Below are 97,644 nucleotides of genomic sequence, written 5' to 3'. Positions count from 1 at the left end.
CTCCCCAACCCCGGCTTTTAACGGCCCTCCGGGCGCCCAATGGTGTATGATACCCAGCGCGCCCCGCGCTGGTCGCGCCCCTTTACGACGGTGACCACCGCCCGCCTCCCGCTTTCGCGGGAGGCGGCCGGAGTGCTTTTTTGGTGCTTGCACTAGCTAGCAGACGTGACGGCGAGTTACTGTATCTATCAGTAACACAAAGGAGTGTGTCTGATGCGGGCAAAGCTGCCTACACCGGCGAACCTCACCCAGCGGGTTCGCGACCTGATGCGACAGCATCGAGCCGACCTGCGGACCCGGACCTACGGCAATGCGGACCTGAATCCGCCCGCCGGTCCCTACGAGGTCATCCCGGTCACCGCGAACGACGGTGCCCACCTCCGAGTGCATGCCTACGGGCCCGCCGAGGGCGACGTCATCGTGCTGGTGCACGGGTGGACCTGCTGCCTCGAATACTGGAACCCGCAGATCAATGCCTTCGCCGGTGAATACCGCGTCATCGCCTACGACGTGCGCGGGCACGGCGAGAGCGAAGCGGGCACCGCGAAGCTCACCACCGATCAGCTCGCCGACGACCTCTCCGACGTCCTGGCTGCCACGCTGAAGCCCGGTCAGAGGGCCGTGCTGGTGGGACACAGCCTGGGCGGCATGACCATTCAGGCCTGGGCCGGACGGTATCCGGAACAGGTCAGGCAGCGGACCCTCGCGGTGCTGATGACCAATACCGCGTCCGGGAATCTGATCGCCGAGACCACCGTGGTGCCGCTGTTCAATCGCGGACCGCTGCGGCTGCCGTTCTTCGTCGGGCTGCTCGGGTTGAGCGCGCCGATTCTCTTCCCGCCGGTGAACCCGGTGAAGTGGATCTTCCGGCGGCAGATCATGAGCCTGGACTCGGTCGGGGATATCGCCGACTTCGGGCAGGACATCGTGCGCTCGTGCCCGGCCCGGGTGCGGGGACGGTTCGGCACGCTGCTGTCGTACCTGGATGTGGGTCGCGGGGCGGCGAATCTGACCGTGCCGACCACGATTCTCGCCGGATCGGCGGATGACATGACACCGCTGGTGCATTCGGAGCGGATCGTCGAAATGCTCACCGAGGCGGGAAGTTTGGATGCCTACCGGGTGCTGCCGACCGGCCATCTCGGGAATGTGGAGGCATACCGGGAGTTCAATGCCGAACTCGCGCGGGTTGCCAAGTCCGCGTTCGGGATTCCGGCGAAGGTGGTCGGGGCCTGACGGGTGGGTGATTCCCACCCTGGGGTCGCTTATCCGGGGCACATAACTGCCCCAAAATGTGTTGTAGACAACAGCAATGCTCAATCCCGATGAGTGACTCGAGTATGTGTCGCGGTAGGCGGGACGGGGTATTCCAGAAGAAGGCGGGGCAGATGCGGCGAGATTGGACTTTCTCGCCGCTTGCTCTAGCAAGCACTGTCGCTAGCGCGGTAGTGTGGCCGGGAACACAAAGGAGTGCTCATGCTGGTGAAGCTGCCTGAGGCCGGTGCGGACATGATGACCGCGCCCTTCCGGACCGGACTCCGGTCCCGCGCCTACAAGACCGAATCGCTGAACACGCGACGGCCGGACGAGATCATCCCCGTCACCACCCGAGATGGTGCCAAGCTCCGCGTCCACGCCTTCGGCGACGCCGACCGTGAAGTCATCATTCTCGCCCACGGCTGGTCCTGCGCCATCGAATACTGGAACCCGCAGATCAATGCCTTCGCCGACAACTACCGCGTGATCGCCTTCGATCAGCGCGGACACGGCGAAAGCGCTCCGGGCACACGGCCTTTCAGCGCCGACCAGCTCGCCGACGACTTCTCCGACCTGCTCGACGCGGTCCTGCGTCCCGGCCAGCGCGCCACGCTGGTCGGACACAGCATGGGCGGCATGACCATTCAGGCCTGGGCGCAGAAGTATCCGGAGCAGGTCGCCCAGCGCGTCTCCTCGGTACTGCTCGCCACCACGGCCGCACGGCAGATTCCGCACCGCGCCACCGTGATTCCGGTCTTCAATGATCTGGTTCCCGCACCGGAGTGGCTGGCCCGCACCCTCTTCGGCACCCCGCTGCCGCTGCCCGGTGGGCGCGCGGTGGGCGTCATCGCCAAGAGCCGCCTGCTGAATCCGTCCGCGACCGCCGATCAGGTGAATTTCGGGCTGTCCATTGTGCGGTCCTGCCGTCCGTCGGCCCGCGCGGCCGTCGCCCGCGGTCTGCTGAGGCTCGACTTGCACGGTGCTGCAGCCAATCTGACGGTCCCCACCACCGTCATCGCGGGTTCGCATGACCGGCTGCTGCCGGAATTGCATTCCCGCGAGATCGCCGACACGCTGGCCGACGCGGGCTATCTCGACCGCTACGTCATCCTGCCGACCGGTCACCTGGTGAACATCGAAGCCGAGGACGCGTTCAACCTCGAGCTCCGTCGCGTCATCGCCATGGGCCGTCGCGGGCTGGTTGCTGTCGCCGGATAAGAGGCGTTTCGCCTGCCGTTATGCTGCCGGGTATGAGTTCTGTGCCCGACGATCGTCGCTACGTCCTGACCCTGGGCTGTCCGGACCGTCCCGGCATCATCGCGGGCATTACCTCCTTCATCGCCGACTTCGGCGGGTCGATCGTGGAGGCCGGATACCACTCGGACCTCGACACCGGGTGGTTCTTCACGCGGCAGGCGATCAAGGCCGCGACCGTGCCGTTCTCCCTGGAGGAGCTGCGCGACCGGTTCACCGCCGTCGCCGCCGAGCTCGGGCCCGAAACCGAATGGCAGGTCATCGATTCCGGTGAGCGCCGTCGCGCGGTTCTGCTCGTCAGCAAGGACGCGCACTGCCTGCACGATCTGCTGGGCCGTGCCACCGCCGGTGAGTTGCCCGCCACCATCGAGGCCGTCATCGGCAATCACCCGGACCTGGCCGGGATCACCGAGGCGCACGGCATCAAATTCCATTACGTGCCGTTCCCCAAGAACCCGGCCGACCGTGGCCCGGCCTTCGAGCAGGTTCGCGAATTGGTCGACGTGCACGACCCGCACGCCGTGGTGCTGGCCCGCTTCATGCAGGTCCTGCCGCCGGAGCTGTGCGAGCACTGGGCGGGCCGCGCCATCAATATCCATCACAGCTTCCTGCCGTCCTTCGTCGGCGCGCGCCCGTATCACCAGGCCTTCGCCCGCGGCGTGAAGCTGATCGGCGCGACCTGCCATTACGTCACCCCCGAACTCGACGCGGGCCCGATCATCGAGCAGGACGTGAGCCGCATCGATCACGCGGACACCGTGCACGACATGGTCCGTCAGGGCCGGGACATCGAACGTGTCGTTCTCGCTCGCGGCCTCCGCTGGCACCTCGAGGGCCGCGTCCTGGTCCACGGCCGCCGCACCGTCGTCTTCTCCTGATCCGCCCGCCGGAGGGTGCCGGTCAGAGGGTGTAGAAGGGGTCCGCGTAGCGGAATTCGCCCTTGATCTCCGGGTCGTAGGCGGCCAGGGGGCGGACCTGGAAGTGGGAGGTCCAGTCCGGCTGGTCCGGGACTATGCCGAGGCGGGTGCCGGGGATGAAGCCGAAGCGGGGGTAGTACTCGAGGTGGCCGAGCAGGCCCACGAGAGGTTCGTCGAGGGCGTCGGCGGCGCCGAGGGCGGCGTGCATGAGGGCCGCGCCGATGCCGTCGCGCTGGCGGTCGGCGCGGACGCCGATCGGGCCCAGGGCGAGCACCGGGAAGGGGCCGATACCGGCTCGGGTGAGGCAGACGTGGCCGACTATGTCGTCGTATTGCTCGGCCACCATGGACAGCGTGGGCATCCACCCGGAGCTGTCACGAAGTAGACGGACCAGGCCCACCTCGGGTGGGTCTACGGGTGATCGGGGCACGTCAGCGGGGCCATTGCCATTGGCGCTCGCGTACTGGGCGGCGAAGGCGCTGCGGTGCACCGTGTCGATCGCGGCGGCATCGCCGGTACGTTCACGACGGATCAGCACCCTACGAGTGTGCGTGACGGCCACGGCGGCCCGCAACGGAATTCGCCACGGATATGCCAAACTCCTTGGTCATGGCACAGATTTCCCGCCGGGACGTGGCGGCGATGATCGATCACACCCTGCTTGCACCGGAAGCGACCGCCGCGGATGTGGAGGCGCTCATCGAGGAGGCCCGCGACCTGGGCGTATTGGCGATTTGCGTCTCGCCGTCCATGCTGCCGGTGCGCGCACCCGGTCTGGTGGTGGCGACGGTCGCGGGTTTTCCGTCCGGCAAACATCATTCGCTGGTGAAGGGCGCGGAGGCCCGGCTGGCCGTCGATCAGGGGGCGGCCGAGGTCGATATGGTCATCGATGTGGGGGCCGCGCGGGCCGGTGATTACAACGCCGTACTGGGGGACATCATCACCGTGCGGGAGGCGGTCGGCGATCGCGCGGTGCTCAAGGTGATCATCGAATCGGCCGCCCTGAGCGATGAGGCGATCGTCGAGGTGTGCCGGGTGGCCGAGCAGGCGGGTGCGGATTTCGTGAAGACCTCCACCGGATTCCATCCCGCCGGTGGCGCGAGCGTGCACGCGGTGCGCTTGATGGCGGAGACGGTGGGCGGGCGGCTCGGCGTGAAGGCCAGCGGTGGTATCCGAACCAGCGCGGCGGCGGCGGAATTGATCGCCGCCGGCGCCACGCGGTTGGGACTGTCGCGTTCTCGTGAAGTGCTGGAAGGCTTTCCGGCCTAGCAGCCGGTGTCGGTGGTCTTGCCGTCGGCGGGCTGGAGTTCGGTCTTGCCGCCGGTCAGGCTGATGTGCAGGCCATCCTTGGTGACCTCGACCTTGGTGGGCTTCAAGCCCATCGGGTAGCTCTGCAGGCTCTCGGTCATCAATTGCACGATGCCCGAGACCAAGTCGGTGGGCAGGCCGAAAATGAGCACGGACGCGGAGAGGGTTTCCACCTCTATCTTGTCGCTGACGATCTTCGGCTTCACCTGCAATTGGGCGACCCCGCCGAGCGCCGCGAAGCTGAGCGTGCCCTTCGACGGATCCGAGGTGGCCCCGGATACCAAGCCGCCCAGCGTCTTCTGGATTCCGGCATTGCTCCAGGTGACGTCGGCGGTCGAACTGTCGGCGGTGATGCCCTGCTTGCCATTGTCCTTGATGTCGATGTCATCGAAGACGGCGTGCACCTTCATATCCTGGGCGGGACCGAACTTGGTGTCATCGCTGTCCACCGTCGCCGAGGACACCTTGCCGTCGAACGCGGTGAGCAGCAAGGGCTTCCAGCCGAACGACACGTCGATCTTGGAACCCATCTGCGCCTCGAACTGCGAGGCGACGCAGTTGCCGTAGTGCTGGCGGGCATACGCCTCGCCACCGGCCAGGCCGCCCACGATGAGCAGTGCCACCACGAGTCCGACGATCAGCAGGGTCCGCTTGGGCTTCTTCTTCGGGGGCATACCGTCCTGTCCGCCAACCGGATTCACGGGCGGGGGAGTGACCGGCGGTACCTGACCCAGGCCGGGGCCGGAGGAAGCGCCCGCCGCGTAGGCCGCCGCCTCGCCCGGATCGAAGGCGGCGGTGTGCTGGGTGCCGGTGTCGTGTGCGCCCAGCACCGAGGTGGCCTGGTCGCCAGTGCCGGGCGTGCCTAGCTGCGTGGTCTTGTCGTCCCATCGGGGAGCGGGCTGTGCGCCGTGGGCGGGGATGATTTCGGTTTCGCCCCCGTCGACGGGGTAGGCGGCGTGTTGTGGTGTCTCGGCCGCACCGATCACCTGGGTGGGCGATTCATCCGACGGGCCGTTCGCCGCGCTGTCCTGAGCGTGGCCGGCTGCGTCGTCCGAGGTGGGTTTCGAACTCATGGGGGCGATTGTTCCCGAGCTTTCTGTGTGGGCTCTGTGCTTCCGATGAGGTGTCGGCTCACACAGCGCGGATTGTGACATAACACACAGGAGGCTGGCGTAGCCTGAGGAGCATGGCTGGGAACGACGCAGCGGAGCCCGACACTCAGGACGGCTGGCAGGCGCTGCAAGAGTTGGCCGGCCGGCACGCCGGGTATTTCACCACGCGTCAGGTGCTGCGCACCGGCTGCGAGACCCGGATTCGGGATGGGCTGCGGGACGGGACCGTGCTGCGCGCAGGCGTCGGCCTGCTCCGGCTCGGCGACTGGCCCGACGGGCCCCTGGACGAGTACGCCATGTGGTCGGCCTGGTTCGACGGGGCGGCCGCGGTCTCCCACCACAGTGCCGCCGAGCTCCACGGGCTCGGTCGCCTTCGCCCCCGGTTCGTACACATGTCCGCGCGGGTCGGCCGGTTCCCGCTGTCTCCGCGCCTGGTGGTGCTGCGCCGCACGTTCGCTCGCAAGGATGTCGAATCGGCGGGCACGTTCCTGGTCACGACCCCCCTGCGCACGGTTCTCGACCTCGCCGAAGCCGGAATCGGACAATCCGCTCTCGATGAAATAGTCGCCGACGCGGTCGCCATCCACCGTTGCGCTCGCGCCGAAATCCGTTCCGCCAGTGCCGCTCTGTCGCCCGCGACCGCGGCGCGCCTGCATCGCGCCCTGACCCGCGCCTGATCGCAAGGCGTACCGGTCGCATGGTTTCGAGTTTTGCGCGGACGCTATTCGTGGCAGGCTGATCGCTCATGGGGACGGTCGGCGATGGCATGTGGGACCTGGTATTTCCGCCTGGGCCGCCCGATCGGATCGCGGATATGTTCTCTGCGGCGGTGGTCGCCGATGCCGTGCGGCCGTATGACGCGGATCTGGCGCAATCGGTGGAGACCTGCCGGGACTGGCGGCGCGACTATCACCGGGTGTTCCGAGGGATGACCGCGCTGGCGGTGAGCTCGCCGATGGTGTCGCACGGGATCGCCCGCGAAGGCTTGCGCTCGGTGCGGACCATGCTGCGATTCGCCGCGGGCCGCACCGTCACCTCCCTCGATACGGTCGACGTGGATGCGGAGGCGGACGGAACCGTCCTCGACACGCAGGAAGTGGCCGGAACCGCCGACGCCGTGCCGCGTCTCGAAGTGCCGTGGCACGGAAAGCTATTGGCCGGGGACAGCCTGCGCGGGCAACTGTCGGATTGGCGGCGGCGCGGGATTCTCGAGCCCGGCTTCGTGAGCGCGGTCGAACAGGTCATCGACAACCCGGAATGGTTGCGGCTCCCGGGTTTTCGCGTCACGGTCACCGGTGCGGCGGCCGAACTCGCGCCGCTGCGGCCCCTCTTGTCCTGGGGCGCGGACGTGCTCGCCGTCGATCGACCGGGTCGTGCCCGCTGGGCTCGGCTGCGTGCGCTCGCACAGTCCGGTGCGGGCACCATGCGTTTCCCGATCTCCGCCGCCGGTCCCGGCGTCGATATCGTCAGAAGCTTTCCGGCCCTTGCCCACTGGATCACCGCGCACTCCGATGCCCGCCCGGTCCTCGGCCTGTATGCGGGCCTGCCCGGTGCGGCGGGCGTCCGCTTGGCCGCCGCCTGCGATGTCCTCACCGAGTCCCTCCTGGCCCATCATCCGGATGCGGCCGTGGCGCTGCTCGGCTCGCCGACCGACTGCTACGCCGTTCCGGCCTCGGTGGTGGCGGCCGCCCGCGCCCACCTGACCGAGCGAGGAATCCGGGGCAATGCCCAAGATCTCCTGCACCGCGTGGCGCCCCGCTCGCTGTACCGCCTCAACTACGCCCGCCCGATCTTCGATGCCGACCACAACGCCTGGGGCCTCTTCGATAATCTCCCGTCCCTCTCGGGCCCCGACTACGCCCTCTCCCAACGCCTTCCGCGCTGGCGCGCCACCCTGGCCCAATCCTCGGGCCGCACCGTCTCCTTCACGGTCGCGCCTCCCGCCTGGACCCCGGCCGTCCACCGCGAAACCCCCTGGCGCACAGCGGCCTACCGAGCCGCCTCGCACTTCGGAATAGAAGTCTTCGACCCCGCCACGGCCGGCCCCCTCCTGGCCGCCAAGTTGGTGGCAGACCTCTTCGCCCCGCCCGCCCCCAGCCTCAACCCCGAGGCCCTCTTCACCGAAGGCGCTGCCCACGGCGGCCTCTGGCGGCAGCCCTTCGCCCCCCGCTCCCTCGTGGCTCCCGCCGCTCTCTCCGGTGTGGCCCAATCCCTTCGCGACTCCGCCCGCTCGCTCTTCACCTCGGACGACGAAAACCCCAAGCCACAAACCTGATTCGGCCCCTGTTCCACAAGCTCCAATGATCCGCGCGGGAGTGCGCGGGTCATTGCAGCCTGCGGTCCGGCCAACGTGCTCCACGAAGAAGCTGGTGTTGGGGGGCCGTTGGGGGACAGTGTAATTGCGCCACGGCCCGGGGTGCTGCCGAATTCGAGCGAGCGGCTCAGGGAAGAGGTGCGACGGCCTTCCATGGGACCGTGAGGGTGTTGTCGCGGAGGCGGCGGCGTTGGGGGCTGAGGGGAAAACCCTGTTCCCGCAGGAGGTTTGCGGCGTGACGCCAGCGGGCTCGGGGGCCGTAGGGGGCTAGCGGGGCGGAGCTGGCCCAGGCTCGGTCGGCGGCCGTCAGGAGGGTGTGGATGGGTTCGCCGGGGATATTGCGGTGGATGAGGGCCTTGGGGAGGCGTTCGGCTATGTCGGAGGGGCGGTCGACGGTGAAGGGGTCCCAGGCCAGGGTGAGGGAGAGGGGGCCGGTGCGGTCCAAGAGGATCCAGGCGCAGCGGCGGCCGAGTTCGTCGCAGGTGCCGTCCATGAGGAGACCGTCGGGGTGCAGGCCCGACAGGATGGTGGACCAGGCTTCGGGGACGGCGGATTCGGGGTATTGGCGCAGGACGTTGAAGGCGCGCACCAGGATCGGGTGCAGGCCCGCCAGTTCGAAGCCGCCCCGGGCGAAGGTGACGCCGTCCCGGCCGGGGGCCACGCGTTCGGGATCGATTTCGAGGCCGACCACGCGCAGGTCGGGGCGGACGGTGCGCAGGCGGGCCGCGAGTTCGAGGGTGGTGACGGGGCTCGCGCCGTAACCGAGGTCCACCACGAGCGGATCGGCGGCGTTCAGCAACCGCTCGGCCACCAAAGAATCGTGGGTGAGCCAGCGGTCGCCGCGCCGCAGCCGATTGATGCCGGTGGTGCCGCGGGTGATCGTCCCGATCGGTTTCAGGCGGCGTTCTGATCCAGCCAGAGCTGTGTCACCTCGGCTTCGGCGCGGAACAGGTCGATCAGGTTCACCAGCATGAGTTGTTCGAGCTTGCGCCCGAAGAACGGGATGAACACCTCGGCCTGGGAGGAGGTGCGCAGGGTGCAGCCGGTCTCGGTGGGGAACAGGCGCATGGTGCCGCCGAGAGTGCCGGGCCCGCCGGGGATTTCGGCGACATATTCGCCGGTCGCCTCGGGTCCGAAGGGTCCCCAGGTCTCGCGGCGGGTGATCACCATGTCCTTGCGCATGACGGTCTGCGCCAGGTCGGGCAGGCTGTCCTTGGGCAGCACATGCCGGGTCTCCACCGTGATGCCGTGGTCTCCGGCTTCCAGGCTCACCAGGTCATTGGGGGAGTGTTTCCGCATCTCTTCGATCCGCGCGTCCCAGTGGTCGCGGTTCATGAGTGCCGCGTACACCTCTTTGGTGGTGTGCAGCGGATAGCGCGCGGAGTAATCCAGTCGGCGGGGCACGATCGATCAGGCTACTGCGGGCAGCGTCGTTTCAGGGCGAACCGAGCCAGTTACGTCAGTGCGAACTCAGCCACGCCGCGGTGAACTCGGCTTCCCTCTCGAGCAGTTCGGTCAGGTGCTGCTGGATGGCGGCCTCGATCTTCTTGCCGAAGAGCGGGATCTTCACCTCGATGGTGGCGTCCACCACGAACTTGGAGCCGGTGCCGTCATCGGTGACGGTGAGGGTGCCGTTGACATTGGCGGGCACGCCGTCCACATGCGCCTCGACGGTGCCGCCGGAGCCGTTCCAGGTTTCGATGCGCGGAATGATCAGGTCGCCGGGGCGGACCGCGGTGACCTGCGCGGGCAGTTCGGAGGCGGGGATGGCCTGCACCATATCGACGCGCACCTGGTCACCGTTGATGCTGATCGAGTCGATGCGGGCATTCGGGCCGCCGACTTCCTCGATCCGGTCTTTCCAGTACTGCTCGTCGGCGAAGGCCGCGCGCACGGCGGCGGTGGAGTGGACGGAGTGCGCAGTGAAGGCCAGAGGTGTCGCCATGGTCGGACAGGTTACCGTTTATGCCCGTGCGTACTTCTCGGGTGGTGGCCTTCTCCGACCTGCGGGACCGGCTCGCGGCGACCGGCGCGTGGTTGCGCGACGCGGTGCCGCTGGCGGAGCTGACGACCCTGCGGGTGGGTGGTCCGGCCATGGTCGCGGACTGCCCGAGCACGGAGTCGCTGGTGGCGACCGTGCGGGAGCTGGATGCGGCCGGGATTCCGCTGCTGTTGCTCGCGGGCGGCTCGAACCTTCTCATTTCGGACGAAGGCTTCAACGGGGTTGTCGTCCGGATCGCCTCCCAGGATGTCGAGATCTGGGAAGGTCATGTCGTCGCCGAGGCGGGCGCGAATTGGGACGCCGTGGTGGCCGCCACGATCGCGGAGGGCTTCGGCGGTCTCGAATGCCTGTCCGGAATCCCCGGTTCGGCCGGTGCCACGCCGGTTCAGAATGTCGGCGCGTACGGCGTCGAGGTCGCGAGCCTGCTGCGCCGCGTGCATCTGCTGGACCGCGCTTCCGGCGAATGCCGCTGGGTCGAACCGGCCGAGCTCGGATTCGGTTACCGCACTTCGATTCTCAAGCACTGTGACAAGGCCGTCGTGCTGGCCGTCGAATTCGCCCTGCACCAGGACGGTTCCAGCGAGCCGCTGCGCTACCGGGAACTGGCCGCCGCACTGGGCGCCGAAGAGGGCGAGACCCGCCCCGCCGCCGACGTCCGCGACGCGGTCCTGCGGTTGCGTGCAGGGAAGGGCATGGTGCTCGATCCGGCCGATCACGACACCTGGAGTGCGGGCTCGTTCTTCACCAATCCGGTCGTACCGGACACCCGGGTGGCGGAGGTGCTGGAGGCGGTTTCCGCACATGTCGGCGCGGATGTGGCGGTGCCCACCTGGCCGGTCGAGGGCGGGGTGAAATTCTCCGCGGGCTGGCTCATCGAACGGGCCGGCTTCGCCAAGGGCTTCCCGGGCGAGGATGCCCCCGCGCGACTGTCCACCAAACACACGCTCGCACTGACCAATCGGGGTTCCGCGGCGGCCGCTGACCTGCTCGCTCTCGCACACACCGTGCGCGACGGCGTCGCCGAGCGTTTCGGCATCGTCCTGGAGCCGGAACCGGTCACGGTGGGTTTCGAGCTCTAGGCGTGTCCCGAGCCACTCCGTCGTCGGCTGAAGCACTCGGTTCGCACGGGTAACCTCGAGACAGTGAGCAATCGAGGAGTGCCGGTCCGGCGGAGGACCGCCATGCTGGGTGGCCTGTTGGCCGCCGCGTCCGTGGCGGCGGCCGCGTGTTCGTCCGACAAAGGCGGTAGCGGCTCGGCCAAGGACAGCACCCCCGCTGCCAAGGTGACGACGGATCCCGGCAATAACGCCGAGAACGTCAACCCCACCGCCAAGATCTCCGTCTCCGTGACGGGCGGCCGCATCGACCAGGTGACGCTGACCAATCCGAACGGTAAGCAGGTCACCGGCGATTTCAATGCCGACCACACGCAGTACACGGTCAATGAGGTGCTCGGCTACGGCGTCACCTACACCTGGTCCGGCACCGCCACCGGCACCGACAACAAGCCGGTCACCATCGACGGCAAGTTCACCACCGTCAGCCCCAAGACCCAGGCCCCGGCGACCATCAATATCGCCGACAACCAAGAGGTCGGCATTGCCGCGCCGATCATCATCCAGTTCAAGGGGCATGTCGAGAACAAGGCGGCCGCCGAGAAGGCCCTGGTCGTCACCACCACCCCGAACAATGAGGGCGGCTGGGCCTGGCTGCCCGACGACAATGGCGGCTCCCGCGCGCACTGGCGGCCCCGCGAATACTGGCAGCCCGGCACCACGGTGCACGTGGCCGCCAAGCTGTACGGCCTGGACCTGGGCGGCGGCATCTACGGCGCGTCCGACCTCACCTCCGATTTCCGCATCGGCCGCTCCCAGATCGTGAAGGCCAACGCCCCCAGCCACCGCATCCAGGTGGTCCGCGAAGGGCAGACCGTCTTCGACTTCGCGTGCAGCTACGGCGAAGGCAATCAGGACCGCAATGTCACCCGCTCCGGCATTCACGTGGTCACCGAGAAGTACGAAGACTTCATGATGTCCAACCCGCCGTTCTATACGAACGTGCGTGAGCGCTGGGCCGTCCGCATCTCCAATAATGGCGAGTTCATCCACGCCAACCCGGAATCGCTTGGCGCGCAGGGCAATACCAATGTCACCAACGGCTGCATCAACCTCAGCCCGAGCGACGCCCAGCAGTACTTCCCGACCGCCCTCTACGGCGACCCGGTGGAAGTGACCGGCACCCGCATCCCGCTCTCGGCGGCCGACGGCGACCTGTACGACTGGACCATCGACTGGGACACCTGGAAGACCATGTCGGCGCTCAAGGGCGATCCCGCGTCCGTCGTGACCGCCGCACCGGTGACCCCGGCAGCTCCTCGCTGAGGATTCCGCCCGTCCCACCCCGGTCGTGACGTTCCGCAATGCGCGACGGCCGGGTTGGGGTTATGTTTTGGCCCTCTCGAGAGTGTGAGGAGGGCCGGTGGTCGCGCGTGAGTCGCCAGTGTCGGAGGCCGGGTCGGTCACGGCGGCAACGGGTTTCGGGCGGAGGCTGAGCCCGTCCGAGCGGTGGTTCTGGATTATCGATCAGATCTCGCCAGCGAACTGCTGTGTGCGGGTGCGGGTGACGGGAGCGCTTTCGCCGGAGCAGTTGGAGCGGGGAGCGGCCGCGGTGATGGCGGAGTATCCGCTGCTGCGCGCGGGGGTGGTGGATCCGGCCGGGGGTGATCCACGGTTGGTGGCCCTGGATGCCGCGCGGATTCCGGTGCGGCGAGTCGAGACCGTGGATCCGCAGCGATGGCGCGCGGAGATTGATGCCGAATTGGTCGAACCGCTCGAGGTGCGGGCGGGGCTCGCCCGGATCGTGGATGTGGCGAGCGGTGCGGGAACGGCCGAAGAACGGCATGACCTGATCGTGACCATCTCGCACCTCATCATCGATGGGCGATCGCTGCTCACGGTGCTGCGCAAGCTGATCGAATACGCTGTGGGGAACGGAGATTCGCACGCGGACATGGTTGTGGGGCGTGCTGCCGTGCCACCTTCCGACGATCTCATTCCGGTTGGGGCGCGAGGGTTTTGGCGGTACGTGTACACGACGCTGTTCGATCAGGCGGCGGCCTTGGTGCTGCGGCCACAGCGGCTGACGGGGGCGGTGCCCTTGGCATTGCCCGAACGGCGTACCAAGTTGGTGCACAGGGTGATTCGGGCCGAGGAGCTCGCACCGCTGGTCGCGGATTGCCGACGGGCCGGGGTCACCGTGCACGGAGCCCTCGCTGCCGCGGTCGCGCGGGCGATCGGTCATACCGTGCGGCCCGGCGGGCGCGGGGTGGCGGGGATCGGGTCTCCGGTGGATTTCCGGGGGGAGCTCGAGCCCGTGCCGGATGCGGCGGAACTCGGGATCTATGCACCGGTGCTGGCCGGATTCGTGCGATTCGGCCCGGAGATATCGCTCTGGGACATGGCGCGATCGGTCAATCGGCAAGTGGAGCGCGGAGTTCGGCAGCGGCGGCATCTGTCGACCGTGGCGGGTATGCGGTTCGGGACGCCGCGGACGGTCGAATCCGGGCGGCGCTTGGTCGAATTGATCGATCGGCGTGCGTCGTGGAATGTCTCGGTCACCAATGTGGGACGGGTGGAGTTTCCCGAACACATTGGAGCCTTGCGGATTTCGAGCCTGGTACTGACCGGCTCGAACTCCTGCGTCAGCGCCATGACCGTGGCGATCTCCACCGCGCACGACGAAATGCAACTGAGCTTCTGCTACGTGGACGGCGTGCTGACGGCACGTCAAGCCGAGGACTTCGCCGACCACGTGCTCGGAGCGCTGGCGGACCGACCCGCGGACCTATAGCGGGCTCAGTCGAATCGGCCCGCCAGCCGGGTACGCAACGCGGCGCGATCGGGCTTGCTGGTGCGGCCGCTCACCGGGATTTCCGGCACCAGCACGATGTCGTCCGGAATCGCGGATGTGTCTATGCGAGTGGGTAGTTCACGGTGCAGGCGGGCAATGAGGTCGGTGGCATCGGGGTCGGCGACGACGGCGAGAATGATGCGTTCGTCGCCGATCTCGTCGGGGACGCCAACCATGATGGCTTGGTGGACGCCTTCGATCGCATTGATGGCGGGCTCGTACAGTCCGGGGTAGATATTGGTCTTCCCCCGGATCATCATGTCCTTCTTGCGGCCCATGAGGATCAGGATGTCGCCGTCGAAGCGGGCCAGATCGCCGGTGTGGATTTCCTCCAGCCCGGGTTCGCCGAGATAGCCGCGGCACAGGTTCGGGCCGGAGAGGATCAGTTCCCCGTCCTCGGCGATGCGGGCGGCCACACCGGGCACCGGCACGCCCAAGGGGTCGCCGGGGCCGTCGAATCCCAGTTTCGCGGTACCGGAAGTGATTGCCACGGGCAGGATTTCGGTCATGCCGTAGATGGCGAGGAATTCACAGCCGGGCAGGGCGGCGCGGGCACGGCGCAGCAGGGCCGTCGTTACCGGGGCCCCACCGAGTGAGATCTCGCGCAGGGCGGGCGCGGCGATCGTCCCGGATTCGATGGCCGTGAGCACCACCGCCAGATCGGCAGGGGTGAAGAAGGCGTGGGTGGCGGCATCGAGGGTGCGCGCGAATCGGATCGGATCGATATGCGTGCCGAAGCGGGGATACCGCGGCATGGACCACCACGCGCCCGCCATCAGTGCGGGCAGGCCCATCATCAACTGCTCGGTGTGCAGGCGCACGCCCGGTCCGAGGCTGCTGCGGCCCGCCATGGCTGCCAGACCCGCGCCGAGCGAACCACGCGTGTGCACAACGGCTTTCGGCGCCGCCGTGGTTCCGGAGGTGAAGACGATCAGTGCCTCGGCCTCCGGGTTGGAGAAGTCGGCGGTATCGACGAGGGCGCGGGTCGGGGTCAGCAGTTGCCGGATCGGGATCGATGCGGCGGGGGTGCCGGGCAGGCGCGTGCCGCTGTGGATGTGGCGGACCGGCAGGTCACCGAAGGCGGGCAGGGACAGGCCGAGCTTGCGGCCCGCGCGAGTCAATGGCCCGCTGAGCAGGTACAGCAGGGATTCCGTTGCAGCCCAGGTGGGTTGGACCAGGTCGATGCGGCGCGCGAAGAGTTCCGGGCCGACGCCGGGGTCGACGAACACGATGGTGCCGCCCGCGGCGATGGTGCCGAAGACCAGCAGTACCGCGTCCACGCAGGGCCGGATGGAGAACAGCATGCGGTCGCCGGGCCGGAAGCCCTTGGCGTGCAACTGGTTCGCCACCGAGATGATGCGCGCCTCGAGTTCGGCGTAGGTGAGCGGCTGCTCGGCGATCATCCCGAAGGCGGGCGCGTCCGGCCGCAGCCGGACCTGCTCCCGCAGGAGTTCGAGGAAGTCCTGGGAGAGTTTCTCGGTATCGGTCATCGAATGTCCACCAGTTCCGGCTTGTATCGGTGATCGGCGTACCAGGCGAGGGTCTTGCGGACGCCCCAGGCGCGCACCCGGCGGTTGGAGCCGTAGACGCGGACATCGCGGCGCAGTCCGTAGTCGGTGGTGATGGTCCGGACGGCATTGACCAGTGCGCGGTCCTCGTGCAGGTCTTCGATGGCGGTGCGCGGGAACCCGCCCGCGGCTTCGTACAGTTCGGCCGTGATGGCCATATTGCAGCCCGGCGTCATGACGTAGGGCCCGAGATAGCGGGAGTCCTGATTGCCCGGCCGGAACTTGCCGAAGGTGGACGCCACCTCCAATGCCACCCGAATGATGGTGCGGTCCACCCATTTCACGCCCTCATCGGTGCGTGGAATGAGTTGCCCGCTGATCAGCCGGAGCCCGGATTCGAATGCGGCATTGATGCGCGTGGTCCAGTCGGGGGTGGGCAGGCAGTCCGCATCGGTGCGGGCCAGTCGCACCGCGCCGCGTGAAATGGCATGGCGCATACCGGTGTCCGCCGCCGCGCCGGTGCCCTTCTGGGTCTCCTCGATGAGCTCGATCCGCATCCAGGGGTGTTCGGAGGCGAAATCGCGCACCACCGTGGCGGTGTCGTCAGTGGAGTTGTTGTCCACCACGACGAGCGTGAAGTCCCGGTCCAGCTGCGCGGCCAATGCCGCCAGGGCGCCGGTGATTCCGTGCTCCTCGTTGTACGCGGGCATGACAACCCACAGTTTGCTCATCGAAAGATCCCTCCGGAGGTCTCGCGCTGTCTATCGCCCTTGATCGGCGAGGGGTTTCACCGCAGCCGATAGGCGATGGCGGCGGCCGAGGGTCCCGCTCCCGCCGCGACGAACAATGCCACGTCGGCTCGGTCGAGTTTGCCGCTGTCGCGGGCGGCCAGGTAGGCGGCGGGCAGTGCGGATGTGTGGGCGTCCAAGCGCAGGGAGGTGGAGCGCTCGGCGTCATCGGCGCAGACCGAGTCTGCGGGCACGCAGACCGAGTCTGCGGGCAGTCCAAGTCGCTGTGCCAGCAGCGCCGGGAATTCGGCGGTGGGCCGCCCGCAGATCAGGACGATCCGCTCGGCGGCCACATCGGCGATCTCCACTGCCTCGCTGGCCGCGGATACCGCGTGGTGCAGCAGCTCTTCGACCCCATTGGTGGTCCGATCCACCACGATGGTGGAGCGTCCGCTCACGCCCATATCCGACAGCCGGACGTACCCGACGGCCTCGGGCCGCCCATCCGTGGCGCTGATGTGCAGCGCCCCGAATCCCTTCGGACCCGGAATCCGCTCCAGCACCATCGCGGCCCCGACCGGTTTGATCGGGAATCCGGGTTGCGGTTCAGGCGATTTCGACGGATGCGCGTCACCGGAGACGATGAGTACCCGCTGCACGGTCGGCGCTTCCAGCAGCGCCTGGCTGACCTGAATGGCGTTGAGTACGCCGGTGGCCCCGTTCATGAGATCGAAGGACAGGCAGGGCACATCGCCGCTGCGGTACTCGAGCCCGATGCCCGCCTGTTGTTGAATGAGCGCCGACATGGCGGGTTCCACCATGTTCGAATCGCGATAGACGCCCGTATTGATCAGCGCGTCAATGTGTTCCGGTGTGGTACCGGCTTCCGCGATGGCGCGCCTCGCTGCTGCCGCCGCTTGTTCGATGGAGCTTCCGCCGCCGATTTCTACTGTGACTGAAGAAATTACGATGCCCATGGATATCACGCCCGAAGTTCGCCGAGAGTTACGGACAGGAACCCGGCCACCACGCCGGAGGCTGCGGGCACCATCAGTACTTTCGCTCCGGACGCTAGCCTTTGTTGTTTGAGCGCGTCGTGTAATACCACGAAATGCGAGGTGGATGCGGTGTTTCCGTACTTCTCCAGTACGGCAAGACCGGTCGGCATGGTGGAGTCGAATTCCCGCTCCGCGATCTTGTTGATCAATTCCACCGCGGGCCCACTGAATTGATGATGGATCAGATAGTCGTAGTCCTCGGCGGTGAAGTCACTGCCCCGTGCGTGCAGGAAGTCCTTCTGCCGCGTGGTCCACAGCAGATACCGCGACTCGTTGTGCATGGCCCGGTTGTCGGTGTACAGCGCGATACCGGAGCTGCGATCGCTCGGCATGCCGAGGCACAGCTGCGCGAAGGCCGCACTGGTATTGAGTTCGATGTAGTCGATGCAGTCGCCGTCGACGCCCTTACCGTCCAGGATGACCGCCGCCGCCCCATCACCGACGGTCAGCGAGGCGAACTGCGGATCGTACTTCTCCGACATCTCCAGTACCGCGGTGTCGGCGATGGGAGTGATGTACTCCCCGGACACGACGAGCCCGCGTTCGACAATGCCCGCGCGGATCATTCGATCCAGCACCAGCACGCCGCTCATCATGCCCGCGCAGGCATTGGACACGTCGAAGTGGATGGCTCCGGTCGCGCCGAGTTCATTGCGCAGCATGAGTGCGAAGGACGGTTCCACGCAGAATTCGTCGCCGCGAATGCGGGTGATCGAGCAGGAGATGATCACGTCCAGATCGGCGGCCGCATAGCCGGAGTTCCCGAGTGCGCTGCGGGCGGCGGCGAGGGCGACGGTGAACGAGTCCTCGGGTAGTCCCTCGGCATCCGTGCCGCAGCGGCGGCGGTTCCGGACCCCGCTGACTTTCTCCAGGTCGACCGGGGATTCGATGGCCAGTTGCGCCAGCAGTTCCGCTGTCGATACCTCGTCGGTGGGGAGGTACGAGCCCACCGCTTCGATTCGGGATTTCAGCATGCGTGTTCACTCCAAAGCAGCCCACAAGTTGCCCGGGACGCTAGCAGTGTGCGTATTTCTATTTTGAAAATTCTCTAAGTCAGACCGTGTGAGGTGAACGACATTGCGCAGCAATGCCTGATTGACGTACAGAAGTGTTCGTAGCCGAGATCCGCCGGGAGTAGCCACCATGCCCAATGCCGCCAAGAGGCATGAACTAGCCCTGCTCGCCGCCGGTCAGCCCTGGCTGCCCGCCCTGCTGCTCGTGGGGCGCGCCGCCAAACCCATTCGCAAGGTGCCCAAGCTCGGCTGGTTCGTGGCCGACCCCCTGGTCGCCCGCCAGATCTACAACGACAGCACGCACTTCAGCATCGTCTCCGAAGGTGCGGCCGGGCACTGGTGGGCGCAGGTCATCGGCGACTGGGTCGAGGACCTCTTCGAAGGCCCCGGCCATGTCGCCCTGCGCGCCAAGGTGCGGGACCTGTTCGCCGCCAAGCACACCGACGCCCTGGTGGATCGGGTCATCGGCCCCGGCCTGAAGGAACTCTCCAACGACCTCGCCGCCGGGAAAACCGTGGACGTCGCCGAACGGGCCCGGGTACTGGTCGGCCGCAGCGTCTCCGACCTGGTCGGCATGGAACCCGCCGATATCGCCGCCATCTTCGCCGACGGCGGCTTCACCACCGACGATCCGGACGAGCCCTTCCGCGTGCTCTTCGAACACGTCGAGGAACTCGTCAACCTGGCCATGGGCACCATGGCCTCCACCACCCTGGACCCGGTGGCCGTCGAGCGCGCCCGCACCCTGGCGGGCAAGCTCGCCACCTCGGTGCCCGCCGCCTACGCCCGCGCCGACGGCAACACCACCCTCGGCCGCTGCCGCGAACTCGGCCTGGAAGTCGAGCACGCCTCGGGCCTGGCCATTCTCATGGCCGTCGCGGGCACCGACACCCTCGCCAGCTCGATGAGCCGCATGGTCGCGATCCTGCACGACAGCGGCGAACAGCGCGCCCTGCTCGCCGCCCCCGAACGCACCCCCGATGCCGTCCGCGAAACCCTGCGCGTCACCAGTCCGGCGTACCTGGTCGGCCGGTCCGTCACCGCCGACGTGGAGATCGCGGGCCGCAAACTCACCGCCGGTGAGCACGTCAAAATCCTCACCTGGTCGATCAATAATTCGGTGGGCGGGTTCAGCATCAGCCGCGACTACATCCCCGAAACCCGGCAACTCTGGTTCGGCGGCGGCCGCCACCTGTGTCTGGGCGCGCAACTCGTGCACTCGGAGCTGACGGCCCTGCTCGAGGCGCTGACGGTCAATGGCCGCCCCTACGAGATCGTCGAACGCCGCTACCGCAGAAAGGTTTTCATCCCCACCTACGAGACCCTCCGCATTCGCCTGGCCGACTGACCGCGCTCAGGCCTCGGGTGCTTCGATCGGATCCTTCTGCCCGCGTGTGGATCCCACGCATGCCACGATCACGCACCCGATCGCGAGCCACTGTCGCAGCGAGAGTAATTCACCCAGCACGATGAGGCCCACCAGCGCCGCCACCGCCGGTTCCAGGCTCATCAGGATTCCGAACACGCGAGCGGGCATGCGCCGCAAGGCATCCAGTTCCAGCGAGTAGGGGATCAGCGAGGACAGCACGCCCACGGCCATGCCGAGCAGCAGCAGCCGGGGATCGAGCAGGGCGCTACCGCCCGAGGCGATCCCCATCGGCAGCATGACGAGGGTGCCGATCAAGCTCCCGATGGCCAAGCCGGTCATGCCGGGGAAGTCCTTGCCCACGGCCTGGCCGAGCAGAATGTAAGCGCCCCAGCCCACCCCGGCCAGCAAGGCGAACCCGATACCGACGGCATCGAGCGCGCCGCCGCCCTTGGCGAGCAGCACCACGCCGGTGGCCGCGAGGGCCACCCACAGCAGATCCCACGCCCGCCGCGAGGAAATGACCGCGACGGTCAGCGGCCCCAGGAACTCGATCGTCACCGCCACACCCAGTGGAATGCGCGAAAACGACTGGTAGATGCAGAAATTCATCAAGGCGAGGGTCAGTCCGTACCCGACCGCCAGTGTGAGACTCCGAGCGGAGTGATCACGCCACACCGTCCGTAATGCCTTGCGCGCCAGGAACCCCAGCACCAGCGCCGAGGTGAACAGCCGCAGCAGCACCACGGCGTTCGGTGGTAGCTCCTCGAACAGCTGCTTGGCAATGCCCGCCCCGGCCTGCACCGACACGATCCCGGTCAGCACCAGCGCCGACGGCGGCACCGACTCCAGCGATAACAGCCGAGGCCGCGAAATCTCGCGCGTCACCACGCCTCCTCAACGATTACGGCTACGGCAGCACGGTCGGTACACCGCTGCCTGGTCATCCCGACGTGGTTTGGCCGGAAACAGGAGTAACTATCTGGGGCGCCGGTAGATTCCGGCCGAGAGCACGCCGGAATGACGATGTCATGCGGGTCAGCTGCGTCGTGCGAAGCGGCCGGCTTCGGCCTGGTCCCGCGGCTTCACGACGATGGTGTCGAGATTGACGTGCGGCGGCCGCGAGGCGACGAAGCCGATGATCTCGGCAATGTCCTGTGCGACAAGCGGATCGATGCCGTCGTACACCTTGGCGGCGCGCTCGGTGTCACCCTCGAAGCGGACGAGGGAGAACTCGGTTTCCACCGCGCCCGGCGCGATCTCGGTGAGCCGCACCGGCTTTCCGAGCAGTTCCCCGCGCAGGGTCCGGTGCAGCACCGCCTGCGCGTGCTTGGCGGTGGTGTAGCCGGAACCATTGTCGTAGGCGGTGAAGGCGGCCACCGAGGTGATGGTGACGATCAGCCCGTCACCGGATTCGATGAGCTTGGGCAGCAGCGCCTTGGTGACCCGCAGCGTGCCGAGCACATTGGTCTCCCACATCCACCGCCAGTCGTCCAGGTCGGCCTCCGCCACCGTGGCCAGTCCCTTGGCCCCGCCCGCATTGTTGACCAGCACATCGCAGCGCCCGACAGCGTCGGTGAAGGCCTGCACCGAGTCCTCGTCGGTCACGTCGAGTGCGAGCGCGGTCCCGCCGATCTCGGCCGCCAGCTGTTCCAGCCGATCGATCCGTCGTGCCCCCACGAACACGTGGTACCCCTGCTTCGCGAGTTCGCGGGCGGTAGCTTCCCCGATCCCCGAACTTGCTCCGGTCACGACAGCGGTGCGAGTGCTCATCCCCTGAGCTTAAAGACGGCGTGTCGAGCAGGCTCGCCGAGGTACACACCCTCATCGCCTGTCCGGCCCCGACGCTTTCCGCTCACGCTGCGCGCAACACCTCCGGTTAGCCTGGCTGCTATGGCGATTCGGGAAGTAGTCAGTGCGGACGGGACCACTATCGTTTACCGGGTCACCGGCCCGGAGGGTGCGCGACCGCTGGTCCTGCTGCACGGATGGTCCGGAACGCTGCGGTGCTGGGGCCGCGCGGCCGACGAGCTGGCCGAGAGCTTCCGGGTGATCGCCCTTGATCTGCGCGGTCACGGCTACTCCGACGCCCCGGAATCCGGCTACGACGACCCTAAGAACTGGGCCGCCGACGTGGCCGCCGTCCTCGCGGCCGAGGACATCACCTCGGGCGCGATCCTGCTCGGCTGGTCCTACGGCGGCATCGTCCTCACCGACTACCTGGCCGCCTACGGCACGGGTGCGGTCGCGGGCGTGGTCTACACCGGTTCGCAGGCGGGCATCGGCCGCGGCGTCCCCGGCGCGGAGACCGGCCCGGCCATGGCGAAGGCCATCCCCGACGTCTTCTCCGAGAGCGCGGGCTACGCCAATCGGGGTTTCGCCGCCTTCGGCAATGCCAATACCGGTCCGGGCCGCGACAAGGGCGAGGATGCGCAGCGCCTCTTCGGCGGCAGCGTCGCCACCCGCCCCCGGGTTCGCAAGGCCCTGTTCTATCGCACGGTCGACAACACCGAGACCTTGCGCACCCTCGATGTCCCGGTCCTGGTCATGCACGGCACCGCCGATCCGGTGGTTCCGGTCGAGAACGGCCGCTATATCGCCGACACCGTCCCGGCTGCCCAGACCTCTTACTGGGAGGACTCCCTGCACGGCCTGTTCATCGAGGATCCGTCGCGCTGGGTGGCCGAGATCACGGACTTCGCCGCCGACCTGGCCTGATGCCACCTCAGCGCCCCAAGCATTGCAATCACGCTGATGAAATTCCTTGTGACTCAGCTCACTTGGGAAGGTGTCCAATGTTTTTACCGTTATAGCTCCCATGCACACTGGAGTGGTGAGTCAACGCCCCGACCTACGGCCTGATCGGATTGCCGTTCTATCGGTGCACACCTCACCCCTCGCGCAACCGGGTACCGGCGACGCGGGCGGCATGAATGTCTACGTGCTGCAGACCGCCATCGAACTGGCCCGTCGCGGCACCCAGGTGGAGATCTTCACCCGCGCCACTTCCTCCAATGACGAACCCGTGGTCGAGGCCGCCCCCGGCGTCCTGGTCCGGCATGTGCAGGCCGGGCCGTTCGAGGGTCTCGACAAGCACGATCTGCCGACGCAGCTGTGTCCGTTCGCCGCCGAGGTGCTGCGCACCGAGGCCCGGCATCAGCCCGGCCACTACGACCTCATCCATTCGCACTACTGGCTGTCCGGTCAGGTCGGCTGGCTGGCCCGCGACCGCTGGCGCACGCCCATGGTGCACACCGCGCACACCCTGGCCGCGGTGAAGAACGCCTACCTGGCCGAGGGCGACACCCCGGAACCGGCCGCGCGTGAGATCGGCGAGAAGCAGATCGTCGCCGAGGCCGACCGTCTGGTCGCCAATACCGCCGAGGAAGCCCGCCAACTGGTCGAGCTGTACGGCGCCGACCCGGACCGCATCGACGTGGTGCTGCCCGGCGCGGACCTGAACCTTTACCGACCCGGCGACAAGGCCGCCGCCCGCGCGGAACTCGGCCTGCCCGCCGAGGAGCGGATCGTCGCCTTCATCGGCCGCATCCAGCCGCTCAAGGCCCCCGATGTGCTGGTCCGCGCCGCCGCGCAAATGCTGGCCGACGAGGCCGTGCAACCGCATCGTCCCGACCGTCCGCTGCGTGTGCTGATCGTCGGCGGTCCCTCCGGCTCCGGTCTGGAACGCCCCGATGCCTTGATCGAATTGGCTTCCGCCCTGGGCATTTCCGATCGCGTCACCTTCCTGCCGCCGCAGCCTCCGAACCGCCTGGCTCAGGTGTACCGCGCCGCGGATCTGGTGGCCGTGCCCAGTTACAACGAATCCTTCGGCCTGGTCGCCATCGAGGCGCAGGCCAGCGGCACCCCCGTGCTCGCCGCCGATGTGGGTGGCCTCGGCACCGCGGTCCGCGACCATGTCTCCGGGCTGCTGGTCCCCGGCCATCACACAGCCGATTGGGCGGCAGCCCTGCGCTCGCTGTTCGACAATCCGGGCCGACTCGAGCAGATGGGCGTGGCCGCCGTCGAGCACGCCTCCAACTTCTCCTGGGCGCATACCGCCGACGGACTGCTCGACAGCTACTCGGCCGCCCTGTCCCAGGCGCGGGTGTCCCGCAGCCGCGGCAGTAGCCTGCATACCGACAGCAATCACGCCAGGTCGCTCGCGCTCTGGCGTCGCCGGACGGGAGTAGTACGCCGATGAGCGAGACCGCACAGTTGATCGACGACACCCTGCGCGACCGCGACATCGAATACACCCGTGAGGGCGAGGACACGTTCGTCGTGATCCTGCCCGGTGAGCGCAAGCTCAAGACCACCGTCATGGTCACCGTCGGCAAGCACGGCGTGCGCATGGAGTCCTTCGTCTGCCGCAAACCGGACGAGAACTTCGAGGGCGTCTACAAGTTCATGCTGCGCCGCAATCGCCGCCTGTACGGCGTGGCCTACACCCTCGACAAGCTGGGTGACATCTACCTGGTCGGCCGCATGTCCACGCACGCCGTCACGCCCGATGAACTCGATACCTGGTTCGGCTCGATCCTCGAGGCCGTCGACGCCGATTTCAATGTGCTCCTCGAGCTCGGTTTCGCCGAATCCATTCGCAAGGAATGGAAGTGGCGGGTCTCGCGCGGCGAATCGCTGAAGAACCTGCGCGCCTTCGAACATCTGGTGGATACCGCGGACCAGCCGTAGTCGCCCCGGGTTCGCCGCCGATGCGCGAGAATCGGCCGAGCGCACAGCGGTAGCGATAGGACTGGAGGCGAACCGATGGTGGCATTGGCGCTGGATATCGGGGCAACGAAATTCGCGGCGGGACTCGTGGATTCGAATGGCCTTGTGCAAGGCGTGCGGCGCATCGCGGTGCCGCGCTCCGGAGTGTGGGAAGCCTGCCGCGAGTTGCTGACGACCGTGGCGGGGGATTCGGATATCACCGCGGTGGGAATCGGTTCGGCCGGACCGGTGGATGTGACGGTCGGATCGGCGGGCCCGCTCAATATCCCGGAATGGGCGCACGGTTTCGCTCTCGTGGAAGCGGTCCGCGAAGTATTTCCCGGCGCGGATATCCGATTCGCCATAGACGGTGTCTGCCTGGCCCTGGCCGAACAGAAATGGGGTGCGGCGCAGGGTGTTTCGAATGCGCTCGCATTGACCGTGTCCTCCGGTATCGGCGGCGGCATCATTGTGGATGGCCGAGTCGTCATGGGCCGCACCGGAAATGCGGGTCATATCGGCCACATTGTCGTTCCGGGAAATGAAGAGCCGTGCGCCTGTGGCGGTTTCGGCTGCGTCGAGGCCGTCGCCTCCGGCCATTCCTCGGTGCGCTGGGCTCGCCGTCAGGGCTGGGAGGGCAGTACCGGCATCGAATTGTCCGAGGCCGCCCAGGCCGGGAACCCCATTGCCCTGGCCGCCTTCGAACGCGCGGGCACTGCCCTCGGTACCGCGATCTCCTCGGCGACCGCCCTGCTGGACACCGACCTGGTGGTGATCGGCGGCGGTTTCGCGCAATCCGGCGAACCGCTCTGGAAGCCGCTGCGTGAGACGGTCGCCGCGCACGCCCGCCTGGAGTTCCTGCGCGAATTGCAGGTGGTGCCGTCCGAGCTCACCGATCAGGCGACCCTCGCGGGTGCGGGTCTGCTGGCCTTGAGATGATGGCCGCATGACGTACACCCTCGTGCTGCTGCGCCACGGCGAGAGCGAATGGAATGCCCTCAATCTGTTCACCGGTTGGGTGGATGTCGAGCTGACGGCCAAGGGTGTCGCCGAGGGCAAGCGTGCCGGTGAATTGCTGGCAGAGCAGGGCATCCTGCCGGATATCGTCTACACCTCGCTGCTGCGCCGCGCGATCAGCACCGCGAACAATGCCCTCGACGCCTGCGATCGGCATTGGATTCCGGTGGTGCGGGATTGGCGTCTGAACGAACGCCACTACGGCGCGTTGCAGGGCAAGAACAAGGCCGAGATCAAGGACGAGTACGGCGACGAGCAGTTCATGTTGTGGCGTCGCAGCTACGACACCCCGCCGCCGCCGATCGCGCCCGGCAGCGAATACAGCCAGGACACCGACCCGCGCTACGCCGGTATCGACGTCCCGCTGACCGAATGCCTCAAGGATGTCGTGGCCCGCATGGTGCCGTACTGGGAGGACACCATCTCCCAGGATGTGCGCACGGGTAAGACGGTTCTGATTGCCGCGCACGGTAATTCGCTGCGTGCGCTGGTGAAGCACCTGGAGGGCATCTCGGACGAGGACATCGCCGGGCTGAACATTCCCACCGGCATTCCGCTCAAGTACGTGCTGGACGAGAACCTGCGTCCCCTCGGCAAGGGCGAATACCTGGACCCGGAGGCCGCTGCCGCCGGTGCCGCCGCCGTCGCCAATCAGGGCGGCAAGAAGTAACCCGAGCTTCTCTTCTGCTCCGAGAACGCGCTGTAGCCCCGATGGTCGGCTACGGCGCGTTTTTCGTTTCCGATTCCTCGCATTCCGTGCGTTCACGGTGCGGTCTGGAAATGCCTTGTGATGGGGATCTCATTACGCCACCGTAGGGTATTTCGAGCCTACCTCGGCGGTATTTGCCGCACGGTTGCCCGTTAAAAAGCAGTATCTGTAACCCGAATTTGCATCTTACTTCTGGGTAGATAAGCTCTGGTCGTTCGACCATTTGCGAGAGGTAGATCACGTTCGATGAAGAACACCCTACGGGCCACAATGGCGCTGGCCGCCGTGGCGCTGCTCGTTCCTTTGACCGGCATCACAGCGGATGCCACGCCCACCCCGATCGGCCCCGACGGCGGCGCGGCAGGCGCGGCCTGGACCGCGAATCAGGATGGCGCTCAGCAATACCCGAATGTCTCCATCGAATGGGACGTGCCCATCACCATGAGTGACGGCACCGTCCTCAAGGGCAATGTCTACCGTCCGGCCGACGCCTCCGGCCGCGCCGTCGATACGCAGACTCCGGCCATCGTGAACATGACGCCCTACACCAAGCTGGTGTCGAACGTCGCCGACTCCGCGTTCGCGATCCCCGGCCTGGGCGACGCACTGGTCAACCTGTTCCAGTCGATCAACCTGACCGGCACCCCCATCTCCGGCTTCGGTGAGCTGCTCAATGCGGCGGGCAACGGCGAACTCCGCAACTTCTCCGTCGACCGCCAGTTGATCAAGTCCGGCTACACGCAGATCGTCGTCGACGTGCGCGGCACCGGATTCTCGCAGGGCGCCTGGGACATGCTGCGCCAGCGCGAGCAGCAGGACACCGTCGAGGTCATCGACTGGGCGTCCAAGCAGCACTGGTCCGACGGCAAGGTCGGCATGACCGGTCTGTCCTACTCGGCCATCAACCAGGTGCAGGCCGCCGAAAAGCAGCCGCCCGCACTGAAGGCCATCTTCCCGGTGGTCCCCGGCAGCGACCTCGTCAATGACGTGCTCGCGCCCGGCGGCGGCTTCGGCTTCAACTTCATCCCGCTGTGGCTCAGCGCCATCAACGGCCTCAAGTGGGTGCCGGATCTGGCCGCCATCGCCCAGGGCAAGTTCGACTTCAAGTGGTTGCAGGATCGCGCCGCCGACCCGTTCACCTACCTGGACGTGCTGATGTCCGCGTACACCAGCACCACCATGGAACAGCTGGACCCGCGCGTGAAGGCCATGCTCAACGACCTCTCGCACGAACGCGAAGGCTGGCTGGGCGATCCGAGCAAGATTCAGGCCAAGACCTTCGTGGTCGGTGGCTGGCACGACCTGTTCACCTACTCGGAATCCAAGATCTACAACGAGATTCCGGCCGCCGCGGGTGACAAGCAGCTGCTCATGGGCAATGGCTACCACATCACCTCGGGTGCCGAGGCCGGTCGCGCCGGACTGCCGCCGCGCCTGGATGTGCTGCAGCGCGCCTGGTTCGACAAGTGGCTCAAGGGCATCGACAACGGCATCGACACCTACGGCCCGGTGACCCTGCGTCAGCAGGGCGGCGGCTGGATCACCCAGAACGGTTTCGGCACTTCGGCTCCCGCCGAGGAGGCCTCGCGCTACCGCCGCATGTACCTGTCCTCGCAGCCCAGCGGCACCTCGAACGGCCTGTACGACGGTTCGCTCACCGGCGATGCCAATGGTGACGACGCCCGCCTGACCGTGGCGCCGGGTCTCACCACGATCTGCTCCAATGATGCCGCGCAGGCCACCGCGGGCTTCCTGTCGCTGATCGACGGCTGCGCCAAGGACTCTCGCATCGCCGAGACCAATGCGCTGACCTTCACCAGCGCCCCGGTCGCCGAGGCCACCACCGTCTCCGGCCCGATCGCGGTGCACCTCAATACCGTTCAGGACGCCACCGACGGGTACTGGACCGTCACCGTCAATGATGTTGCCCCCGATGGCACGTCGACGGTGCTGACCTCGGGTCAGATGATGGCGTCGCTGCGTCAGATCGACGACGCGAACAGCGCCCGCTCGGCCAATGGCGACTACACCGATCCGCGCGCCTTCACCTCGCTCGCCCAGCGCGAGCAGACGGTGCCCGGTGAGGCCACCACCCTCGATATCGCGCTCTCCGGTACCGAGGCCATCCTGCAGCCGGGCCACCGGCTCCGGGTGGACGTCTTCGCGGGCAACTTCCCCAAGGGCCTGCCGATTCTCCCGATGCTCATCGACACCGGATTGAAGCCGCAGCACGTGCAGCTCGACCCGAATCGTCCGAGCTTCGTGAACATCCCGGTGAAGGGAAACACCGGCTGGTGATTCCGCCTTATCGGGACTGAAAGCCCCCGGGTGTGCACAATGGCGTGCACACCCGGGGCTTTCTATTACGGCTTGTTCAGGCCGGATCGGCGACCAGTACGACTTTCCCTGTCACCGTGCGGGATTCGGCGAGTTCGAGGGCACGGCCCGCCTCGCGCAACGGGAACTCCGCCGCGACCTGGGCGCGCAGCTCACCACGGACGGCCAGCTCGAACACCGCGGCCAGATCCTCGGCGAGCTGCGCGCGGAACCTCGCGAGGCGACGCCGCCCGGCCCAGATGTTGTAGAAGTGCGCACTGCGCTTGTTGGGCAGCAGGTTCCACAGCGCCAGCCGCCCGAACAGCTTCAGCACCGGAAGCTTGGAGTCGCCCTCCTCATCCTTGGTGGACGCGCTGCCGTAGGCCATGAGCGTGCCGCCCGGCGCGAGCAGCCCGAACGAATCCACCACGCTCTGTCCGCCGATATGGTCGAAGACCGCGTCCACACCGTCCGGCGCGATGGCCCGAACCTGTTGCGGCACATCACCGCGGTAGTCGACCGGGATCGCGCCGAGCGCGCGCACCGCCTCGGCATTGCGTGCCGACGCCGTGCCGATCACCCGAATACCGGCGGCCCGTGCCAGTTGCACCAGCGTCGACCCGACACCGCCGTTCGCGCCGTGCACCAGAATCGTCTGCCCGGCACGCACTTTCGCGATCCGATGCAGCATCTGCCAGGCGGTGATGCCATTCACCACGAACGTTTCCGCCTGTGCCGCAGACAATCCCGCCGGAACCGGCACCAGATCGGCGGCCTCCACGATCAGATGGCTGGCCCACCCGCCGACCTTCGTGAGCACCGCCACGCGCTGTCCGAGCAGCAGGTCATCGCCCGCGCTGCCGACCGATACGACCTCGCCGACCAGGTCGTAGCCGGGCACGAACGGGAACGGCGGCTGGTCGAAGTACTTGCCGCGCCGCATCTGCTGCTCCGCGAACGAGACCCCGGTGGCCTCGACCCGAACCAATGCCTGGCCCGGCCGCAGGGGCGGCAGCTCACGGTGGGTGACCTGCAATCCGCTGGGCTCGACCCGGCCGGGGAGCACGATTTCGAGGGCGGTGGTGGTGGCTGTAGTCGACATCGGTCGACCTCTCTTCCTGGATCTATTCGCTGATATTCATGTGTGGGTGACTGGTCACTCACCCTTAGTGTGAACAAAATGCCCCGCTAGGGGCGTGGGTCGAAAAGTCAGGCCGGGTGGCGGATGCCCGCGGTGAGGATGGCGGCCCAGCTGCCGGTGTGTTCGTCGAGTCCGAGCGTGGTGATCAGGTGGCACAGCTGGCCCCAGGCCATGAAGTGCTGCACCTGCGCATCCGTTCCGCCCGAACGGGTTTTGGCGTAGTCGGTGACGCGCTGCAAGCCGCGGCGCACCGCATCGGCGATATCGGCGACATCCGTGGCCGACAGTGCATGAACTTGCAGCATGAGCAGGCGATTGTCCGCGATCAGTTCGGCGTACGCGCCGCCCATCTCGTGCAGGATCTGTTCCGGATCGCCGTCCGGCACCCGTGCCGCGCCGGTCGCCAGTGACCGCTCGACCAATTCGAAGCAGCGGTCCAGTGCGCCGACGAACAGTTCCACCTTGCTCGGGAACAGCTTGAACACGTACGCCGAGGAGATACCCGCCGCTGCCGCAACGGTATTGATCGGTGTCCCGTGATACCCGGTCTTGGCGAACTCGGTGATCGCGGCATCGAGGACGGCTTCCCGTCGAACGTCCGATGTGGAGAGGGTGACCCCGCGCTTGCTCATGTGAGTGACTGTACACTCACTCTCTGTTGACCGGCAAGAGGGAGATTGGTGAAACCCCAACCTCCCTCTGCACCAGCCTTATTCGTTATCGGGGATGGCGTGGGTCGCTTCCAAAGGCGGGAACATGGCCCGCGCGTCGTGGCCCCCAAACCACAGGCCGACCACGAATGCCGATGTGGCTTCGAGGTATCGAGCCTGTCGCAGCCCGCCCGCATGGACCGGTCGCAGCTTCAAGTCCTCGGTCAGGGCGGCGACCCGGGCCACGGCGTCGGCATCGTCGCCGCACAACGGGACCAGCAGTGTCCGGCCCTCGAATGCGCGCTGCGCCGATTCCCACACTTCCGCCGCGCACAGATTGAACGCCTTCACCACGTGTGCTCCCGGTGCCGCCGCCGCAATGCGTTCGGCCACAGCGGCTTCGGAGAGGACGAAGCCGCCGCTGTCGGGTGCGAAGGCATTGGTGCAGTCGATGAGGGTGCGCCCGGCAAAGACATCCACCCCGGCCTCGGCGATCACTTCTTCCAGTGCGGAGACAGGCAGGGCCAACAGGGTGGCCTCGCCGAATCGTGCCGCCGCGGGAATGGTCGTGGCCCGAGCCTCATGCCCGATGGCCGCCGCCGTCTCCTCCGCGCGCGCGGAATTCCTTGCCCCGATCACGATTTCGTGTCCGGCTGCCGCCCAGCCGCTACCGAGTGCCCGCGCCATCTGTCCCGCGCCGATGATTCCGATTCGCATGTTCCACTCCTTGTCGTGCTTACGGAGTCGACGGTAGAAATTTCGATAGGCACCCGAAGGTGCGCAATGGCGAAGGGGAAGACATGACGCAGCCCGACTTCCCGCCCTATGGCGACTACGAATCCGACTGTCCCGCCCGCCTGGGCGTGGACCTGTTCGGCAATTCCTGGCTGACGGTGATCGTGTACACGCTGCGTGACGGTCCGATGCGCCCGGTCGACTTGAAGCGAACCATCGGCGGCATCAGTCAGAAGATGCTCACCCAGACCCTGCGCCGCATGGAGCGTATGGGTTTGCTCGAACGTCGCCGGTATGCCGAATCGCCACCCCGGGTGGAGTACGCGCTGACGAGCGCGGGCAAGGATCTGCTGATCCCGATCTTCGCGCTCGGCGTCTGGGCGGATCAGCACGGCGATGCGGTGCGGGACGCCCTCTACCGCGATCCGGAGGACTGAACTGTCCGAATGAAAGCGGTTGCCAGAGAAGCGCTCACGCTTCACTCGGTGACCTACACCCCGAGGGCGGAATATGTGGTCGCGCCATACGACACGCTGTGCGAACAATGCGTGAACGCCCGGCCAACGACCGCCGAAGTGCCTGTGACCTGCGTGAAACTTCCCGCACCCGGGGTCAGACCCCGCGCGGGCGACCGTACGATTCAAAGTGTGAGCGTTCCACAGGCCGTGCTTTTGGCAGTCCTGGCGGCCGTAGTCGGACTGGCCGTCGGTGGATTGCTCCTTCCCTATGTGAATGCCCGGCAGGAACGGCGGCGGGTCGCCGCGGACTCCGGGCTGACCATGTCGCAGGTGCTGGACCTGATCGTGCTGGCCTCGGAGAGCGGCATCGCGGTGGTCGACAAGTATCGCGACGTGGTGCTGGTGAATCCGCGGGCCGAGGAGCTCGGCGTGGTCCATGATCGGCTGCTGGACGAACGCGCCTGGGCCGCGGTCCAGCAGGTGCTGTCCGACGGCCAGGACGTGGATTTCGAGCTCACCGCCAAAATCCCCATGCCCGGGCGTGCCCGGCTCGCTGTCCGAGGTGTTGCTCGCCCGCTGTCGCAGGAGAATCCGAACTTCGTGGTTCTTTTCGCCGACGACGATTCCGAGCAGGCCCGCATGGAGGCCACCCGCCGCGACTTCGTCGCCAATGTGAGCCATGAGCTGAAGACTCCGGTCAGCGCCATGAGCCTATTGGCTGAGGCATTGCTGGAATCGGCCGACGACGCGGATTCGGTGCGGCACTTCGGTGAACGCCTGCACGGCGAGGCCCGCCGCATGGGCAAGATGGTGACCGAGCTGATCGCGCTGTCCCGCCTCCAGGGCGCGGAGAAGCTGCCGGAGTTGGACGCCGTCTCCGTCGACACCGTGGTCACCCAGGCCATCGAGCGTTCCCGCAATGTCGCCGAGGCCGCCGGAATCACGGTGAGCACCGATTCCAATAGCGGCCTCGAGGTGATCGGCGATCAGACCCTGCTGGTGACCGCCCTGTCGAACCTGGTGGAGAACGCCATCGCGTACTCGCCGCGCGGTTCGCAGGTCTCGGTGAGCCGGGCCCTGCGCGGCGGCTATGTGAATATCGCCGTCACCGATCGCGGCATCGGCATCGGCAAGGAAGACCAGGAACGCGTCTTCGAACGATTCTTCCGGGCCGACAAGGCGCGCTCGCGCGCCACCGGCGGTACCGGGCTCGGGCTGGCTATCGTCAAGCATGTAGCCGCCAACCACAATGGTGAGGTCACCCTGTGGAGCAAGCTGGGCACCGGATCCACATTCACCTTGCGGATCCCGTCCCACCCCGCCGACCCGAGCGGCGCGGACAAGAGACTTCCCACCGGCAATCCGGCGGGCAAGAAGGAAAACGGCACGCGCCCCCTCGGGCGGGCCAGAACCAACGGTGTGGAGGCAACCCGATGACGAGTGTGCTGATCGTCGAGGACGAGGAGTCGCTGGCCGATCCGCTCGCGTTCCTCCTTCGCAAGGAGGGGTTCGAGGTCACCGTGGTCGGTGACGGACCGTCCGCGCTGTCCGAGTTCGACCGTTCCGGCGCTGACATCGTCCTGCTCGACCTCATGCTCCCCGGCATGAGCGGCACCGATGTGTGCAAGCAGCTGCGTGCGCGCGGCAGCGTCCCGGTCATCATGGTGACCGCGCGCGACAGCGAGATCGACAAGGTGGTCGGCCTGGAATTGGGCGCGGACGACTACGTCACCAAGCCGTACTCCTCGCGCGAACTCATCGCCCGCATTCGCGCCGTGCTGCGCCGCGGTGTCGGCGACGAACCCGACGCGGGCGGCGAGACCAGCGTGCTGGAGGCGGGCCCGGTCCGCATGGATGTGGACCGCCACACCGTCCAGGTGAACGGCAAGGCGGTGACCCTGCCGCTCAAGGAGTTCGACCTCCTGGAGTACCTGCTGCGCAACTCCGGTCGCGTGCTGACCCGTGGCCAGCTCATCGACCGCGTCTGGGGTGCCGACTACGTCGGTGACACCAAGACCCTGGACGTACACGTCAAGCGCCTGCGCTCCAAGATCGAAGCCGACCCGGCCAAGCCCGAACACCTGGTCACAGTCCGAGGCCTGGGCTACAAGCTCGAGGCTTAACCGCCTCCCCGAGACTTCGGCGCACGGCCTGGGAGCCGTTGTCGATGTCGACGCGTGGCAGCGGTCGGGTGCCGAACCGATGTGGACGAACCCGGTGAGTTACCCGGACCTTACGAAATCAGTTGTCGCGTCAGATAACTGAACGTGCCCGCTTCGGGCTACCGAAGCGGGCACGTTTTGTTCTCTCCCCGACCACTTGCTTGCGCGTCTGTTTAGGCGTTCGGGTCCGACGTCATGCTGTAGACCCAGGCGGTGCCGACCACCGGGAGTTCCTGCTGCTGGAGGTTGATCCAGCCCAGGTCGTCCTGCTGCTTGCAGTCGTACCAGGCCACGTCCGCGCCATTGCCGCGGCAGGCGATGGTCCGGCTGGTGCCGTAGGGGCTGACGATGATGAGCTTGCCGCTGTCCTTGGCGGCGAGCGCGCTGTTGAAATCGGTGTAATTCACGAAATCGGCGGTACGGTCCGAGAACTTGGCCGGATCGGAGGCATCGGCGAGCGCGTGCGGGGCGAGGGTGAGAACAGCACCGACGGCCAGCGCCGCGACGGTGAGGGTTTTCTTGATCATGGGCAGGATGTCTAACACGTTCCGGTGAATCCGCAATAGCCGGAGTGTGTCGCGCACACTTCCGGCTACGCACTCCCGGAGGTCATCGCACAGGTAGGTCCGCGAAACAGCCTTCGGTTCAGGCTGATTCGATCGGCGCGCGAAAGCCAGGAATTCACCTCGCGTACACCTCCGGCCCGTCGCGTGACGCGGCGACGGGCCGGAGATCCGGGGCGCGCGGGTCTAGCCCGCGCTGCCGGTGAGGGATCCGAGCAGCCCGCCCAGGCCCTTGCCCGCACTGCCGGTATCGCCGCCACCCGGAGTGCCCGGGGTGCCAGGGTTCGCCGGGTCGGTGACGGTGAGGACGAGCGATTTGGTGCTGCCGCCCTGCGAGGCCACGATGATGTGCTGCCCCGCGGTCTTGGGCGTCCAGCTGAGATTCGACTTGCCGATCGGCCAGGGCACCTTGCCCGCCGGAGTCAGCCGCTCGTCATTGTCGGTCCAATAGACGAGCAGGCCGATGCCCGCGCCGCTGAGATCGGCGGACAGCGTGTATTCCTTGTTGATCTGCACGGTCGCGCTCGACACGGTGATCGAGTCGACGGTGGCGTTCGCGTTCGGCGCGGCGAAGACCGCGACGGTGGCGGCGGCCGCGACACCCGCGACCCCCGCACCGAACCGGCGGGACATGCTGCTCATGCTCGGGCTCCTGCTACTTGTTGTTCGGGGTGGTGCCGCTGCTGCCGCTGCCGAACGGGCCATTGGGCCCGAAGCCGCTGCCGGAGCTGGAACTGCCGCTACCGATCGCCGCGGCCTGCACATCGACGATGGTCGAGGCGTTGTAGCTGCCCTGCGACACGGTGATGGTGTGCTTGCCGGTCTTGGCGGGCGTCCACGCGATGCTGGAATGCCCGGGCGGCCACGGCACCTTCGGGCTGCCGATGAAGTCCCCGTTATCGCTGAAGTACACGAGCAGTCCGGCGGCCGCGCCGCTGACCGTCACGGAGATCGTGTATTCCTTGTCGACCGTGTAGTTGGAGCCTTCGACCGTGAGGGTGTCGATCGAGGCCATGGCCGAGGGGGCGGTGAGCACGGCGGCGGCCGCGAGCGCGGCGAAACCGGTGAGGCCCGCACCCGCCCGGCGCGCGGTGGTCCGCGAGTGGGTGTTGCGCATTGGTTCTCCTATCAAGCAAGCGTCCGCTTGGTTTCAGTGGGTACGGCGAGTCCCTGGGAAATCTCGCCATACCCGACTCGCACTGCCCGCGAGTCCCTTTCGCAGCCGCTAGCTGCTGCCGAGCAGTCCGCCCAGAATCTTGCCCGCGCTACCGCTACCCGAACCGCTGCTGCCCGACCCGCTGCTACCGCCGCCCGGCGTGGTGGTCGTCGGAGGCGTGGTGGTGGGGTTGGTGGTCGGCGGTGTGGTGGGTGGTGTCGTGGTGGTCGGCGGGGTGGTCCCGTCGGTCACGTTCACGATGATCGTGTTGGTGCTGCTGCCTTGCGAGGCCGTGAGCACGTGCTGCCCAGCGGTTTTCGGGGTCCAGTCGAGGCTGCCCTCACCCGGAGGCCACGGCACCTTGCCTGCGGGAGTGAGGGTTTCGCCGTTATCGCTCCAGTAGACGAGCAGGCCCACCGACGCACCGCTCAGTGCCGCGTGCAGCGTGTACGACCCGCCGACCTTGACGTCGGAACTCGAGATGGTGACCGTGTCGACGGTGGCGCTCGCCGTGGGCGATATGGCGATGGCCACGGCGGTCGCGCTCGCGACGGTCAGTCCGGCGATGCCCGCGCCGATCCGGCGGCCGGCTGTGGTGATACGCATGGGTTCTCCTGTGCTGCGGTATTGCGAGATCAGAGGCCGAACGGCAGCAGGCCGTCGGCGCTGCCCGAGCCGCCACTCGGCTTGGTGGTGATCGGCGGAGTGGTGGTGACGGGCGGGTTGGTGGTCGCGGGAACGGTCGTGGGCGGCGTCGTGGTGACGGGCGGCTCGGTGGTGGTCGGGGGAGCCGTGGTCGGGGGAGCCGTGGTGGTCGGCGGCTCGATCGTCGGCGGGACCGTGGTGGTGGGCGGGGTGGTCCCGTCACTCACATTCACCACGACCGACTTGGTGCTGGAGCCCTGCGAGGCCGTGAGCACGTGCTGCCCAGCGGTTTTCGGGGTCCAGTCGAGGCTGGCGTGCCCGGGCGGCCACGGCACCTTCCCGGCGGGGGAGAGGCTGGTGCCGTTGTCGTTCCAGTAGACGAGCAGGCCGATGGACGCGCCGCTGAGATCGGCGCTGAGGGTGTAGGTGCTGCCGACCTTGTAGTCGGAGCCCGAGACCGCGATCTGGTCCACGGTGGCCTGCGCCGAGGGTGCCGCGAGGACCGCGACGACGCCCGTCGCGGCGGCCAGCCCGGCGATGCCGAGGCCGAGATGGCGCCGCCTGGGCGGGGTGATGCTCATGTGTTCTCCTGTGCTGCGACCCATGAGGGGATGGGTCTGACGCACAGTAAGTGAGCAGCAGTCTGAAATTCTCGAGTTTCAGAAAGTTACCGCGCAGGAAGTTACTAGGGCTTCTTCGCCGCCGGAGCCTTCGTGGCAGCCTTCTGCGAGGTCTTCGCCTGCGCCGCTTCCGCCTCGGCCTTCTCTTGCGCGATCTTGGTCGCGGGATGCACGGCCACGATGCCCAGGCCCTCCCGGCGACGGCAGTGCTGCGCCAGTTCGTCGTAGGCGGGCTGGCCGATCAGTTCGATCAGCTCCGGCGCGTACGCCTGCCACACCGGCCGGGTGCCGACATGCGCGTCCGGCGAGCCGGTGCAGTACCAGTTCAGGTCGAGGCCGCCCGGACCCCAGCCGCGGCGATCGTATTCGGTGATGAAGGTCTTGAGGATCTCCACCCCATCGGGCCGGTCCACCCATTCCTGGGTGCGGCGGATGGGCAGCTGCCAACACACCTCGGGCTTGACGGTGAGCGGTTCCAGACCCTTGCGCAGGGCCATGGAGTGCAGCGCGCAGCCGATGCCGTTCTCGAAGCCGGGCCGGTTCAGGAAGATGCACGCGCCGTCGACGCGCCGGGTGCGCAATGCCGGTTCGTCGTCGAGATCGTCCTCTTCCAGGTACAGCTTCTTGCGGACCTTGCCCTTGTCGTCCACGGCCAGGTCCATGAGCTGCCAGTCCTCGGGTGTGAGCATTTTCACAGCCCGGTTCAGCTTCTTGCCGTCCTCCTCATCGGAGAGGAAAGCGCCGTGCGAGCAGCAGCCGTCGTTCTCGCGGCCGTCGATGATGCCCTGGCAGGCCGGGGTGCCGAACACGCAGGTCCAGCGGGACAAAAGCCAGGTCAGATCGGCCGCGATCAGATGCTCGTCATTAGCTGGATCGACGAACTCGATCCACTCCCGGGGGAAGTCGAGTTCGACTTCGGGAGCCGGGTCGATCTTCGCCGCTGGTCGGAGCCCGGTGGGACTACTCGCGGATGCACCTGCCGTCACACCGCGGAACGCTAACAGCTCAGTCGCCTGGCCATAAGTCGTGACGCACCCAGTACCGTGTTCTTGTGCGGCTCGGTGTACTGGATGTGGGAAGCAATACCGTCCACCTGCTCGTGGTGGACGCGCATCGCGGTGGACACCCGATGCCGATGAGTTCTACGAAGGCCACCCTGCGGCTTTCGGAGAGCCTCGATGACCAGGGACGAATCACGCCGGCGGGCTCCGCGCGGCTGATCGAGACGGTCGGTGAATTCGCGAGCATCGCAAAAACTTCGGGATGCGCGGAGCTGATGGCGTTCGCCACCTCCGCGGTGCGCGAGGCCACCAATTCCGAAGAGGTCTTGACGCGGGTGCGCCAGCAGACCGGCGTGAACCTGAAGGTGCTCACCGGTGCGGACGAGTCCCGGAGCACCTTTCTGGCGGTACGCCGCTGGTACGGCTGGAGCGCCGGGCGCATTCTCAATCTGGACATCGGCGGCGGTTCGCTCGAGATGAGCAATGGCGCGGACGAGGATCCGGATCTGGCGCTCTCGCTGCAATTGGGCGCGGGCCGGCTCACCCGGGACTGGCTGCGGCACGATCCGCCGGGCAAGCGCCGGGTGGCGGTGCTGCGCGATTGGCTCGACGCGGAGCTGGTGCTGCCGTCGAAACAGCTGCTCGAGGTGGGTCGCCCGGATCTGGCGGTGGGCACCTCCAAGACCTTCCGCTCGCTGGCCCGATTGACCGGTGCGGCCCCCTCGGCCGCGGGCCCCCGGGTGCGGCGTACCCTCACCAGTTCCGGCCTGCGGCAGTTGATTGCGTTCATATCTCGAATGACGGCCGCCGACCGTGCAGAATTGGAAGGCGTAAGTTCTGATCGGTCACAGCAGTTGGTGGCCGGTGCGCTGGTCGCGGAGGCGAGTATGCGGGCTCTGTCGCTGGATACGCTGGAAATATGTCCCTGGGCACTGCGAGAGGGATTGATCTTGCGAAAACTGGATACCGACCTGGATAGCGAACCGATAGCCGGCGGCCCGAACGGCGGCCTGTCGGGCCCGATCGAAACGGTGTCTCGATGACCGAGGATGCAAGTCAGCTGTCCGTTGCCGAACTATTGGCACGAAATGGGCAGCAAGGTGCGCCCGCCGGTGGCGGTGGTGGGCGTAGAAGGCGAAGTGGGCGCGGCATTTCCGTCGCGGATCTCACCGGAGATATTCCGGTGGTGCCGGGAGGATCGGCTCACGCCGCGCCGGAACCGGATCACGCCGAGCCCGTACCCGAGCCTGCTCCCGCCGAATCGGACTATTCAAACTTTTCGAACTTCTCGAATAATTCTGATTACTCGAACTTTCCGGATTACTCGGACTATTCCTCACATTCTTCCGATCCCTATGCCGCGCAACCGGATACTCACGCGCCGCAGCCGCAAGCCCAGCCGGATTACTCCTCCTACTCCGTACCCGATCCGGAGCCCTCGTACTCCCCGCTCTCCGGGCCGATCGCGTTCTACGATCCGGAGCGCCCCGCGCCCGCGGCCCCGTCCCTACCCGAGCCGTCGGGGTACGACCGGTTCGGTGGCCTGGACTGGCCGCCCGCCGAATCCCCGCCGGCCAGCGGTCGCCGTGCCGCGAACGGCCATGCGGCCCCCCTCAACGGCCATGCGCCCGACCCGCTCTCGGATCTCAACGGGCAGCCCGCGCAGCCGCGCAGCGGTCGCCGCCGCAAGCCCGATCCCCTGGACGCGGACTACGCACTGCACGAGTTCGACGGCTCGCCGCCTCCGCCTCCGCCCGCGCCGCAGGGAAACGAAGGCGGGCGTCGCCGCCGCTTCGATCCCGAGGACGACCACACCACCGATGTGCGGCCCTTCCGCGGCGAGAGTGCGCCGCGTCCGGAGCTGAATCACGGCGCACCACCGAATTTCGAGAATCCCTGGCGCTCGGACTTCGGTGATCCCGGCCGTCGCGAGCCGAGCGGTTCCTCGCGCGCGGAAGCCTCCCGTAACCAGCTGGACGAGGCCTCCCGCGCCCGTTTCGCCGAGGCCGGTCGCGCCTGGTCGCCCACGCCGGATCCGATGCAGGCCGCCCCGCCGCCGCCCGCGGCCCCGCCGATGTCGCGTTCGGCGCGCCGGCATGCCGAGGCGCAGCAACAGCCCGCGCCACCCCCTCCCGCCGATCTCCAGCCGGAGCCCCGCCGCGACGAGCGGTCCGGCCGCCAGGGCGCGTTGCCCGATTGGTCGGCGCGAAGACGTCCGGAGTCCGAACCCGACCCGGCCTCGCGAGATCAGTACGCGGGCCATCGAGATCAGAACGGCGAATGGCCCTCCGCCGACGAAGATATGCAAATGCTCTCCGGCGAGTCGGTTGCCGGTGATCTGCTACGTGATGCCCGTGATCGTGAAGATGAACGCGCTCAACGCGATTCGCGAAGCGGCGGCAAACGGCGGGCCGGGGGTTCGCGGCGGCGCGGCGCGGCCGCGCGGCATCCCGATCCGGACGATCAGCTCACCGATCTGCACGAGCCGTTCGACGAGTACGACGAGTACGACGACGAGCCCCGGACTTCCGTGGTCGGGCGTTTGTCCGCGGTGGCCACGAAGGCCATGCACAAGTCCCGCCCGGCGCCCGCGCGTGCGCGCGGCTCGCGCCGCTCGGAGGAGGACGAGAATCGCCGCCAATGGCTGGTGCTGGCGGGCCAGAGCACCGGTGCGGCAGTCGCGGGAATGTTGCTGTTCAAGGGTTTTGAGCGCATGTGGGAAATGCTCCCGTGGGTTGCTCTCGCACTGGCGATGATCGTAATTCTGGGCCTTGTCGCGCTCGTTCGGGTGTTGCGACGCACCGACGATATTTTCAGCACTGTGATTGCCGTCGTCGTAGGCGTCTTTGTGACGCTCGGACCGCTAGCCTTTCTACTCAGTACGAACTGAGCAGGGAGCAGCGGCAGTGGGGAATTACGCGCAAGCGCAGGGGGCGCACGAAAACCGGCCGGACCGAAGGGAAGTCCGAGTCGGACTCTCCACCGCGTCCGTGTATCCCGAAAACACCGAAGCGGCATTCCGATACGCGGCCGAACTGGGCTACGACGGTGTCGAGTTGATGGTGTGGGCGGAACCGGCCAGTCAGTCCATTTCCACGGTGCAGCATTACATGCACAAATATGAGATTCCGGTGCTCGCGGTGCACGCGCCGTGTCTGCTGATCTCGCAACGGGTCTGGGGGTCGGACCCGATCGCGAAACTCACCCGCAGCGTGCACACCGCCGAGGCGCTGGGCGCGGCCACCGTGGTGGTGCATCCGCCGTTCCGCTGGCAGCGCCGCTATGCCGAGGGCTTCGCCAAGCAGGTCGCCGAATTGGAGAGCGCCAGCCCGGTCGCCGTGGCCGTGGAGAACATGTTCCCCATGCGCGCCGACACGCTGTTCCGCGGCGAGAGCTCCATTCGCCGCCTGGAACGCCGCGGCGGCGGCCCCGGCCCGTCCATCACCACCTTCAGCCCCTCCTACGACCCGACGGACGTCGGCTTCAACCACTACACGCTCGACACCTCGCACACCGCGACCGCGGGCATGGACCCCCTGGTCCTCGCCGAGCGCATGGGTTCCGGCCTCACCCACCTGCACCTGGCCGACGGCCGCGGGGCGGCGCACGACGAGCACCTCATCCCCGGCGAGGGCACCCAGCCGGTGGCCGAACTGTGTGAGGCCTTGCTGGACAAGGGCTTCGACGGCCAGGCCGTCATCGAGATCAATACCCAGATGGCCCGCACCACCATGGACCGCGCGGCCATGCTGCATCGCGCCCTCACCTTCGCCCGCGAGCACCTCAATCGCCTCACCCCGGCTCCGCAGCCCGAGCCCACCGGCGCCAGCCTCGGCTGATCTCCCGTTCGACAGCGCCGCTGGTAGTGATCAGCCGTTGGTAGTGCTGAGCCGCTGGTAGTGATTCATTTCACCAGGGGATTCTTTTCCCCGCCCGTCCGCTTGTACGTTGTACAAAACGCACCGAGAGGACACCCGCGGATGACAACGGAGTTGACCGTCGAACTCGACCAGGCCACCGGCGTGGGCGATGCCCCCTTCAGCCGCGTGTGCGCCGTGACCGAGCTGCCCTCGGACAATCCCGATATCGGCCGCTACGCCGGTCTGATCGAATCCACCTGGACCATCGGCCCCAAGTTGCACGGCGGCACCATGGTCGCCGGGAGCGCGGCCGCCGCCACCGAATGGCTGCGCCGCACGGTGGCCGCCAGTGGCGGTTCCGCCGAGCAGGCCGCCATGTTCCCGATCGCCGCGAGCAGCGACTTCCTCGGCGCTCCCGATGCGGGCCCGGTCGAATACGAGGTCCGCATCCGCAAGCTGGGTCGCCAGATCTGCCTCGTCGACGCGAGCCTGATCCAGAACGGCCGCACCCTGGTGCACACCGCCTTCACGTTCAGCCACCTGGACGACACGGATCCGGCCTATTCCGCCGACCACGCCGGGGACATGCCCGCCGAACCGTCCGCCGAGGCCCTCTTCTACGACGAGTCCAACCCCATGGGCAAGCTCGTCCATGTGGCACAGGGCGCTTCGGTCGCGCTCGACCCCGCCTGGGCCACCTTCCTCACCGGCGCGCACTCCGAACCCCGTCTGCGCCTGTGGATTCGCCCCTTCCCCGGCGACGAGCAGGACCCCGACGTGGCCGCCTACTTCGCCATGATGGCCGCCGACATGAGCCCGCCCGTCCCCATGAACCTCGGCCACTTCGGCTGGGCCCCAACGGTCCAGCTCACCACCTACCTCCGCCGCCGCCCCGCCCCCGGCTGGCTCCGCGTCATCGCCGTCAGCCGCGAAGTAGGCGGCCGCATGTTCGACGAGGACCAAATGGTGGTCGACTCCACCGGCGCAATAATCGCGCAGAGCCGCCAACTGGCCTTGATCCCGCAGTCGCGATAGCGAATAGGGGGTTCGGGGGCGAAGCCCCCGAGACTCCGCGTCAGCGGTTCCCCCTTTCGCAGGGGTTCGGGGGCGAAGCCCCCGAGGGCCTGGCGCTAGCCTTTACGTATGACGAGGATTGCGGTGATCGGCGGAGGCCGGATCGGTGAGGCGTTGCTCGCCGGCCTGCTCGAATCCGGGCGGGCGAGCAAGGATCTGGTGGTGGTCGAGCCGGTCGCGGCGCGGGCCGAGTTGCTGGCGCAGCGCTTCGGGATTCGGGCTACCGACTCGGTCACCGATGCCGCGACCGGTGCCGATCTCATCGTGATCGCCGTGAAGCCGCACGATGTGGACGCCGTCGTCACCGAGGTGGCCAAGGTCGAGGCCGGCGAGAGCGATCGCGAGCCGGTGCTGGTGTCCCTCGCGGCCGGTGTCCCCACCGCGCGCATGGAGAACAAGCTGCCCGCCGGTTTCCCGGTGGTCCGGGTCATGTCGAATACCCCGATGCTGGTGGGCCAGGGCATGAGCGCCATCGCCCCGGGCCGCTATGCCCGCAAGGAGCAGCTGTCCCTGGTGACCGAGGTGCTGGAGTCGGTCGGCAAGGTGGTGACCGTCGCCGAGTCTCAGATGGACGCGGTGACCGCGGTGTCGGGTTCCGGCCCCGCGTACTTCTTCCTGGTGGTCGAGGCCATGATCGACGCCTCGGTGGGCCTGGGCCTGACCCGGGATGTGGCGTCCCAGCTGGTGGTGCAGACCATGCTCGGTTCGGCGGCCCTGCTGGAGGAGTCCGGTCAGAGTGCGGTGGAGTTGCGCGCGGCCGTCACCTCGCCCGCCGGGACGACCGCGGCGGCGCTGCGGGAGTTGGAGCGCGGCGCGGTCCGTTCGGCCTTCCACGAGGCGTTGAATGCGGCAAAACGTCGTTCCGCCGAACAGGGCGCTATCGCCGACTAACGTGGATGTGCGGCGGTTCGTAATGCCAAGGCGACGACTGATCTCGTGAGGATCCGGGTAACTCGTCGGGGACGTCCGAAATCGGATCGGCACCCAACCGCCGCCCGCGTACATGTTTGTCCACGGCACTCAAGCCGTGCGCAAAAGTCGCGGGGAGGCGGAAGAGCGCGGTTGCTAGTTTGCTGCGGGGGTCCGACTCGCCACAGCAAAGGCTGATTTCTCACACCCGTCGCAGCAATCCCACTGGTCCCGCTAAGCTTCAAGGAGCACGTGCGTGTCTGTTCCGCCGGTGGGGAAGCCGGCGGCGCGGACGTGCCGGAGGTCAGTGGCGCAATGATGTCTGGAAACAGTCAAGCGAGGTCCGCGAACACCCCCATCAGCGCGAGTTCTGTCATCGGCGGAGGTACCCAGTTCCTCACCGTCGCCGAAGTGGCAAATTTGATGCGGGTATCCAAAATGACGGTGTACCGGCTGGTGCATTCGGGAGAGCTGCCCGCGGTGCGGGTCGGTCGCTCCTTCCGAGTGCATGCCAAGGCGGTGCACGACTACCTGGAAACGTCCTACTTCGACGCGGGGTAGCGGGCGCAGTACCACCCGTTTCGTTCGCCGGATAGTGGCCCGGTAGCATGGACCGGCATCCTGTACGTGCCGGTTGGTGCCGTCGGGTCCATACCGGCCTGTATCGGGTTAGGACTGTGCAGGGTCGTAAGCATGCTCCCCGCGGACGCGGGGGTGACCCGCCGAGAGAACGCGAGGAAACCCTATGGGTTCTGTGATCAAGAAGCGCCGTAAGCGCATGTCGAAGAAGAAGCACCGCAAGCTGCTTCGCCGCACACGCGTTCAGCGTAGAAAACTCGGCAAGTAAGCGCTGCTTCGTAGTCAGGCGCTACGTCGTAGCTGAAGCCCGCCACCTCAGGTGGCGGGCTTTCGCTTTACTACGGGTGACAGAACTCATCGTTAGATCCTGGTTAATAGTCTTCGGCTGCCCCCCTTGACCCGGTTACCCTGAGACCGCGGGAAAAACAGAATGGGGGCTGCGAGTGGGAACCGGTGCGGTGGGATCAGGCACCCGGGACGGGCAGGCGCCCAAGGTTGTGATGGTGACCGGCGCGAGCCGGTACTTCGGAGGCAATGTGGTGGCCCGTCTGGCGGCCGACCCTGCCGTCGAACGGATCATCGCGGTGGATGCCAAACAGCCGAGCCGGGAACTGCTGCGCCGCATGGGGCGGGCCGAGTTCATTCGCGCAGATATTCGAAATCCGTTGATTCGCAAGGTAATCGACGGAAATCAGGTGGATACGGTGGTGCATCCCGCGGCGCTGTCGCGCCCGCCTTCCGGTGGTGGGCGCCCCGCCATGAAGGATATGAACGTGCTGGGGGCCATGCAGTTGTTCGCGGTGTGCCGCAAGGCTTCCAGCGTGCGCCGCGTGGTGGTGCGGTCGTCGTCCGCCGTGTACGGGTGCAGTGCCAAGGATCCGGTGAAATTCACCGAGGAAATGAGTGCGCGCACTCCGCCGCGCGGTTGGTTCGCGCGGGACATGATCGAGGTGGAGGGATTCGTGCGCGGGCTCGCGCGGCGTCGTCCCGATATCTCGGCCGCGATATTGCGTTTCCCGCCGATCGTGGGACCGCAACTGGCGAATCGCGGTGTGCAGTATTTCCGTTCGCCGATCGTGCCCACCATCCTGGGCCGCGATCCGCGCATGCAGTTATTGCACGAGGAAGACGCCATCGCCGCGCTCACCCATGGCGCGATGACGGCACCGGGGGGAACATTCAATGTGGCCGGTGATGGCGCGATGGCGCTGTCGCAGGCGATCCGCCGGGCCGGCCGGATCGAAATGCCGGTCCCTTACGCGGTTTTCCGCACCATCGGGCGCACGGTGATGGGCCCGGTGATGCGGGAGTTCACCGCTGAACAGATGGATTATTTTCATTTCGGCTGCGGTCTGGACACCACCCGGATGCGCACCGAACTCGGATTCGAACCGCGCTGGACCACGGTGCAGGCATTCGACGATTTCATAGGGGGCGCAGCGTTGCGGCCCGTGATCGATCCCCGCTGGATCGACGCCGCCGAACACAAACTTCTCGGCCTGCTCGGGGCCGGGACGGGAGCACACCAATGAACGACGTAGCGAAGGTCATTCGACTTCACGACGTGGACTTCGAGGCGCGACACCGGCCGTCGCGGGTCTGGCCGGGCGAACCGGCCCTCACCCCGGTGACCTCGCTGACCGACCGGCTCGCCGAAACCGAAGCCCGGCAGCCGAAGTCGTTCGGTGAGCTGATCCGCGGAGCCGTGGTCGAAGGGGTCGGCCGCACCGCGGATTTCGCGCGCCGCCGCCTGACCGGTGACTATCAGGTCGACGAGTTCGGCCTGGACGAACACCTGCTCGAATCGGTGATCCTGCCGATGCTGCGGCCCATGTCGGAGCTGTGGTTCCGGACCGAGGTCACCGGCATCGAGAACATCCCCGAGGCGGGTGGCGCGCTCCTGGTCTCGAACCATGCGGGCACCGTGCCGCTGGATGGGCTGATGCTCCAGCTCGCCGTGCACGACCGCCATCCCAAGCAGCGGGCGCTGCGGCTGCTCGCGGCGGATCTCCTCTTCGAGATGCCGCTTGTCGGCGGGCTCGCACGCAAGGCGGGGCACACCCTGGCGTGCCCGGCGGACGCCGAAAGGCTGTTGCGCGCGGGCGAAGTCGCGGGCGTGTTCCCCGAGGGCTACAAGGGCATCGGGAAGCCGTATTCGGACCGGTACAAGTTGCAGCGTTTCGGGCGTGGCGGTTTCGTGTCGGCGGCGGTGCGCACGGGTGTGCCGATCATCCCGGTGTCGATCGTGGGCTCGGAGGAGATCTACCCGAAGATCGCCGATCTGAAGCCCTTGGCGCGGCTGCTCGGCATCCCGTATTTCCCGGTGACGCCGATGTTCCCGCATCTGGGCCCGCTGGGCGCGATTCCGTTCCCGTCCAAGTGGCATATCGAATTCGGGGAGCCGATTTCGACCAGTGGCTACGAGCCCTCGGACGCCGACGATCCGATGACGTTGTTCGAGATCACCGATCAGGTGCGCGAAACCATTCAGGGGACGCTGTACAAGAACCTGACAAAACGGCGTAATCCGTTCACCGGCTAGTATTTTCGAACAGAAATGAGTGTGGCCCGGTCCAATCGGACCGGGCCACACTCATGGAGAAGTCGACCTTTTGGCGGGGTCAGCTCGCCTTGGCGTCGCGGCGACGAGAGATCACCGCGGCGGCGGCGCCTCCGGCCGCGCCCAGCGCGAGTGCCGTCGGCACACCGACTTTCGCGGCCTTGCGGCCGGTGCGGAAGTCGCGAATCTCCCAGCCGCGGTTCTTGGCGAGCTCGCGTAGGTCCGCGTCCGGGTTGATGGCCACGGCGGTGCCGGTCAGTGAGAGCATCGGAACGTCATTGTGGCTGTCCGAATAGGCGGTGCAGCGCTTGAGGTTCAAGCCCTCGCGAATGGCGAGCGTGCGGACCGCGTGGGCCTTGCCCAGGCCGTGCAGGATGTCGCCGACCAGGCGGCCGGTGAAGACGCCGTCGTGGCTCTCCGCGACCGTGCCGAGGGCGCCGGTGAGGCCCAGGCGTTTCGCGATGACCTGCGCCAGCTCCACGGGGGTGGCGGTGACCAGCCAGACCTGCTGACCGGCGTCCAGATGCATCTGCGCGAGCGCGCGGGTGCCGGGCCAGATCTTGTCGGCGATGATCTCGTCGTAGATCTCCTCGCCGAGGGCGGCCAGTTCGGCGGTGGGGCGCCCGGCGATGAAGGACAGCGCCTTCTCCTTGCCGCTGGCCACGTCGTCGAGGCTCTCCTTGCCGGTGACCCGGAATTTGACCTGCTTCCAGGCCATATCGACGAGGTCGGAGGTGTTGAAGTACTTGCGCGCGGCCAGGCCGCGGGCGAAGTGCACGATGGACGCGCCCTGCACCATGGTGTTGTCCACGTCGAAGAACGCGGCCGCGGTGAGATCGCGCGGCGCGGCGGGCGTGGGGGTGCCGTCGTCGCTCTCGTAGAGGGCGAGTTCGGCATCGTGTAAGGCGAGGGCGGCGTCGGCGCTGGCCTCACCGGCCAGGTTGGCGCGGACCTCTTCCTCGCTGGGTCCGAACGGGCTGCGTGTGATCCGGGTGAACTGGTCTTGCAGACCTTCCGCCCAGCGCGCCGGAAATTCACCGAATCGGCCCGCGATCAAACCCGTCCTCGCCTCTTTCGATCGTTCCGGCACGCGTACCTCCGCCTGTTAGCACGAACAAGTCAACAGTAACGCCCCCCGGTGACCGGTACGTAGACGGTGAACGACATAACGGAGAGTTGAATGGTGCCCATGAGTGATCGAATGAGTGATCGAGCCCATACGGTGACACTGCTGACCCGCAATGGCTGCGGTCTGTGCGCGGTGGCACTGGAGCAATTGCGGCCGATCTGCGCGGATTTCGGGATCGAGGTCGAGATCGCCGATGTGGACGCGGCCGCGGCGACCGATCCGGGCCTGCGCGCGGAATATGGGGACCGGCTCCCGGTGGTTCTGCTGGACGGCCGTGAGCACAGCTATTTCGACGTCGACGAGCCGCGATTGCGGCTGGACCTGGCCCGTTGATTACCGGCGCGTTGCGTAGCGGGTTCGACCCGATCAGGGTTGAATGATCCCGGGGCCGGAGCCCGCCGCAAAGTGACTGAATTCACCGACTTTGTGCATGGGTTCACAAGCGGTTACGGTGGTGGCACGCAACGCGCCTTCTCGGGCAGCGGAAGCGACCCCCTGAACCCTGACTCGACCTCGCCTGTAGGACCGCCCTGCGACGGTCTCCCGGCGTCGGGTCGACAAAAGAACCCGGACACTCACCCCCGGCCGGACGAGGAGCGCAAGCGACGTGACAGAGCAGCATGAGGCGCCGCAAAGTGGCGTCTCCGGCAGGGCTCTGCAGAAGGACATCCCGCAGGCCACGGTGGCCCGACTGGCTACGTATCTTCGGGTCCTCGCGGTTCTCGCCGACGACGGTGTAGCCATCGTATCGAGTGAAGAACTGGCTGTCGCGGCGGGTGTCGGTTCCGCGAAGTTGCGCAAGGATCTTTCGTTCCTCGGGCCCAATGGAGTTCGCGGCGTCGGCTATGACGTGATCAAGCTGCGCGACCGCATCGAGGATGTGCTCGGGCTCTCCGAGGGGCATCGGGTGGTGCTGGTCGGCGCGGGCAATCTGGGCCGGGCGCTGGTCGGTTACGGCGGGTTCCGCCGCCGCGGGTTCGCCATGGTCGGCATGTTCGACAATGATCCGGCCGTCATCGGCACCGTGATCACCGCCGGAACCAACCGCCTCGTCGTGCGGGATGTGGCCGAATTGACCGATGCGGTGGCGGCATTGGAGCCGACCATCGCGGTCATCACCACACCGGACGCGGCCGCGCAGAGTGTGTGCGATCTGCTGGTGGCCGCCGGGGTGCAGTGCGTGCTCAGCTTCTCGCCCGTCGCGCTGGAGGCCCCGCCGCATGTGGAGGTGCGGCGCGTGGATCTCGCGGTGGAGATGCAATTGCTGTCCTTCGAGCGGGCCCGCAATGCGGAACTGGCCGCCACTGTGCCCAATGACTTCGCCGTCACCGCTGCCGCCTGTTCGAACGGGTCCGGCGAGACGATGAGCGTGGTGTCGACGCCGATCCGGCGGGTGGCGCCCATTCAGACCAGCAGCAAGGGAGCGGTGGTCCAGCCATGAGTGTGCTTCTCGTCGGGATCTCGCATCGGAGTGCACCGGTTCCGGTGCTCGAGAAGATCGCGATCACCGAGCACGACCGGCCCAAGCTGACCGAACTCATGCTGGCCTCGACCCACGTGTCCGAGGCGATGATCGTCTCCACCTGCAATCGCGTGGAGATCTACGCGGTGGTCGATGCCTTCCACCCCGCGCTCGGCGAGATCAGCGAAATGCTGACCAAGCATTCCGGGCTGCCGCTGCCCGAACTGACCAAATACGCCTACGTCCGCTACGCCGAGGCCGCGGCCGAGCATTTGTTCGCCGTCGCCTCCGGGCTGGATTCCATGGTGGTGGGCGAGCAGCAGGTGCTCAGCCAGATCCGCGCCGCCTATGCCGCCGCCGACGGTCAGCAGGCCGCCGGGCGCACGCTGCATGAGCTGGCGCAGAACGCTTTGCGGGTCGGCAAGCGGGTGCACTCCGAGACCGGAATCGACCGCGCGGGCGCGTCGGTGGTGTCGGTGGCCCTGGATCGGGCGCGACAGGTGCTGGGTCCGCTGACCGGGCGCACCGCGCTGGTGCTGGGCGCGGGTGCCATGGGCGGGCTCGCGGTGGCGCAGCTGGCGCGGGCCGGGGTCGCCAAGATTCTGCTGGTCAACCGGACACTGGAGCGGGCCGAGCGGCTTGCCAATACGGCCACCACCATGCACGGTGTCGCGGCCGAGGCGGTCGAGATCTCCCGGCTGGCCGAGGCCATGGCCGCCGCCGAGGTCGTCGTGACCTGTACCGGGGCGGTCGGCACTGTGGTGAGCATCGCCGATGTGCACCGGGCGCTGAACGCCGAACGGGCCACCGATCAGCTGGTGATCTGCGATCTGGGGCTGCCGCGCGATGTGGAGCACGCCGTCGCCGGACTACCCGGGGTCACCGTCATCGATATGGAGACGCTGCAGCGCGATCCGTCGGCCGGCGCGGCCGCCGACGATACGAACGCCGCGCGCACCATCGTCGCCGAGGAACTCACCAAATACCTTGCCGGACAGCGCATGGCCGAGGTCACCCCGACCGTCGCCGCGCTGCGGCAGATGGCCGCCGACGTGGTCGAGGGCGAACTGCTGCGACTGGATTCGCGACTACCCGGGCTGGACACCACCCAGCGCGAGGAGGTCGCCCGCACCGTGCGCCGCGTCGTGGACAAACTGCTGCACGCGCCGACCGTGCGCGTGAAGCAGCTGGCCTCCACGCCCGGCGGTGACAGCTACGCCGAGGCATTGCGTGAGCTGTTCGAACTGAAACCCGGTGCGGCACAAGCGGTTGCCGCGCCCATGGAGATCGCCGCGCGCCGTGGCGAAATGGCCGACGATTTCACCGCCGCCCACCCGGGGGACGAACAGGGGCATACCGCATGACCGGAGCGATGGTGCAGGAAACAGACAACACAATGCGCGGAACAAACGACGCCCCGTGGCGGATCGGTACGCGCGGCAGTCTGCTGGCGCTCACCCAGGCCGGGCATGTGCGGGACGCTTTGATCGCGGCCGGGCAGCAGGCGGAACTGGTGATCGTGAAGACCGCCGGTGACAAATCCTCGGATCCCGTGCAGACGATCGGCGTCGGCGTCTTCACCGCCGCGCTGCGCGACGAGCTGGGCGCGGAGACGGTCGATATCGCGGTGCACTCCTACAAGGATCTGCCGACCGCCCCGGACCCGCGTTTCACGATCGCGGCCATTCCGCCGCGGCAGGACCCGCGCGATGCCCTGGTGGCGCGCGACGGCCTGGTGCTCGGTGAGCTGCCCGCCGGATCTGTGATCGGTACCTCCGCGCCGCGGCGTGCCGCGCAGTTGCGGGCGCTGGGTCTCGGCGTCGAGATCGTGCCGCTGCGCGGCAATCTCGACACTCGACTTTCCAAAGTTGCCAACGGTGTTCTCGATGCCGTCGTGGTGGCCCGGGCCGGGCTGGCCCGCATCGGCCGCCTCGATGCCGTCACCGAATCCCTGGAACCGGTGCAGATGTTGCCCGCCCCCGCGCAAGGCGCGCTGGCGGTCGAATGTCGCAGCGCCGATACCGAACTCGTGACCATCCTGTCCGCCCTCGACGATGCCGGCTCGCGGGCCGCCATTACCGCGGAGCGGGCGCTGCTGGCCGAATTGGAGGCCGGTTGCACCGCTCCGATCGGGGCGGTGGCCGAGGTTGTCGAATCCCTCGACGATGACGGCCGGGTGGTGGAGGAGTTGTCGCTGCGTGCCTGCGCGGCGGCGATCGACGGCTCGGACGTGATCCGGGCTTCACTGGTCGGCCCGGTCGCGGACGCCGCGGAACTGGGTCGCGCCCTCGCGCGTGAGCTTTTGGAGCTGGGGGCACGCGACTTGCTCAGTGTCACAGAGGAAGACACCGCCGAGCACACTGACAACAGCAATTCCAGCCCAACGGAGAACAATCAATGAGCCGAGTGACGAAGAAGCAACCCGGTCGGATTCTTTTTGTTGGATCCGGTCCCGGTGATCCCGCGTTGCTCACCGTGCGGGCCCGCGAGGTCCTCGGACGGGCGACGCTCACCTTCACCGATCCCGATGTCGACAAGGGCGTGCTCGCCCTGATCGGCAGCGCCGTCGAGGAGAGCCCCGAGGGGGAGAGTCTCGTCGACGTGCGCCCCGCGCTGGGCGATCCGGCCGAGGTCGCGAAGACGCTTATTGCCGAGGCCCGCAATGGCTTCGATGTGGTGCGGCTGGTGTCCGGCGATCCGATGACCACCGATTCGGTCATTCAGGAAGTCAATGCGGTCACCCGCTCGCACATGATGTTCGAGGTGCTGCCGGGCCTGTCCGCCGGAACCACCGTGCCCGCCTACGCCGGTATCGAGCTGGGTTCCAGCCATACCGTCGTGGATGTGCGCGGTGAGGTGGATTGGGCGGCCGTGGCGGCCGCGCCCGGTCCGCTGGTGCTGCACGCGACCTCGGGCCATCTGGCCGAGACCGCGAGCGCGCTGGTCGAGCACGGGCTCGCGCCGCAGACTCCGGTCGCGGTCACCGTGCGTGGTACCACCCGTCAGCAGCGCACCATCGATTCGACGCTGGCGACGCTGAACAATGCCGCGTCCGAACTGGTCGGCCCGCTCGTGGTCACGGTCGGCAAGGAAGTGGAGAAGCGCGCCAAGACTTCCTGGTGGGAGTCCCGTGCCCTGTACGGCTGGACCGTGCTGGTGCCGCGCACCAAGGAGCAGGCCGGCGAGATGAGCGAGAAGCTCGTCAACCACGGCGCCATCCCCATGGAGGTTCCGACCATCGCGGTCGAGCCGCCGCGCAGCCCCGCCCAGATGGAGCGCGCGGTCAAGGGTCTGGTGGACGGCCGCTACCAGTGGGTCGTGTTCACCTCCACCAATGCGGTGCGTGCCGTGTGGGAGAAGTTCGCCGAATTCGGTTTGGACGCACGGGCTTTCTCCGGTGTGAAGATCGCCTGCGTGGGCGAGGCCACCGCGGAGAAGGTGCGCTCCTTCGGCATCAACCCCGAACTGGTGCCCAGCGGTGAGCAGTCGTCGGAGGGCCTGCTGGCCGACTTCCCGCCCTATGACGACGTTTTCGATCCGGTCAACCGGGTGTTGCTGCCGCGCGCCGATATCGCCACCGAGACCCTCGCCGAGGGCCTGCGCGATCGCGGCTGGGAGATCGACGATGTCACCGCGTACCGCACCGTGCGTGCGTCCCCGCCGCCGGCGGAGACCCGCGAGATGATCAAGACCGGCGGTTTCGACGCGGTGCTGTTCACCTCGTCCTCCACCGTCCGGAACCTGGTCGGCATCGCCGGTAAGCCGCACGCCCGCACCATTGTCGCCTGCATCGGCCCCAAGACCGCCGAGACGGCAATCGAATTCGGCCTGCGCGTGGATGTGCAGCCCGAAATCGCCCAGGTGGGCCCGCTTGTCGAGGCGCTCGCCGAGCATGCCGCGCACCTGCGCGCCGAGGGCCTGCTGCCCCCGCCGCGCAAGAAGAGCCGCCGCAGCCGCTAGTCGCCGCGCTGTACTACGGGCGTCGTGCCCCGCACCCGAAGGTGCGGGGCACGACGCTTTTTCGCCCCTCGGCATCACGCCCTTGTGGACCGAGGCGCGTTCCACCGCCCCACGCACGCCGTCAGCGCTGTGCCTGCATCATTCGCCGCACCATCCGGCACGTCGCATCCGAAGGCCAATGCACCCCAACGATGTCCGCGGTGTCGCGGATTTGGTCATTGGTGGCGAGGTCTGCACTGAATACCCCCGCATCCAGTAGCGCAATCGCCAATCGCATCGCCTTCAGCCGCCGATTGTGCGAGACATACCAGGACCGCGGCCGCCCCGCCGGCAATGGCTGCTTGATCAGCGGCCGCCAGGCATGGTCGATCAGTTCCCCCTTCTTGGGCACACCGGCTGCCTTGTCGGCCAAATTAGTTACGGCAGTAAGCACGACCAATCCTCCCGTCGCGATCAGATCATGCACCGAATCCTCGGTGCATGATCTTCGAACACATCTTCGATTCTACTCGCTACCACCGACAAAAAACGCTGCTCGACCTGGAGATCAGCTATTGCACACCCACCGCTCCACGGAGGAGTCCCAGTACCATTGCGACGAGCTCTCCGCCTCGCTCACGGTGTTGCCGCGGCCGCCGGTGTACTCGTTCGCGCTCGGCGAATACGAGATCGCGCCGCAGTGATAGAACGTGGTGAGCACCTGACAGTCGGAGTACCCGCACCGGTTCCGCGCCGCGACCATCGCCGCGCCCTCGGAGGGGTAGTTCTGGGCCCAGCCCATGGCCCCACTGCCCGCGACCGCGATCGCGCCGTAGTAGGTGGCGGCCTGCGCCGATGCGACAGGCAGCAATGACAGTGCGGCGACAGCCGATCCGGCCACGCCGAGACGGATCTTGTTCATGATTTCTTCCTGGAATCGGGAATTGAACTGACACTCCCGATAACCGCGCTCCGTCCACGAACGTTGGGTGCGCCGCACGCGAATTCGGTCCTGGCCGAAACCCCCTCCGGGACTCCGTGTTCCGATTTCGGCAACGAGTCGCGCGCGCGGCTGTCATCCTGACCGGTATGCCTGGCGAGTTCGCCGGTGCGGCACGCTTGAGTGCCGCGGTGGCGCGGGTGCTCTCCACGGACGGGGTGGCCGTGGGCGCGGGATTCGTAATCGGATCCACCCACATCGCCACCTGCGCACACGTGGTCGCGGCGGCGGTCGAGGACGCCGACGACATGTCCGATGCCGTGGTGACAGTGGAATTTCCACTGGTTCCGGGCATTCCCCGGGTGACGGCCCGTGTGCGCCGGTGGGAGCCGGTCCGGCTGGACGGGCGCGGCGATATCGCCCTCCTCGAGCTCGAGGACGAAATTCTCGGCGGCATCGCCGCACCGCCGCTGTGGCGGGCGGATCGCCCGTGGGGCAGGGAATTCCGGCTCATCGGCTTTCCCGCCGAACTGCCGGACGGGGTGTGGACTTCCGGAGAATTCCGGGAATCGCAGGGCTCCGGATGGCTGCAACTCCAGGGCGCGGTCGGCAGTCAGCCCATCACGGGTGGTTTCAGCGGATCCGCGGTCTGGGATGTGGGCAGCGAGGCGGTGGTGGGCATGGCGGTGGCGGCCGACCGCCGCCGGTTCACCCGCACCGCGTTCATGATTCCGGTGAACGAGGTGATCGGACTCGATCCGGGCTTGCTGCCGAACCCCTACCGCGGCTTGGAACCGTTCTCCGAGAACGACTCCGCGCTCTTCTACGGCCGTGACGACGACATAGACCGGGTATTGCGCGCGCTGCGCGAGCGACCACTGGCGGCGGTGGCGGGACCGTCGGGCACCGGGAAGTCCTCGCTCATGCTGGCCGGTGTGGTGCCGCGACTACGGGCGGACGGCTGGCGGATCGAGTATCAGACCGCGGACACCCTGTGGTCCAACCCGCGGGTGCCCCCGGGCGAGAAGGTGCTGCTGGTCGCCGACCAGTTCGAGGAGCTGTTGGCCACCGATCCGCAGCTGGCGCGAGAACGCTTGCGCGGCTGGGTGGAACGCGCCGCGGATCCCGCCGTCCGGGTGCTGCTCACCCTGCGCTGGGGCGCGCTGGACGATCTGGTGGACGACGATCTCGTGCACGCGCTCGACGGCGCACTGCTCGCGCTCGCGCCGATGAACCGCGATCAATTGCGGCAAGCCATCCGCGGCCCGGTCTCGCACGCGCCCGGAGTGGATATCGACGAGGACCTCGTGGAACGGCTCGTGGACGACACCGTCGACGAGCCGGGCGGCCTGCCACTGCTGGAATCGGTGCTGACCGAGCTGTGGGACCGGCGGAGCGGGGGACGAGTGTCCCTGGCCGACTACGAGGAGGTGGGCCGGGCGGCCGGTTCCATCGCGCGCCGAGCCGAACAGGTATTCGCCGAATTCGACAGCGCCGGTGCGGCATCGGCGCAACGCCTGCTGACCATGCTCGCCGCCCCGCGTGGCGAGGGCTTCGTGCGCGTACAGGTCGCCATGCGCGACTTCCCCGAACTACGCACCGCCGCCGGAAGATTGGCGCGCGAACGCCTCGTCGTCACCGGCCGCGACACCGACGACACCGATATCGTCGAGCTGGCGCATCAGGCCCTGATCGAGAACTGGCCGCGACTACGGGAGTGGCTCGACCACGACCGCGCCTTCCTGGAATGGGAGCAGCAGGCCGACGCCGCCCGCCGGGCCTGGCACGCACGCGGCGAGGACGACGGCGCGCTATTGCGTGGCAGCGCATTACAGGCGTCGGAGGACTGGATCGCGAAGCGGCCGGGCGACATTCCCGTGCCCCTGCGGGGGTACATCGCCGCGGGCACCCGCAAGCGGCGGCGGGAAGTGCGGCGCTGGCGCGCGGTGACGGCCGTGCTGGCGGTGCTAGTGCTGGTGGCCGGGACGACCGCCGTCGTGGCTTACCGCACGAGTGCGCTCCGCGCGGAGATGCTGCGGCATCAGGCGGGCATCACCCTGGCGGAGGAATCGCTGCGACTGGCCACCTCGCAGCCGAATACAGCCCTCCAATTCGCCCAGGCCGCCGCGCGACTCGCGCCCGGCGAGCACCAGGTGGAGTCCGCGTTGCTGACCCAGCAGCTCAGGATGGGGTCGGCGACATCGATCCGTACCGGTTTGTGGCGCGACGTCCGGCTGGTCGCTGCCGACGACTCGGCCTCGGTGATCGTGGTGGCGGAGAGTGATGGCGCGGTTACTGTCTGGCCCGGTCTGCTGGACGGGCGGACGGACCCGTGGCGGCTGCCGGTGACGAATGTGGTGTCGCTGGCACTCAGCGGGAACGGGCATCGGCTGGCCACGGTGAGTTCGACTGGTGGAGTGCGGCTTTGGGACGTGCGCGACCGAACGGGGCCCTTCCCGATTCGCCCGGAGGGTTCCGGTGCGGTGGCCGCCACGGCGATCCAGGCCAAGTTCTCGTTCAATGGCGCGCGCCTGGTGCTGTCCTATGACGCGCGCCGCTCGCTGCTGTCGTTCGACGACCCGCGGCGTCGGGCATCCGATGTCGGCGATCCGGATGTCGTCGAAACCTACGACACTCGCACCTCCACGCCGACGCGGGAGGACGCGTTCACGACGACCGGCAGGGCGGATCTCGTTCCGCTGCGGGTGGATTCGCAGCGGCCCGAGGTCTGGTTCGCGGAATACGACAGTCAGGGCGGACGCGAAACGGTCCTGCGTGCCACGTCCGGCCGAGACCTCGATCCGACTCAGGCCGACCTGGATGCCCGCAATGCGGCCGTGTCGCCCTGTGATCCGGACCAGCCCGCGATGCTCGCGATCCGGGAACCGGTGGGAATGCGGGCATTCGGGGCGGGCACGGGATGCTTGAAGTCGCCCGGTTCCTACTTCAGGGCCGATCTGGACCGGACCGGTCGATACACCGTCATCGAGACCGCCGTCGAGGACTCGATCTTTCAGGTACTGGACATTGTGGAACCGATCAGCGGCGAACAGTACTTGATGCAGACCAGATATCAGAACACCGGTGGGCGGGCCTATATCGTGCGACCGGGGAGTTCCGGGCCGGAGCTGTTCGTGATCGGTGCCGACGACCTCACCCACTATTCGGCCGGGCAACACAGTGCCGATCTCAGTAGGCAGACCTCCTTCAGGGAGTACCAGACCGAGATGGCCGCCATGGACTGGAGCGCCGACCTCCAATACGTCGGCGTGTTCCAAGCGGCCGAAGAGCCACATACGTTGAGCCTGCACCGAATTCGGCCGCAGGCGGACGTGATCGCTTCGCTTCCCGTCGATTGGTCCGCCGAGGGCGTGAGTCTGGCCTTCACCCGGGACGGCCGCTTTCTGGTGGCAGGCCGAAACACGCACGAGCTGCTCGTGTATTCGGTGCCGGACCTGCGATTCGTCACTCGGATCGGCTTGCCCGCACCGCCCGCGTACACCGACCCGGCAACCACTCCGAGCCCGATCACGCTGGTGCCGATTCGCGACGATGTGATCGCGGTACTGCACGCCGGATACGTCACCCGCTGGCATATCGGCGATGGCAGCGCGGACGGTGGGGCACAACAGGTGTGGCAACATCCGGAGAACCTGGCCGAAGTCGCCGATTGGGGCCTCGCCGCGGACAATGGCTCGAACCCCGATGAACTGGTGCTGTTCGTGCGGGATCGGATCGTGGTGTGGGACAGCGTGAAAGGCCAGGCGATTCGGACCCTCTCCAGTAGCGGCACCGATCAGGCGGAGAAGGCCTACAAACCGGATCGAATACCGATCGTCTACGTGTGGACCACTCAGCAGCGGGTGGAGCGCTGGGAAACCGATACCGGCCGGGTCGGTCCGGCACCCGTCGCCATACCGGCGGCCGATATGCACACCCTCGCCGCGAACGGATTGTTCATAGACGCCTGGCAGGTGGGGCCGTTTCAGGTCCTCGACACCGAACTCGGTTCGCTGGTGACGGGGACGCTGCTCTTTCCCACCCTGGGGGCACGGGCCGCATTCGATGGGAACACCATGGTTTTCCTGTCGGCACTCGGGCCGCTCCGGCTCGATCTGGAACGCACCGGCATTCCCGAGCGGCTCTGTGCCATCAGCGACCGTGATTTCACCGCCGCCGAGCTGAAACTCCTACCGCCGGGCGCGGATTCGGGCCGACCCTGTCACTGATCAAGCCACGTCGTCGAGGGCGCCCCGCACCTTGGCCAGTGCGCTGTGCACGTAGGCCTTCACGGTGCCCGAGGCCAGACCCATGATTTCGGCGGTTTCGGCGTAGGTGTTGCCTTCGTAGGTGCGCAGGACAATGGCTTCGCGTTCGCGGTGGGGAAGTTGGTCGAGGGCGGCTATCAGGGTGTGGCGCAGGGTGATCACGTCGTCGAAGGGGAGGCCGGCCTGGTCGGCGAGCAGGGCTATGCGGTCGTCGCCGTCGGGGGTGAGGTGGGTGCGGTCGGTGGCGGCTCGGCGCCAGGCGTCCCGGACCAGGTTCTTGGTGACGGTCCAGAGATAGGCGCGCATTTCCTCGGCGGTGGCCAGGTCGGGGTGGCGGGCGTAGATGCGCATGAGGGCGGTTTGGACGATGTCCTCGGCGTCGGCACGGTCGCCGACCTGTTTGCCGGTCCAGCCGAGGAGGAGCTCGCGGGCGGATTCGAAGGCCTCCAGCAGGATTTCGTCGAACGGGTCGGGGGGAGCGGCTCGATCGCGGGCGATGCGGATCAGGGCCGCGCCGGATTCGACGGCTTCCAGGAGAAGCAGGGGGTCGCGGGCGCATTCGTGCAGGATCGCGCCCAGTAGTGCTTCGAACGCCGCTTCGTGCGGCGTCACGCCGTCGGCCGACATGTGAACCCCCTCGAGCTGAGAGCCGAACCGTGTGCCGGTCGGCCCTGATTCGACTGTAGGTCCGGGTGTGTTGCGACCCAACCTTTTTCGGTGTGGGGGAGTTCATGCACGTGAATCGGTTCCCGCCGGGCCGGAGGGGAGTTCGGCGGGGCCGGTTCCCGACGGAAGGAATCATGATGCGGAACCTGCTCAGCCGGGATTTGTCCGCGCTGCTCGGGCGCACCCGGGCCGCGGTGCTGGAGGCGATCGCCGATGGTGGCGGGACGAACGTGCTGGCCGGTCGGCTCGGGATATCACCGGCGTCGGTCAGTGAGCATGCGGCGGTGCTGCGCGCGGCCGGGCTGGTGGTGACGGTGCGGGCGCGGACCGGCGTGCGCCACGAGCTGACCCCGCTCGGTGCGGCTCTGCTCGGGGCACCGGGCGGGCGCTCGTGCCGGGGCTCGGCGGCGGGCATAAACTGCGAACATGACCGGAATGGACCGCCCACGGCGGTTGCGCCGTACTCCTGCTATGCGTCGTCTCGTGGCCGAAACCACGTTGCAGCCACGGCAATTGATTCTTCCCATGTTCCTCGCGGACGGGCTCGATGAGCCGCGCGAAATCTCTTCCATGCCCGGGGTTTTCCAGCATTCGATGGATTCGCTGCGCAAGGCCGCCGTGGAGGCCGTCACGGCCGGGGTCGGCGGGCTCATGCTGTTCGGCGTGCCGCGGCCCGAGGACAAGGATGCCGACGGGAGTCAGGCCAGTGATCCGGACGGGATCCTGAACCGTGGCCTGCGGGCGCTGGTCAATGAGGTCGGCGGGTCGACCGTCGTCATGGCCGACACCTGCCTCGACGAATTCACCGACCACGGGCACTGCGGTGTGCTCGACAAGTCCGGCGCGGTCGACAATGACGCGACCCTGCGCCGCTATGTCGAAATGGGCCTGGCCCAGGCCGAAACCGGTGCGGACCTGCTCGGCACCAGCGGCATGATGGACGGCCAGGTGGGTGCGATCCGGACCGCGCTGGATGCGGCCGGGCTCACCGACACCGGCATTCTCGCCTACGCCGCCAAGTACGCCTCGGCCTTCTACGGCCCGTTCCGGGAGGCGGTGGGTTCCTCGCTGGAGGGGGATCGCCGCACGTATCAGCAGGATCCGGCGAATCGGCGCGAGGCGCTGCGCGAGCTGGACCTGGATCTGGCCGAGGGCGCGGACATCGTCATGGTGAAACCGGCCATGGCGTACCTGGACATTCTGCGCGAGGTCGCGGATCACTCGCCGGTACCGGTCGCGGCCTATCAGATCTCCGGCGAGTACGCGATGATCACCGCCGCCGCGCAGAACGGCTGGATCGATCGCCGGGCCGCCATCCTGGAATCGCTGCTCGGAATCCGGCGGGCGGGCGCGGACATGGTGCTCACCTATTGGGCCACCGAAGCCTCGCACTGGCTCTCGTGAACGAGTACCGCGTGAACGAGCACAGCGAGTACCTGCGGTCGTGAATCCGATGGTTCCCCCGACCGGCCTGCGGCCGGTCCCCGAGGATGTGCGCACCGCCGGCCAGCTCTGGTACGCCGGATTGGCCGTTGGGGTGGTGCAGGTGACGGCGGCGCTGATCGCGCAGGTCGGGCAGCGGCACGAGCTGGCGCAGAAGATGTTCGACGAGGTGAAGGCCAAGCAGCCGCAGGTCACCCTCGCCGAGGTGGAGTTGTGGACGCTGATCGTCTTCGTCCTGGTCGCCGTGTTCTGGCTGGTGCTGACGGGGGCGGGCGTGGCGGTGGTGTATCAGCTCTCCCGTGGAAAGAACTGGGCGCGAACGCTGCTCACCGGATTGGCGGTATTCCTGATCCTCGGCGCGGCCGGGGCGCTGTTCGGGACGACCGACAAGACGGGGGTCGCCGGAGTGGTCGCGGGCGGGGCCGGAATCCTGCAGGCCGTGCTGGCCGCCGGGGCCGTATTCCTGTGCTACCGAAAGGAATCCGAGGCCTTCTTCCGGCCCGGTCCGCGATGAGTACTGCCGAGTTTGTTACGGGCCTACCGACGGGTATGGTGAGGGCTGTCACAGAGAGTTCGGGAACCGGAAGTCGCTTGTCATGCGTTGCGTCATGGTGCGTTTGGCTCCGGGGAAACGGAGGCAACGATGCGAGTGGTGATCCAGCAGCCGCACAGCCTTCGGCGAGATTGTCTGGTGCTGAGTCTGCTCTTTCTGTTCGGACTACTCACCCTCGCCGTGCTGTTGATTCCAGGCGTCGTCGGCTGAGCGCGCTCTTCTCCGAACCCGGCGCCCGCTACCGGACCATCGCCTACGGACCGGCGCTGTGCGGACTGATCCTGCTGCTGGAAGTGATTCGCGGCGGTGCCGTGCACTGGTTCGGACTGCTCTTCTGTGCCGTGCTGCTGGCCGGATTCGTGTGGTTGCAGGTGGTGGCCGGGAAACGGCATATCAGCGTCGAACTCACCGAGGACACCCTGCGTCAAGGCGCCGAGCTGCTACCGCTGCGCAACATTGCCCAAGTCCTCCCGGAAGACGACGAAGAGTCCTGGGATTATGAGGACTGGCAGTCGGCGCGGGCGCTCGGCGAACTCAGCGGAGTGCCGCGGCGGCGCAAGGGCATCGGACTGAAGTTGACGGACGGCGGGCTGGTGCAGGCCTGGGCGCGTGACCATTTCACGCTGCGGGCCGAACTGAGCGCCGCGCTCGAACGACTGACCGGAGACGACGAGAAGGAGGTCCGGTGATGCGATGGCTTCTCGTGCTCGCCGAATTCGTGCTCGTACCGGTCTTCGCGGTGGCGGCGGTGTGGTGCTGGCGCAATGGGATTCACACCGGCTGGTTCAAGCCTTCGGGGGACGCGCCCGGCTTCGACGCCACCCGCTATTCCGGGCCGTGGCTGTCCGGGGCCGCCGTGCTGGTGGTCGTGGCGGGACTCGTATTGATCGATACGGTCGCGAAAGTGGTCCGGGCGCGCGGACAATAGATCGCATGAAGGTCTATGCATTCTCCTGGCTCGACCTACTTCCACCGCAGCTGAACTGCCTGTTGTCCACCGGGTGGGCGGCATTCTGCCTAGGCGTGCCGCTTTCGTGAGGGCACTCCGTTGAGGACGCTCAGTCCCATGCCTGGTAAATATCCAGCACGCGCCCACCGCGAGTTCCGGGCGCATTGAAATAGACGATGACGGAGCCGTCGGGATGATCGGCGGCTTCCATCACCACCTGTCGCAGTGAGGCGTGCACACCGCCCTTGTCGTCCTTGTAGATATTGGTGTCCGGGTGCAGGCCCGCGCCCATCCGGCTCAGCGGCACGAACATGCTCACCACTGCCGGAAGTGGCCCACCAGCGATGGCGGCCGTTTCGTCATGCGAAAGCGCGACCCCCACCCGGCCCTGATCGGGCTGTGCGATGGGCGCTCCCGCCGCCGCGTGGCCCGCTCCCAATCCCATGCCGATAACCGCCACCGCCACAATTCCGATCCCGAACCGCGCGACCCGCATACCGTTCCCATCTCTCATTCGATGCCGCCTCCTGCGCCGTGAGATTACGCATCGGCAACCCGTCAGCGACCGATGTCGCGACCAATCCCTTCCCGGCGTGTTGCCTTCCGGCGGTTCGGCGTGGCAGCCGAGTGAACCGGCGAATGTGCGGTTGTTTGCGTAGCGGATGCGGGCCTGAGTTGCAGGTGCGAGGATGACGGGTTGGGCTGTGGGCTCGAGCACTCTCCTACACCCTGTCGTCGACCGGGGTTCGGGCGGCTGAGAGACTGGGTGCCGTGAGTTCTTCTCCGCGTGTGAGCCAGGCATCGGTGCCGGTCTCGGCCCAACTCTTCGAACGCGCCGCGGCGGTGATCCCGGGCGGTGTGAATTCGCCCGTGCGGGCGTTCAACTCCGTGGGCGGGACGCCGCGATTCATCGCCTCCGCGCGCGGCTGCACGCTGACCGACGCCGATGGCAATGAGTACGTGGACCTGGTGTGTTCCTGGGGACCCATGATTCTCGGGCATGCGCATCCGGCGGTCGTCGAGGCGGTGCGGCGGGCTGCCACCGGCGGGCTGTCGTTCGGCGCGCCCACCGAGGCGGAGATCGAACTCGCGGAAGCCATTGCGGCGCGGGTCGAACCGGTGCAGCGGGTGCGGCTGGTGAACTCGGGAACCGAGGCCACCATGAGCGCGGTCCGGCTGGCGCGCGGATTCACCGGTCGCTCCAAGATCATCAAGTTCAGCGGCTGCTACCACGGGCATGTGGACGCGCTGCTCGCCGACGCCGGATCCGGTGTGGCGACACTCGGGCTGCCGACCTCGCCCGGCGTGACCGGTGCGCAGGCCGCCGACACCATCGTGCTGCCGTACAACGATCTCGAGGCGGTGACCGCCGCCTTCGCCGCCCATCCGGGGCAGATCGCGTGCGTGATCACCGAGGCCGCGGCCGGCAATATGGGCACGGTCGCACCGCAGCCGGGATTCAATGCGGGCCTGAAGCGGATCACCGAGGAGAACGGTGCGCTGCTGATCATGGACGAGGTCATGACCGGATTCCGGGTCAGCTCGGCCGGTTGGTACGGCCTCGAGGGTGTCGCGGGCGACCTGTACACCTTCGGCAAGGTGATGAGCGGCGGGTTGCCCGCCGCGGCCTTCGGCGGTCGCGCCGACATCATGAATCACCTGGCCCCGCTGGGCCCGGTGTATCAGGCGGGGACGCTCTCGGGGAATCCGGTCGCGGTCGCCGCGGGCCTGGCCACGCTGCGCAATGCCGATGAGCAGGTGTACGCGGCGCTGAACGCCAATGCCGATCGCCTGGGCAAGCTGTTCACCGACGCCCTCACCGCGGAAGGTCTCCCGCATCAGGTGCAATTCGCGGGCAATATGGTGAACGTGTTCTTCGCCGAGGACCCGGTCACCGATTACGCCGCCGCCAAGGCCAGCGAAACGTGGCGCTTCCCAGCCTTCTTTCACGCCCTCCTGGAGGGTGGTGTGTACGCGCCCCCGAGCGCGTTCGAGACCTGGTTCGTCTCCGCCGCTCTCGACGAGAACGCATTCGATCGCATCGCCGCCGCCCTCCCCGCCGCCGCGCGCGCCGCGGCGGCCGCCACCCCCGAAGGATCCGCCGCGTGAGCTCCACCCAGCCTGATTCCGGACTACCCGCCCCGGCCCCGCACGAGGCCCCCGTCACCGTGGCCGACGCCACTCGCCTGCTGGACGCCATCCGTCAGGTGGATGACGAACCGGCCGAAACCGACGCTCCCGCAACCGAACCCGCCGCCGAGGTCGTAGCGGTCGAGGAAGCGGTTGCCGACGAGCCCGCCGACGAGCCGGAAGCTGAGGCCGTCGCGGACGAGGCAAGTTCGGACGAATCTGTTTCCGCGACAAGCGGTTTGATTCTGCCCGGCGATGTCGCCAGCGATGTCGAGACCATCGTGCACGTCATGCGGCACGGTGAAGTGCACAACCCGAAGGGGATTCTCTACGGGCGGCTGCCCGGATTCCACCTGTCGGTGACCGGGCGGTCGCAGGCGCAGGCGGTGGGCCGGGCGCTGGCGGATCATGACATCGCGCTGGTGGTGGCTTCGCCCTTGCAGCGCGCGCAGGAGACCGCGGAACCGATTGCCTCGGCGCACGGGTTGATCATTCGGACCGATGACAATCTCATCGAGGCCGGGAACACCTTCGAGGGACTCCGGGTTTCGGTCGGGGATGGCGCGCTGCGCAAGCCCCGGCACTGGTGGAAGCTGCGCGATCCGTTCACTCCGTCCTGGGGTGAGCCGTACTTGCAGATCGCGCATCGCATGCTGGCCGCGGTGAACAAGGCCCGGGTCGAGGCCGCGGGCCGCGAGGCCGTGCTGGTGTCGCATCAGCTGCCCGTGTGGACGCTGCGCCGGTTCCTGCAGGGCCAGCGGCTGTGGCATGACCCGCGCAATCGCCAGTGTGGCCTCGCCTCGCTGACTTCGCTGGTCTACCAGGGCGATACCTTGATCGACATCGTTTACTCCGAACCTGCGGGAGCCTCGGATCCCACGGTGCACGGGGCATGAGAAGGTCCATCGCGTCCCTGCTGGCGAGCATCGGCCTGGTGGCGGTGCTGGCCGGTTGTTCGACGGCGGGCAAGGACGCGGTGGCGCAGGGCGGGACGTTCGATTTCGTCTCGCCCGGCGGTAAGACCGAGATCTTCTACAACCCGCCGGAATCGCGCGGGACGATCGGCAAGCTGTCCGGCCCGGACCTGATCACCGCTGGCAAGACCACCTCGGTGGAGGACTTCCCGGGCAAGGTCGTCGTGATCAATATCTGGGGTCAGTGGTGTGGCCCGTGCCGCGCGGAAGCGCCTGCGCTGGAACAGGTTTACGAGGCCACCAAGGACAAGGGCGTCGCCTTCCTGGGTATCAATGTGCGCGATAACCAGAAGGACAAGGCGCAGGATTTCGTGACCGACAACAAGATCGGTTACCCCTCCATCTACGACCCGTCCATGCGCAGCCTGCTCGCGCTGGGCGGCAAATTCCCGACCAGCGTCATCCCCACCACGATCGTTCTCGACAAGCAGCATCGGGTCGCGGCGGTCTTCCTGCGCTCCCTGCTCGTCGAGGATTTGCAGCCGGTGGTCGAGGGGCTGGCGAAGGAGGGTCAGGCGTGAACGAGGTGACCGTGCTTGCGAGCGTGGGGGAATCGTTCCAGCAGACCGCGGCCACCGGGCCGCTGTTCCTCGCCCTGGGTGCGTGCCTGCTGGCGGGGCTGGTGTCGTTCGCCTCGCCGTGTGTGGTGCCGCTGGTGCCGGGTTATCTGTCGTATCTGGCCGGTGTGGTGGGTGCGGAAGCGCCGCCGGTGACGGTCGAATCGGCCAAGCGTGGTCGTTCGATCACCTTGTCGGAGAAGAACTCCGGACGCCTGCGGGTCGCCGGTGCCGCAGGCCTGTTCGTGGCCGGGTTCACCGTGGTGTTCGTGCTCGCGTCGGCCACCGTATTCGGTGCGATCCAGGCGCTGAATGTGAATCGTGAACTGCTGCAACGCATCGGCGGTGTGGTGACCATCGTGATGGGTCTGGCGTTCATCGGCCTCATCCCGGCCTTGCAGCGTGACACTCGCATGGAGCCGCGCAGGCTCAGCGGCCTGGTCGGCGCGCCCCTGCTGGGTGCGGTGTTCGCGCTCGGCTGGACGCCGTGCCTGGGCCCGACGCTGTCCGGTGTGATGGCCGTGTCCGCGGGCACCGAGGGCACCACCGCCGTGCGCGGTGTCGCTCTGATCGTGGCCTACTGCCTGGGTTTGGGCCTGCCCTTCGTGATCCTGGCGTTCGGGTCGGCGACCGCATTGCGCGGTGTCGGCTGGCTGCGCCGTAATTCCCGCACCATTCAGGTGATCGGCGGCCTGCTGCTCGTGGCCGTCGGTATCGCCCTGGTGACCGGAGCGTGGGACCAGTTCGTCTCCTGGGTCCGCGACGCCTTCGTCTCGAATGTGACCCTGCCGATCTGATGACCGTGACCACCGAAACCCCCGCCCCCGCTCCCGCCCGCCCGCCGCGTCAATCGCTGCCGCAGCGTGCGATTGCCTTGCTGCGCAATACCTGGCGCGGTCTCACCAGCATGCGCACCGCGCTCATGCTCTTGTTCCTGCTGGCCTTGGCCGCCATTCCGGGTGCGCTCCTGCCGCAGCGCAGCCTGAACAAGGGCAAGGTGGATCAGTACATTGCGGACCGGCCCACGCTGGGTCCGTGGATGGATCGCTTCCAGCTGTTCGACGTGTTCTCCAGCTTCTGGTTCACGGCCATCTATGTGCTGCTGTTCGTCTCGCTGGTGGGCTGCATTCTGCCGCGCGTGCTCGATCACTATCGGGCGCTGCGCACGCCGCCGGTGAAGGCGCCGCGCAATCTTTCCCGTCTGCCGCACCACTATTCGGGCAGCGATACCGCCACGCCGGATGAGGTGATCGAGCGCGCCCGCAAGGAGCTGCGCGGTTGGCGAACCGTCGTGCAGCCGGGCACCCGCGAGGGTGAGATCACGCTGTCGGCGGAGAAGGGCTACACCCGCGAGGCCGGAAACCTGGTCTTCCATTTGGCTCTGGTCGGTCTGCTGGCGGCGATCGCGATCGGCAAGCTGTTCGGGTACGAGGGCAATGTGGTCGTCATCGCGAACGACGGCCCGGGCTTCTGCACCACGACGCCCGCCGTGTTCGACTCGTTCCGTGCGGGCAATGTCAATGACGGCACCGGGCTGACCCCATTGTGTGTGCGGGTCAAGGATTTCAAGGCCGACTACCTGCCCAATGGCCAGGCCGAGATGTTCACCTCGAACATCCAGTACCAGGCGGGCAAGGACCTGAATTCCGATACCTGGCGCGATACCGCCATCCAGGTGAACCATCCGCTGCGCATCGCCGGTGACCGGGTCTACCTGCAGGGCCACGGTTTCGCGCCCAAGTTCACGGTGACCTTCCCGAACGGGCAGACCCGCACCGAATCCATTCAGTGGAAGCCGGATGACGCCACCACCTTCCTGTCCTCGGGTGTGCTGCGCATCGATCCGCCGGGCGGCATGTATCCGAGCGAGGAGGAGCGGCGCAAGCATCAGATCGCCATCCAGGGTCTGTTCGCGCCGACCGCGCTGCTGCACGGTTCGCTGCTCACCTCGCGGTATCCGGCCATGACGGATCCGATGGTGGCCGTGGACGTTTACCGCGGTGACACGGGTCTGGATACCGGTCGCGCGCAGTCGCTGTTCTCGCTGGATCCGGAGATGATCAAGCAAGGCCGGTTGACCAAGGAGCAGCGGGTCAATCTGAAGCCGGGCGACGCCGCGACCCTGTCGGACGGCACCAAGGTGACCTTCGACGGCGCGGAGGAATTCGTGAACCTGCAGGTCTCGCATGATCCGGCCCAGCAGTGGGTGCTGATCAGCGCGGTCACCATGATGGCGGGCCTGCTGGTGTCGCTGTTGGTGAAGCGGCGGCGGATCTGGCTGCGGGTCTACCCGCAGGCCGACGGCGATGAAAAACGACGTACTGTAGTAGAAATGGCCGGACTGGCCCGCACCGACCAGGCCGGTTGGGGTGGCGAGTTCGACCGATTGCGTGCACGACTGCTGCGCACCGAGAGCACGGGAGAGTGACCATGCCGATCGACGAAACCCTGGTCGGGTACAGCAACCTCGCGTTCAAATCCGCGTGGGTGGTCTATGTGCTGGTGCTGGCCATGCTGATCGTGCAGTACTCCTCGGCCACCTCCCGCAAGACCGCCGAACGCGAACTGGTCGCGGTCGGCGGCGGCGATCGCCCGGCCGGACCCGGCAAGGTCGAGGCCAAACCCGTCCGCCCGCTGCCCGAGCGCTTCGGCAATATGGCGTTCTCGGTGCTGTTCGTCGCGATCGCCCTGCACCTGGGGTCGATCGTCTTGCGCGGCTTCGGTGTTCACCGTTTCCCGCTCGGCAATATGTACGAGTTCATCACCATGGCCACCGCGGCCGCCATGGTGACCGGCCTGGTCTTCATGAACGACCGCCGCTTCCGCTCGATGTGGGTCTTCCTGATCGTCCCGGTCCTGATCCTGATGTTCCTCGCGGGCCAGGTCCTCTACGCCGAAGCGGCCCCCGTGGTCCCGGCCCTGAAGTCCTTCTGGCTCCCCATCCACGTCACCGTGGTCAGCATCGGCAGCGGCATCTTCCTGCTGTCGGGCGTGGCGAGCCTGCTCTTCCTGCTGCGCCTGCGCCAGCCCGACGGCGAAGAGTCCAAGAACATTCTGGGCGCTTTGGCTCGTCGTCTCCCGGATGCCCAAACCCTGGACCGCCTGGCCTACAAGACCACGATCGTCGCCTTCCCGATCTTCGGCACGGGCGTGATCCTCGGTGCCATCTGGGCCGAATCGGCGTGGGGCCGCTTCTGGGGCTGGGACCCGAAGGAAACCATGTCCTTCATCGCGTGGGTCCTCTACGCCGCCTACCTGCACGCCCGCGCCACCTCCGGCTGGCGGGACACCAAGGCCGCCTACATCAATATCGCCGGTTTCGTGGCCATGCTCTTCAACCTCTTCATCATCAATATCGTGGTCTCCGGCCTGCACTCCTACGCCGGACTGAACTAGTTCAGGTAGTCCTCGGCCGCCTTCGCGATATCGTCGAGGGCTTGCTCGGCCTCCGCTTCAGGGAGGGTCGGCAGGGAGATGAGCAGTCGCTCCACCCCGGCCTCGGCGTAGGCGTCGAGCAGGGCCGGATCGGCCGGGGCGAAGGCGACGGTGACCGGGAGGTCGTGGCCGTCGAGCCGGGCCAGCTGCGCCGGGATATCGGCGGGATCGGAGACCGCGGCGGGAATCCACCCGGCGCCGTGCCGGATGGCGCGGGCGGCGGCCGCGTCGCCGCCGCCGAGCAGGATCGGGATCTCCCGGAGGGGTTTCGGCCAGGCGTACATCGGGTCGAAATCGATGAATTTGCCGTGATATTCGGCGAGGTCCTTCGTCCAGATTTCGCGCAGGGCCTCGATTTGCTCGTCCAATAGTGCGCCGCGCGTGCGGGGGTCGGTGCCGTGATCCTCCATCTCCTCCCGATTCCAGCCCGTACCCACGCCGAATACGAAGCGTCCATTGGAGATTCGATCCAGGGTGGCGACCTCCTTGGCGGTGTGGATGACATCGCGCTGAATGAGCAGGGAGATGCCGGTGGCGAGGATGAGCCGCTCGGTGACGGCCGCGACGGAGGCGAGGGTGACGAACGGATCCATGGCGCGGTAGTACACGCGCGGTATCTCACCGCCGCCCGGGTTGGGGGATCTCCGGCTCGCGGGGATGTGCGAGTGTTCGGCCAGGAACAGGGATTCGAAGCCCCGATCCTCCAGTGCCGTACCGAGTTTGGTTCCGCTGATGCCCTCGTCCGTGACGAAGGTGGTGATGCCGATCTTCATGAACGTATGCTCGAACCTTCACACAAATGTGAAGGTCAATCAGGGCACCCTGTGAGGTGGAGCACATGCGTATCGGAGAGCTGTCCGATCGGACCGGAACCTCCCGCCGACTGCTGCGCTACTACGAAGAGCAGGGCCTGATCTTCGCGCAGCGCTGCGAGAACGGCTACCGCACCTACGATGACCGCCTGGTGGATCGGGTGCTCCAAATCCGGGGACTCCTCGATGCCGGTCTCCCGACCCGCATCATCAAGCAGATCCTCCCGTGCCTGCAAACGCCCTCCATCGTCTTCGACGAGGCCACACCGGAAATGCTCGCCGTCCTCGAGGATGAACTCGACCGCATGACCCGGCGCATCGACTGCCTGACCCGCAACCGTGATGCCGTGACGGCCTACCTCGGTGCGGTCCGCGCCGACGCCTGAGGGCCCTGAAAAGACGAGCGTCCCCCGGACCCGCGGGTGCGGGGTCGGGGGACGGTCACATCTGTCTTTATAGGGTTGGCGAGCTTCGGGTTTCAGTTGGATTCGCCGTCGCGATGCTCTCGGGAGAGTTGGCTCAGGAAATCCGGGTCGTCTTCCGGCCCCATGATGCGGTTTCGCCGGGCGGGTGCTGGACCGGTGCCGGCGGATCGCTGAGGTCCGAAAGCTTTCCAGCACAGCATCGCGACTGCTACGACCGCGATGAGTGCCAACAGGTACGTCACGTCGCTCACCTCCTGGCTTCGAGGGTAATGCGTGTCCGTACCGGCGGCACCGGGGAACGGGAAATAGGGTTTACACGCGAGTCGCCTCGGTGGTGAGGGACCTGAGCAATTGCATGACTTCCGATTCGCGGAACCGGCGGTGGCCGCCCGGAGTCCGGAGAGAACCGAGCCGTCCTGCATGTGCCCATCGGGTCACGGTCTTCGGATCAACATGGAACAGGGCTGCCACCTGGCCGGGGGTGAGCAGGGTGTCGGGGCCGGTGACGGAACCCATTACGCGGCTCGCCGCGGTGAACGCAGTCATTCGCAAACCTTTCCGTTTCGACAGATCCCTCATCAGTAGCGACATCGTTGCACTGCACCCCCCGGGTGTTCGAACAGTCTCAGTTTGGTAAAGGGGAAGTAATAGACAAAACGGATATCCGTTATGTGTTTACGGTCACGATTCCGAGAGTTTCAGCGAACTTCCAGCGACATTGGGGCGGAGGCCACCGAGCTCGCCCGAAACCACGTCACCTAGGCTGTTCGGCGTGAGTAACGGCGTGAACGATGCAACCCGGCCCGAAGGCGCGGGCCGCCGCCTGGCCCGCAGCCTGGCCCTCTACACGATTGCCCGCCTGGTCCTCGTGGCCGTGCTCGCCGCGATCATCATCGGCGTGGCCGCCCTCGTGAAGGTCGATGTGCCACTCATCGTCGCGCTGCTGTTCGCGCTGCTCATCGCCATGCCGTCCTCGCTGTTCCTGTTCAAAAAGCTTCGGACGCAGGTGAACCGGGACATTGCCGCGGTCGATCAGAAGCGCCGCAGCGATCGCGAACAGCTGATGAAGCGACTCCAAGGAGACGACGCGTGAAGCGCTGTGATCGGTCCGCCCCCCGCGACTGGGTCGACAATGCCGTCCGGCTGATCGACGCCGACACCCAGCGCAGCGCCGACACTCACCTGCTGCGTTATCCACTGCCCGCCGCCTGGGGCGTGCAGCTCTACCTCAAGGACGAATCCACCCACATCACGGGCAGTCTCAAGCACCGCCTGGCGAGATCGCTGTTCCTGTACGCGATCTGCAATGGCTGGGTCACCGAAGGCACCACCGTGGTGGAGGCTTCGTCCGGTTCCACCGCCATCAGCGAGGCCTACTTCGCGAAACTGCTGGGCCTGGACTTCGTGGCCGTGGTCCCGGCCAAGACCTCCCCGGAGAAGCTGGCGCTGATCGAGGCCCAGGGCGGGCGCTGCCACCTGGTCGAGAAGGCCTCGGACATCTACACCGAGGCGGCGCGCCTGGCGGCCGAATGCAATGGCCACTACATGGATCAGTTCACCAATGCCGAGCGCGCGACGGACTGGCGCGGCAATAACAACATCGCCGAATCCATCTTCGAGCAGCTGACTTTGGAGACGAATCCGATTCCGGCCTGGATCGTGGTGGGCGCGGGCACCGGCGGCACCAGCGCGACCATCGGCCGCTATATCCGCTACCGGCGCCACGCCACCAAGCTGGCCGTGGTGGATCCGGAGAATTCGGCCTTCTACGGCGGCTATGAGCTGGCCGATGCCGGGTATCAGACCGGAATGCCCTCGCGGATCGAGGGAATCGGCCGGCCGCGCGTGGAGCCCTCGTTCGTAGGCCAGGTTGTGGACGCAATGATGGAAGTACCCGATGCCGCGTCGATCGCGGCCGCGCGGCATGCCGGGGAGGTGCTCGGCAAGCGGGTCGGCGCGTCCACCGGAACCAATCTGTGGGGTGCTTTTGCCCTGATCGCGGACATGATTGCCGAGGGGCGCAAGGGCAGCGTGGTGACGCTGTTGTGTGATGGTGGAGACCGTTATGCCGGAACCTATTTCAATGACGAGTGGGTTGCCGGTCAGGGGCTGAGCTTGGCCGAGCCCACGGCGGTGCTCACCGAATTCATTGCTACCGGTACTTGGTCCGGCTAGTTTTCCCACCGCACGGCCGGTCGGGTGAGAACCGTTGATCACCCATCCTGCTGGTTGCTGTTGATTTGCTGAAGCGGCTGAGTTGCCGCTGGTTCGCGCTGTGGCGCCAATTGTTCAGAGCGACCGGTCGGTTCGACTCTGTTGCCCGAGGCGTTAAGAGCCCTTGACATTGTGGGCCGCTCACGCAGAACTGGACGAGTGACCGCCATCGGCTGGTCGACGCTCGTACCGAGCACGAGCATCCACGATTGCAAACTCGACGACGTTCGCCACATATTCATTCGCAGCTCGGTGATGGACAGGGTCTTCGGATCACGTACCAGTTTGGTTCGGTCGAATCGCTCATTGGTCACCGTGTCGCCACGCCACAGCAGGGCGAATTCCGGGCTCGCATGGCAGTTCTCGAGAATCCGCTGGACGTGCTCGTCGAGGCCGTGGCGCGCGATCACCAGCCGGAACCAGGTGACGGCCTGCTGTATCTCTCCGGACCAGTCGACCAGTACGGTCCGCGAGATCGGGTTGAGCATCAGCCATTCGAGGTAATTGGTGCCCGGGTCGAGTTGCGGGAACGTCTCCGCGTGCGCGGCATTGACGGCGATGATGTCCATGGTGCCGGTGACGAAGGCCGCGATCTTGGGATTGAGCAGGTGCAGGTATTCGAGGTCGGTGGGGGTCGGATGATCCTCGTCGATCCGGGGGAGCGGGCCCTCGGCCAGGATGAGCGCGTACTCGAACTCGGCGGGCTGCAATTTCAATGCGGTGCTGAGGGATTCGATGACCCGGCGCGACGGGTTGGCGCCACTCTCTATCTTGGTGAGGTAGGGGACCGACAGGTTGGCCAGCCAGGCGAGTTGCGGTCGGGTGAGGTTCGCGGTCGTGCGGCGCTGGCGAATGTACTCGCCGAACGTCGGTACTCCATTCATTACTTAGGGTGACCTTACTAGTATCGCCATCTGGTACACACGCGGTTGTCGAGTGATACCGGCACGGTGCGTCGACGAGGGGATGCGCGGTATCCCGTTCTGCTCCAATAGTTTGAAACAACAACAAATCAGGAGTTGAGTTGGGGCAGCAACCGCGATCGGTCTCGGATATCAATGTCACGGTCGGTCCATGGGTGATCACCTCGGCGGTCGGCCAGGTCGCCACGCCGGAGCAAGGGATGACCGGCAATGCCTGGGAGCCCGAGGCTTTCGGGCTGTACCAGGATCGGGACGGCGACATCTGGGAGAAGGACGCGCGCGGCTGGCGACTGCGGCTACAGGACGGCGTCTCGGTCGACCCCGACACGGTGTGGGAGTGGACCGACGGCTGCGTCTGCGAGTACGCGCCCTTCACACCCTGGGGCTGAGCCTCTGTCGAACGCCGGGCGCGACTTCCGCTGACGGTGAACACACTTCCGGATCTGTCAATTTTTGTTGACGCGCCGCGAGTGTCAACGTAAATTGACACTCATGAGTGAAGCAACAACTCTGGCGGCCGCCGCCGGCAGCCCCGACCCTCAGGTCGGGCTCCGCGCGGTGCTGGCACTGCGCAGATTGCTCGAGCGACTCGAAGCCATCCAGGTGGCCAATGCCCGCAATCAGGGCTGGTCCTGGCAGGCCATCGCGGACTCGCTCGAGGTCAGCCGGCAGGCGGTCCACCAGAAGTACAACCGGAAGGGCGGTATCCGCTGATGTTCGAACGATTCGCCAAGGCAGCCAAATACGCGGTCGTCGTGGCCCAGGAGGAGGCGCGCGAACTGAGCTCGCCGAATATCGAGGTCGAGCACGTGCTGCTCGGACTCCTCGAAAGTCCCGACGCGGCACTGCGACAGGTGCTCACCGAGCACGGGCTCACCACCGAGAGCGTGCGAGCCGCCCTGGTGCGCAAGCGAACCGCCGAACCGCTGGGCGAGGAGGACGCGGAAGCCTTGCGCTCCATCGGCATCGACCTCGACGCGGTGCGGGAAAGCCTAGAAGCCACCTTCGGCGAGGACGCCCTGAACCGCGCCATCCCCGCCAAAGAGGAATCCCGGCGCGGCCGGTTCCGCTCCAAAGGTGGAAACTGGGGCCATATTCCGTTCACCCGGGATGCCAAGAAGGTCATCGAACTGTCGCTGCGCGAGGCGCTTGCCCGGCGCGACGAGCGCATCGAGGCCGGGCACATTCTGCTGGCCATCCTGCGCGCACCCAATCCGACGACCCTGCGCCTGCTCGGCGACGATGCGGCGCGGCAGCAATTGAAGTCCGCCGTCTCGGAAGTCCTCGACCGCGCTGCCTGATACCGCGGGTGCGGGGGGTGAGCATGCGGCAGCAAGCGGGCGCTAGGGCGGCAGGGCGTGTGATGCCCGGCCACATCCGTGATCAACACCTACGATGGCCGCATGACGCTCCTGATACGTCTGCTCATCAACGGTGTGGCCATCTGGCTCGCGTCCGCTTGGGTGAGTGGAATCGAGATCAAAAGTCCCGAGGACACCACCGGCAGCAAGATCATTGTGATCGCGGTGGCAGCCGTGGTGTTCGCCGTGATCAATGCGCTGGTGAAGCCCATCGTGAAGCTGCTGTCACTGCCGCTGGTGGTGCTATCGCTGGGGCTGTTCCTGCTGGTGATCAATGCGCTCATGCTGTGGCTGACCTCGAAGGTCACCGAGACCACCGACTACCAATTGCACGTGGACGGCTTCTGGGCCGCGGTGCTCGGAGCCATCATCATCACGCTGGTGAACTGGGTGCTGGGGATTCTCGTCCCCGACGAGGACTGACCGAAAGGGTGTGGGGGCCAAGCCCTCACACCTTCACCTCACCCGAATGTCAGAGCGGCCGCGGTCGCGATCGACCACACCAGCAGGGCCAGGCCCGTACCGGCCAGGGCGGGAATCAGACCCGGCCCGTTCTTACCGCTGCGCACCGGCTCGTTCGCCTTGAAGGCGAGCGGCAGTGCGATCAGTCCCGCCAGCGCGAACGGCGTGCGGGCGACCAGCGCCAGCGTCGCGAGGAACGGGACCGCGATCAGCACCAGATGCAGGGTGCGAGTGCGGGTATCGCCCAGGCGCACGGCCAGGGTGGTCTTGCCCGACTCGCTGTCGGTGGGAATATCGCGCAGGTTATTGGTGACCAGCACCGCGCTGGAGAAGCTGCCGACCGCGATCGCACACGCGATACCGGCCCAATCGATCCTCCCGGCCTGCACATATTCGGTGCCCAGCACCGCCACCAGGCCGAAGAACACGAACACCGCGATCTCACCGAAACCGCTGTAGCCGTACGGGTTCCGGCCGCCGGTGTAGAACCAGGCCCCGGCCAGGCAGGCCGCGCCGACCAGCAGCAGCCACCAGGCGCTGGTCGCCACCAGCACCAGGCCGATCACCGCGCCCACCGCCAGGCAGCCGATGGCCGCATTGCGCACCGCGGCCGGGGTGGCCAGCTTGGAACCGACCAGCCGCAGCGGGCCGACGCGTTCGTCGTCGGTGCCGCGAATACCGTCGGAGTAGTCGTTGGCGTAGTTCACGCCGATGATGAGGGCCAGCGAAAGCAGCAGGCACAGGCCCGCTTTCCACCACACCGCCCCGTCGATCGAGGCCGCGGCCCCCGTTCCCGCCAGAACCGGGGCGATCGCATTCGGCAGAGTGCGCGGCCGAGCGCCCTCGATCCACTGTGCTGCTGTAGCCATGCTCCGCAGCCTAATGCGAGGGTCGAGCAGACCGCGCGGTCAGGATTCGAGAGCGGCCTTCAATTGCGCGAGCCCCTTCTCGAAGTCCTTGCCCACCAGCTTGTCCATCGGGATGAGCTTGCCGATCAGGGCCATGGGCCCGGTCTGCTTGCCGGTCATCCGCCAGGTCACCGAGGTGGTGTCGCCCTGCGGGATGAATTCGAAGCGGACCTGATTGCTGGCCTTCCACGGCTTCTCGAAGTTCAGGTGAATGCCGATGGCGTCGTCGGTAATGGCGGTGATCTCCATGTCACCGCGTCCGGCCTTGCGATTGCCGTGCCAGGCGTAGTGCGCGCCGATGCCGCGATCGGCGCCGCTGTACTCGCGTTCCATGGACGGATCCAGGTTCTCCCACGGCGACCACTTACGCCACTGGTGGAAGTCGTCGATGAGTGCCTGGACCTGCGCGGGGTCGGCCTTGATGACCGTTTCCCGGTGAATGTCGAATTCGGCCATGGATCGAGCGTAGGCGACCGGCGCCCCCGATCCGGCGAATCCGACAGTCCCGGTGTCGCTCACCTACGATTGGCAAGGAATGAATTCGGAAACAGGCAGTTCTGACATGGCCGTGAGCATCCGGCCGGGGTCCGCACGCGACTCGATACTGGTCGCTCTGCTGGGCGAGGTCGCGCTGCGTCGTGCCGCCCCGGCGGATTCGGGGACCGCGAACTCCGTCGCTGCCGCGAACCAACTGACCCCGGTACCCGGTGCGCGGGCCCGCCTGCTGGTGGCGGCCCTTGCCACTCATCCCGGCCGCAGCCGCAGCGCCCAGGCGCTGATCGAGGACATCTGGGGTGAGGAACCGCCGCGGGCTCCGATGAACGCGCTGCACACTCAGGTGTCGCGGCTACGGTCCGCGCTGCCCGAAGGCGTCCTGGAAATCGGCCCTGCCGGATACCGGCTGCTCCTGCGCCCCGATCAGGTCGATCTCACCCTGGCTCAGCAGCTGGAAAAGCAGGCGCGCCAAGCACACACGGCCGGAGATGACGAATTCTGCCTGGGCCTGGTGGCGGCCGCTCGTGACCTGTGGCGCGGCGACCCCGCCGCCGACCTCCCGCCAGGCCCGGTCGCCGAAGAACTCGCCGGACTCGCCGTCGAACAACGCCGAGCCCTGGACGCCTTGGAACTAGTCGCCCGCGAAGCCGTCGGTGACTTCGCCGGAGCCATCGAGCTGGCCCTGCGCGCCGCGGCCGCCGACCCCTTCGCGGAACCCGCACACGGCACCCTGATGCGCCTGCTGGCCGCCTCGGGTCGCACCACCGAAGCTCTCGACGTCTTCGCTTCGCTGCGTACTCGTCTGGTCGAACAGCTCGGTGCCGACCCCGGCCCCGCCTTGGTCGCGTTGAATACCGCCATCTTGCGCGGCGAACCGCTGCCCGGCTCGCCGCCGGTCCGGCCCACCGGCACGGATCGCGAGGCGAGAGCCGGCACGGCACCGGGTTATTCGAGCGGCTCGCGCCACACAGCGGGGGCGGACTACTCACCGGATACGAATTACGCGGTGGCGTCGGGTGATTCGTCGCGCACCGCGGTTCGCGGGCCGGATGACTTCGAGGATATGCCTTCCGGACAGGGGTCGGGGCGGTCGTCGCGCATGGCATCGGCGGCTCAGCATGCGGCCGGAGAACGTGGGGGCGCGGTCGTCTCCGCGATCGGTTTGCGGGCAGCGCCCAATCTATTGCTGGGCCGCGAGGCCGATCTGGACGAGCTGGAAGGTCTGCTGCGTCGCTCGCGGGTCACCACCATTCTCGGTCCGGGTGGCACCGGAAAGACCCGGGTGGCAAACGAATTGGGCGCGCGGGTGGCACACGAGCGCACGGTGGCGCTGGTGGAGCTGGCCTCGCTGCGGCCCGATGCGAGTGGTGACGCGGGCACTCGGACCGAGGTGGAGGCCGCGATCGCGGCGACGCTCGGGGTGGGGGCCACCGAATCGCGAACCAGTGTGCTGCGGCCCAATCACGCACAGGATGTCCGGCAGCGGCTGCGGGAGGCTCTCGCGTCCCGGCCGATGCTGCTGATTCTGGACAATTGCGAACATCTCATCGACGCCGTGGCGGAAGTGGTGGCGGATCTGGTCGGGATCACCGGTCAGCTGACCGTGCTCACCACCAGCCGCTCACCCCTGGAGATCACGGCGGAGGCGGTATATCCCTTGCCGCCCTTGACGATCGACCCGGATGGCTCGCCCGCGACCGATCTGTTCGCGGCGCGCGCCCGAGCGGTGCGGCCCTCGGTGCGCATGGATCCGGAAGGGGTGGCGCGGCTGTGCCACACCCTCGACGGGCTGCCCCTGGCCATCGAATTGGCCGCCGCGCGAGTGCGGACCATGAGCGTGGAGGAGATCGAAACGCGGCTCGATCACCGATTCTCCCTGCTGCGCAGTGGCGATCGCAGTTCACCGCAGCGGCATCGCACCCTGCACGCGGTGATCGAGTGGAGCTGGAACCTCCTCGACGAGGAACAGCGAATAGCGCTGCGCCGACTCTGTCGATTCCCGGCGGGCTTCACCCTGGCCGCCGCCGAAACGGTGATCGAAGGGCCCGAAATCGCCGATGCCGCAACGGCTGTCGACGGTCTGGTGAGTCAGTCGCTGCTCACGGTGCTGGCGTCGGACGACGACGAGGGTGATGGTGTCCGCTACCGGATGCTGGAGACCGTCCGGGAGTTCGGCGAGGAGCAGCTGGAGCTGACCGGTGAGGCCGAAGCGGTCATGGCTCGAATGTCGGTGTGGGCCAGGGAGTTCGCGCTCGATGCCGTGCGCCGCTACCCGACCGACGAGCAGGTCGCCGCGGTGCTCGCCACCGCCGCCGAGGCCGACAATCTGGTCGCCGTGCTGCGCTACGCCCTCGAACGGCGCGATGCGGTCACCGTGTACACGGTGTTCCCGGTGCTGTGCGGACTCTGGGTGATGCGCGGCGCGCACCTGGAACTGATCAGCTGGTCCCCGCGCATCATGCTGCTGCCGCCCGCCCCGAATCCGCAGACGCGGGAGGAAGGGGACTTGCAGGTATTCGGCTCACTGGCACTGGTACTGCACGTGATGTATCTGGGTGGCGGCCCGCGCGAGATCCGCGGCATTGCCACCATGCGTGCCCGGCTCCGCCGGATGCTGGCGGTCGATCCACCGCTCTCGCCCATGTTCCGGTACCTGGCCGGCGTGGCGACAATACCGATCCGAGAGGACGGCATACTGCTGGCACGCAAGTTCGCCGACGGCGTGGCCTCCGCCGACCCGTCCACCCGGGTGGCGGCCCTGCTGCTGCGCGCCAATGTCCGGGAGAACGCCGGTGACGTGCACGGTTCCACCCGGGACGCGGTGCGCGCCCTGGCGGACGGTATCGCGGTGGACGTGTGGGGCTCGGCCATGGTGGCCCAGCATCTGGGCGGGCTGTACGGGCAGTCGGCCCGCTACGCGGAATCGGTGGACTACTACCGGGATGCGGCCGACAAGCTGCAACGCCTGCGCGCCTATGAGGAAGCGATCGAGATCCGCGCCTTCCTCGCCGTGTCGCTGGTCGGTATCGGCGAACTCGAGCAGGCACGACACGAGTTGGAGCCGACCATGGGCGTGGTCGGCATGGACACCGTCGGTGACCAGATCGTGGGCGAACCCAATAACCGGCGCGCGGCCGTCGCCGCCGCGCTGGCGGAAATCGAACTCGCGGAAGGCAGTGTCGACGAGGGTCTGCGTCGCTATCGGCAGGTGCTCACGCTGCTGGACTGGCCGCATGGGCAGGCCTCACCCGGGCCCGGCGATGTGATGCTGGCGGCCGCGGTGGCCGATGCGCATGTCCTGCAAGGCCATTCCGTCGACGTCACGAAACTGGTGCGCGAGCTGATCGATGCGGCGGTGCTCCGGCTGGGGCAGTTCTGGGATCTGCCGCAGATGGGTGCGGTGGCCTGCGCCGTAGGTTCTCATATGCTGGCGACCGGCGGCGACACCGCCGTGGCTCTGGAGCTGCTCGCTCGCGCGCCGAGAGTGTTTGCCCGCCAGGACTATCCGTCCATGCAGCTGCGACGCCACGTGGACCTGCATCGCGCCGCGGTCGGGGCGGAGCGCATGGACGCCGCGCTGAATTCGGCTGCGGGCCTGGGCCGTCGCGCGGCGGCGGAGCGAATCCTGGCCCATATGACGGACATGGCCGGATTCGCCTGTCCCCCCGGAAACAGCCGACCCTGAGACAGCGAAAGCCCGCCCACCGGAATTCCGGTGGGCGGGCATTGTTTTCGATGTGTGCGGGTATCAGGCGCGGCGCATGTACGCCCGCACCGCGAGCGGTGCGAAGATCGCGATCACGACCAGCGAGCCGAGCAGCGAGTACACCAGGTTCGAGCTGTACACATTGCCGTTCATCAGTTCGCGGGCGGTTTCGACCATGTAGTAGATCGGGTTGGCCTTGTTGATGCCCTGCAGCCAGCCCGGCATGGTGGACACCGGGGCGAACGCGCCGGACATGAAGGTCAGCGGGAACATGATCATCATCGACATGCCCTGCACGGCGGGTGCGCTCTTACCGGTGATGCCGATCAGCGCCCAGATCCAGCTGACCGCGAACGAGCAGAACACCACGACCAGACCGGCGACGATCACGGCCAGCGCGCCGCCCGCCGGGCGGTAGCCGAGGATCAGGCCCATGCCGATGGTCAGGACCGTGGCCAGGCCGTAGCGCACCATATCGGCGATCAAGGCCCCGGACAGCGCCGCGATGCGGGCGATGGGCAGGGATTTGAACCGGTCGAACACGCCCTTGTCCATATCCTCGCGCAGCTGGGTGCCGGTGACCACGGAGGTCAGCACCACGGTCTGCACCAGGATGCCGGGGATCAGGATGGGCAGGTAGTCGTGCACGTTCCCGCCGATGGACCCGCCGAAGATATAGGCGAACAGGGCGGTGAACAGGATCGGCTGCACGGTGACATCGAACAGCTGTTCCGGATTGTGCTTGATCTTCAGGATGCCGCGGTACGCCATGGTGAGCGAGTTGGCGACGGTCTGCTTGAACGGAATGTGATTGCTGACCTCGGGAATGGGGGCCGTGCTGACGGCCGCCGCATGTTTCCCGGGGGCGGTGAGTGTGGTGGTCATGCCGCGCTCTCTTCGGTGTCGGTCTCGTCGTCCGCGCCGTGCCCGGTGAGTGCGAAGAACACTTCGTCGAGGCTGGGCTTGGCGACATTGATCTCTTCGACCCGGATATCGTGCTCGCGCAACCGGATCAGGATGTCGGTGGTGATGGACGGGTCGGGCAGCGGTGCGGTGATGCGTCCGGCCTCGGGGCTGATGGTGGCCTCGACGATCTTGCCCTCGGTGCGGGAAAGGAACTCGCTCACCAGGATTCGCGCCTCGTCGATGCGATCGCGGTCGGCCAGGGTCAGTTGGAGCGCCGAAAGTCCCACGGACGCCTTGAGTTCATTGGAGGTGCCGTCGGCGATGACCTTGCCGCGATCGATGACCGCGATCCGGTCCGCCAGCTGATCGGCCTCGTCCAGGTACTGGGTCGTGAGCAGGACGGTGGAACCCTCCCGCACCAGACGCCGGATGGTCTCCCACATCTGCGCGCGGGTCCGCGGATCCAGGCCGGTGGTGGGCTCGTCCAGGAACAGCAGCGGCGGCCGGGCGATCAGGCTGGCGGCCAGATCGAGCCGTCGGCGCATACCGCCGGAGAAGTTCTCCAGGGGCTTGGCGGCGGCCTCGGTCAGCCCGAATTCCTCGAGCAGGTCGGCCGACTTGCGGCGGGCGTCGATCTTCGACAGGCCGAGCAGCCGGGAGAAGATCACGAGATTCTCGGTGGCCGTGAGCTTTTCGTCGACCGAGGCGTACTGCCCCGTGACGCCGATCAGCGAGCGGACGGCGGTCGGTTCGGCCTGCACGTCGCGGCCGAAGACGCGGGCGCTGCCGCCGTCCGGTCGCAGCAGGGTGGCGAGCATGCGGATGGTGGTGGTCTTGCCGGCCCCGTTCGGTCCGAGCACGCCGTAAACAGCCCCCCGCGGTACCGCGAGACTCACGCCGTCGACGGCCCGCTGCTCCCCGAAGACCTTGACCAATCCCTCCGCCTCGATGGCGAGGGGTTCAGCAGGTGTGTAAGAAGTCATGACACACACTCTGGAGCGCGACCCTTTCACGCCCCTTGCGTCGCTATTGCGTGACCGCGCAAGCCCCGCTTGCACGGCCGGACACAGCCGCCCACCTGCGGTGATTATGGTTCTCGGGCTGCTAACCTGGCCCCGGAAATCGCTTGCCCGGCTCGTTCACCCCTCGGTTCTGTCCCATTCCCGATCGGATGTGAGGCCCCGTTGCGCACCCTCCCGGCCCTTGCCACCGCCGTGCTGACCGCCGCGGCCGTCGTCATGAACGCCGTCGCCGCGTACGCGGACCCGGCGGTCCTGGAGGCGCCCGGGCCGGACGTACCGACCGTCCAAGCGGACGACACCGGACCCATCTCGATCGAATGCCCGCCGACGCCGAACGCGGACGATCCGCTCGTGCCGATTCCGCCGCGCAACCCGCTCTGCGGTGAGGACGACTGGGAGGTCTGGCCCGGAATCACCTTGCGCAGCAATGCGTACAGCCGCACCTCCACCATTATCGGCCCCGACGTTTCGGTGACCCTGATCGGCAGCAGGCACTTTCAACTCCGCGACCACCAGGGCAATCTGATTCTCGGCGAGCCCGGCGGCGCCCTGCATCACGTGCCCTTCGGACATGAGATCCCGCCGCCGCCACCGGAACAGGTGGAGCAGCTGACCCCGCACCAGCAGGCGGTCAAGGAGGGACTGTCCCGGGTGAACGTCGGCATCATGGAGGGCGTCACCTACACCGGCGACCTCACCGATATGTCGGCCTTCCTGGTCACTCCGATCGGCAGCCTGATCGTGCAGGCCCCCGGCACCGGAGCCGAGCCCACCGAGCCCGGCCCGAACGGCGACCGGAGAATCCAGCCGATCAATGTCTTCCAGGTGCTCGACAACCAGGGCCGCTACGTCATGGGTAACACCCTCACCTTCGGTTCCCCGATGGCCATCTGGCCCAATGCCGCCGTACCCTGCCCGATCGGTACGGTACCGATCACCGAGCAGCCGAAGCAGACCCCGAAGCTGGCCGATCAGCTGCCGGATCCGGTGTGCAAGGCCCCGGCGGCCGTGCCGCTCACGGCATTTCGGAATGTGGACGACCCGAAGCCGCAGGATCCGGTGCAGCGGCAGAAGGACATCAATGACGCATACAGCGCGGTGGGCACCCAGTTCGGGCTGGCGGTCAGTATCGGCGCGGTCATCGGCGGCGTGCTCGGCCTGACGGTCGGCTGTCTGGCGGGCGGCATCGGCGCGGGCACGGCGGGCACCTTCTCGGCGGCCTTGGCGGGCACGGCGACCGGATTCGCGGGCGGATGCCTCACCGGCGCGGCCATTCTCGGCAGCATGGGCGGCACCGTCGGCAGCTTGGTGCTGGGTCTGCCGGTCGGCATCGTCTCGGGCGTGAACGCGTACAACACGCTGCGCCTGCAAGGCGATATCGCCAAGCGTCCCGAGGGTGCGGACCTGATGCAGGAGGCCGCGGCCGAGGTCGAGGGCGCGCGGCATGCGATACCGCCGATGGTCGCGGCACTGTTCCCCGGGCTGGGCTAGCGTTCCTCGGCGCGGTCCATCAGCATCTGGACGCCGTCGAGGATGCGGTCGAGGCCGAATTGGAACGGGTCGAGATCCTTGGTGATGAATGCGCCGTCGGCCATCGCCTTGGTCAGGGCGGGGAAGCGGGCGGAGTGCCGTTCGAGCAGTTCGCCGGTGAGTTCGCCCCATTCGCGATCGTGGTCCGCGTCGTAGTCGGCGGACTGCTGGGCCTGATTGCGTACCAGTCCGATCAGCAGCAGGAAGACCTGATGCTGTTCGGCGGCGCTGAGCCCGGTCGGCTCGAGCACGGCCAGGGCCGCATCGGCCCAGGCCAGCTGTGCCGGGCCCATCACCTGACGGCGCATGGCGGTGGCCACGAGCAGCCAGGGGTGGCCGCGATAGATCGCCCAGAGCTGGTGTGCCCATTCGGTCATCTGTGATCGCCAGTCCGGGTCCGCGGCGGACAGATCCGGGCGTCCGGCGGAGACGGCCTCCACCATGAGGGCGACGAGTTCGGTCTTGCCGGGCACGTACCGGTAGAGCGCCATGCCCGAGACGCCGAACTCGGCGGCGACCTTGTTCATGGAGACGGCGTCCAGGCCGTGGGCGTCGGCCAGTGTCACCGCGGTCTCGGCGATGCGCGCGGGGGTGAGGCTGGGCTTGGGTCCCCGGGTGGGCTGAGTTTGCTCGCCCCAGAGCAGCGCGATGCTGGAACGCAGGTCGCGCGGCTTCTCCTCGGCGTTCTTGACCACGGGGTCCTCTCTGCGGATCTCGTTGTGAGGGTTGACAGCTCGGTAAATTGTTTATACCTTAAATTCAGTTGTTTACGGTACAAACAGTTTAAGGATCGGGACATGATCGTCACACTCACCGCTCTCGCAGTCGCCGCTCCCGTCGCCGGAGCCTTCGGCCACCGGCAGCTCCGGCGCAAGGCAGCCGCCGAACAGCTGCGCATCACCACTCCGAACGGCATCGACGAATCCGGCTTCGTCCGAATCGGCGGCATCGACCAGTGGATTCAGATCCGCGGCGAGGACCTGCGCAACCCCGTGCTCCTCGAAATCCACGGCGGCCCCGGCGCTTCCAACCTCCCGTTCACCACCCGCACCCGGGACTGGGAGCGGCACTTCACCGTCGTGCGATGGGATATGCGCGGCGCGGGCAAGACCTTCGGACACACCGGCGCGGACGCGCAGGGCGAAATGAGCCTGGCGCGTATGGAACTCGACGCCCTGGAGGTGACGCAGCATGTGCGCTCCCGGCTCGGTGTCGACCAGGTGCTGCTCGTCGCCAATTCCTTCGGCTCCATGATCGGCCTGCGACTGGCCCGCAGCCATCCGGAGCTGTACTCCGCCTACGTCGGCACCGATCAGAACATCAGCGCGGGCGGCGCCAATCACGCGGCCTATGACGCGCTGGTGCGGCGGCTCGAGCAGCAGGACAAGCGCAAGCAGCTCGCCGTGCTCGCCGACCTCGGCCGGGAGCGCTCGGCCTGGACCGCCGAGCAGCTGATGCGGTTCAACAAGCTGGTCTTCAACACCGACCCGCTGACCGTGAACACCCTGAAGACGGTTGTCCTGCACGACATGTGGTTCTCACCGCTGCACACCCTGCGCGAGTTGCGCGCCGGATTCCAGGGTCAGACCTTCTCCGAACAACTCGGCCCGCAAGCGGTCTCGATCGACGAGCGGGCCGAGGGCACCGACTTCCGGATCCCGGTCTTCTTCTTCCAGGGCGACAGCGATGTGATGACCCCGCCCGAACCGGCCCGGCGGTTCCTCACCGAAGTCACCGCGCCCGTCAAGGATTTCGCGCTCATCGAGGAGGCGAGCCACTTCGCGTCCTTCCGCCACCCCGAGCGGTTCCTCGATCTGCTGCTGACCGAGGTCCGCCCGGTGATCACCGGTGCGCGCTCAGTTCGCTGACGCGGCCAGCAGGTGTTCGCGCAGTGCGGCGCGGTCCGGCTTACCGGGACCGCGCAGCGGAAGTTCCTCCAGCACGGCCAGTTCCCGGGGCGCGGCAATGGCGTCGAGTTCGGCCACCACATGCTCACGGAGTTCGTCGAGAGTGGGAGCGGTCGCGCCCGGGGCGGTCACGATGGCGGTGACCACGCGCTGGCCCAGCCGAGCATCCGGCAGACCCAGCACCACACATTCGGAAATGGCTGGATGCGTGATGAGCACGGCCTCCACCACCTGCGGAATGACGAGCAGCCCGCCGGTCATGATGGCCTCGTCCAGCCGCCCGGTGACCCGCAGCACGCCGTCCTCGAAATGCCCGGCATCCTCGGTGCGGAACCAGCCGGGCTCCGCGAAGGCGGGATGGTCGGGCATATTGCGGTAGCCCTTGGCGATGGTCGCGCCGCCGAGCAGCACCCGGCCCTCTTCCAGGCGGATCTCGGTGCCGGTCAGCGGAATGCCTTCGTAGACACAGCCGCCGCAGGTCTCGCTCATGCCGTAGGTGCGGAAGACGGTGATCCCGGCCGCGCGGGCGCGTTCCAGCACCGATTGCGGGGTGGCCGCCCCGCCGACCAGCACGGCGTCGAGCTGAGCCAGCGCCGCGGCCGCGGTGGGCTCGTCCAGGGCCTTGATGAGCTGGGTGGGAACCAGCGAGGTGTAGCGGCGCTCGCCCTTCATACCGGCGACGGCGCCCGCGAGCGCTTCGGGCAGGAAGCCGCCCGAGACATCCAGCGCGGCCGGTTCGATCCCGGCCAGAATGCTGCGCAGCAGCACCTGAATGCCCGCGATGTGATGGGTCGGCAGCGCCAGCAACCACTGGCCCGGTCCGCCGAGCCGCTCATGGGTGGCATCGCCGCTGGCCCGCAGGGCCGATGCGGACAGCATGGCCCCCTTGGGCAATCCGGTGGTGCCGGAGGTGGTGACCACCAGGGCCACCTCGTCGTCGATTTCTTCGCCGGGCCGCAGGGAGCTGCTCAGCCGTTGCGCCTCGCGGCGGTCGGCGGTGGGGATGGGAAGCCACGCGGGGCCGTTGCCCTCCAAGGCTTCCCGAAGGTGCGGCAATACGTCGCCTACCGATGCGCCGGTGGGCATGGGGAGAATTCGGAGGGTATTGCTCACGTTCGCGATCGTGTCATCTCGTGGATGGCGGCGCACCTACAGGGGTCCGCGCCCGGGTCGATGGTGGGTCGTTCGGTCAGTCGGACGTCGGTGTCGCCAGCGGCCAGCCACCGGCTGCGAGCCGGGACGCCACCCGAGCGATATCGTCCTCGCCCGGTTGCTCCTTGGCAACTCGGGCTATGGCGGCCTCGATATCGGCGCGTTCGATGTCCGAGGTGGCGACGCGCTCACTCACCAGCTCCTCCACCACCAGATGCACCTCGTAGTCGGTGAGGCGACGGTGCAGCACCGCGAGCAGGGCCACATAGTCCGATTGTGGAATGCCCTGCGGGTATCCGGCTTTGAGCCAGGCCAGGACCTTCTGCAGGACATTGGTGCGCGGCGGCCCGGACGGGGTCGCGTCGGTGGCGGGTTCTTCCGGAGTGCTCACGAACGGTCCTTTCGATCCGGTGGCGTCACGCGCCGAGCAAATGGATACCGAGCCGGGTGGCGAGGAAGCTGCGTGCGATGAACAGCACACCGACCACCACCGCGATCATGACTACCGCGAAACACAGTGCGGAGATCGCCAGTGCGGTCTGCCGGGCGGTGCCGGTCGCGCCGTCGTCGATTTGCGCGCGGTAGCGGATGCCGACGGCGAAGACCGTGGGCAGGCCAGCGCCGAAGACCAAGGCTGCGAGGGTGACCCGCCACAGGTCGGACAGATTGGAGAGGAAGGTGTGCATCCCGGTGCCCCTAGCCGATTCCGTTGCCGACGGTGTCATCGCGCCGGATCTGCGGGTTCGCGGTGTCAGAGCCTGCCGCCGCGCCGTCTCCGGCCTTCCAGTCATCGTTCACATTGTGCGAGCTCACGTGCGACTTCTTGGATCGCCGCCAGATCATGGCGGCCATGGCGATCAGCAGCGCGAACACCACCAGCACACCGGCGGTTCCGCCGATGCCGTGCAGCAGCGCCCAGCACAGCGCGCCCACGATGCCCGCCAGGGGCAGTGTGAGGATCCAGGCCACCACCATGCGGCCCATCACCGCCCAGCGCACCTCCGCACCGGGACGGCCCAGGCCGGAGCCGAGGATGGAACCGGTCACGGTCTGCGTGGTGGACAGCGGCAGGCCGAAATGCGCCGAGGTGAGAATGATCGCCGCACTGGTGGATTCGGCCGCGAAACCCTGCGGCGGCGCGATATCGACCAGGCCCTTGCCGAGCGTGCGAATGATCCGCCAGCCGCCCAGGCAGGTGCCCGCGGCAATGGCGACCGCGCAGGACACGATCACCCACAGCGGCAGCGGATCGCTGGCCTTGGCGGAACCGTGCGCGATCAACGCCAGGAAGATGATGCCCATGGTCTTCTGCGCGTCATTGGTGCCGTGGGCCAGCGAGACCAGGGAGGCGGAACCGATCTGCCCCCACCGGAATCCGCGTTCCACGGTCTTCTCATTGCTGCCGCGCGTGATCCGGTAGACCACCCACGCGCCGATGGCTGCCACCAGTGCGGCGACCACGGGGGCGAGCAGGGCCGGGATGACGATCTTGGCGAGCACGCCCTTGCTGCCGGCGGTCCAGATCACGCCGTGCCAGCCGAGCGCGGCAATGGTAGCGCCGATCAAACCGCCGAAGAGCGCGTGCGAGGAACTCGACGGCAAACCCAACAGCCAGGTGAACAGATTCCATAGGATGCCGCCGACGAGGCCCGCGAACACAATGTCCAGCAAGGCCTGTCCGCTCACCTCCGAGAGGTCGACAATGCCCTCGGCGACCGTCGCGGCGACGGCGACGCTGAGGAACGCGCCGACCAGATTCAGCGCTCCTGACAGGAGTACGGCCATACGCGGGGGCAACGCACCGGTTGCGATCGAGGTCGCCATCGCGTTCGCGGTGTCGTGGAATCCGTTGGTGAAGTCGAATGCCAGAGCCGTGAAGACAACGATCAGCAGAACGAGCAGTTCGGCAGACACACCGCCCAGTTTGCGCTACCCCATTTACCCACTGTCAATCAGTCCCCCCGACGCACTTCACAGTTACTCCCGTGCTAAGGCTTTCGCTGGTCCCGCCGGATCGGATGATCGGCCGGAACCTCCACGAAAACCAGCGGCACCCCATCCGGATCCCGCACCCACATTTCGATCAACCCCCACGGCTCTTGCCGCGGCGCGCGCTCGATCACCACCCCGCGCAATGCGAGTTCGGTAGCCGCGATCCCACAATCGCGCACCTGCAACCAGATGGCCCCCGCGAACCCGTCCGGATCCCCATCCTTGCGCCCATGCCCCGCCACTTCGACCAGCGACTGCCCCGCGAAGAACACGGTCCCACCCGGATACTCGCGGGCGATGGCCAGCTCCAGTGCATCCCGGTAGAACTCGAGCGTCCGCTGATAGTCCCGCGGCCGCAGAATCACCCGACTGCCCAGTATTTCCATAGATGCACCTTGTCAGCCGGATCGGGGGTTCGGGGGCGAAGCCCCCAAGACTCCGCGTCAGCGTTCCCCCTTTCCCTACGGGGGTTCGGAGCGAAGCCCCTGAGACTCCGCGTCAGCGGTTTCCTCCCTCACGGGGGTGTGGGGGCGAAGCCCCCGCGATCTCGAGGGGGTTCGGGGGCGAAGCCCCTGAGAGTCTGGAGAGTTCAGAAATACCAGGGGTAGGGCTTCCAGTCGGGGTCGCGCTTTTCGAGGAAGGCGTCGCGGCCTTCGACTGCTTCGTCGGTCATGTAGGCGAGGCGGGTGGCCTCACCGGCGAAGAGTTGCTGGCCGACGAGTCCGTCGTCCTGGAGGTTGAAGGCGTACTTCAGCATCCGGATGGCTTGGGGGGATTTGCCGAGGATGTCGGCGGACCATTCGAGCGCTACGTCCTCGAGCTGTTCGTGGTCGACGACGGCGTTGACGGCGCCCATTTGATGCATCTGCTCGGCGGTGTAGGGCTGGCCGCGGAAGAAGATCTCGCGGGCGAACTTCTGGCCCACCATTTTTGCGAGGTAGGCGCTGCCGTAGCCGCCGTCGAAGCTGCCGACGTCGGCGTCGGTCTGCTTGAAGCGGGCGTGTTCGCGTGAGGCGAGGGTGAGGTCGCAGACGACGTGCAGGCTGTGGCCGCCGCCCGCCGCCCAGCCGTTCACGAGTGCGATGACCACCTTGGGCATGAAGCGGATGAGCCGCTGCACTTCGAGGATGTGCAGTCGCCCGGAGCGGGCCACGTCCACGGTGTCGGCGGTGTCGCCGCTGGCGTACTGGTAGCCGCTGCGTCCGCGGATGCGCTGGTCGCCGCCGGAGCAGAAGGCCCAGCCGCCGTCCTTGGGGCTGGGTCCGTTGCCGGTGAGCAGGACCGCGCCGACATCGGAGGTCATGCGGGCGTGGTCGAGGGCGCGGTACAGCTCGTCGACGGTGTGCGGCCGGAAGGCATTGCGTACTTCGGGCCGATTGAAGGCGATCCGGACGGTGCCCTGCTCGATGTGCCGGTGATAGGTGATGTCGGTGAGGTTCTCGAACCCGGGGACGGGCCGCCACAGCGTCGCATTGAAGGTCACGCGCACGAACTTAGTAGTAGGTCCGGTGCCCGGGTGACTCAACACCGGTGATCGGTCTCACCGGGTTCGCGCAGCTGTGCCCGCCGGGGCAGCGGGATTCCGCCATCCGGTAAGGCCGCTGATTGTTAACCACCAACCGGTCGGAGTGGCTCGCGGAAATTCTGCGGCTCCCCGGTGACTGGCCGGTAGGTGAAAGTGAAACGGTGCCAACCGATTGCGGAGGGCTTACAGTGCTGTGACTGCCCTGGCAGTGAGTGCGCGTCGGCATCGCGTGTGCGGGGACACCGGTGCGTATAGTTGCGTGCGCTCGTTCATCGAAAAACTATCCGGAGGAACCTGAAAGTGGTTGCAGCACTGTCTGAATCCCTGCTCGACGACGCCAAGCGCCCGGCCTTCCTGGCCGACGCCAAAGAGGTTCTGGATGGCGAGGTGTCGGATAAGGGTGGCGCGTCGGGTCTCGCCGTGAAGGCCGGCTACGCCGCCGTCAAGAAGGTCAGCCCGACCATTGTCGGCGATGCCCTGGAGTCGTTCATCCCGAAGTTCGTGTCGCAGCTGGACCCGTACTGGGCCGAGTTCAAGGCCTCGGGCGCGGGTTCGTTCGCGGAACTGCTGGTCTCCAAGCAGGACGAGGTTGCCGAGGCGCTGCTGGCGGTCACCGACGAGCGCGCCGCCGCGTCGTCGCGTCCGGCGCTGACCAAGGTCTACGGCTCGCTGCGTTCCTCGGCGAAGAAGCATGTCGCCGAGGCGCTTCCGCGTGTCGGTGATCTGATCCAGCGCCACGCTGGTTAATCAAATGACCGGTTCGCGGCCCTTGTGCGGGGCCGCGAACTCGGTGAATCCGCGAATTCGGTGAATCTCAGCCCGCGGACTTGCCGACCCGCCAGTAGCCGGTGAACGTGATGTCCGCCTTGGGGATTTCCCGATCCTGTGCCAGATGCCGCCGCACCCCGGAGGCCAATTTCTGTTCGCCCGCGATGAATCCGTACACGCCCTTGGCGGGAATCTCCGCCGCGCGCACCGCCTCGGCCGCCAGCGTGCCGATCTCACCGTGCGCATCGGCGCGGACCAGCCAGTTCACCTGAACCCCTTCGGGTTCGCCCAGCCGCTGTGCGTCGTCGGCGTGCGGAATCTCGATGAACGCCGCCCCCTTCAGGTCGCGCGGCGCCGAGCGCAGCGCACCGGCGATGGCGGGCAGGGCGCTCTCGTCCCCGACCAGTACGGAGAATTCGGTGTGGTCCGGGGCCTGGTACATGATGCCCTCGTCCAGCAACCCGACCTTCTCGCCCGGGGTGGTGTTGTCGGCCCAGGCCGAGGCCGGGCTGTCATTGCCGTGCGAGACGAAGTCGATATCGATTTCCGCCGTGCTGCCGAACTCCCCGAAACCGGCGGCCCGGTAGTCGCGCACCGTGTAATTGCGCACCAGCGGACGGTGTTCCTTGCCCATCATGAGGTATTGCGCGTACCAGCCCAGGCTGCTGGCGGAGGTGGGCAGCTTGAGGTTGCCGTCCTTACCGCGCACGAACAGCCGGAACCACTGGTCGAAACCCATTGCGGTGTAACCCGCGAGGCCCTCCCCGCCAATGGTGACGCGAACGAAGTTGGGGCTGATCCGCTTGCTCGCCAGGACTTCCGCGGTCAGGATCTCCCGATGTTCGGGCTTGACATATTTGGTGCGCTTCGCCATGGGTTTAGGTTAGCAAACCCTAAGTATGCATAACAGGTGTGAGCAGGGCGACGCAGCGCCGGAATCGACTGTCTGAGAAGCTGGGAGATGTGAATCCTTCGACAGCACAGGCGCAGGTCGTCGTGGACGAACTCGCGCGCGGGGGAGTACGGGACGTCGTTCTGTGCCCCGGCTCGCGAAATGCGCCGCTGGCATTCGCATTACAAGCCGCGGATGCCGTCGGAAAGATTCGACTGCACATGCGCATCGACGAGCGCAGCGCCGGATTCCTGGCCATCGGCCTGGCCGTCTCCAGCGGCCGCCCGGTCCCCGTCGTCATGACCTCCGGCACCGCCGTCGCCAACCTCGGCCCCGCCGTCCTCGAAGCCAACTACGCGCGCATCCCGCTGATCGTGCTCAGCGCCAACCGCCCTTACGAAATGCTCGGCAGCGGCGCCAATCAAACCGTCGAGCAATTCGGCCTCTTCGGCAGCCAGGTGCGCGCCGCCATCAGCCTCGGTCTGGCCGAGACGGAACCCGGCGACCACCTCTACGCCAAGCAGAACAGCCTCTGGCGTTCCGCCGTCTGCCGTGTGCTGGCCGCCGCCCGCGGCACCCGTTCCGGCAATGCCGGGCCGGTGCATTTCGACATTCCGCTGCGCGAGCCCCTCGTCCCGGATATGACCGCCGGTGACCTGCTGCCTCCCGGGCGCTGCGACGAAAGGCCTTGGACCGCAACGCAATACGCGACCCTAGACGTGCCGCTCGATATCGACCTGACCCCCGATACGGTGGTCGTCTCCGGCCATGGCGCGGGGCATCGGCCCGAACTCGCCGCCCTGCCGACCGTCGCCGAACCGACCGCGCCCATGCATGGCCCGGCCTTGCATCCCCTGGCCTTGCCGCTGCTGAAGCCCAAGCAGGCCATCATCACCGGCCGTCCCACGCTGCACCGGCCGGTGGCCCGGCTGCTCGCCGATCCCGAGGTCACGGTGTACGCGCTGACCACCGGGCCGCGCTGGCCCGATGTGTCCGGCAATGTGGTGGGCACCGGCACCCGCGCGGTCACCGCGGGCGCGCCGCGGCCGGAATGGCTGGAGCTGTGCCGTGATCTGAACGAGAAGGCCGTGGCGGTGGTGCGCGCGGAACTCGCCGGACATCCGAAGCCGACCGGTCTGCATGTGGCGAGCGTGGTCACCGAGGCCCTGCACGACGGCGATCTACTGCTGCTCGGCGCGTCCAATCCGGTGCGCGATGCCGCACTCGTCTCGACCCCGCGGCGCGGAGTCCGGGTGCTGTCCAATCGCGGAGTGGCCGGAATCGACGGCACGGTGTCGGCGGCCGTCGGCGCGGCGCTGACCCATCCGGGTCGCACCGTCGCGCTCATGGGCGACCTGACCTTCCTGCATGATGCGTCCGGCCTGCTGATCGGACCGGGCGAGCCGCGGCCGGAGAACCTCACCATCGTCGTCGCCAATGATGACGGCGGCGGCATCTTCGAACTCCTGGAACAGGGCGATCCGCAGTACGCGGGCGTCTTCGAACGCGTCTTCGGCACCCCGCACGGCATGGACCTGGCCGCGCTGTGCGCCGCCTACCGGGTGCCGCACCGCCAGGTCGACCCGGCGGAACTGGCCATCGAACTGACCGGTGACGCGCACGGCATCCGCGTGCTGGAGGTCGCGACCGAACGCAGCAGCCTGCGTGAACTGCACGCCCTGGTGCGCGCGGGTGTCGGAAACTGAAGCGTCAGTAGTCGGAATCGGCGGTTTCGGTGTAGTCGTCGTCCATGGGGACGGGGATGGATTGCTCGATGAGGTCGCCCTCGTCGGCGGTCCAGCCGCTGTCGCCCTCCGGGACCTCGCGGATCGGAGACTCGACGGTGTCGTCGAGTTGATCGTTGGGGTTTGCGGGGACGGACTGCTCGGCGAGGTCGGCCTCGGGCACTGCGTCGGTGGTGCGATCGATCATCGGATTCTCCTTCCCGCGGGCCGGCGTTCCGGCTCAGCCGGGCCGATCGGTGTTATCGGGCACTGTCGAGAATGCTCCCTTTTTCGGTGGGTCGGCAACCGCGGCCGGGATTCGCCCAGGCCACGCCGTCATTCCCCGGGCAGCGGCCCGGCGTCGGCGGGATGTTCGACCAGGGCCAGGACCCGCCCGGCCAGGAATCGGGCGGTGCGCACCGTCGTGCCGGTTCTGGTTACTTCGCTGACCTCGGCCACGCCGCGCGCTATGCGCACCTCGACCCGGCGTCCCGCCCGGGTCGCGCTCACTTCGTAATTTCGAGACCCGTCGCCGGTATCGACGACGATCTCCACTCGATCACCCTTCATCTACCAATTCTCCTCGCTACCAGCGGTTTTCGCCGCAAATACGGCTAACGAACGGGTTGCGAACGGCCGCTGCGATTGCATTCGGCCGGGAAAGGATGAATCGTGGGATTCCGGGTAGTCCTAATTCGAGAGCAGGCCTCCGTTCGGGCGGCCGCGCGCTTTTTCGGGAGGAAGCATGATCAACCCGGCATTCGACCTGGAACCGGCCGCCGCCGCCATGGAGGCGGTCGTCGCCGGTATCACCGACGATCAGCTGGACGCCCCCACCCCCAATGACGAACGCACCGTGCGTGACCTGATCGGCCACGTCATCGGCCTCATCGAGGGCTTCCGCCGGGCCGCCACCAAGGAATCGGTCGGCAATTCCCAGCAGCCCTCCCAACGACCCGATCTCGACCCCGGCTGGCGCGGCCTGATCCCCGCCCAACTCAAGGCCCTGGTCGCCGCCTGGCGCGAACCCGACGCCTGGTCCGGCGAGACCGAGGCGGGCTCGGTCACCCTCCCCGCTCCGCAGGCCGCCGCCTTCGCCCTCGACGAACTCGTCATCCACGGCTGGGACCTGGCCCGCGCCACCTCCCAGTCCTATCTCCCCGACCCCGAGTCCATGACCCCCCTGCTCGACCTGCTGCGGAACACTCCCCCCGAAGGCATCCCCGGCCTCTTCGGTCCGAAGGTCCCGGTCCCCGACAATGCCCCGGTCTTCGACCGAGTCCTCGGCCTGACCGGCCGCGACCCCTCCTGGACCGCGCACAAATAGGCTTTCCGCCGCCCGGGCATGCCTATCGGACACCGGCGACCCTGGAAGGAATGGCCCTGCGCTATCCGGGCCTCGACCTGACGCCCTGGCGGCGGTGAATTACCTTGCGGCGGAGGTGAAGACGCCTGCGCGGGCGGCTGCTGCGGCGGCTTCGGCAGCCGCGGTGACAGCGGCTTCGTCCAGCGGGTCGCCGCTGGCGAGGAAGCGGTAGTAGAGGGGGGCCGAGACGGCGGACAGGACGGCTCGGGGGTCGGTGTCGGCGGGGACTTCGCCTCGGGCGATGGCGGATTCGATGACGGGGGACCATTCGGTGAGGCGGGTGTCGTAGAAGCGGTGCAGGGCTGCGGCGGCGGTGTCGTCGGTGAGGGCTGCGGCTATGACGGCTCGGAAGAGGGGGCCCTGGCGGGGGTCGGTGAGGGTTGTGGCGACGAGGCGGGCATTGGCGTGCAGGTCGTCGCGGAGGGAGCCGGTATTGCTGTGGGGGAGTGAGGTTTCGGCCATATCGACGAGCAGGTCCGCGACTAGTCCGGCGGGGGTGCGCCAGCGGCGGTAGACGGTGGTCTTTCCGACGTCTGCGCGGGCGGCCACTTCGGCCAGATCCAGGTGTGCGAAACCGCGTTCGGCGAGCAGGTCTCCGGCCGCGCGCAGGACGGCGTCGCGGACGCGTGCGGTGCGTCCACCTGGGCGAATCGAGCCGGGTGCGGTGGGATCCTGCTCCATAACGGGCCTCCAGTTCCATTTGTGGCGTGGTGAGTGTATCGTCTGTTTTGTTAATGAAACTATAGTCCCGTTAGGAGCAAGTCATGGAGTACCGTCGGCTCGGCGCATCGGGTTTGCAGGTTCCGGCATTGAGCTTCGGCGCGGGCACCTTCGGTGGCCGCGGTGAACTGTTCAGTGCCTGGGGCGATACCGATGCGCGGCAGGCCCGCAGGCTCGTCGACATCAGCCTGGAAGCGGGCGTCACCATGTTCGACACCGCCGACGTCTACTCGGACGGAGCCTCGGAAGAGGTGCTCGGCGAGGCGATTCGGGGCCGCCGCGATCAGCTGCTCATCTCCACCAAGGCCAGCCTGCCGACCGGCCCCGGCCCGTACGATCTGGGCTCCGGCCGGTCCCGCCTGATCACCGCCGTCGAAGGGTCGCTACGCCGCCTCGGCACCGATCGCATCGACCTGTTCCAGCTGCACGCCTTCGATGCGGGCACCCCCGTCGAGGAAGTCCTTGCCGCACTGGATGATCTGGTCCGCTCAGGCAAGATCCGAAACGTCGGCGCATCCAACTTCGCGGGTTGGCAGCTCATGAAATCCCTTGCCGCAGCGGATAAGCACGGCCTCCCGCGCTACGTTGCCCATCAGGTCTACTACTCCCTCGTCGGCCGCGACTACGAGTGGGAGCTCATGCCGCTCGGCGTCGACCAGGGTGTCGGTGCAGTGGTGTGGAGCCCACTCGGCTGGGGCCGTCTCACCGGCAAAATCCGTCGCGGACAGCCACTTCCGGAAGGCAGCCGCCTGCACAAGACGGCCGAGGCCGGTCCGCCGGTGAACGACGAACTGCTCTACGACGTGGTCGACGTCCTGGACGAGCTCGCCGCCGAAACCGGCCGCACCATCCCGCAGATCGCCCTCAACTGGCTGCTGCAGCGGCCCACGGTGTCGACCGTCATCGTCGGCGCGCGCAATGAGGAACAGCTGCGCCAGAACCTCGGTGCGATCGGCTGGAGCCTCGACGCGGATCAGATCGCCCGCCTGGACAAGGCGAGCGCCGTCACCCCGCCATACCCCTACTACCCGTACTACCGGCTCGGCGATTTCACCCGCCTCAACCCTCCGATGGTGTAGTCAGGGCGCGGAGTACAGGCCCTGGGCGAGGACCGGCCAGGACGACTTCAGGTCGTCCTGCCAGTAACCCCAGATATGGGTGCCGGTCTGGCGGTACACGAAGGTCGCGGGGATCTTCAGTTCATTCAGCCGGTTCTGGAAGGCCACGGTGGACGCGTCGCAGTTCGCCTCGATGAATGCGCCGGTGGCCACGACCTGCGCGGTATCGAGGACGCTCGTCTCGTTCCGGCCGCGGGCGCCCGGGAGATCGTAAATGCCCGGAATGCCGTTGCCGGTGGAGATGAACAGATTTGTGCCACGGAGTTTTTCGGCATTCAGAGTGGGATCGTTCGCCGCCCAGAGCGGGCTGTCGTCCTGCCCCCACATGTTCTCGACATTGCCGTGGCCGTACCGCTCGGTCACGGCCTTGACGGCCTGGCGGCCGACATCGGTGGTCGTCTGGAAGAAGCCGCTGTAGACGGCCGCGCTGCGAAACAGCCCGGGATTGAAGATGACCGAGTTCATCACCGGCAGGCTGGCCATGGAGATTCCGGCAATGGCATTGACCCCATTGGTGCCCAGCGCCGCGTCGATCAGTGGCGGCAGTTCCTGCCCGAGATAGGTCGACCATTTATTGGTGCCGAGCGTGGGATCGGACTTGACCCAATCGGAGTACCAGGACCAGGCGCCGCCGATGATCTGCACCACATTGATGTTCTT

Annotated in this window: 104 protein-coding genes (1 of these 104 cut by a window edge); 59 read left to right on the top strand and 45 right to left on the bottom strand. The window is 67.3% G+C overall.

Annotated elements, in window-relative coordinates; genetic code table 11:
* Nucleotides 1-213: 213 nt before the first annotated feature.
* The 3 genes from AB0N05_RS04450 to purU all read left to right on the top strand — a co-directional run bounded on the left by AB0N05_RS04450 (nt 214) and on the right by purU (nt 3,389).
* Nucleotides 214-1,236 (top strand): alpha/beta hydrolase, encoded by a 1,023-nt coding sequence (locus AB0N05_RS04450; protein WP_364687376.1) that lies wholly within the window; start codon nt 214-216, stop codon nt 1,234-1,236.
* A 240-nt stretch (nt 1,237-1,476) separates the two neighbouring features.
* Entirely contained in the window at nt 1,477-2,475 is a 999-nt protein-coding gene (locus tag AB0N05_RS04445) for an alpha/beta hydrolase (protein ID WP_364687374.1), read from the top strand.
* Nucleotides 2,476-2,507: 32 nt separating this feature from the next.
* Complete coding sequence (gene purU / locus AB0N05_RS04440; RefSeq protein WP_364687372.1) at nt 2,508-3,389, top strand: formyltetrahydrofolate deformylase; 882 nt, start codon at nt 2,508-2,510, stop codon at nt 3,387-3,389.
* A 22-nt stretch (nt 3,390-3,411) separates the two neighbouring features.
* Here purU and AB0N05_RS04435 read toward each other — a convergent pair whose 3' ends face one another.
* Nucleotides 3,412-3,966 carry an N-acetyltransferase gene (locus AB0N05_RS04435; protein ID WP_364687370.1) on the bottom strand — a complete coding sequence of 185 codons (555 nt, stop codon included), beginning with the start codon at nt 3,964-3,966 and terminating at the stop codon, nt 3,412-3,414.
* Between the two features lie 71 nt (nt 3,967-4,037).
* On the opposite strand from AB0N05_RS04435, the gene deoC reads away from it, so the two are divergent.
* The gene (gene deoC / locus AB0N05_RS04430) at nt 4,038-4,697 is read left to right on the top strand and encodes a deoxyribose-phosphate aldolase (protein ID WP_364687368.1); all 660 of its coding nucleotides are present in this window, start codon (nt 4,038-4,040) and stop codon (nt 4,695-4,697) included.
* On the opposite strand, the gene AB0N05_RS04425 is transcribed toward deoC, so the two are convergent.
* The gene (locus AB0N05_RS04425; RefSeq protein WP_364687366.1) at nt 4,694-5,809 is read right to left on the bottom strand and encodes a DUF2993 domain-containing protein; all 1,116 of its coding nucleotides are present in this window, start codon (nt 5,807-5,809) and stop codon (nt 4,694-4,696) included. The two genes, deoC and AB0N05_RS04425, sit on opposite strands and share 4 nt — an antisense overlap.
* Before the next feature lie 113 nt (nt 5,810-5,922).
* Here AB0N05_RS04425 and AB0N05_RS04420 point away from each other — a divergent pair, with 113 nt between their 5' ends.
* Together AB0N05_RS04420 and AB0N05_RS04415 are read left to right on the top strand one after the other, a co-directional pair.
* Nucleotides 5,923-6,525 carry a type IV toxin-antitoxin system AbiEi family antitoxin domain-containing protein gene (locus AB0N05_RS04420; protein WP_364687364.1) on the top strand — a complete coding sequence of 201 codons (603 nt, stop codon included), beginning with the start codon at nt 5,923-5,925 and terminating at the stop codon, nt 6,523-6,525.
* Nucleotides 6,526-6,593: 68 nt separating this feature from the next.
* The gene (locus tag AB0N05_RS04415; protein WP_364687362.1) at nt 6,594-8,123 is read left to right on the top strand and encodes a hypothetical protein; all 1,530 of its coding nucleotides are present in this window, start codon (nt 6,594-6,596) and stop codon (nt 8,121-8,123) included.
* 166 nt (nt 8,124-8,289) lie between these two features.
* On the opposite strand, the gene AB0N05_RS04410 is transcribed toward AB0N05_RS04415, so the two are convergent.
* Genes AB0N05_RS04410 through AB0N05_RS04400 form a run of 3 tightly spaced genes read right to left on the bottom strand, consistent with a single transcriptional unit; the run spans nt 8,290 to nt 10,107 of the window.
* Complete coding sequence (locus AB0N05_RS04410; RefSeq protein ID WP_364687488.1) at nt 8,290-9,060, bottom strand: class I SAM-dependent methyltransferase; 771 nt, start codon at nt 9,058-9,060, stop codon at nt 8,290-8,292.
* The gene (locus tag AB0N05_RS04405; protein ID WP_364687360.1) at nt 9,057-9,566 is read right to left on the bottom strand and encodes a DUF2505 domain-containing protein; all 510 of its coding nucleotides are present in this window, start codon (nt 9,564-9,566) and stop codon (nt 9,057-9,059) included. The genes AB0N05_RS04410 and AB0N05_RS04405 overlap by 4 nt, the downstream gene beginning before the upstream one ends.
* A 55-nt stretch (nt 9,567-9,621) precedes the next feature.
* Nucleotides 9,622-10,107, bottom strand: coding sequence for a DUF2505 domain-containing protein (locus tag AB0N05_RS04400; RefSeq protein ID WP_364687358.1), 486 nt, complete (start codon nt 10,105-10,107; stop codon nt 9,622-9,624).
* A 26-nt stretch (nt 10,108-10,133) separates the two neighbouring features.
* Here AB0N05_RS04400 and AB0N05_RS04395 point away from each other — a divergent pair, with 26 nt between their 5' ends.
* From AB0N05_RS04395 to AB0N05_RS04385, 3 genes are all read left to right on the top strand, one after another.
* Nucleotides 10,134-11,243: a UDP-N-acetylmuramate dehydrogenase gene (locus AB0N05_RS04395; protein WP_364687356.1), complete on the top strand. Its 1,110-nt coding sequence runs from the start codon at nt 10,134-10,136 to the stop codon at nt 11,241-11,243.
* Nucleotides 11,244-11,306: 63 nt separating this feature from the next.
* On the top strand, nt 11,307-12,545 hold the full coding sequence (locus tag AB0N05_RS04390) for an Ig-like domain-containing protein (protein ID WP_364687354.1): 1,239 nt from the start codon (nt 11,307-11,309) through the stop codon (nt 12,543-12,545).
* 97 nt (nt 12,546-12,642) lie between these two features.
* Nucleotides 12,643-14,013, top strand: coding sequence for a hypothetical protein (locus AB0N05_RS04385; RefSeq protein WP_364687352.1), 1,371 nt, complete (start codon nt 12,643-12,645; stop codon nt 14,011-14,013).
* 5 nt (nt 14,014-14,018) lie between these two features.
* Here AB0N05_RS04385 and AB0N05_RS04380 read toward each other — a convergent pair whose 3' ends face one another.
* From AB0N05_RS04380 to AB0N05_RS04365, 4 genes are read right to left on the bottom strand one after another with little or no spacing between them, the layout of a single operon-like run.
* Nucleotides 14,019-15,563: a class I adenylate-forming enzyme family protein gene (locus AB0N05_RS04380; RefSeq protein WP_364687350.1), complete on the bottom strand. Its 1,545-nt coding sequence runs from the start codon at nt 15,561-15,563 to the stop codon at nt 14,019-14,021.
* Nucleotides 15,560-16,312 (bottom strand): glycosyltransferase, encoded by a 753-nt coding sequence (locus AB0N05_RS04375; protein ID WP_364687348.1) that lies wholly within the window; start codon nt 16,310-16,312, stop codon nt 15,560-15,562. The genes AB0N05_RS04380 and AB0N05_RS04375 overlap by 4 nt, the downstream gene beginning before the upstream one ends.
* 56 nt (nt 16,313-16,368) lie before the next feature.
* Nucleotides 16,369-17,286, bottom strand: coding sequence for a hypothetical protein (locus tag AB0N05_RS04370; protein ID WP_364687346.1), 918 nt, complete (start codon nt 17,284-17,286; stop codon nt 16,369-16,371).
* A gap of 5 nt (nt 17,287-17,291) precedes the next feature.
* Nucleotides 17,292-18,341 carry a 3-oxoacyl-[acyl-carrier-protein] synthase III C-terminal domain-containing protein gene (locus AB0N05_RS04365; RefSeq protein ID WP_364687344.1) on the bottom strand — a complete coding sequence of 350 codons (1,050 nt, stop codon included), beginning with the start codon at nt 18,339-18,341 and terminating at the stop codon, nt 17,292-17,294.
* 169 nt (nt 18,342-18,510) lie between these two features.
* Between AB0N05_RS04365 and AB0N05_RS04360 the strand changes: the two genes are divergently transcribed.
* Entirely contained in the window at nt 18,511-19,728 is a 1,218-nt protein-coding gene (locus AB0N05_RS04360) for a cytochrome P450 (RefSeq protein ID WP_364687342.1), read from the top strand.
* A 6-nt stretch (nt 19,729-19,734) separates the two neighbouring features.
* Here the strand turns inward: AB0N05_RS04360 and AB0N05_RS04355 are convergent, their stop codons facing one another.
* Together AB0N05_RS04355 and AB0N05_RS04350 are read right to left on the bottom strand one after the other, a co-directional pair.
* Complete coding sequence (locus tag AB0N05_RS04355; protein ID WP_364687340.1) at nt 19,735-20,634, bottom strand: EamA family transporter; 900 nt, start codon at nt 20,632-20,634, stop codon at nt 19,735-19,737.
* 150 nt (nt 20,635-20,784) lie between these two features.
* Complete coding sequence (locus AB0N05_RS04350; RefSeq protein WP_364687338.1) at nt 20,785-21,519, bottom strand: SDR family oxidoreductase; 735 nt, start codon at nt 21,517-21,519, stop codon at nt 20,785-20,787.
* A 120-nt stretch (nt 21,520-21,639) separates the two neighbouring features.
* On the opposite strand from AB0N05_RS04350, the gene AB0N05_RS04345 reads away from it, so the two are divergent.
* The 6 genes from AB0N05_RS04345 (at nt 21,640) to AB0N05_RS04320 (ending at nt 28,480) form a co-directional block, all read left to right on the top strand.
* Nucleotides 21,640-22,464: an alpha/beta hydrolase gene (locus AB0N05_RS04345; RefSeq protein WP_364687336.1), complete on the top strand. Its 825-nt coding sequence runs from the start codon at nt 21,640-21,642 to the stop codon at nt 22,462-22,464.
* Between the two features lie 100 nt (nt 22,465-22,564).
* The gene (mshA, locus tag AB0N05_RS04340; RefSeq protein WP_364687334.1) at nt 22,565-23,947 is read left to right on the top strand and encodes a D-inositol-3-phosphate glycosyltransferase; all 1,383 of its coding nucleotides are present in this window, start codon (nt 22,565-22,567) and stop codon (nt 23,945-23,947) included.
* A complete protein-coding gene (locus AB0N05_RS04335) occupies nt 23,944-24,438 on the top strand; it encodes a YbjN domain-containing protein (RefSeq protein ID WP_364687332.1) in 495 nt (164 codons plus the stop codon). Before mshA ends, AB0N05_RS04335 begins: the two co-directional genes overlap by 4 nt.
* A gap of 75 nt (nt 24,439-24,513) precedes the next feature.
* Entirely contained in the window at nt 24,514-25,395 is an 882-nt protein-coding gene (locus tag AB0N05_RS04330) for an ROK family protein (RefSeq protein WP_364687330.1), read from the top strand.
* 7 nt (nt 25,396-25,402) lie between these two features.
* Nucleotides 25,403-26,143 (top strand): phosphoglyceromutase, encoded by a 741-nt coding sequence (locus AB0N05_RS04325; protein WP_364687328.1) that lies wholly within the window; start codon nt 25,403-25,405, stop codon nt 26,141-26,143.
* A 285-nt stretch (nt 26,144-26,428) separates the two neighbouring features.
* Nucleotides 26,429-28,480, top strand: coding sequence for a CocE/NonD family hydrolase (locus tag AB0N05_RS04320; protein ID WP_364687326.1), 2,052 nt, complete (start codon nt 26,429-26,431; stop codon nt 28,478-28,480).
* Nucleotides 28,481-28,556: 76 nt separating this feature from the next.
* Here the strand turns inward: AB0N05_RS04320 and AB0N05_RS04315 are convergent, their stop codons facing one another.
* The 3 genes from AB0N05_RS04315 to AB0N05_RS04305 all read right to left on the bottom strand — a co-directional run bounded on the left by AB0N05_RS04315 (nt 28,557) and on the right by AB0N05_RS04305 (nt 31,006).
* Complete coding sequence (locus AB0N05_RS04315; RefSeq protein WP_364687324.1) at nt 28,557-29,600, bottom strand: medium chain dehydrogenase/reductase family protein; 1,044 nt, start codon at nt 29,598-29,600, stop codon at nt 28,557-28,559.
* 107 nt (nt 29,601-29,707) lie between these two features.
* Nucleotides 29,708-30,271, bottom strand: a complete 564-nt coding sequence (locus AB0N05_RS04310) for a TetR/AcrR family transcriptional regulator (protein WP_364687322.1) — start codon at nt 30,269-30,271, stop codon at nt 29,708-29,710.
* Nucleotides 30,272-30,349: 78 nt separating this feature from the next.
* Nucleotides 30,350-31,006 carry an NAD(P)-binding domain-containing protein gene (locus AB0N05_RS04305; protein ID WP_364687320.1) on the bottom strand — a complete coding sequence of 219 codons (657 nt, stop codon included), beginning with the start codon at nt 31,004-31,006 and terminating at the stop codon, nt 30,350-30,352.
* Nucleotides 31,007-31,089: 83 nt separating this feature from the next.
* Between AB0N05_RS04305 and AB0N05_RS04300 the strand changes: the two genes are divergently transcribed.
* From AB0N05_RS04300 to AB0N05_RS04290, 3 genes are all read left to right on the top strand, one after another.
* Nucleotides 31,090-31,461, top strand: a complete 372-nt coding sequence (locus AB0N05_RS04300; protein WP_364687318.1) for a helix-turn-helix domain-containing protein — start codon at nt 31,090-31,092, stop codon at nt 31,459-31,461.
* Between the two features lie 210 nt (nt 31,462-31,671).
* The gene (locus AB0N05_RS04295) at nt 31,672-32,919 is read left to right on the top strand and encodes an ATP-binding protein (RefSeq protein ID WP_364687316.1); all 1,248 of its coding nucleotides are present in this window, start codon (nt 31,672-31,674) and stop codon (nt 32,917-32,919) included.
* Entirely contained in the window at nt 32,916-33,605 is a 690-nt protein-coding gene (locus AB0N05_RS04290) for a response regulator transcription factor (protein WP_364687314.1), read from the top strand. Before AB0N05_RS04295 ends, AB0N05_RS04290 begins: the two co-directional genes overlap by 4 nt.
* A gap of 212 nt (nt 33,606-33,817) precedes the next feature.
* On the opposite strand, the gene AB0N05_RS04285 is transcribed toward AB0N05_RS04290, so the two are convergent.
* From AB0N05_RS04285 to AB0N05_RS04260, 6 genes are all read right to left on the bottom strand, one after another.
* The gene (locus AB0N05_RS04285) at nt 33,818-34,171 is read right to left on the bottom strand and encodes a hypothetical protein (protein WP_364687312.1); all 354 of its coding nucleotides are present in this window, start codon (nt 34,169-34,171) and stop codon (nt 33,818-33,820) included.
* 222 nt (nt 34,172-34,393) lie between these two features.
* Nucleotides 34,394-34,849: a hypothetical protein gene (locus tag AB0N05_RS04280; RefSeq protein ID WP_364687310.1), complete on the bottom strand. Its 456-nt coding sequence runs from the start codon at nt 34,847-34,849 to the stop codon at nt 34,394-34,396.
* A gap of 13 nt (nt 34,850-34,862) precedes the next feature.
* The gene (locus AB0N05_RS04275) at nt 34,863-35,324 is read right to left on the bottom strand and encodes a hypothetical protein (RefSeq protein ID WP_364687308.1); all 462 of its coding nucleotides are present in this window, start codon (nt 35,322-35,324) and stop codon (nt 34,863-34,865) included.
* 108 nt (nt 35,325-35,432) lie between these two features.
* Nucleotides 35,433-35,969, bottom strand: a complete 537-nt coding sequence (locus AB0N05_RS04270; protein WP_364687306.1) for a hypothetical protein — start codon at nt 35,967-35,969, stop codon at nt 35,433-35,435.
* Nucleotides 35,970-35,998: 29 nt separating this feature from the next.
* The gene (locus tag AB0N05_RS04265; RefSeq protein ID WP_364687304.1) at nt 35,999-36,589 is read right to left on the bottom strand and encodes a hypothetical protein; all 591 of its coding nucleotides are present in this window, start codon (nt 36,587-36,589) and stop codon (nt 35,999-36,001) included.
* A 104-nt stretch (nt 36,590-36,693) separates the two neighbouring features.
* On the bottom strand, nt 36,694-37,560 hold the full coding sequence (locus tag AB0N05_RS04260; protein ID WP_364687486.1) for a hypothetical protein: 867 nt from the start codon (nt 37,558-37,560) through the stop codon (nt 36,694-36,696).
* A gap of 119 nt (nt 37,561-37,679) precedes the next feature.
* Here AB0N05_RS04260 and AB0N05_RS04255 point away from each other — a divergent pair, with 119 nt between their 5' ends.
* The 9 genes from AB0N05_RS04255 (at nt 37,680) to AB0N05_RS04215 (ending at nt 46,593) form a co-directional block, all read left to right on the top strand.
* A complete protein-coding gene (locus tag AB0N05_RS04255; RefSeq protein ID WP_364687302.1) occupies nt 37,680-38,672 on the top strand; it encodes a Ppx/GppA phosphatase family protein in 993 nt (330 codons plus the stop codon).
* Nucleotides 38,669-40,519 (top strand): hypothetical protein, encoded by a 1,851-nt coding sequence (locus tag AB0N05_RS04250; RefSeq protein ID WP_364687300.1) that lies wholly within the window; start codon nt 38,669-38,671, stop codon nt 40,517-40,519. Before AB0N05_RS04255 ends, AB0N05_RS04250 begins: the two co-directional genes overlap by 4 nt.
* Nucleotides 40,520-40,535: 16 nt before the next feature.
* The gene (locus tag AB0N05_RS04245) at nt 40,536-41,468 is read left to right on the top strand and encodes a sugar phosphate isomerase/epimerase (protein ID WP_364687298.1); all 933 of its coding nucleotides are present in this window, start codon (nt 40,536-40,538) and stop codon (nt 41,466-41,468) included.
* A gap of 141 nt (nt 41,469-41,609) precedes the next feature.
* On the top strand, nt 41,610-42,524 hold the full coding sequence (locus AB0N05_RS04240) for a thioesterase family protein (RefSeq protein WP_364687296.1): 915 nt from the start codon (nt 41,610-41,612) through the stop codon (nt 42,522-42,524).
* Nucleotides 42,525-42,632: 108 nt separating this feature from the next.
* Nucleotides 42,633-43,454: a pyrroline-5-carboxylate reductase gene (gene proC / locus AB0N05_RS04235; RefSeq protein WP_364687294.1), complete on the top strand. Its 822-nt coding sequence runs from the start codon at nt 42,633-42,635 to the stop codon at nt 43,452-43,454.
* 336 nt (nt 43,455-43,790) lie between these two features.
* Nucleotides 43,791-44,033 carry a helix-turn-helix domain-containing protein gene (locus AB0N05_RS04230; RefSeq protein WP_364687485.1) on the top strand — a complete coding sequence of 81 codons (243 nt, stop codon included), beginning with the start codon at nt 43,791-43,793 and terminating at the stop codon, nt 44,031-44,033.
* A 184-nt stretch (nt 44,034-44,217) separates the two neighbouring features.
* Nucleotides 44,218-44,319 carry an AURKAIP1/COX24 domain-containing protein gene (locus AB0N05_RS04225; RefSeq protein WP_003402602.1) on the top strand — a complete coding sequence of 34 codons (102 nt, stop codon included), beginning with the start codon at nt 44,218-44,220 and terminating at the stop codon, nt 44,317-44,319.
* Nucleotides 44,320-44,551: 232 nt separating this feature from the next.
* Nucleotides 44,552-45,583 (top strand): NAD-dependent epimerase/dehydratase family protein, encoded by a 1,032-nt coding sequence (locus tag AB0N05_RS04220; protein ID WP_364687483.1) that lies wholly within the window; start codon nt 44,552-44,554, stop codon nt 45,581-45,583.
* Nucleotides 45,580-46,593 (top strand): lysophospholipid acyltransferase family protein, encoded by a 1,014-nt coding sequence (locus tag AB0N05_RS04215; RefSeq protein ID WP_364687291.1) that lies wholly within the window; start codon nt 45,580-45,582, stop codon nt 46,591-46,593. Before AB0N05_RS04220 ends, AB0N05_RS04215 begins: the two co-directional genes overlap by 4 nt.
* A gap of 79 nt (nt 46,594-46,672) precedes the next feature.
* On the opposite strand, the gene AB0N05_RS04210 is transcribed toward AB0N05_RS04215, so the two are convergent.
* On the bottom strand, nt 46,673-47,620 hold the full coding sequence (locus tag AB0N05_RS04210; protein ID WP_364687481.1) for an HAD-IB family hydrolase: 948 nt from the start codon (nt 47,618-47,620) through the stop codon (nt 46,673-46,675).
* A 192-nt stretch (nt 47,621-47,812) separates the two neighbouring features.
* On the opposite strand from AB0N05_RS04210, the gene AB0N05_RS04205 reads away from it, so the two are divergent.
* The 5 genes from AB0N05_RS04205 (at nt 47,813) to AB0N05_RS04185 (ending at nt 53,162) form a co-directional block, all read left to right on the top strand.
* Nucleotides 47,813-48,073, top strand: a complete 261-nt coding sequence (locus tag AB0N05_RS04205; protein WP_364687289.1) for a glutaredoxin family protein — start codon at nt 47,813-47,815, stop codon at nt 48,071-48,073.
* Nucleotides 48,074-48,347: 274 nt separating this feature from the next.
* A complete protein-coding gene (locus tag AB0N05_RS04200) occupies nt 48,348-49,181 on the top strand; it encodes a redox-sensing transcriptional repressor Rex (protein WP_364687287.1) in 834 nt (277 codons plus the stop codon).
* Nucleotides 49,178-50,566, top strand: coding sequence for a glutamyl-tRNA reductase (locus tag AB0N05_RS04195; protein WP_364687285.1), 1,389 nt, complete (start codon nt 49,178-49,180; stop codon nt 50,564-50,566). Before AB0N05_RS04200 ends, AB0N05_RS04195 begins: the two co-directional genes overlap by 4 nt.
* A 32-nt stretch (nt 50,567-50,598) precedes the next feature.
* On the top strand, nt 50,599-51,603 hold the full coding sequence (hemC, locus tag AB0N05_RS04190; RefSeq protein WP_364687283.1) for a hydroxymethylbilane synthase: 1,005 nt from the start codon (nt 50,599-50,601) through the stop codon (nt 51,601-51,603).
* A complete protein-coding gene (locus AB0N05_RS04185) occupies nt 51,600-53,162 on the top strand; it encodes a bifunctional uroporphyrinogen-III C-methyltransferase/uroporphyrinogen-III synthase (protein ID WP_364687281.1) in 1,563 nt (520 codons plus the stop codon). Before hemC ends, AB0N05_RS04185 begins: the two co-directional genes overlap by 4 nt.
* 121 nt (nt 53,163-53,283) lie before the next feature.
* Here the strand turns inward: AB0N05_RS04185 and AB0N05_RS04180 are convergent, their stop codons facing one another.
* A complete protein-coding gene (locus tag AB0N05_RS04180; RefSeq protein ID WP_364687279.1) occupies nt 53,284-53,628 on the bottom strand; it encodes a hypothetical protein in 345 nt (114 codons plus the stop codon).
* A gap of 81 nt (nt 53,629-53,709) precedes the next feature.
* A complete protein-coding gene (locus AB0N05_RS04175) occupies nt 53,710-54,063 on the bottom strand; it encodes a DUF4189 domain-containing protein (RefSeq protein WP_364687277.1) in 354 nt (117 codons plus the stop codon).
* 167 nt (nt 54,064-54,230) lie between these two features.
* On the opposite strand from AB0N05_RS04175, the gene AB0N05_RS04170 reads away from it, so the two are divergent.
* Entirely contained in the window at nt 54,231-58,310 is a 4,080-nt protein-coding gene (locus AB0N05_RS04170) for a trypsin-like peptidase domain-containing protein (protein WP_364687275.1), read from the top strand.
* Here AB0N05_RS04170 and AB0N05_RS04165 read toward each other — a convergent pair whose 3' ends face one another.
* Nucleotides 58,311-58,976, bottom strand: coding sequence for a sigma-70 family RNA polymerase sigma factor (locus tag AB0N05_RS04165; RefSeq protein WP_364687273.1), 666 nt, complete (start codon nt 58,974-58,976; stop codon nt 58,311-58,313).
* Between the two features lie 173 nt (nt 58,977-59,149).
* Here AB0N05_RS04165 and AB0N05_RS04160 point away from each other — a divergent pair, with 173 nt between their 5' ends.
* From AB0N05_RS04160 to AB0N05_RS04140, 5 genes are all read left to right on the top strand, one after another.
* Nucleotides 59,150-59,566, top strand: a complete 417-nt coding sequence (locus AB0N05_RS04160; protein WP_364687490.1) for a winged helix-turn-helix domain-containing protein — start codon at nt 59,150-59,152, stop codon at nt 59,564-59,566.
* Entirely contained in the window at nt 59,451-60,419 is a 969-nt protein-coding gene (gene hemB, locus AB0N05_RS04155) for a porphobilinogen synthase (protein ID WP_364687479.1), read from the top strand. The genes AB0N05_RS04160 and hemB overlap by 116 nt, the downstream gene beginning before the upstream one ends.
* A 49-nt stretch (nt 60,420-60,468) precedes the next feature.
* Nucleotides 60,469-60,972, top strand: a complete 504-nt coding sequence (locus AB0N05_RS04150) for a hypothetical protein (protein WP_364687271.1) — start codon at nt 60,469-60,471, stop codon at nt 60,970-60,972.
* A 332-nt stretch (nt 60,973-61,304) separates the two neighbouring features.
* A complete protein-coding gene (locus AB0N05_RS04145; RefSeq protein WP_364687269.1) occupies nt 61,305-61,700 on the top strand; it encodes a hypothetical protein in 396 nt (131 codons plus the stop codon).
* Nucleotides 61,700-61,939, top strand: a complete 240-nt coding sequence (locus tag AB0N05_RS04140) for a hypothetical protein (RefSeq protein ID WP_364687267.1) — start codon at nt 61,700-61,702, stop codon at nt 61,937-61,939. The genes AB0N05_RS04145 and AB0N05_RS04140 overlap by 1 nt, the downstream gene beginning before the upstream one ends.
* A gap of 130 nt (nt 61,940-62,069) precedes the next feature.
* Here AB0N05_RS04140 and AB0N05_RS04135 read toward each other — a convergent pair whose 3' ends face one another.
* Nucleotides 62,070-62,474 carry a hypothetical protein gene (locus AB0N05_RS04135; RefSeq protein WP_364687265.1) on the bottom strand — a complete coding sequence of 135 codons (405 nt, stop codon included), beginning with the start codon at nt 62,472-62,474 and terminating at the stop codon, nt 62,070-62,072.
* A gap of 257 nt (nt 62,475-62,731) precedes the next feature.
* Here AB0N05_RS04135 and hemL point away from each other — a divergent pair, with 257 nt between their 5' ends.
* The 6 genes from hemL (at nt 62,732) to ccsB (ending at nt 69,017) form a co-directional block, all read left to right on the top strand.
* Complete coding sequence (gene hemL, locus AB0N05_RS04130; RefSeq protein ID WP_364687263.1) at nt 62,732-64,069, top strand: glutamate-1-semialdehyde 2,1-aminomutase; 1,338 nt, start codon at nt 62,732-62,734, stop codon at nt 64,067-64,069.
* A 311-nt stretch (nt 64,070-64,380) separates the two neighbouring features.
* Nucleotides 64,381-64,986 carry a histidine phosphatase family protein gene (locus AB0N05_RS04125; protein WP_364687477.1) on the top strand — a complete coding sequence of 202 codons (606 nt, stop codon included), beginning with the start codon at nt 64,381-64,383 and terminating at the stop codon, nt 64,984-64,986.
* Entirely contained in the window at nt 64,983-65,585 is a 603-nt protein-coding gene (locus AB0N05_RS04120) for a TlpA disulfide reductase family protein (RefSeq protein ID WP_364687261.1), read from the top strand. Before AB0N05_RS04125 ends, AB0N05_RS04120 begins: the two co-directional genes overlap by 4 nt.
* A gap of 5 nt (nt 65,586-65,590) precedes the next feature.
* Nucleotides 65,591-66,418 carry a cytochrome c biogenesis CcdA family protein gene (locus AB0N05_RS04115; RefSeq protein WP_364687475.1) on the top strand — a complete coding sequence of 276 codons (828 nt, stop codon included), beginning with the start codon at nt 65,591-65,593 and terminating at the stop codon, nt 66,416-66,418.
* Nucleotides 66,418-68,049, top strand: coding sequence for a cytochrome c biogenesis protein ResB (locus tag AB0N05_RS04110; protein WP_364687259.1), 1,632 nt, complete (start codon nt 66,418-66,420; stop codon nt 68,047-68,049). Before AB0N05_RS04115 ends, AB0N05_RS04110 begins: the two co-directional genes overlap by 1 nt.
* Before the next feature lie 2 nt (nt 68,050-68,051).
* On the top strand, nt 68,052-69,017 hold the full coding sequence (gene ccsB, locus AB0N05_RS04105; protein ID WP_364687257.1) for a c-type cytochrome biogenesis protein CcsB: 966 nt from the start codon (nt 68,052-68,054) through the stop codon (nt 69,015-69,017).
* On the opposite strand, the gene AB0N05_RS04100 is transcribed toward ccsB, so the two are convergent.
* Complete coding sequence (locus tag AB0N05_RS04100; protein WP_364687255.1) at nt 69,014-69,829, bottom strand: LLM class F420-dependent oxidoreductase; 816 nt, start codon at nt 69,827-69,829, stop codon at nt 69,014-69,016. The two genes, ccsB and AB0N05_RS04100, sit on opposite strands and share 4 nt — an antisense overlap.
* A 65-nt stretch (nt 69,830-69,894) precedes the next feature.
* Here AB0N05_RS04100 and AB0N05_RS04095 point away from each other — a divergent pair, with 65 nt between their 5' ends.
* Entirely contained in the window at nt 69,895-70,254 is a 360-nt protein-coding gene (locus AB0N05_RS04095) for a MerR family transcriptional regulator (protein ID WP_364687253.1), read from the top strand.
* Between the two features lie 92 nt (nt 70,255-70,346).
* Here AB0N05_RS04095 and AB0N05_RS04090 read toward each other — a convergent pair whose 3' ends face one another.
* Both AB0N05_RS04090 and AB0N05_RS04085 read right to left on the bottom strand, forming a co-directional pair.
* Entirely contained in the window at nt 70,347-70,535 is a 189-nt protein-coding gene (locus AB0N05_RS04090) for a hypothetical protein (protein ID WP_364687251.1), read from the bottom strand.
* Nucleotides 70,536-70,605: 70 nt separating this feature from the next.
* On the bottom strand, nt 70,606-70,809 hold the full coding sequence (locus AB0N05_RS04085; RefSeq protein WP_364687473.1) for a BldC family transcriptional regulator: 204 nt from the start codon (nt 70,807-70,809) through the stop codon (nt 70,606-70,608).
* Nucleotides 70,810-71,065: 256 nt separating this feature from the next.
* Between AB0N05_RS04085 and AB0N05_RS04080 the strand changes: the two genes are divergently transcribed.
* Together AB0N05_RS04080 and AB0N05_RS04075 are read left to right on the top strand one after the other, a co-directional pair.
* Nucleotides 71,066-71,386 (top strand): DUF4229 domain-containing protein, encoded by a 321-nt coding sequence (locus tag AB0N05_RS04080; RefSeq protein WP_364687249.1) that lies wholly within the window; start codon nt 71,066-71,068, stop codon nt 71,384-71,386.
* The gene (locus AB0N05_RS04075; RefSeq protein WP_364687247.1) at nt 71,383-72,468 is read left to right on the top strand and encodes a PLP-dependent cysteine synthase family protein; all 1,086 of its coding nucleotides are present in this window, start codon (nt 71,383-71,385) and stop codon (nt 72,466-72,468) included. Before AB0N05_RS04080 ends, AB0N05_RS04075 begins: the two co-directional genes overlap by 4 nt.
* A 38-nt stretch (nt 72,469-72,506) precedes the next feature.
* Here AB0N05_RS04075 and AB0N05_RS04070 read toward each other — a convergent pair whose 3' ends face one another.
* Complete coding sequence (locus tag AB0N05_RS04070) at nt 72,507-73,391, bottom strand: helix-turn-helix domain-containing protein (protein ID WP_364687245.1); 885 nt, start codon at nt 73,389-73,391, stop codon at nt 72,507-72,509.
* A gap of 140 nt (nt 73,392-73,531) precedes the next feature.
* Between AB0N05_RS04070 and AB0N05_RS04065 the strand changes: the two genes are divergently transcribed.
* The 4 genes from AB0N05_RS04065 to AB0N05_RS04050 all read left to right on the top strand — a co-directional run bounded on the left by AB0N05_RS04065 (nt 73,532) and on the right by AB0N05_RS04050 (nt 75,214).
* Nucleotides 73,532-73,819 (top strand): hypothetical protein, encoded by a 288-nt coding sequence (locus AB0N05_RS04065; RefSeq protein WP_364687243.1) that lies wholly within the window; start codon nt 73,532-73,534, stop codon nt 73,817-73,819.
* 103 nt (nt 73,820-73,922) lie between these two features.
* A complete protein-coding gene (locus tag AB0N05_RS04060) occupies nt 73,923-74,144 on the top strand; it encodes a helix-turn-helix domain-containing protein (protein WP_364687241.1) in 222 nt (73 codons plus the stop codon).
* The gene (locus AB0N05_RS04055; protein ID WP_364687239.1) at nt 74,144-74,731 is read left to right on the top strand and encodes a Clp protease N-terminal domain-containing protein; all 588 of its coding nucleotides are present in this window, start codon (nt 74,144-74,146) and stop codon (nt 74,729-74,731) included. The genes AB0N05_RS04060 and AB0N05_RS04055 overlap by 1 nt, the downstream gene beginning before the upstream one ends.
* 102 nt (nt 74,732-74,833) lie before the next feature.
* On the top strand, nt 74,834-75,214 hold the full coding sequence (locus AB0N05_RS04050) for a phage holin family protein (protein ID WP_364687237.1): 381 nt from the start codon (nt 74,834-74,836) through the stop codon (nt 75,212-75,214).
* Between the two features lie 38 nt (nt 75,215-75,252).
* On the opposite strand, the gene AB0N05_RS04045 is transcribed toward AB0N05_RS04050, so the two are convergent.
* Both AB0N05_RS04045 and AB0N05_RS04040 read right to left on the bottom strand, forming a co-directional pair.
* The gene (locus AB0N05_RS04045) at nt 75,253-76,122 is read right to left on the bottom strand and encodes a 1,4-dihydroxy-2-naphthoate polyprenyltransferase (RefSeq protein WP_364687235.1); all 870 of its coding nucleotides are present in this window, start codon (nt 76,120-76,122) and stop codon (nt 75,253-75,255) included.
* Between the two features lie 39 nt (nt 76,123-76,161).
* Nucleotides 76,162-76,617 carry an SRPBCC family protein gene (locus AB0N05_RS04040; RefSeq protein WP_364687233.1) on the bottom strand — a complete coding sequence of 152 codons (456 nt, stop codon included), beginning with the start codon at nt 76,615-76,617 and terminating at the stop codon, nt 76,162-76,164.
* 106 nt (nt 76,618-76,723) lie between these two features.
* On the opposite strand from AB0N05_RS04040, the gene AB0N05_RS04035 reads away from it, so the two are divergent.
* Nucleotides 76,724-80,341, top strand: a complete 3,618-nt coding sequence (locus AB0N05_RS04035) for a BTAD domain-containing putative transcriptional regulator (RefSeq protein ID WP_364687231.1) — start codon at nt 76,724-76,726, stop codon at nt 80,339-80,341.
* A gap of 63 nt (nt 80,342-80,404) precedes the next feature.
* Here the strand turns inward: AB0N05_RS04035 and AB0N05_RS04030 are convergent, their stop codons facing one another.
* A complete protein-coding gene (locus AB0N05_RS04030; protein ID WP_364687229.1) occupies nt 80,405-81,247 on the bottom strand; it encodes an ABC transporter permease in 843 nt (280 codons plus the stop codon).
* Nucleotides 81,244-82,251: an ATP-binding cassette domain-containing protein gene (locus AB0N05_RS04025; RefSeq protein WP_364687227.1), complete on the bottom strand. Its 1,008-nt coding sequence runs from the start codon at nt 82,249-82,251 to the stop codon at nt 81,244-81,246. Before AB0N05_RS04025 ends, AB0N05_RS04030 begins: the two co-directional genes overlap by 4 nt.
* A gap of 201 nt (nt 82,252-82,452) precedes the next feature.
* Between AB0N05_RS04025 and AB0N05_RS04020 the strand changes: the two genes are divergently transcribed.
* A complete protein-coding gene (locus tag AB0N05_RS04020) occupies nt 82,453-83,781 on the top strand; it encodes a hypothetical protein (RefSeq protein WP_364687225.1) in 1,329 nt (442 codons plus the stop codon).
* On the opposite strand, the gene AB0N05_RS04015 is transcribed toward AB0N05_RS04020, so the two are convergent.
* Complete coding sequence (locus AB0N05_RS04015) at nt 83,778-84,515, bottom strand: TetR/AcrR family transcriptional regulator (RefSeq protein WP_364687223.1); 738 nt, start codon at nt 84,513-84,515, stop codon at nt 83,778-83,780. The genes AB0N05_RS04020 and AB0N05_RS04015 overlap by 4 nt on opposite strands.
* Nucleotides 84,516-84,617: 102 nt before the next feature.
* Here AB0N05_RS04015 and AB0N05_RS04010 point away from each other — a divergent pair, with 102 nt between their 5' ends.
* Nucleotides 84,618-85,688: an alpha/beta hydrolase gene (locus tag AB0N05_RS04010; protein ID WP_364687221.1), complete on the top strand. Its 1,071-nt coding sequence runs from the start codon at nt 84,618-84,620 to the stop codon at nt 85,686-85,688.
* On the opposite strand, the gene menE is transcribed toward AB0N05_RS04010, so the two are convergent.
* The 6 genes from menE to AB0N05_RS03980 all read right to left on the bottom strand — a co-directional run bounded on the left by menE (nt 85,677) and on the right by AB0N05_RS03980 (nt 90,354).
* Complete coding sequence (gene menE, locus AB0N05_RS04005; RefSeq protein WP_364687471.1) at nt 85,677-86,813, bottom strand: o-succinylbenzoate--CoA ligase; 1,137 nt, start codon at nt 86,811-86,813, stop codon at nt 85,677-85,679. The genes AB0N05_RS04010 and menE overlap by 12 nt on opposite strands.
* 103 nt (nt 86,814-86,916) lie before the next feature.
* Complete coding sequence (locus tag AB0N05_RS04000) at nt 86,917-87,270, bottom strand: DUF3349 domain-containing protein (protein ID WP_364687219.1); 354 nt, start codon at nt 87,268-87,270, stop codon at nt 86,917-86,919.
* 25 nt (nt 87,271-87,295) lie between these two features.
* A complete protein-coding gene (locus AB0N05_RS03995; RefSeq protein ID WP_364687217.1) occupies nt 87,296-87,565 on the bottom strand; it encodes a hypothetical protein in 270 nt (89 codons plus the stop codon).
* 10 nt (nt 87,566-87,575) lie between these two features.
* Entirely contained in the window at nt 87,576-88,793 is a 1,218-nt protein-coding gene (locus AB0N05_RS03990) for an inorganic phosphate transporter (protein ID WP_364687215.1), read from the bottom strand.
* 74 nt (nt 88,794-88,867) lie between these two features.
* Nucleotides 88,868-89,257, bottom strand: a complete 390-nt coding sequence (locus AB0N05_RS03985) for a VOC family protein (protein WP_364687213.1) — start codon at nt 89,255-89,257, stop codon at nt 88,868-88,870.
* 203 nt (nt 89,258-89,460) lie between these two features.
* The gene (locus AB0N05_RS03980; protein WP_364687211.1) at nt 89,461-90,354 is read right to left on the bottom strand and encodes a 1,4-dihydroxy-2-naphthoyl-CoA synthase; all 894 of its coding nucleotides are present in this window, start codon (nt 90,352-90,354) and stop codon (nt 89,461-89,463) included.
* A 342-nt stretch (nt 90,355-90,696) separates the two neighbouring features.
* Between AB0N05_RS03980 and AB0N05_RS03975 the strand changes: the two genes are divergently transcribed.
* A complete protein-coding gene (locus AB0N05_RS03975; RefSeq protein WP_364687209.1) occupies nt 90,697-91,143 on the top strand; it encodes a hypothetical protein in 447 nt (148 codons plus the stop codon).
* A gap of 67 nt (nt 91,144-91,210) precedes the next feature.
* On the opposite strand, the gene AB0N05_RS03970 is transcribed toward AB0N05_RS03975, so the two are convergent.
* Nucleotides 91,211-92,038, bottom strand: a complete 828-nt coding sequence (locus AB0N05_RS03970) for a siderophore-interacting protein (RefSeq protein WP_364687207.1) — start codon at nt 92,036-92,038, stop codon at nt 91,211-91,213.
* Nucleotides 92,039-92,127: 89 nt separating this feature from the next.
* Between AB0N05_RS03970 and menD the strand changes: the two genes are divergently transcribed.
* Nucleotides 92,128-93,762: a 2-succinyl-5-enolpyruvyl-6-hydroxy-3-cyclohexene-1-carboxylic-acid synthase gene (gene menD, locus AB0N05_RS03965; protein ID WP_364687205.1), complete on the top strand. Its 1,635-nt coding sequence runs from the start codon at nt 92,128-92,130 to the stop codon at nt 93,760-93,762.
* A 4-nt stretch (nt 93,763-93,766) separates the two neighbouring features.
* On the opposite strand, the gene AB0N05_RS03960 is transcribed toward menD, so the two are convergent.
* Nucleotides 93,767-93,988, bottom strand: coding sequence for a hypothetical protein (locus tag AB0N05_RS03960; RefSeq protein ID WP_364687203.1), 222 nt, complete (start codon nt 93,986-93,988; stop codon nt 93,767-93,769).
* Between the two features lie 128 nt (nt 93,989-94,116).
* On the bottom strand, nt 94,117-94,350 hold the full coding sequence (locus AB0N05_RS03955) for a hypothetical protein (RefSeq protein WP_364687201.1): 234 nt from the start codon (nt 94,348-94,350) through the stop codon (nt 94,117-94,119).
* A gap of 175 nt (nt 94,351-94,525) precedes the next feature.
* On the opposite strand from AB0N05_RS03955, the gene AB0N05_RS03950 reads away from it, so the two are divergent.
* Nucleotides 94,526-95,107, top strand: a complete 582-nt coding sequence (locus AB0N05_RS03950) for a TIGR03086 family metal-binding protein (protein WP_364687199.1) — start codon at nt 94,526-94,528, stop codon at nt 95,105-95,107.
* Between the two features lie 99 nt (nt 95,108-95,206).
* Here the strand turns inward: AB0N05_RS03950 and AB0N05_RS03945 are convergent, their stop codons facing one another.
* On the bottom strand, nt 95,207-95,827 hold the full coding sequence (locus AB0N05_RS03945) for a TetR/AcrR family transcriptional regulator (protein ID WP_364687197.1): 621 nt from the start codon (nt 95,825-95,827) through the stop codon (nt 95,207-95,209).
* A gap of 83 nt (nt 95,828-95,910) precedes the next feature.
* Between AB0N05_RS03945 and AB0N05_RS03940 the strand changes: the two genes are divergently transcribed.
* Complete coding sequence (locus AB0N05_RS03940) at nt 95,911-96,945, top strand: aldo/keto reductase (protein WP_364687195.1); 1,035 nt, start codon at nt 95,911-95,913, stop codon at nt 96,943-96,945.
* Here AB0N05_RS03940 and AB0N05_RS03935 read toward each other — a convergent pair whose 3' ends face one another.
* Nucleotides 96,946-97,644, bottom strand: the 3' portion of a protein-coding gene (locus AB0N05_RS03935; protein ID WP_364687193.1) for an alpha/beta hydrolase family protein. The gene runs 357 nt beyond the window's last position; 699 of the gene's 1,056 nt are visible here — the last part of the coding sequence; its start codon lies off the right edge, out of view — the gene reads right to left on this strand; the stop codon is at nt 96,946-96,948.

Origin of the sequence: Nocardia sp. NPDC051030 (genome assembly GCF_040683015.1) — a bacterium.
Classification (GTDB): Bacteria; Actinomycetota; Actinomycetes; order Mycobacteriales; family Mycobacteriaceae; genus Nocardia.
This window is presented reverse-complemented; position numbering and strand designations above follow the sequence as displayed.

Excerpts from the sequence above, each read along its gene's own strand:
- AB0N05_RS04110 (WP_364687259.1), top strand. The coding sequence starts at position 66,418 with ATGACCGTGACCACCGAAACCCCCGCCCCCGCTCCCGCCCGCCCGCCG.
- AB0N05_RS04320 (WP_364687326.1), top strand. The coding sequence starts at position 26,429 with ATGAAGAACACCCTACGGGCCACAATGGCGCTGGCCGCCGTGGCGCTG.
- AB0N05_RS03970 (WP_364687207.1), bottom strand. The coding sequence starts at position 92,038 with ATGGCGAAGCGCACCAAATATGTCAAGCCCGAACATCGGGAGATCCTG.
- AB0N05_RS04010 (WP_364687221.1), top strand. The coding sequence starts at position 84,618 with ATGATCGTCACACTCACCGCTCTCGCAGTCGCCGCTCCCGTCGCCGGA.
- AB0N05_RS04450 (WP_364687376.1), top strand. The coding sequence starts at position 214 with ATGCGGGCAAAGCTGCCTACACCGGCGAACCTCACCCAGCGGGTTCGC.
- AB0N05_RS04160 (WP_364687490.1), top strand. The coding sequence starts at position 59,150 with ATGATGCGGAACCTGCTCAGCCGGGATTTGTCCGCGCTGCTCGGGCGC.
- AB0N05_RS04270 (WP_364687306.1), bottom strand. The coding sequence starts at position 35,969 with ATGCGTATCACCACAGCCGGCCGCCGGATCGGCGCGGGCATCGCCGGA.
- AB0N05_RS04070 (WP_364687245.1), bottom strand. The coding sequence starts at position 73,391 with ATGAATGGAGTACCGACGTTCGGCGAGTACATTCGCCAGCGCCGCACG.
- AB0N05_RS04165 (WP_364687273.1), bottom strand. The coding sequence starts at position 58,976 with ATGTCGGCCGACGGCGTGACGCCGCACGAAGCGGCGTTCGAAGCACTA.
- AB0N05_RS04055 (WP_364687239.1), top strand. The coding sequence starts at position 74,144 with ATGTTCGAACGATTCGCCAAGGCAGCCAAATACGCGGTCGTCGTGGCC.
- AB0N05_RS04370 (WP_364687346.1), bottom strand. The coding sequence starts at position 17,286 with ATGGGCATCGTAATTTCTTCAGTCACAGTAGAAATCGGCGGCGGAAGC.
- AB0N05_RS04125 (WP_364687477.1), top strand. The coding sequence starts at position 64,381 with ATGCGGCACGGTGAAGTGCACAACCCGAAGGGGATTCTCTACGGGCGG.
- AB0N05_RS04420 (WP_364687364.1), top strand. The coding sequence starts at position 5,923 with ATGGCTGGGAACGACGCAGCGGAGCCCGACACTCAGGACGGCTGGCAG.
- AB0N05_RS04415 (WP_364687362.1), top strand. The coding sequence starts at position 6,594 with ATGGGGACGGTCGGCGATGGCATGTGGGACCTGGTATTTCCGCCTGGG.
- AB0N05_RS04040 (WP_364687233.1), bottom strand. The coding sequence starts at position 76,617 with ATGGCCGAATTCGACATTCACCGGGAAACGGTCATCAAGGCCGACCCC.
- AB0N05_RS04335 (WP_364687332.1), top strand. The coding sequence starts at position 23,944 with ATGAGCGAGACCGCACAGTTGATCGACGACACCCTGCGCGACCGCGAC.
- AB0N05_RS04375 (WP_364687348.1), bottom strand. The coding sequence starts at position 16,312 with ATGAGCAAACTGTGGGTTGTCATGCCCGCGTACAACGAGGAGCACGGA.
- AB0N05_RS04150 (WP_364687271.1), top strand. The coding sequence starts at position 60,469 with ATGGTTCCCCCGACCGGCCTGCGGCCGGTCCCCGAGGATGTGCGCACC.
- AB0N05_RS04215 (WP_364687291.1), top strand. The coding sequence starts at position 45,580 with ATGAACGACGTAGCGAAGGTCATTCGACTTCACGACGTGGACTTCGAG.
- AB0N05_RS04285 (WP_364687312.1), bottom strand. The coding sequence starts at position 34,171 with ATGATCAAGAAAACCCTCACCGTCGCGGCGCTGGCCGTCGGTGCTGTT.
- AB0N05_RS03985 (WP_364687213.1), bottom strand. The coding sequence starts at position 89,257 with ATGGAAATACTGGGCAGTCGGGTGATTCTGCGGCCGCGGGACTATCAG.
- AB0N05_RS04135 (WP_364687265.1), bottom strand. The coding sequence starts at position 62,474 with ATGAGAGATGGGAACGGTATGCGGGTCGCGCGGTTCGGGATCGGAATT.
- AB0N05_RS04400 (WP_364687358.1), bottom strand. The coding sequence starts at position 10,107 with ATGGCGACACCTCTGGCCTTCACTGCGCACTCCGTCCACTCCACCGCC.
- AB0N05_RS04120 (WP_364687261.1), top strand. The coding sequence starts at position 64,983 with ATGAGAAGGTCCATCGCGTCCCTGCTGGCGAGCATCGGCCTGGTGGCG.
- AB0N05_RS04300 (WP_364687318.1), top strand. The coding sequence starts at position 31,090 with ATGACGCAGCCCGACTTCCCGCCCTATGGCGACTACGAATCCGACTGT.
- AB0N05_RS04380 (WP_364687350.1), bottom strand. The coding sequence starts at position 15,563 with ATGACCGATACCGAGAAACTCTCCCAGGACTTCCTCGAACTCCTGCGG.
- proC (WP_364687294.1), top strand. The coding sequence starts at position 42,633 with ATGACGAGGATTGCGGTGATCGGCGGAGGCCGGATCGGTGAGGCGTTG.
- AB0N05_RS04310 (WP_364687322.1), bottom strand. The coding sequence starts at position 30,271 with ATGAGCAAGCGCGGGGTCACCCTCTCCACATCGGACGTTCGACGGGAA.
- AB0N05_RS04085 (WP_364687473.1), bottom strand. The coding sequence starts at position 70,809 with ATGGGTTCCGTCACCGGCCCCGACACCCTGCTCACCCCCGGCCAGGTG.
- AB0N05_RS04225 (WP_003402602.1), top strand. The coding sequence starts at position 44,218 with ATGGGTTCTGTGATCAAGAAGCGCCGTAAGCGCATGTCGAAGAAGAAG.
- AB0N05_RS03955 (WP_364687201.1), bottom strand. The coding sequence starts at position 94,350 with ATGAAGGGTGATCGAGTGGAGATCGTCGTCGATACCGGCGACGGGTCT.
- AB0N05_RS04205 (WP_364687289.1), top strand. The coding sequence starts at position 47,813 with ATGAGTGATCGAGCCCATACGGTGACACTGCTGACCCGCAATGGCTGC.
- AB0N05_RS04425 (WP_364687366.1), bottom strand. The coding sequence starts at position 5,809 with ATGAGTTCGAAACCCACCTCGGACGACGCAGCCGGCCACGCTCAGGAC.
- ccsB (WP_364687257.1), top strand. The coding sequence starts at position 68,052 with ATGCCGATCGACGAAACCCTGGTCGGGTACAGCAACCTCGCGTTCAAA.
- AB0N05_RS04095 (WP_364687253.1), top strand. The coding sequence starts at position 69,895 with ATGCGTATCGGAGAGCTGTCCGATCGGACCGGAACCTCCCGCCGACTG.
- AB0N05_RS04275 (WP_364687308.1), bottom strand. The coding sequence starts at position 35,324 with ATGCGCAACACCCACTCGCGGACCACCGCGCGCCGGGCGGGTGCGGGC.
- AB0N05_RS04240 (WP_364687296.1), top strand. The coding sequence starts at position 41,610 with ATGACAACGGAGTTGACCGTCGAACTCGACCAGGCCACCGGCGTGGGC.
- AB0N05_RS04175 (WP_364687277.1), bottom strand. The coding sequence starts at position 54,063 with ATGAACAAGATCCGTCTCGGCGTGGCCGGATCGGCTGTCGCCGCACTG.
- AB0N05_RS04325 (WP_364687328.1), top strand. The coding sequence starts at position 25,403 with ATGACGTACACCCTCGTGCTGCTGCGCCACGGCGAGAGCGAATGGAAT.
- AB0N05_RS03960 (WP_364687203.1), bottom strand. The coding sequence starts at position 93,988 with ATGATCGATCGCACCACCGACGCAGTGCCCGAGGCCGACCTCGCCGAG.
- AB0N05_RS04100 (WP_364687255.1), bottom strand. The coding sequence starts at position 69,829 with ATGAAGATCGGCATCACCACCTTCGTCACGGACGAGGGCATCAGCGGA.
- AB0N05_RS04365 (WP_364687344.1), bottom strand. The coding sequence starts at position 18,341 with ATGCTGAAATCCCGAATCGAAGCGGTGGGCTCGTACCTCCCCACCGAC.
- AB0N05_RS04035 (WP_364687231.1), top strand. The coding sequence starts at position 76,724 with ATGGCCGTGAGCATCCGGCCGGGGTCCGCACGCGACTCGATACTGGTC.
- AB0N05_RS03945 (WP_364687197.1), bottom strand. The coding sequence starts at position 95,827 with ATGGAGCAGGATCCCACCGCACCCGGCTCGATTCGCCCAGGTGGACGC.
- AB0N05_RS04305 (WP_364687320.1), bottom strand. The coding sequence starts at position 31,006 with ATGCGAATCGGAATCATCGGCGCGGGACAGATGGCGCGGGCACTCGGT.
- AB0N05_RS03940 (WP_364687195.1), top strand. The coding sequence starts at position 95,911 with ATGGAGTACCGTCGGCTCGGCGCATCGGGTTTGCAGGTTCCGGCATTG.
- AB0N05_RS04170 (WP_364687275.1), top strand. The coding sequence starts at position 54,231 with ATGCCTGGCGAGTTCGCCGGTGCGGCACGCTTGAGTGCCGCGGTGGCG.
- AB0N05_RS04220 (WP_364687483.1), top strand. The coding sequence starts at position 44,552 with ATGGTGACCGGCGCGAGCCGGTACTTCGGAGGCAATGTGGTGGCCCGT.
- AB0N05_RS04195 (WP_364687285.1), top strand. The coding sequence starts at position 49,178 with ATGAGTGTGCTTCTCGTCGGGATCTCGCATCGGAGTGCACCGGTTCCG.
- AB0N05_RS04290 (WP_364687314.1), top strand. The coding sequence starts at position 32,916 with ATGACGAGTGTGCTGATCGTCGAGGACGAGGAGTCGCTGGCCGATCCG.
- AB0N05_RS04360 (WP_364687342.1), top strand. The coding sequence starts at position 18,511 with ATGCCCAATGCCGCCAAGAGGCATGAACTAGCCCTGCTCGCCGCCGGT.
- deoC (WP_364687368.1), top strand. The coding sequence starts at position 4,038 with ATGGCACAGATTTCCCGCCGGGACGTGGCGGCGATGATCGATCACACC.
- hemB (WP_364687479.1), top strand. The coding sequence starts at position 59,451 with ATGGACCGCCCACGGCGGTTGCGCCGTACTCCTGCTATGCGTCGTCTC.
- AB0N05_RS04050 (WP_364687237.1), top strand. The coding sequence starts at position 74,834 with ATGACGCTCCTGATACGTCTGCTCATCAACGGTGTGGCCATCTGGCTC.
- AB0N05_RS04265 (WP_364687304.1), bottom strand. The coding sequence starts at position 36,589 with ATGAGCATCACCCCGCCCAGGCGGCGCCATCTCGGCCTCGGCATCGCC.
- AB0N05_RS04330 (WP_364687330.1), top strand. The coding sequence starts at position 24,514 with ATGGTGGCATTGGCGCTGGATATCGGGGCAACGAAATTCGCGGCGGGA.
- AB0N05_RS04060 (WP_364687241.1), top strand. The coding sequence starts at position 73,923 with ATGAGTGAAGCAACAACTCTGGCGGCCGCCGCCGGCAGCCCCGACCCT.
- AB0N05_RS04350 (WP_364687338.1), bottom strand. The coding sequence starts at position 21,519 with ATGAGCACTCGCACCGCTGTCGTGACCGGAGCAAGTTCGGGGATCGGG.
- AB0N05_RS04045 (WP_364687235.1), bottom strand. The coding sequence starts at position 76,122 with ATGGCTACAGCAGCACAGTGGATCGAGGGCGCTCGGCCGCGCACTCTG.
- AB0N05_RS03995 (WP_364687217.1), bottom strand. The coding sequence starts at position 87,565 with ATGCACACCTTCCTCTCCAATCTGTCCGACCTGTGGCGGGTCACCCTC.
- AB0N05_RS04315 (WP_364687324.1), bottom strand. The coding sequence starts at position 29,600 with ATGTCGACTACAGCCACCACCACCGCCCTCGAAATCGTGCTCCCCGGC.
- AB0N05_RS04030 (WP_364687229.1), bottom strand. The coding sequence starts at position 81,247 with ATGACCACCACACTCACCGCCCCCGGGAAACATGCGGCGGCCGTCAGC.
- hemC (WP_364687283.1), top strand. The coding sequence starts at position 50,599 with ATGCGCGGAACAAACGACGCCCCGTGGCGGATCGGTACGCGCGGCAGT.
- AB0N05_RS04250 (WP_364687300.1), top strand. The coding sequence starts at position 38,669 with ATGACCGAGGATGCAAGTCAGCTGTCCGTTGCCGAACTATTGGCACGA.
- AB0N05_RS04445 (WP_364687374.1), top strand. The coding sequence starts at position 1,477 with ATGCTGGTGAAGCTGCCTGAGGCCGGTGCGGACATGATGACCGCGCCC.
- AB0N05_RS03950 (WP_364687199.1), top strand. The coding sequence starts at position 94,526 with ATGATCAACCCGGCATTCGACCTGGAACCGGCCGCCGCCGCCATGGAG.
- AB0N05_RS04025 (WP_364687227.1), bottom strand. The coding sequence starts at position 82,251 with ATGACTTCTTACACACCTGCTGAACCCCTCGCCATCGAGGCGGAGGGA.
- AB0N05_RS04230 (WP_364687485.1), top strand. The coding sequence starts at position 43,791 with ATGTCTGGAAACAGTCAAGCGAGGTCCGCGAACACCCCCATCAGCGCG.
- menE (WP_364687471.1), bottom strand. The coding sequence starts at position 86,813 with ATGCCCACCGGCGCATCGGTAGGCGACGTATTGCCGCACCTTCGGGAA.
- mshA (WP_364687334.1), top strand. The coding sequence starts at position 22,565 with ATGCACACTGGAGTGGTGAGTCAACGCCCCGACCTACGGCCTGATCGG.
- AB0N05_RS04345 (WP_364687336.1), top strand. The coding sequence starts at position 21,640 with ATGGCGATTCGGGAAGTAGTCAGTGCGGACGGGACCACTATCGTTTAC.
- AB0N05_RS04140 (WP_364687267.1), top strand. The coding sequence starts at position 61,700 with ATGCGATGGCTTCTCGTGCTCGCCGAATTCGTGCTCGTACCGGTCTTC.
- AB0N05_RS04280 (WP_364687310.1), bottom strand. The coding sequence starts at position 34,849 with ATGAGCAGCATGTCCCGCCGGTTCGGTGCGGGGGTCGCGGGTGTCGCG.
- purU (WP_364687372.1), top strand. The coding sequence starts at position 2,508 with ATGAGTTCTGTGCCCGACGATCGTCGCTACGTCCTGACCCTGGGCTGT.
- AB0N05_RS04185 (WP_364687281.1), top strand. The coding sequence starts at position 51,600 with ATGAGCCGAGTGACGAAGAAGCAACCCGGTCGGATTCTTTTTGTTGGA.